Source organism: Devosia subaequoris (genome assembly GCF_014197055.1).
GTDB classification, from domain to species: Bacteria; Pseudomonadota; Alphaproteobacteria; order Rhizobiales; family Devosiaceae; genus Devosia; species Devosia subaequoris.
This window is the reverse complement of the sequence record NZ_JACIEW010000001.1, coordinates 740921-855903: the sequence shown is the minus strand read 5'-3', so window position 1 is coordinate 855903 and position 114983 is coordinate 740921. Positions and strand designations below refer to the sequence as shown.

The following is a 114983-nucleotide window of genomic DNA, read 5'->3' as shown; positions in this document are numbered from 1 at the left end:
CAAGGTCCTCAAGTCCAACACGGCGCAATCATGCCAGACTAACTCTCAATTTGCGCTAAGGGCGATGACTGTAATTTTAGCTATAGGGCAGTCTGGCAAATCGATCTGCTTCTCGCAAAGGTGGATGCCTGGCCGCGTCAGAACCGCCCCATTTCCGCCTTCACCTTCCCTAGAAACGCCTCTCGCTTTTCCTGCGTGACATTGTTCATGTCGTAGAGCGCGAGATATTTCGGCCTGGTCTGGAAGGTCACCCAACCCCAACGCATGGCGACGCGGCGCGGCGGGTCCCCCATGAGGAATGTGCGCCAACGGTCGCCGCCATAGGTGGTGACGAAGGCCGCTTTCTTGATGTTGCCCAACCCCGGCTTGAGCCTGCCGCGATCACTGCCGTTTTCCATGGTGAAGGAGACGCCGGGCAGGAAAATGCGATCGAAATAGCCCTTGAGAATGGCCGGATAGCCATAGTTCCAGACCGGGTGCACGAATACCAGTGCGTCAGCCGCCTTGAGGCGCTCGACATAGGGCTTTGTCAAAGGGGTCAGATTGTCTGGGATGTCGTGGTAGCCCAGGCGCTCTTCCCGGCTGAGAACGGCGCAAAACGCCTCCTCATAGAGATTGAGCGCATCAACCACATGACCGGCCTTCTCAAGGCTTTCGACAGTCGCGCTGAACAGCGCGCGGTTGAAGCTGGTTTCGACCGGATGGGCGTGGATAACGTGGACCCGCATCAGGCGCTCTGCCGGACGGTGTTGAGACCGTCGAACAGCCATACCTTGCCGGCATTGAAATCGAAGTCCGGATTTTCCCAGGCAATCATCTTGCCGGGATTGAGGATGCCTTTGGGGTCGGCCTCGCGCTTGAACTCGAGCTGCTTCCGGTCGGTCCGCTTCATGCCGCCTTCCTCAAGCGTATAGCGGTGCGGATTAAAGACATCGCAGCCATTGTCCTCATGGATGCGGATGATCTCTTCGAGCCGTTCTTCACTCGTGTAGCGTACCAGCGGCAGGCCGGCAAAGGTCACCTCCCCGTCCTGGCGCGTGATTTCGATATGCATGGGCAGTTCGTCGCCCAGCATCTCGTAGATTTTTCTGACATGCTCGATGCTTGGATAGCGTGTCTGGAGATAGGTGATGCTGTTGTCGACCTTGAGTGCGCGCAGCGTCGTGTGGTTCCAGGCCAGCTCATAGACCGGCGGCAGGCGTCGCTTTTCTTCATCGCTCACCTGGTCGCCCCGATAGACCAGATCACCCTTGTGGTGGCTCACGAACAGTTCCATCGCGTCGACTGATACCGGTGCCACCATCAGCAGCACGACCGACTGGCCATCCTTCAGATAGGGCTTGTGCCGGTTGAAATAGGCCTCGGGGATGGGGGCGGCGCAGGGCGCGACCTCCTTGACCAATAGGCCATCCTGCAGCGCAACTGACTGCGCAAACGCGGCTGCATCCATGAAATGGTCGAAGCCAACAATCATGTCGACCCAGTCGTAGGCAGGGGCCAGCGGCATTTCGGCTTCTACGATAATCCCATTAGTCCCATAGGCATGGGCGACCTTTAGGATGTCTTCGCCCTTGAGATCGAGCTCGCGTGGCTCAGCCTCGCAAGTGACGATCTTGAGACCCAGGATGCTGCCCAGATTGCGCAGGCCTCCCCACCGGACCGAACCGACCCCGCCCGAACCGCCGGCGATGAAGCCGCCCAGCGAGGCCATCCGATAAGTTGAGGGGTGAAAGCGGAGCTCCCCGCCCACTGCGGCCCTTGTTTCATGGTCCATGGCCTCGAGCACGGCACCGGCCTGAGCCCGCACGCGATCGGGCTTGATCTCGAGCACCTTGTTCATATTCATCAGATTGAGCATGGCGCCGCCGGACAGAGGCATGGCTTGGCCGTAATTGCCTGTTCCAGCTCCGCGAGGGGTTATGGCCACCCCGTGCTTGTACGCCGCCCGCAGCACGGTCTTGACCTCTTCGGTCGAGCGTGGTGACACCACCACCTCTGCGGTAACCTGGTCGAGCTTGGCCTTGAGGACCGGGGAATACCAATAATGGTCGCGGCTGCGTTGCTGCACGATGCGCGGATTGTCTTCCTGTGGGATATCACCCAGTTCGGCGCGGAATTCTGCAATGCTCATAGTGGTCCCATCAGGTCGTCAAGTTCACGGTAGTCGGGCAGGGCGGTATCGATGGCCTTGCCGGCACGGAGTACGATGCGGTCGGCTTGGGGGCGCGACATCAACTCGGTCCAGCTGCGCCCCTTGAAAAGCACCAGATCGGCGACCACGCCGACTTTGATTTCACCGGTGAATTCAAACCGGGCGATAGCTGCAGGATCGGCCGAAACCGAGCTTGTCCAGGCAAAGGCATCTGTCTGTGGATGGTCGAAATGCAGGATCCGCGCGCCCTCGCGGAGAACCTCGAAACCGTCAAGGTCGCCATAGGCATAAAAGGGGTCGCGCGTATTGTCCGAGGCGATTGCCACCGGGACGCCAGCGGCTTTCAGTTCGTTAAGCAGGGTGACGCCGCGCCAGCGCGGCGTGCGCACACCTGATGCGTTGTCGCGATCCTGCAGATACATATTGCACATGGGCAGCGAGACCACGGCAATACCGGCCCGGGCAACCTTGTCGATCACGCGCTTAGCCGTGTTCTCATCCTGCACCGCCAGTGAGCAGCAATGCCCGGCCACGACGGAGCCGGTAAAGCCGCTTTCAATGACCGCATCGGCCAAGCATTCGAGCGCATTCGCGGCGGGGTCTGGCGATTCATCTGTATGCAGATCGAGGTCGAGTCCGAATTCCCCGGCCATTTCGACCAGTCGCCGCATGATCGTGGGATTTTGCGGATGCACAGCAGTCGACCCGCCCAAAATGCCCCCGGCGGCCTTGGTGCGAGTCGCGATGGCCCTGAGCGCGGCCTCATCGAGAATGGTGTCCGGCCCCATCAGGCCGGCAGCCTGCAATTCGATACGCCCGGCCCAACGCTCGCGCATGGCCTCAAACACGTCCCAGCTGACTTCATGCTGAGGCGGTGCCATGTCGAGATGGGTTCGGATGGCAGCGGTGCCGTGGGCATAGGCGCAGCGCAGCGAAAAATCCATGCGCCGCTCGACATCATTGGATGCCCAGTTCGCCTCGCGGTCTTCCAGCACAGCCCGCAAGGCACCGATCCAGGTGCCGTCCGGATTGGGCTTGCGCGGCCAGATGTGCCCCTTGTCGAGATGCGTGTGCAGGTCAACAAAGGCCGGGAGGACAATGTCGCCGCGTAGCTCAATCCGCTGTGGCAACCTGGCTGAACCGGCCGGGTCAATGGCAGCGATAGCGCCATTTGCAATCGTGATATCGACGCGTCGCAAGGCGCCAGATGCTGGTTCGCCCATGAGTGCGGCGGGCACCGTGGCATCGGCCAGTACATAATGGCCCTCGGCGGGAATATCGGGGTCCACGCTCAATTCTCCCGCTTCATGGCACTTTCGTGCCAGCGATGCAGCAGCAGCCAGGCGATCAGCGAGGTCGCCGCAAAGATGGCGACGCCTGTGACCATCAGGAGGATCAGCGCGGCGTAGAGACGCGGATAGTTAAGCCGATACCCCGACTCAAGCAGACGGAAGGCCAGCCCCGCGCCCTTGCCCGCAGAACCAGCTGCGAACTCGGCCACTACGGCGGCGATCAGCGACAGGCCGCCGCCGATGCGCAGGCCCGCAGCGAAATAGGGCAGGGAGGCCGGCAGTTTCAGATAGAGCAGGGTTTGCCAGCGACTGGCGCCGTAGAGCTCGAACAGGTTGAGCAGGTTGTGATCCACGCTCTTGAGCCCCGCCACCATGTTGGAGAGGATCGGGAAGAAGGCCACGACAAAGGCACAGGTCAGCAGGGCCGATTGTGTGTCGGGCATGTAGATGATGAGCAGCGGCGCGATGGCGATCATCGGCGTCACCTGCAAAATGACGGCGAAGGGGAAGATCGCAAGTTCGATCCACTTGCTCTGAACTAGGATAATGGCCAGCCCAACCCCGCCGAGCAGCGCGATGGCGAGCGCCAGGAAGGTGATGCGCAGCGTCACCAGCAGGGACGGGGAGAGCGTCCCCCAGTCGGTATAGAGCGCAGCGATCACGTCGCCGGGGGCCGGCATGATGTAGCGCGGCACCTCATTGACCGTGATGTGCAATTGCCAAAGCCCGATGGCCAGTGCCACCATGATGACCGGAATGACGATGCGCAGAAATTTTTCCACCGTACCGGTCCGCGCCACCGCGATGGCCACGGCGCTGTCGGTGCCCGCTTCAGAAATATTGGCAGTCTGGACGGCGTCGGTCATTGTCCCTGCGCTCCGAGCATAATGGCTTCCTGAAGGGCGCGTGACACCCGGTCGGTGGTCGCGCGATATTCTTCGGACGTGCGATAATTGGCATCGCGCTTGCCCGTGCTCTCAATGGCGAGGTCGGCGCAGACCTGGCCGGGACGGGCGCGCATGACGACGATGCGGTTGGAAAGAAAAGCGCTCTCGAACACCGAATGGGTCACAAAAATCACCGTGATGCCGGTCTCGCGCCAGAGCCGCAGCACGTCATCATTGAGCTTCTGCCGGGTGATCTCATCGAGCGCGGCAAACGGTTCATCCATCAGCAACAGGCGTGGCTTGGTGACCAGCGCACGGGCAATTGAAACGCGCATCTTCATGCCGCCCGAAAGTTCGCGCGGATAAGACTTCTCGAAGTCGGAGAGGCCGACTGAGGCAAGCGCTTCCATGATGCGCGAGCGGGCGCCGGACTTGCTCATGCCATTGAGACGCAGCGGCAAATAGACATTGTCGAACACGCTTGCCCAGGGCATCAGCGTCGGCTCCTGGAACACGAAGCCGACATCGCCCTCGGGCAGTCCCTTGGCATTGATCCGCGAACTGGGCCAGTCGATGGCCCCCGTGGACGCGGCGCCCAGCCCGGCGATGATGCGCAAGGCGGTGGACTTGCCGCAGCCCGATGGGCCGAGGAGGCTGAGGAACTCGCCGCGCCGCACATCGAGGCTCATGTCCTTGAGGGCCAGCGTGCCGTTGGAGAAAAGCTTGCTCACATTGCGCATCGAGACAACGGTGCGCTCTGGAGTCGTTTCGGCCGTCTCTGGGGCCGCTTCGAGTATATCAGTCAAAATACTAGACCCAATTTGGGGCAAAGCGGCGCGGGCAGGATTGCCCGCACCGGTCGTAAGGGTGGTTACATTAGGTCCATGCCGAGGCCCTGGCAGACATACTCGGTTGTATAGGCCGTGGTGATGTCGAGGCCGGCCTCATAGACACCTACGTCCACCATCGTGTCGTAGAATTCGGTCCAGCGCGCGTCGGTCATGCAGCCGATGCCCTGCGTCTCGGCATCACCGGAAACGACGATGCCGTATTCCTTCATCTTGGCGATGCCATAGGCGATCTGGTCGTCGGTCATTTCCGGATTGTCGGCCTTGATCAGCTCATTTGCCGCGGCGTTGTCGCCATAGAGATAGTTGTACCAGCCGATAATCGAGGCTTCGACGAAACGCTTGGCGATATCCGGATTGGCTTCAACCCAGGGCTTCATCGCCTCGATGGTGGTGGAGTAGGGGGTGTAGCCCTGGTCGGCCAGCAGCCAGACATCTGGGGCAAAACCGGCTTCGCGCTCGATGGAGAGCGGCTCGGAGGTCAAATAGCCCTGCTGGATCGCCATTTCGTCGGCCAGGAACGAGGCCGGATTGAACTGATAGGGTTCGTATTTGTCTTCAACGAAGTCAGGCCACTCGGTCTTCATCCACGAGAAGTACGAGGTGAATCCGTCCGCACTTAAGATATATTTCGAAGCGCCGGCCAACTCCGGAAAGGTTTCAAATTGGTCCGGATGCGACATCAGGATCTGCGGATCCTTCTGGAAAATTGCCGCCAGGGTGATGGTGGGAATCTCTTCCTTGACCGCGTTGATCGCGCCCGAAACCCCGCCCATGTAGAATTGCACGCCGCCGCTCACCAGCATCGGTCGGCCCGGGGACTGTGGTCCACCCTGCATCACGGTGACGTCGAGGCCGTATTCCTCATAGGTGCCATCGGCAATGGCCTGATAGTAGCCGCCATGTTCGGCTTGGGCGAGCCAGTTGGTGGCGAAGGTGACTGCGTCGAGTTCCTGCGCCGCTGCCGGGCCGCTGGCCAGCGCCAGTGCGGCCAGAAGAATGGTCTTGGTCGAAATCTGCATCAATGCGCTCCCTGTGCCGCGATCCCTTGCCACGGCTTGTTGCTCTGACGGCTGAGGCCGCCCTGGCCATACCTTTCGACATGCAGTCGCATCTGTGAAGCTAAAAAATAGGCAAAGTGCAAGAATGCCTGCTATGCGTGCAGTGGGTGGCTGTTGGGCTGGTCAGGACGAGCCCCGGCCTCTAGCATCCCCATCAAAATAAATGAGTTTGCATGTTCACACCCCTCGCCCCGGCGGCCATCCATCCCCCCTTCGCCCCCTATAGCCACGGCGTGGTTGTGCCCGAGGGGCAAAGGCTGGTCTTTTGCTCGGGACAATTGGGCATCGATGCGAATGCGATGATCTCGCCGGACTGCGCGGCTCAGACAAGGCTCTGCTTCGACAATATCGCCGCCATTCTCGCCGAGGCCGGACTGAAGCTAGCCGATATCGTGCGGATCAACGCCTATGTCACGAGCCGGGAGCATCTCGCGGACTACATGGCGGTGCGCAATGCACTGTTTGCTGAGCCCTATCCTGCCTCGACCCTGATGATCGTCTCTGGCTTTGCCCGGCCTGAATTCGTGGTCGAAATCGAAGCCATCGCTGCCGGCCCCGCCTAAGGAAAAGACCATGAGAAAGATCTGGTGGACCGATTTCGCTGCCCGCGAATTCGACAATCTCGACCCGGACAAGACTATCGCCATCCTGCCAATTGCGGCGGTGGAACAGCACGGGCCACATTTGCCTGTGGGCACTGACACCATCATCAATCAATCGATGATGAACCTGCTGGCCGAGCGCGCGCCAACCGATCTCGATATCCGCATCTTGCCCGTGCAGGCCGTTGGCAAATCCAATGAGCACATCTGGGCCAAAGGCACGATTACCCACAAGGCTACCAACCTTATCGACGCCTGGACCCAAATTGGCCTCGAGGTGGCACGGGCGGGAGTGAAGAAGATCGTCTTCGTCAATTCCCATGGCGGCAATGAAGAAATCATGGGGATCGTCGCGCGGGAATTGCGCGTGGAAGCCGGCATGCTGGCGGTCAAGAGTGGTTGGCGATTCGGTGCGCCCGAAGGCGCGTTGAGCGATCTGGAACGGCGCCACGGCATCCATGGCGGTGACGCTGAAACCTCATTGATCCTGCATTTCCGGCCAGACCTGGTCGATATGGATCGAGCCGAGAACTTTCCCTCCATCGCCACAAGAGACGAGCAGGAGTTCAAGTATCTCCGGCCCACTGGTGCCTTCGGGCATGTCTATGCCTGGGTTGCTTCCGATATCAATCCATCTGGCGCCGTAGGCGAAGCAGCCTTGGCAACCGCCGAAAAGGGGCTGGCTATGGCCGAACGCAATGTTGCGGGCATGATCGAAGTGCTGCGTGAGGTCGAACGAATGCCCTTGCCCGGCTCCAAGCGCTGGCAGACCGCCTAAATCAACTTGCCGTCCGCGATGATTGCCCGGACTTCGTCCTCGACTGAATCCAGAATGCGATTGATGGCGGCGACCGCCAGATCGGCATTCTCGGCCACGATAGCGTCGGCGAGATCGCGGTGCAGCGGGAAGGATTCGAGGCCGAACGCGTCTCGGTTGAAAGGCGAGATGTCTCCGCGCTCCAATGCATGGTCCAGATTGACCAGGATTTGTCCGTACATCGGATTGCCCGAGGCATCATAAATGGCATTGTGAAAGGCGTGGTCTGCCTTGCGCCATGAGCGGCCCGAATCCACATCTGCCAAGAGCACGTCGCATAGCCGCGCGATTTCCGCCCGCTGCTTGGCCGTGGCGTGCTGTGTAGCCTTGCGCACCACGTCGTTTTCCAGCGTCCGGCGGATTTCGAGCAGCCGTAGCAAGGCCTCGCCTTCCAGTCGCACCATGGTCGGCACAAGGCTGCGCGAGGTTTGCACGCGCGCGGCCAGATACGTGCCGTCACCGCGCCGGCGCCGGATGATACCCAGGCCTTCCCAGCGGTTGAGGGCTTCGCGAATGGTCGAGCGGCCAACGCCCAGCGAGGCCGCCAGCGAGACTTCGGGCGGCAGGCGATCGCCAATGGTGAGGCCCGCGCGCTCGACCATTTCGGCAAGCGCGTCCAGCACCGCCACATTGCGTGTGCGGTTCTCGAGCGGTTCCAGATAGCTCAGGGCGGCTTCCCGACTCATGGGGCCCTTTCCTACAGGTGCGGCAGACCTTTATTGGCCACTCACACCACATATTGGCGCATTTGTCAGCCTTGTGCTGCCAACGGCGCCTGCTTGAGCTCAAGCAACTCGGTGAGCGCGTCGATCAGCCGGTCCATTTGCGGGCGAGAATTGTAGCCCTGCACCGACAAACGCGCGATGCAGGTATCCTGCCATTTGAAGACGGGAATCTCGATGCCGTATTTCTCGAATAGCGTCGTGTGGACCACTAGCGTGTCGCATTCGGGTATGGGCATGGCAACCATTTGCGGGGCGCAGAACTCTGGACTGCTGAGCGGCGCGAGACCGGTCAATTCGCCGAGCCGCCGGGCCGTGTCCTGTGCGAGAGAGTGGCAATGCTCGGCAATGGCCCACCAGTCATTCTCCTTGCGGAAAGCGATGGCGGCAGGGACGGTCAGCCACGGCGCCGGGTCGCGCGTCCCGCGGATTTCGATTTCGTCGATATAGGGCGAATTGCCGAAACTGCCTTTGGCGCCGGGCGCCTTGGAATCCTTGGTCCAGCCATGGCTGATGACCAGGGGATTGAGCAGGCCCTGCATCTCTCGACGGGTGTGGAGGAACGCCGATCCCTTGGGCGTCATCATCCATTTGTGGCAATTGCCCGCATAGAAATCGGCGCCGATGGCATCGAGATCGAGCTTGATATGGCCCGGCGTATGAGCGCCATCGATCACCGACCAGATGCCGCGCCTGCGCGCTTCTGCAATGGCATTCTCGATTGGGAATAGCAGAGCTGTGGGCGAGGTGATGTGGCTGAGAAACAGTACCTTCGTTCGTTCGGTCATGCCATCGATGATGGTCTGGGTGAACGCAGCCTCGCTGACCAGAGGCATTGGGACCTTGACCACCACGATCTCGGCGCCAGTCTTGCGGCAGACATAAGCCCAGGTTTTCTCCAGGGCTGAATATTCGTGGTCGGTGGTGAGAATCTGGTCGCCGGGTTTGAGGTCGAGCGACTGGGCGACGATGTTGAGGCCATTGGTGGCGTTTGGCACGCCGACAATGTCGTTGGCGTCGCATCCCAGTTCGGCCGCCAAGGACTCACGGGGCACGCGCAGCAGATCATGCAGGCGACGGCCCAGGAACTCCACCGGTTCCTGCTCCAGTTCGAGCTGCCAACCTTGATAGGCCGCAAAGACCGGGCGCGGGCAGGCACCGAAGGATCCGTGATTGAGAAAGGTGACATCCTCACGAAGGAGGAAATGCCGGGCGAGATTGTCGGACACGGTTCAGCGGCCTTTCAGGGTGGGGTCGAGAGCATCGCGCAATCCGTCGCCAAACAGCGAGGTGGCGAGCACGGTGATGGCCAGCGCTGCCGTCGGGAACACGGCCAGGTGCCAGTAATAGAACATGAAATTAATGCCCTCATTGATCATCTGGCCCCAGGTGGCGGTAGGCGGCGGCACACCGATGCCGAGGAAGCTGAGCGAGGCTTCAAGCATCATGGCGAGCGGGATGGCCAGCACGAAACCGACAATGATCGGGCTGATCGAATTGGGAATGAGATGGCGACGAATGATGTACCAGGGCGAAGCACCCAGCGCCTGCGCGGCCCGGACAAATTCCTTCTCCCGGAAGGCCTTCACCTGCGCGCGGACCAGTAGGCACACCTGCACCCAGCCGAACAGCGCCGCGATGGCGACAATGGACATGTAGCCACCGCGAATGAGCGTGCCCAGCAGCATGGCTGCCAGAAGCGGTGGCACTACCGAGAACAACTCGATGATGCGCATGATGACCCAGTCGGTTCGGCCGCCGAAATAGCCGGCCAAGGCCCCCAGCGGAATGCCGATCAGCACCGAGAAGCCAGCGGCGATAAAGCCGATGGAGAGCGAGACGCGGGCGCCATAAACGATGCGTGTATAGAAATCGCGGCCAAGGTTATCGACACCGAACCAGTGCTCGGCCGAGGGGAAGGCCAGCGACTGGGTGAGGAACAATTGCGCCTCGGGCGGCACCGGGGTGATCAGCGGCGCAAAAATCGCCATCAGGATCAGGATGCTCATCACGATGCCGCCGGCGACGGCCGCCTTGTTGGACAGGAAACGCTGCCAGGCAAACCAGAGCGGGCTGCGCTGACGCGGCGGGGCGACTTCGACTGCTGGCGTAAGGATGGTGTCGGTCATGCTGCGCCTCCCACGCGGATACGCGGATTGATCAATGCGTAGACAATGTCGGAGAGAAGATAGGCGATGCAGTACATGAAGGTGATCATCAGCATAAGCGCCATCTCCAGCGGATAGTCGCGCGTCTCGATGGAGGAGACGAAATAGGCCCCAAGCCCCGGCACGCGGAACATGGCTTCGACAAAAATCGAGCCTGTGGCTGTGCCGATGAACATGGGCAGGAACACGGTGACCAGCGGAATGGCCGAATTGCGCAGCACATGCTGGAAGACGATGCGGCGCTCCGGGAGCCCCTTGGCGCGCAGCACGGTGACGAATGGTCGGCTCATCGTGTCGAGCATGGCCGAACGGGTGTAGCGGGCATAGGTGGCCACGGGGATCGCCGCATAAGCGATGATGGGCAGGATCCAGCGTTCCGGATTGGGCCAGCCGCTGGCGGGCAGCCATTTGAGCCAGACCGCAAATACCAGGATCAGCAGCATCGAGGTGACAAAAACCGGAATGGTAAGCCCGATCGTGGCGACGGCCGAAGCCAGATAATCGATCCAGCTATTGCGGTTGAGGGCCGCGGCCATACCGAGCAGGATGCCGAGGGGAGCGCCGATAAGCACGCCAAGCCCCCCGAGGACTAGGCTGGGCACCCAGGCGCGGGAGAGTAGCTGCAGCACACTCTCGCCTGGGCTCTGATAGGGCACGCCGAAATCGAAATGCAGCACGCCCCACATATATCTGAGATATTGGACGTAGAGCGGTTGATCGAGCCCGAGTTGAGCCATCAGCTTGGCGCGCACGGCCTCGGAAACCGGCATGTCATTGGCGTCGAACGGGCCGCCGGGTACGGCATGCATCATCAAAAATATGATGATCGACACCGCGATGAAGGTGAAGGCAACCGAAACGAGGCGGCGCAGGATATAGCCGAGCATCAGGCCGTCTCCCTCAATTGGTCACATAGGCCTCGACCCGGTGATCCGGGGCGATGGCGACGAGTTGCGGGTTACTGTGCGGGGCAATGCCCGCCTGCAGCGTGGTCATGCGCGGGGTCTGGGCAGCGATCTGTTCGGCGGTGAGGAAGCTGCGCTCGCGCTTGTTCCTGGGATTGGTTGCCGGAACCGCATCAAGCAGGGCGCGGGTATAGGGGTGCTGCGGGTCCGAAAAAATCCGCTCGGTCGGCGCTTCCTCGACCACGCGACCGCGATACATCACCACGACACTGTCGGTGAGGGACTTCACCGTCGACAGGTCATGGCTGATGAACAGGATCGAGAGCCCCATTTCGGCTTGAAGCTTCTTCAACAGCCTGATGATCTGAGCCTTGACCGTGACATCGAGCGCTGAAGTCGGCTCGTCGGCAACCAGCACATCGGGTTCGAGCACCAGCGCCCGTGCAATGGCTACGCGCTGCCGCTGGCCGCCGGAAAGCTCGTGCGGATAGCGATTGGCGTAAGAGCGATCGAGGCCGACACGCTCCAGCCAGTCCAGCGCCGTCTCCTCCTGCTCCCTGGTGCTGCCGATGCCATGAATATGCAGCGGCTCGGCAATGGTCTGGGTCAGCGTCATCATTGGATCGAGCGCTGAATAGCTGTCCTGGAAGACAACCTGCATCTTTTTGCGCCAGGGCTTCAACGCCTCTGCCGACAGGGTCGATATATCCTGCCCATCCACCAGGATTTGGCCTTTGGACACGTCAGTCAGCCGCAGGGCCATCATGCCGGTCGTCGTCTTGCCCGAACCACTCTCGCCCACAATGGCGACAATGCGGTTCTTGGGCAGGGCGATATTGACCTCGCGCACGGCGTGGAAGTCGGAATAATCGGTGAACAGGCCGCGCCGCCGGCGGATGCGGTAGGCCTTGGCCAATCCCTTGAGTTCAAGCGCTGGCGTTTTGCTGTCGCTGCCGCGCGAGGGCTCGAAACTGGCATGCAGGCTGGCCAGAAGCTGCTTGGTATATGCGTGCTGCGGGGCATCGAAAATCTGCTGCACCGGCCCTTCTTCCATGACTTCGCCGCGATACATCACCAGCACCCGGTCGACCGTCTCGGCAATGACGCCCAGGTCGTGGGTAATCATGATCAGCGCCATGCCGAATTCGGCCTGCACCTTCTTGATGAGCTGGAGGATCTGCGCCTGGATGGTGACGTCGAGGGCGGTTGTCGGCTCGTCGGCAATCAGTACCTTGGGCCGGCAGGAGAGCGCCATGGCAATCATGGCGCGCTGCAACATGCCGCCTGAGAGCTGATGCGGAAAATAGTTGAGGACATCGCTGGCGTTCTTGATCTCGACGCGCAGCAGCAGGGCTTCGGCTTCCTTGAGGGCGTCGCGCTTGGAGACGTTGCGATGGGCCTGAATGGTTTCGGTGATCTGGTGCCCGATGGTGAAGACAGGATCGAATGCCGTCATCGGGTCCTGGAAAATCATCGCGGCGGAGCGACCGCGCAAGCGGGCCAGATCGTCCTTGCGCGCCTTGCTTACATCAATCCCATCAAGCTCTAGCTTGGTGGCGCTGACCTCTGCTGTTGCCGGCAACAGGCGGAGCAGGGCGCTGCAACTTACCGACTTGCCCGAGCCGCTTTCCCCGACGATGCCGAGGCTTTCACCTTCATTGACCGTAAAGCTGATGCCGCGCACCGCATCAATGGTTCCGCCATATTGGCGAAAGCTGACCTTGAGATCTGCGATTTCTACCAAAGCCATAAGCTGGTCCCCGAAACTGGCGGCGCCTCCCGACTGGGAATGCCCGGGAGGCGCCTGATATGGATCGCTGGTTACTTCGTCAGGTGGGTGAAGAAGTAGTGGCCGAGGCGATCCAGTGGGGTGAAGCCCAGCTCATTGGGTGTCGAAGCCTCGCCGCCCAGTTCACTAGAGATGATGGCCGTGGTGATCGGGTGGACCAGCGGCACGATCAGGCCCTGGTCAATCATCACCTGCTCGGCCTGCTCGTAAAGGTCGTAGCGGGTGTCCCAATCGCTCTCGGAGTCCGCTTTGGCAACCAGCGCATCATATTCGTCGACATGGTAGTTGTGCCGACCGCCATCGTAGAAGATGCCGTAGAAGTTGGACGGATCGAGATAGTCGTATTCATACGGAGCGATGAAGATGTTGTTCTTCGCACCGCGCAGACCATCCATCCAGTCGGCGCCGGGTAGCTGGCGGATGTTGACGGAGATTCCCAAATGTTCGCCGAGTTCGGCCTGCAGATACTGTGCCATGGCCGGCACGATGGCGCCATTGTAGCCGCCTTCCTCGCGGATCCAGATTTCGATTTCCGGAAAGCCTTCGCCATTCGGATAGCCCGCATCGGCCATGAACTGCTGGGCCTTTTCCGGATCGAAGGTAGCCTGGGCCACGACATCTGGATTGTACCCAGGATAGCCGGGCGGCAGGATCGAGCCGGCCGGAATGGCGATGTCCCGCAATACCGTCGAGGTCAACTCGTCGCGGTCAACGGCGTGATAGAAGGCCCGGCGCACATCGACATTGTTGAAGGGCTCGGATTCCAGATCATAGGAGAGGTAGGAGGTGGCAAAGACCGCATTGCGGCGAATACCATCGGGATCAGCCGCCATGGCCACGGGTACCTGCCCGGTGTTGAGGAAGGAATAATCTGCGTCTCCGGCCAGGAAGGCCGGCAGGCCGACTTCCGGAGCACCAAGGCTGGGGTCGACTTCGAGACGGTCGATCTGGGCCTGCCAGGGGCCGGTATAGCTATCGGACTTGGTGAAGACGACGGAGTTGTTCGACTTCTCCCAGCTCTCGATTTCAAAGGGGCCTGAGGACACGATGGTGTCGACATTGAGCGCCCAATCATCGCCCAGCTCATCGACCTTGTGCTTCGGCACGGGGTACCAAAGGCTGGTGACAGACGGCAGATAGGGCTTGGGTGCAGTGGTGGTGACTTCAATTGTCAGGTCATCGACCGCAACCAGCCCGAGGGTGGACACGTCTGCAGTGCCTTCGGTCACTTCCTTCCAGCCCTTGATGCCGCCGGCAAAATCCCAGTACCAGGCAAAGTCGTAGCCGGTGGTTGCGGCACGCTGCAGGGCAAAGACATAGTCCTCGGCCGTCAGCGGTTCACCATCGGACCAGACCAGCCCCTCGCGCAGCTTGAAAGTCCAGGTCAGGCCGTCTTCCGACTGGCTCCAGCTCTCCGCCGCCATGGGCGTGAGTTCGAATTCCTTGTCAAAGGTCGCGATTGGTATCTGCAGCAATTCGGCAAAGGTCGCGCGGTCATAGACCGTTTTCATATAGTCCATATAGGTGCCAGAGGTGGACTGACCTGGTGCCGTAATGGTCGACTGCGCCATGGCTGGCAGTGTCAGTGCGGTGGCGACGGCCAGCGCGGCGACTAGTTTCCGTGTGATATGCATGAGCTCCCTCCTTATTGCAGAGCAGTAGGCGTTCCCTGATGCGCCAGGCCCTTCCCCTCGGGTCTGGTCACTTTGCTTGGCGGCTTTGCCGCGGTCCGGCAGATTGTTCCCAAATCCGCCATATGACATATGTCTGACAAATCATTTTGGGCTTGGCAACCCCGGCATTTCTCCTTTTCCTTTTCAACGCGGCTCTTGTTTGGGCCCCGGTCAGCGCCCGAAGAGCTGCCGGCAGGCGGTTTCGATTGTTTCTGCGCCGATGCCGAAATGGCGATAGAGGTCCGTCACCGTCCCGGTTTGGCCGAAATGCTCAACGCCCAGCGCCACCGTACGATGGCCCAACACGCTGCCAAGCCAGCCCAGGGTTGCCGGGTGAGCGTCAATTGCGGTCACGAGCCCGGCGCGGTGCGGAACGTCTTTCAGCAGCATCTCTATGTGGCTGGTGGTCTCGTAATCACCATGCAGTTTTGCGCGCTGCGCGCCCTGCCAGCCTGCATTGAGTCGATCTGCCGACGTAACGGCCAGCACGGCCACATTGCGTCGGTCACCGCCAATGCTGGCGGCCGCAGCAATGGCCTCGCTGGCCAGAACGCCCTGATAGGCGATCACAACTTCGCATTGCGGCGTTGGCGGTTGCAGCCAATACGCACCGCGAATGATGTCATCGGCGAGCGGTGGCGCGATCTCGCGGGGCACCTGCTCTAGTGTGCGGGTCGAGAGCCGGAGATAGACCGAGCCGCCGGTAACGTCGCGCGGCCAGTCGGCGAGGTCCGGGCGGGCATCCCCGGTGCGCTGCATATAGTCGAAAGCCCAATCGATGATCACCGCCAGTTCGTCGGCAAAAGCCGGCTCGAAACTGGCCAGGCCATCCTGGGACATGCCGATCAACGGCGAGGCAATGGACTGATGTGCGCCGCCTTCGCCGGCTAGCGATACGCCGGATGGGGTGCCCACCAGCAGGAAGCGGGCATCCTGGTAGCAGGCGTAGTTGAGGGCATCCAGGCCCCTCGAAATGAAAGGATCGTAGAGTGTGCCAATGGGCAACAGACGTTCGCCGAACAGTGAGTGACTGAGCCCCGCCGCCCCTAGCATCAGGAAGAGATTCATCTCGGCGATGCCCAGCTCCATGTGCTGCCCATCGGGCGTGAACCGCCATTTCTGGGTTGAGGGGATCGCCTCCTTCTGGAACAGGTCGGTTGTTTCCTTGCGCGCGAACAGATTGCGCCGATTGACCCAGCTCCCGAGGCCGGTTGAAACGGTCACGTCCGGCGACGTCGAGACGATGCGCCGCGCCATTTCGCTGTCGCTCTTGGCGATCGCGTCGAGAATGCGTCCGAATGCGGCCTGGGTGGAAGTGGCGCCGGTGCCGATGAATTGCGGGCCAATGGTGGGCACCGCGGGGGCCGTCAGGCGACGGGACGCAGCGGTGTTGAACGGCACGTCTCGGATGAAGTCAGCGAGTGCATCGGCCTGCTCGAGCCCTTCGAACAAATCCCACTCATGCCCGTCCCGGATCTTGTGGGCGACCCGCAATTGTTCGATCTGGGCCGAGGTCATCTGCCCGGCATGGTTGTCCTTGTGGCCCGCCAGCGGCGTGCCCCAGCCCTTGACCGTGTAATTGATGAAAACAGTCGGTTCGTCTGTTCCGGCATTTTCGAACTGGTCGAGCAGGCTCTGGACGCAATGTCCGCCCAGATTGGCCATCAGGGCCGCCAGTTCCTCGTCGCTGCGGCGCGAGAGCAGGGCAGACACATCGCCCTGATCGCCGATCTCGTCATTGAGGCGCTCGCGCCAGGCGGCGCCGCCCCGGAACATCAGCGCCGAATAGAGATCATTGGGACAGGCGTCGATCCAGGCTTTGAGCTTCTCGCCGCCTGGTTCTTCAAACGCGGCGCGCTGTAGGGCGCCATATTTGAGGGTGACGACTTTCCAGCCAAACGCCTTGAAGATCGCTTCGATGCGGTCATAAAGCCCCTCGCGCACCACACCATCCAGGCTCTGCCGGTTGTAGTCGATGATCCACCAGCAATTGCGCAATCCATGCTTCCAGCCTTCAAGCAGGCACTCGTAGATGTTGCCCTCGTCGAGCTCGGCATCGCCGGCCAGCGCGATCATGCGGCCCTCGGGTAGCGCCTTGCCGGACCAGTCCTTGGCGCGCACATAGTCCTGTACCATGGACGCGAAGGCCGTCATCGCAACGCCCAACCCCACCGAGCCAGTGGAGAAATCAACGTCCTCGGTGTCCTTGGTGCGGGAGGGGTAGGATTGGGCGCCGCCAAAGGCGCGGAAATCGATGAGCTTCTGCTGGCTCTGCCGGCCCATCAGATACTGGATGGCATGAAAGACCGGCGCCGCATGTGGCTTGACGGCAAGTCGGTCCTCAGGCTTCAGCACGCCGAAATAGAGCGTGGCCATCATGGCTGCCATGGAAGCAGAGCTGGCCTGATGGCCGCCTACCTTCACGCCATCGGGGTTGGGTCGAATATGATTGGCGTGATGCACCATCCAGCTTGCCAGCCAGAGAGATTTCCTGGTCAGCGCCTCAATCGCTTCAATGCGCCCGATATTCTCGCCTGCCATATCGCTCCTCCAATCGATATGTCTGACATTACGCCTTGCCCAAAGGCAGTTTCTGTCTAATCTGATCGAAAAGTTGGCTTCTTGTGCAGGATATCAGAAAAATTGGCGCAGCTTGAGGCGGAAACCACCAAATCTGGAATTGACGCTATTGACCGAAAGCTCCTGCGGGCGCTGCAGGAGGATGGCCGCATGACGGTCCAGGCGCTGGCTGATAAGGTCGGCTTGTCCGCCTCACCCTGCCTGCGCCGATTGCGCCAGCTTGAGCGGGATGGTGTCATTGCTGGCTACAGCGCCAATATCGACCAGAAATCGGTCGGCCTGCCGGTATCGGTGTTCATCTCCATCAAGCTCGAGCAGCAGCGAGCGCGAAACCTGGATGTCTTTGGCGCCGCGATCAGCCGTTGGCCCGAGGTCATGGAATGTTATCTGATGACCGGACAGTTCGACTTTCTGCTCCGCGTCGTCTGCGCCGATCTCGAATCCTACGAACTCTTTCTGCGCGAGCGGCTCACCCAGCTCGACGGCGTGGCGCATATCGAGAGTAGCTTTTCTCTTGGTGCGGTAAAGTTTTCGCGGGTCCTGCCGATCTAGCCAGGACGGCTTGACGGGGGCGATTTTCACTTCACTATCGTGGGCTTCCTGTGTCAGGGCTACGCGATGAGCGAGTTGAAACCCCCGTCCTTCGTCAGTGCGCAAATGGTGGCCGATCGAGCCGGCGTGTCGCGTTCGGCGGTTTCACGTACCTTCACTGATGGCGCCAGCGTTTCCGAGGCGACCCGGCGCAAGGTGCTCGAGGCGGCTGATGCGCTGGGCTATCACGTCAACCATCTGGCGCGTGGGTTGCGCGAGCGCAGCAACATCGTTTGCCTCGTGGTCGCCGATATGACCACGCCGATCCGCGCCCGCATGGTCGATGTGCTGACCCGAAAGCTGCAGGCTTCGGGTAAGATCACCATGGTGATCAATACCGAGACCGACACCGAAAGCGTATCTGCCGCGCTGCGCCAGACCCTCAACTATCGAGCCGACGCCACCGTGGTGCTCTCCGGCACGCCGCCCGCCTCCCTGATCGAGACCTGTATTTCCAACGGCCAGCAGGTGATTCTGATCAACCGCGACGAACGGCTGCAGGGGTCCAGCAGTCTCGGTGTCGACAATGCCATGGCCGGGCGCGAGGCGCTGTTCCTGTTGCGCAGGGCCGGTTGCGAGCGGCTGGGACTGATCACTTCAAATGCGCGAACGGCCAGCCTGGTGGAGCGCGAGGCCGTGTTCGTCGAGGCGGCCGCAGCCGAGGGGTTGCAGGTAGTGGTGACCGAGGCTGGGCCGACCAGCTACGAGTCCGGCCAGGAGGCTGCCCGCCGGGTGTTTGGTCGATCAGAGGCGCCGGACGGCGTGTTCTGCGTGACCGATCTGCTGGCGCTGGGCTTCATGGATGTGGCGCGTCGGGATTTTGGCCTCGCGATACCCGATGATCTTTGCGTTGTCGGCTTTGACGACATCGAGCAGGCCGGCTGGGCCTCCTACCAGTTGACAACTTTCCGTCAGCCATTGAACCCGATGGCTGACGAAGTCGTCGATCTTTTGCTGCAGCCACAGCGCGCTGTTTCGGAGCGTCGCATGATCGAGCCGATCCCGGTCTGGCGCCGATCCGTCCGCCCGGGCAAACGCTAGCGAGCCTCCTTCTGCTGGCGCGATGGGCAGGCCATTTTCAAGGCTGTCGCGCGACGCTGCGGTCCATGCCGAAAGCCGTAGCTTTCCGTCACCTGCGCTCTGGCTTGCAACGGACAGTGTAAAACATTGCACAGGTGTGCACGCTGCCGTTGTCATTAAAGCGTTATGTAAGGCGTCTACCTAGGCACCCGAAAGAGCGAAGAAATGCACTTGTGTGCAATCGCTTTTCGGTGTTGTCTTGCTGATGCGATGGCGTATCGCGGCAGGTGCAACCCGACTTGAGATTGGGACCGCCTTCCGTCCGTCAACGCGAAGAGGGAGGAGGCCCATGAGGCGGGCGATCCGGTGCCGATCCGGGTTCGTCATCTCGGCCAAAAGCCGAGGCGCCGCCTCCGCATTCGGCATATTAATGCGCGGTGGCCGCCCCGGTCGCCATGATGGGAGAAAACACATGAAACGTCGTGACTTCATGATTTCCGCAGCGGGTTTAGTGGCCGGTTCGGCCCTTTTGCCCCGCATGTCCTTCGCCGCTGAAGGCGTGATCGACTGGTACACCAGCTCGGACAGCAATATCCTCGACTTCTGGACCAATACGGTGAAGCCCGCGTTCGAAGCCGCCAATCCGGGTGTCTCGATCAACCTGGTCGACGCCGGTGACGGTGCCGGCATCATCTCGATTGCTGAGCGCGCGATGGCCGCCAAGGAGACAGGGACCGATCCGCAGGCCGATTTCTTTGAGTCAGGGGATGCCGAACTGCCGGCCGGTGCCATTGAGGCCGGCATTTACGCCAACATCAAGGAAGCCGGCCTGTCCAACTACGATAAGGTCAATCCCTTGGCTATCGAGAGCGATTACTCGCTGCCCTATCGCGGTTCGCAGGTCCTGCTCGCCTATGACAGCTCCAAGCTGAGCGCCGCCGATGCCCCCAAGAACTGGGATGATCTGGTTGCCTGGATCAAGGCCAACCCCGGTCAGTTCGTCTATAACCGTCCCGACAAGGGCGGTTCGGGCGGCAATTTCGTGCGTCGCGCCATTCACCAGGCCAATGGCCTCGATCCGTCCAAGTTTACGGTCGACAACTACACCGAAGAATTCGGTAACGAGGCACTCGGCAAGGCCTGGGAATTGCTGCAGGATATCGCCCCGTCGCTCTACGACAATGGCGCCTACTCCTCGGGCAATACCCAATCGATCCAGCTTCTGGCGCAGGGCGTGGTCACCATGACCCCGGTCTGGTCCGACCAGGTGCTCCAGGCCATCGACCAGGGCGTGCTGCCCGCGGATACTGGTCTGGTGCAGCTTCAGGATCTGGCGCTGGCCGGCGGCTTCACCCGCTCCATCGTCATTGAGAACGGCGTCAATCGCGACGCATCGCTCAAGCTGGCCGATTTCATCCTCTCCGAGGAGATCCAGAGCGCCATCCTGACCGAACTTGGCGGTTTCCCGGGCGTCTCCTGGGACTATGTTGCCCCCGAACTGCGCGAGCGCTTCGCCGACATCGTGCCGAAAACCATCCCGACCTTCCCGGGTGGCGACTGGTCCGGCCCGATCAATGATGGCTGGTACCGCAACGTTGCTCCAAACGTCGACCGCAACTCGTGACCGACGCGGCTCCGGCGGCACCAAGGCCGCTTATCGACTCCAATGACAGCAGGAGGCCCACCGGCCTCCTGCTCGTCGCGATCCCTGTTTTTCTGGTTGGCTGGCTGGTGATCTGGCCAATCATCAATGCCATTGTGCGCACCCTATGGCGCCCCGACGAAACCGGTGCCATCGGCTTCAACCTCGACAGCTATGTCTTCTTCTTTTCCGACCAGTACTCGATCAACAATCTGACCATCACGCTGTGGACGACGCTGATGTGCGCCATCCTGCTGCTGGCGATCTGCTTGCCCATTTCGCTCTATCTGCGCTTCTCGGCTGGGCGATTGCCCGCCTATGTGCAGGCGATGGCGATCTTCCCCATGTTCGTGCCCTCGATCATCCTGGCCTATGCCTTCATCCGCGTGCTGGGCCCCAATGGCATGGTCGATATCCTGCTCAATTCGGTTGGCCTGCCCAAGATCCGCACACCCTATCTCACCCCTTGGGGGCCGGTGATCGGGCTGGTGTGGGACAACATCCCGCTGACGGTGCTAATCCTGCTCTCGGGCCTGGGCAACGTGGCCAACCCCGCGATTGAGGCCGCCCGCGATGTCGGTGCCAATCGCTACCAGGTGTTCTGGCACATCATTCTGCCCCGCATCTCCAATTCGGTGCTGGTGGCCATTTCCTTTGCCGTGCTGGGCATTTTTTCGTCCTTCACCCTCCCGTATCTCCTGGGGCCGGCTTCGCCCGAAATGATGGGTCCGTTCATGAACCGCACCTTCCGCGAGGTGAACGATCCGCTCAATGCGATCACGCAGGCGGTCATTACCTTCTGTTTCTGCATTGCCTTCGGGCTGTTCTATGTGCGCTCGGTCGCACGCAATCAGGGGAAGTGAGATGAAACAGCTCGCTCCTGCACTTGTCATGGCCTCCCGTCAGCGCAAGTCCGTCCCCGTCCGCATTCCGACCGATTGGACCGGGATCATCTTTGCCCTCGTCCTTTCCGCTGCGGTGATCCTGCCGCTTCTGGTGGTTGGCGTCTGGGCCTTCACCGAGGTCTGGCGCTATCCCAATGTCATTCCGCAACAATTCGGGCTTCGGTTCTGGAATCAGACCCTGACGCGCGCCGATGTGTGGAGTGCACTATCCCTCAGCCTGCAGTTGTCGACGGTTGTCACCCTGCTTTCTGCGGCGATCTGCCTGCCGGCGGCCTATGCCTTTGCGCGCCTCAGCTTTCCGGGCCGCAACGTGCTGTTTTTCTCGTTCCTGGCCGGCCATGCTTTCCCCAAATTTGGCCTGCTCATCGCCATCGCCGCGATCTTCCTGCAACTGAACCTGATCGGTACGTTCTGGGGCGTGGTGCTCATCCAGCTCGTGGGCACGCTGCTATTCATGATCTGGATCCCGGTCGCCGCCTTCCAGTCGGTGGACCGGCGCATGGAAGAAGCGGCGCGGGACGTTGGCGCCGGCCCCTTCCGGGTGTTCTGGTCGATCACCCTGCCGCAGGCCGGCCCGACCATCGCTGCCGCGGTCTTGCTCAGCTTTGTCGGCACCTTCTACGAGACCGAAGGCGCCTGGCTGATCGGGGCGCCCGGCATCCGCACCATGCCGGTGCTGATGATCTCCTTCATCAACAACCAGATGGTCATCCAATATGGCGCCGTGCTCTCGGTGATGCTCTGGGTGCCTTCTTTTATCGCTCTCATGTTCGCCCGCCGCGTCATCGGCGGTGGCGCCTTCGCCCGCGGTTTCGGCGGCTAGGGAAACAAGTATGTCCGTTCTCAAAATTACCGATGTCTCAAAAATCTTCGCCGGCCCGACCGTCGCCGTGGACAATTTCTCGCTCGAGGTGGCTGACGGCGAGCTGGTCTGCCTGCTTGGCCCCTCCGGCTCGGGCAAGTCGACCCTGCTGCGCATGGTCGGCGGGTTCGAACGGCCGACCTCGGGCCTGATGACCATTGATGGCGACGACATCACCCATCTCCCCCCGGAGCGTCGCCCGACCGGCATGGTGTTTCAGAGCCATGCGCTCTGGACCCATATGAATGTGTTCAAGAACCTGGCTTTCGGCCTCAAGCTGCGGGGGCTCCCGCAGGACCAGATCACCGAGAAGGTCGAGGCAGTGCTCGAACTGGTTGGCCTCGCCGGCTATGGCACACGCGGCGTCAACCAGCTCTCTGGCGGGCAGCAGCAGCGCGTGGCCTTGGCCCGGTCTCTGGTGCTCGAACCCAAGATCCTCCTGCTCGACGAACCTTTCGCCAGCCTCGACCAGCATTTGCGCGAGCGACTGCGCGAAGAGGTGCGGGATATTCAGCAGCGGCTCAAAATCACCACCCTGTTCGTCACCCACGGACAGGATGAGGCGCTGGCCATGGCCGATCGCATCGTCGTCATGCGCGACGGCCGGACGGAGCAGATCGACCGCCCGGATGTCGTCTATCGTGAGCCCCAGACCCCCTTTGTCGCCGGCTTCATCGGCACGATGAACCTGATCGACGGCGAGGTGTCCGATGGCCGGTTCGCCAGGGCGGATTTTGGGCTCGACATTCCGATCCCCGATGGACAAGCCACCCTGGCCATTCGCCCCGAAGCGCTGGATCTCGAAGCCTCCGAAACCGGCGTCGCGCAAGTGCACCGGGTGACTGACTATGGCACCCACGGCCTGGTCGATCTCGACCTCGGCGATGGTACGCGTCTAAAATCCATGGTCGGCCACCCCGACCTCTTCAGCGCTGGACAGAAGGTCAATCTCAAGCCACGGGCCATGGCGGCCTATCGTGACGATGCACGCGTCTATTGGAGCTGAAATGGCCCACCCGCTCCATATCGACCGGGAGGGCCATCGCACCTGGCTCAAATGGCATCGCGCCCGCCGCAAGGTCACCGACCCGGTCTTTACCGGCGCGCGCATTCTTGAGGGCATGCGCCTGGGGGCCAGCGTCGAAGTCGACCTGGTCATTCATGCCGATCGCGGTTGTGCCGTGCTGCACAATTTCGAGCTGGAGAAAGAAACGACCGGCACGGGGCTTGTGCGCGAAACCTCGGCACAGGTTCTGCGCGGCCTGCACTTGCGCGACAATAACGGCGCCGTCCTGCCCGACAGGGTCATGCTGCTCGAAGATTTGTGCGCCTTGCTGGCCGAGCAACCGCCGCAGGCGGGGGCCCTGTTGCAGCTCGATTTCAAGGAGGAGCTGGCGGCGCTGGACGAGCGAACGATTGCCAATTTCGCCGACAGCATCGGGCCCGTTGCCGATGCCTTCATTCTGTCGGGGGGCGACATTGGCGCCATCAGGGCGCTGTCCAGCGCCGTGCCTGCGCTCAAGACGGGGTATGACCCATGCTATGGCGACTCCCTGGCGCGGCTTCAGGCCACCGGCGACTTTGCCCGTTTTATCGGAGATGCCCTAACCGCTGCACCACAGGCGGACATGATCTACCTGGCGTTTGAACTGGTGCTAAGTGCGCAAGATGCGGGGTTCGACATCGTCGCGCCCATTCACGCGGCGGGCAAGCGCATCGACGCCTGGACCATTCGCCGGGTCACCCCTTCCAGCCTCGAACAGGTCGAGCGCCTGCTGGCGCTCAAGGTTGACCAGATAACAACCGACGATCCGGAGGGGCTGCACGCGGCCCTAGCTTCATGAGCATTGATTACGACAGCATACTTGAGACGATGATTGCCGCTGCCCGTGAGGCAGGCAAGCTGACGCAGGCCCATTTTGAGCGGTTCCGCGAGCTTGAAATCGGGGTCAAGGGGCCGGGAGACTTCGTCTCCGACGCCGACCGCGAGTCCGAACAATTAATCCGCAGACGACTCTTGGAGATCGATCCGACCTGGAGTCTGACCGGGGAAGAATTTGCTCCGGTGGACGGATCTGATCCCGAGCATCGCTGGCTGGTCGACCCGATCGACGGCACCACGAACTTTCTCAACGGCCAGCATTACACCATCACCATCGCGCTGCGGCGCGGCAACCAGACCCTGTGCGGTCTCGTCTATGATCCGGTTGCCGAGGAGATGTTCACCGCGAAAAAGGGCGGCGGTGCCTTTCTAAACGGTGAGCCCTTGCAGGTGAGCCGGACGAGCGATGTCGCCATGATGTGCATCGGCACGGGCCTTCCCACTCCAAACCTGTCGCTTCATCCGGGCGCCTATGCCCGGCTCGACGCCATACGCGCGCCCATTGGGGCAGTGCGGGTCGTGGGCAGCGCTGCCAATAGCTGCGCCTGGGTCGCCTGCGGGCGTCTGACCGGATATTTCGAGGAAACCGGTTTTGTCGACACCGCCGCCGGCATCCTGCTGGTCGAGGAAGCCGGCGGAGTGATTTCGGACTGGTGGGGTAGGGGGCCGGATATCTACGAGCGCACCGGATGCCTGATTGTCGCCAATGCAGCCACCCAGGCCTATCTGCTCGACCATCTCAAGGATGTGCCCCCGAAAAATCCGGCGGCCTGATCGCCGTTACGGCATCAGCATGCCGCCATTGACCTCGATGGTCTGGCCGATGATGTAGCCGGAAAGGCTCTCACAGGCCAGGAACAGAAAGGCGCCGACGCAATCCTCGGCCACGCCGAGCCGACCCTGCGGCACGGTTGCCAGTTGTGCCTTGAGCTGCGCCTCGGTCGAATAGCGCTCATGGAAGGGCGTTTCGATGACGCCCGGCGCCACGGCGTTGACGCGAATGCCAAAGGGGATGAACTCCTTGGCCATGCCGCGCGTGACATTGGCGATGAAGGCCTTGGATGAACCGTAAAGACCGGCCCCGCCACTGGCTCCATTTCTAGCGGCGATGGAGGTGGTGTTGATGACAAAGCCCCCCCCGCCGTCTTCATATGCGGCAGTGCGGCTCGCGTTGCAGCGAGCACCGAGCGGCCATTGAGGTCCATCACCGCGTCGTAGTGCTCGTCGGTCATCTCGGCGTAAGGCAGGCGCGCCACCATGCCGCCGGCATTGTTGATGAGCCCGTCAAGCCGCCCAAACGCAGCCGCGGTCTCTTCCACCGCGCCGGCAATTGCCCCGGACTTCGAGGCATCAGCCCGCACCAGATGCGCCTTGCCGCCAGCCGTCTCGATGGCATCAGCCACGGCACGGGCCGCATCCTCGCTCGAATTGTAGTGCACGCCGACCATGGCGCCCTGCGCGCCGAAGGCCTTGGCGAGAGCGGCGCCGATGCCAGTGGAGGCGCCGGTAATGAGCACGGCCTTGCCGTTGAGTTCGGGAAGGGAGAGATTTGCCATTGGTTGAGCCTCCTAAAGTCCGTCGCGCCCGCGAAACCGGCGCTGATAATCGGGATCGTAAAGTGCGCTTTCGCGAAAGTCTTGTGCGCCCAGCCCCTTGCCAACAAAGATGATCGCCGTGCGTTCAATGGCGGGGTCGAAGGCCGCTTCTATGGTCCCAAGCGTGGCGCAGATGATCGTCTGTTCTGGCCAGCTTGCATGGGCGACGATGGCCACCGGGCAGTCCACGCCATAGAGTGGAGCGAGTTCGGCCACAACGCGTCCGAGCGAATGAATAGCCAGATGAATTGCAAGAGTCGCCCCGGTGGCCCCAAACGCGGCGAGCGTCTCGCCTTCAGGCATGGGCGAGGCGCGACCGCCAATGCGGGTCAGCACCAGGGATTGGTTGATCGCTGGAAGGGTCAGTTCGCGACCCAGCGCCGCCGCGGCAGCAGCAAAGGCTGGCACGCCGGGCGTCAGGCTATAGGGGATACCCAGCCGGTCCAGCCGCCGCATCTGCTCGGCCACAGCGCTCCAGATCGACAGATCGCCCGAATGCAGCCGCGCCACGTCCTCGCCCGCATCATTGGCACGCACATATTCCGCCTCGATCTCGTCCAGCGACATCGGAGCGGTATCGACCAACCGCGTGTCTGGCCCACACCAGTCGAGCATTTCGCGCGGCACGATGGACCCGGCATAGAGACAGACCGGGCACCGCGCGAGCAGGTCGCGGCCGCGCACCGTGATCAGGTCTGCTGCGCCCGGACCGGCGCCGATGAAATGTACCGTCATGGCTTGCTCCAGCGCCATTGTGTGATCGGCATGGCCGGCCGCCAGCCGGTCACTGTGCCCAGGGGTGCTGCATGGGCAACCGAAAACCGCACCAACTCGCCGCCATGCTGGGCATAGAGGGCGAGTAGCACCTGCTCCATTTCCAGAGTTACCGCATTGGCCACCAGTCGCCCGCCGCCCTGCAGCGCCTCGATTGCCGCGTCCATCACGCCGGGATTGGTACCACCGCCACCCACGAAGATGGCGTGCGGCGCCTCTAGCCCGGTAAGCGCCAGTGGCGCAGTACCAGTAATCACGCGCAGTTCTGGCACACCGAGCTTGCGGGCATTGCGCATGATGCGGGCGGCGCGGTCGGCATCGCTTTCTATGGCGACGGCACGCAGGCTGGGATCGGCCAGCATCCACTCGATGCCGATCGAGCCGGAACCCGCGCCGATATCCCAGAGCAGTTCGTGCCGCCGCGGTCCCAATGCGGCCAGGGTCATGGCGCGGATGTCGCGTTTGGTGATCTGCCCGTCATGTTCATAAAGCGCGTCGTCGAGCCCCGGCGTCAGCGGCAACACGCGCGCCCCTGGCAGGGGCGCCACAGTGATGGCGCAGACATTGAGCGGGTTGATGTCGCCCAGCATGAACCCATCCGCCATTTGCGAGCGGATTTGCTCGTCTGGCCCCCCCAGGGCCTCCAGCACGGTGATGACCGAGCGGCCAAATCCCGCCTCGACCAATAGCGCCGCCAGTGCCCCCGGGCCATGTTCGTCCGACGTCAGCGCCAGAATCCGCGCCGCCGGATGCAGATGCGGCCGGATCAGATCGATTGGCCGACCATGCAGCGACACGCAAGCGACTTCCTGCAACGGCCAGCCCAGCCGGCCGGCAGCAAGGCTGAATGCAGAAGGTTGTGGAATGACAAGCATTTGCGCTGGGTCGATCCGGCGGCTCAGCGTGGCGCCTACGCCATAGTGGAACGGATCGCCCGAGGCCAGAACACAGACTTTGCGGCCCTGCGCCGCCAGCACCGCGTCGATCGAGGACGAGAACGGGGTCTGCCAGACATGCGTATCGCCCGACATGATCGGCGCAACCAATGCCAGATGCCGTTCGCCACCAAACACGATCTCAGCTTCAGCAATGGCCGCACGAGCCGATTGCGACAGCCCCTCGAGCCCGTCTTCGCCAATGCCGATAATCGATAGCCACCGACCGGTCATAACCCCGCCCCGCGCGGCGAATAGACCAGCGGGTCCATGCCGGGGCGATCGATGATGCGCGTTTCAGCGGAGCCAATGATGACGCATGTTGCCATGTCGGCGCGTTGCTGATCGGCCTCTCCGAGCGGAACCACCACGAAATCTTCGTCCGGACGGCCCACGGCGCGACCGAAGATCACCGGCGTCGTCACCGGCAGGGATTCGCGCAGGATCTTGAAAGCGGTGGCCAATTGCCAGGGCCGGGCCCCGGAGATCGGATTATAGAGCGCAATGACCAGACCCGCCTCGGACACGGCGCGCAGACGCCGCTCGATCAGTTCCCAGGGCTTGAGATTGTCCGAAAGCGAAATGGCACAGAAGTCATGGCCCAGCGGCGCGCCGGCGCGGGCCGCGACCGCCAGCATGGCGGTGACTCCAGGCAGCACCACAAGCTCGAGACGACGCCAGGTCTCAGGGCCGGTCTCGATGGCTTCGCAGATCGCCGCGGCCATGGCGAAAACGCCCGGATCGCCACCTGACACCACGCAGACCGAGGCTCCCTTGGACGCGGCATCAAGCGCGGCGCGGGCCCGACTGATCTCTTCGCGATTATCCGATGGCATGCGGCGCTGGTCAGGACGCAGGCTCAGCCGGTCCAGATAGGGACCATAGCCAAAAAACTGCTCCCCGGCGGCGATGGCATCGCGGGCCTGAGGGGTGGTCTGGTCGGGATTACCCGGACCGGTGCCGATGATGACGAGCTTTCCACTCATGGTCGGTTGCTCCAGCCCGGCACCAGCACCAGGGAGAAATAGGGGGCCACGTCATCGCGCTTGTCAGCGAGGGGGACGGAATGTCCATTCGCGGTCGTACCGCGCTCGACATACATCGCCTGGTCCAGCCGACCGGCGTCGGCCAGGGCGGCGCGGACCTTTGCCAGGTTGCGGCCGAGCTTCATGATGACAGCACCCTCGGTATTGCCCAGCCGCCGGGCCAATTCGTCCCGGTCGAGCGTTCCGGGCAGCACCGTCAGGATATCATCCCCCTGGACCAGCGGCAGCCCCGCTTCGGACCAACAGCCCGACATCGCCGTGATGCCCGGGATGACTTGAGTGTCGTATCGGGAAGCCAGGCGCAGATGCAGATGCATATAGCTGCCATAGAACAGGGGATCGCCTTCGCTCAATACGGCGACGCTCCGCCCGGCGTCGAGATGGCTTGCAATACGCTCGGCGGCCTCGGCATAGAAGGCTTCGATCTGGTCCCTGTAGCCGTTTTCGCGCCGGTCGATTTCGGTCGTCACTGGATAGTCCAGTGCTTCCTCGATCTGGCCTGGCTGGAAATACGATGCCGCAATTGCCCGGGCATTGCTGGCATTGCCGCGCTTGGCGAAATAGGCCACGACATCTGCGTTGGCGATGGTGCGAACCGCCTTTAGGGTCAGCAGGTCCGGGTCTCCCGGCCCGGTGCCAACGCCATAGAGCTTGCCGCTCACAGTCCTGGCCTCGCCAGTGCGTTGAGGCAGGCCGCCGTGATGGCGCTGCCGCCCAGCCGGCCGCGCACAATGGCAAAAGGCACGCCATAGGAATTGAGGGCCAGCGCGTCCTTGGATTCAGCGGCGCCGACGAAGCCCACCGGCATGCCCAGAATGGCGGCGGGTTTGGGTGCGCCATCGCGCAGCATTTCGAGCAGATGAAACAGCGCTGTGGGGGCATTTCCAATCGCCACCACCGCGCCCTCGATCTGCTCGTCCCACAAGTGCATTGCCGCAGCAGACCGCGTATTGCCAATACTGGCAGCAAGGGCCGGAACGCGACGATCGCGCAGAGTGCAGATCACCGCATTGTCGGCGGGCAAGCGGGCGGCAGTGACGCCGCGCGCCACCATCTCGGCATCACACAGAATTGGCGCGCCGGCATTGAGGGCGATGCGCGCCGCAGATACAAATCCGGGACTGAATACGAAATGCTGCGCTGCCTCAACCAGTCCTGCCGCATGGATCATGCGCACGGCCAGTTCGGCCTCGTCATCGGCGAATGGGCTTAAGTCGGCCTCGGCGCGGATGATGGCGAAAGACTGTCGGTAGATGCTCTCGCCATCCTTGATGTAGTCATATTGGGTCATCACCCACCCTGAAATGGAAAAGTGCCGGCGCCAAGCGCTGCGGCATCCAGAAGCTTGGAAGGCGTATCGCCCGCGCGGCCGGCAAAGACAAGGCCAATCCCGTCAGGCTGCCCGACCAGCGTCACATCGGCCGGGCGCGGGTGGGCACAGCCCTTTGAACATCCCGATACGTGCAAGCTTTGGCTGGCCGGCAGGCGGGGCGCAAATTGCGCCGCGATGTCGCGCGCTGCAATATGGCCCGAGGCGCATCCCTGATTGCCGATACAGGCGCTGACCCTGTTGCGTGGATCATCGGCTCCGGTGATGAAGCCGAGTTCGCCGGCCTGCGCGATCAGATCGTCCGGTGCGTTGTCGAGCAACAGGACATGGTCCGGCGCCAAACGCATATTGTTGCAAACGCTGGCGATCGCGGCGCCGCACAAAGCGATGATCTCGGCGCTGCGGGCTGCACCAAAGGGCAGGGCGATGGCCCGACTGTGGCCGTGAATAAGGTCGAGCCAGGAACGCCATCGCGGCAAGCCCCCCCGAGCTGGCGAAGGGGCGGGGCTATCAGCGGCCGTGATGTCTTCTCGTCCCGGAAACAAGTCCGCCGCGCGTGCCTCGGGGCCGACGGCGGCCAGGGCGCCCAACACGGCCAATACCGTTGCCGCCGCGCCCTCGGCGTCGGTGCGCTGCGGCTTGCCGCCGCCCAGCGTCACGGCCCAGGAATTGTCGGATTGAGCCAGGAGGCGGATATCAGCCTTGAGTTGGTCGAGTGAAATCTGCCCACTGGCATCGATCACGACGCTGACCTTGGGTCCAAGGCGCTCTGCCATTCCGGCAGCACCTTTGCCAATGGCCTCCGCCAACGGCCGGGGGTCGGCAATTTCCGTCGGGTCGACACCCGCAATGGGAGATATGTCGATGGTAGGTCCGTGCTCTATGGGCAGCAGCGCCGCAACGGCTGCAGCGAAAGCTGGTGCCGTATCGGTGCGTAGGCCGCGAACCTGGAGATTGCCCCGGGCGGTGATTTCGATCAGACCATTGCCATGCTGATCCGCCAGTTTCGCCAGGGCGGCCAGATCTGCTGGCGCCAAGCTGCCTCCCGCGACGCGGATGCGCGCAAGTAGTCCGTCGCCGGTTTGCATGGGGGCATAGAGGCTCGGGCAGGCGCCGCGTCGCGTAGCCCCTGAGAATATCCCGGTCAGCGATGTGCGAGACGCGCTCGTTGATGCTGAAGTCATGCGCCCATCATTATCAGTCCGCGTTTGGCAGCACTACTCCGGCTGGCGCAGAAGATAGGTGTCCATGATCCAGCCATGACGCTCGCGGGCGAGAATGCGGGTGTTTATGATTGTCTCACACACGGCGCCCAGCCGCCCGGCGATCAGGATCTGGTCTGGCGTGCCGAGATAGGCGCCCCAGAAAATTTCGAGCTTGGGGTCGGCATCGCGAAACGCCATCTGCCCATCCAGCATCACCACAGTGTCGGTGGTGATGGCGCCAAGTTTGCGGCCCGGCGTGATCAGCACCGGCTCGCCAATGCGGTTAAGTGCAATGCCATGGGCAGCCGTCAGTGCTTGGACGGCGGTGATCCCTGGAATGACCTCCACCCGGATCGGCTCGGTGACATGGGCAAGGATGCGAAGCGTTGAATCATAGAGCCCCGGATCGCCCCAGACCAGAAAGGCCCCGGCGCCGTTCTCCGGAACATCGCAGATCAGCATCGCGTAGATATCGGCCAGGGCCCGGTGCCAATCGGCGACGCCCTGACCATAATCAATGTGCTGCGCGTCGCGTCTGGGTACGGCGTAGCCAATCTGACGCGGTTCCGGCTTCAGCACGTGGCGGGCAATGATGTTGCGGCGCACATCGGCCAGGTCGGATTTGCTGGCGCCCTTGTCTGGAATGAAAAGTACGTCGGCGCGATTAAGTGCGTCGATCGCGGCGATCGTCACATGCTCGGCACTGCCCGTTCCGATCCCGACGACATATATGGTTTTCATGGCTGCCCCCGCACCATTGATCCGTTCCGGAATGGCAGAGCCTTGGCCGCCTGACAAGGTGTGGCTATTCCGCGTCGTCCTTGACCGCTTCCATCGACACATGAGTGGAGGTATGCGCCACATGCGGCAGGGCCGAGATTTTCTCGCCCAGTACCTCCCTATAGGCAGCGATATCCTTGGTGCGGACCTTGAGCAGATAGTCGAAGCTCGAGGCGATCATGTGCGCCTGCTCGACCTCGGGCAGAGCGCGGACCGCCTTGTTGAACGCGTCCAGCGCCGCCTTGCGGGTGTCGCTCAGACGTACCTCGACAAAGGCCACATGCGGAAGCCCCAGGCGCGTGGGATCGATCACAGCCCGATAGCCCAGAATATAGCCCTCCTGCTCGAGCCGTCGGATGCGCGCCTGGCAGGGTGTCTTCGACAGATTGACCCGCCGGCTCAGTTCCGCAACGCTGATGCGGCCGTCGCTGGCCAGTTCGTTGATTATGCGGCGGTCGATTTGGTCCAATGGACTGCTTGGTGGAAATTTCATGGGCGTTTCTTCGCGGATGGGGTGCATTGATGTTTCAATCGCCTCTCGCTGCATAGCAGATCAGGCGAAACGGCCATAGCGCTTCTGGCATCATCGGCATGAACAGGATTGATCGCCCATGCCACAGACCTCCCCTCGCCAATTGCTTCGCGCCCGGCTCTATGCCGACGAAACCACGCTCGTTCGAGATCTGATCGGGCAGGCCGATCTCGACGAAGCCGATCGGGTCCAGATTTCGCAGCGCGCCGTCGACCTCGTTCACGCAGTGCGCAACGGCACCAGATTGGGCCTGATGGAGAGCTTCCTGGCCGAATATGGTCTGGATAGCGAAGAAGGCCTGGCGCTGATGTCGCTGGCCGAAGCCCTCCTGCGGGTGCCCGACAGCGAGACCGTCGATGCCCTGATCCACGACAAGATCGGCGGCGCCGACTGGGCTCGCCATTTTGGTGGCTCCGAGAGTCCGTTGGTCAATTTCTCGTCCTGGGCGCTGAACCTGACAGCCGAGGTGCTGGGCGATCCCGAGATCGCGCCGAAATCCGCACTGCATCGGGCCGTGGCACGATTGGGCGAGCCCGTCATTCGTACCGCTGTCAGTCATGCCATGCGCCTGATGGGCAGCCAGTTCGTCTTCGGTCGCACCATCGATGAAGCCGTGGCGCATGCCAAAAAGCCGGAAGCCCTGGGCTATCGTTATTCCTACGACATGCTGGGCGAAGCGGCACGCACCGCCGAAGATGCGCAGCGCTACTTCCAGGCTTACCTCAACGCCATCAACGCCTTGGCACCGCATTGCATCCACGGTTCGGTACGGGACAATCCCGGTATTTCAGTCAAGCTCAGCGCTTTGCACCCGCGCTATGAGTACGCCCAGCGCGAGCGGGTGATGTCCGAACTGGTTGAGGTTACCCGCCAATTGGCTCTAGCCGCGGCCAAGGCCAATATGGGCTTCAACGTCGATGCCGAGGAGGCCGATCGGCTCGACCTTTCGCTCGATGTGATCCAAGCCGTGCTCGAAACGCCAGAATTGGCTGGCTGGAACGGCTTCGGTGTGGTGGTGCAGGCCTATGGCAAGCGCGTCCTGCCGCTGATTGATTGGCTGGAGCAAACCGCCGCCCGGCTGGATCGCCGGATCATGGTACGGCTGGTCAAGGGTGCCTACTGGGACGCCGAGATCAAGCGCGCGCAGGTTATGGGCCTGCCGGGTTATCCGGTCTTCACCCGCAAGGCGGCGACCGATGTGAGCTACATCGCAGCCGCGCGGAAGCTGCTTGATGCCGAACACATCTACCCGCAATTTGCGACCCACAACGCTCATACTGCCGCTGCTGTTCTGCATCTGGCCGAACTGACCGGCCGGGCGAAGGACAGCTATGAGTTCCAGCGGCTGCACGGCATGGGCGAGCAATTGCACGATGTCTTACGCAAATCCGAAGGGACGACCACGCGCATCTATGCGCCAGTGGGTGCTCATAAGGATTTGCTCGCCTATCTGGTGCGGCGCCTGCTGGAAAACGGGGCCAATGGCTCTTTCGTCTATCAGATAGCCGATGACGACATTCCGGCTGAGACGGTCGCCGAGGATCCAATCGGCAAGCTTTTGGTACTGGGGGAGGACATACCCAACCCAGCCATCCCTGAGCCTTCGGCGATATTTGGTGACCGCCGCAATTCCGAGGGCCTGGACCTGACGGACCCCTTGGCATTCGGAGTCATGGAGACAGCCCGCGACGCCTTTGCCACACATCGTTGGCAGGCGGCGAGCCTGGGTGCGATGAACACCGATACAGAAATTTTGGCCGAGGTTATCAATCCCGCAGACCGAACCGACAAAGTCGGCGAAGTGCGGCAGGCGACCCCAGCACAGGTGCAGCAGGCCATTGCGGCGGCGGCCAAGTCGACATGGAGCGAAATGCCGGTCGCCGAGCGCGCTGCCAAGCTGCGGCGCACCGCCGACCTTTATCAGGCCAACGCGGCCGAATTTTTCGCGGTGCTGGCTCGCGAAGCCGGCAAGAGCTGGGCTGATGCGGTGGCCGAGCTACGCGAAGCCGTCGACTTCCTGCGCTATTACGCCGATGAAGCCCACAAACTGACCGCGCCTGCACGCGGCCCCTTCGTCTGCATCTCGCCGTGGAATTTCCCACTCGCCATTTTCACCGGGCAGGTGGCCGCCGCCCTGGTGGCGGGCAACCCGGTCCTGGCCAAGCCGGCGCCTCAGACCCCGCTCATTGCCTGGCGCGCCGTGCAATTGATGCACGAGGCCGGACTGCCAGAAGATGCCGTACAACTTTTGCCCGGCGGTCCGGAGGTGGGCGCGCAATTGACCTCCAATCCCGCCATTGCTGGCGTTGCCTTTACGGGTTCCTTGCCGACCGCGCGGCGCATTGAACAATCGATGGCCCAACACCTCTCGCCCCATGCGCCGCTGATTGCGGAGACCGGTGGTCTCAATGCGATGGTCGTGGATACCACCGCGCTGACCGAGCAGGCGGTGCGCGACATCATCACGTCCGCCTTCCAGTCCGCCGGTCAGCGCTGCTCGGCCCTGCGCATCCTCTATGTCCAGGAGGAAGCGTATGAACGGACCCTGGAAATGCTCAAGGGCGCCATGAACGAACTTGCGCTTGGCAATCCATGGCACCTCAAAACCGATGTCGGTCCAATCATCGATGCGACGGCCCGCGACAAAATCACGGCCTACATCGGAGCGCGGACGGATCGCGTGCTGCATCGCCTGCAGGCCCCTGAGGGCGGCACATTCGTTGCTCCGACCGTATTGCGGGTGAACGGCATAGAAGACTTGCCGGAAGAGATCTTCGGTCCGGTCCTGCATGTGGCGACCTTTAAGGGCGAAGAACTGGGCAAGGTCATTTCCGCGATCAATGCGTCCGGCTATGGTCTGACTTTTGGCATGCACACCCGGATTTCCTCGCGCGTTAAGCGGCTGGCCAACATGGTGCATGTCGGCAATATCTACGTGAACCGCAACCAGATCGGCGCCGTGGTCGGCAGCCAGCCCTTTGGCGGCGAGGGGTTGTCGGGTACAGGGCCTAAGGCCGGTGGTCCTCACTATCTGCCGCGTTTCACGCAAGGCGACACCAGCCTGCAGTGCGGAACGCTTGAAATGCCGGGGCCGACGGGTGAAAGCAATTGCCTCCATGTAGCGCCGCGCGGCACGCTGCTTTGCCTCGGACCAGCGCCGGACGACGTGGCCACACAGATGGCAATGGCCGAAGAGGCCGGGTGTCAGTTCGAAACGCGGGAAATCGATCTTGACCATCTGCGCAGCGTCGATGGATTTGACGCCATTGCCTGGTTCGGCGACATCCAGACTCTCAAATCTCTGCGGCAGGCACTCAGCCAGCGTGATGGCGCCCTGTTGCCGATCCTGACGGGTCGGAGCGACATCGCTCGCCTGCAACTTGAACGCCAGGTGTGTATCGACACGACGGCTGCGGGTGGCAATGCCTCACTTATGGCGGCAGCGGGTTGACCCGCTGATACAAAAAGGTCCGCAGGAGCGATCCTACGGGCCTTTCGCACTTAGGCCGATTACATAGCGATTTCTGCGGCACGTTGAGCGGCGCTGGCCATTCAGGGTCATGCGCCTGTCTCCCACGTCTGCGCCACGAGCACGGCCAGCTTGGCCGGGACGGACAACAATTCGCGCACCACTTGCACGCGCTCCGGCGTGTAATAGCCCGCGACATCGAGAATGTTCATGGTGGCCACCAACTCGTCGCCGATGATGATGGGCATGTTGATGACCGACTGGCAGCCCAGCTTGTTGATCAACTCGTAGTCGAAAAACACCTGCGCGATATCCTCGATGGTGTTGGCCACGAAATACTCGCGCTGTTTGTGCACCACGTCGAACCAGGGGCCGTAATTGATCGGCTTGGTGCCCGAGGCCGGATAGTTCACCGGGTCGCTGGTATAGGCGCGGCGGGCAACATCGGCGGCCATGTCGACCGTCATGATAGTGAAGAGCTTGGCGCCCACGGTTGCCTGGGCCAGATCCTGCAGAGCCTTGTAGGCGGCCTCGGCAGTTTGCGCCACAGCGATGGTGGTGTCGAAGGTCGCGAGGGCTTCGATGGTGGTCATATGTGGTCGTCCTGAAAATACCAAAAGATGTTCCGTTGTGGGTTGCCCGAGAGGCACCCCAACCTCACTCGCCCGCGGTTGCGGCGAGCAGTTCGCGGGAATAGGGCTCCTTGAGGTCGCCGGATTTGAGCTGGGTCACATCGGCAATTTCGACGATGCGACCATGGCGCATGACCGCCAGGCGATCACAGAGAAAACTGACAACCGGCAGATTGTGCGTGACCAGAAGGAAGGTTAGTCCCTGTTCGCGCCGGAGCCTTTTGAGCAGGTTGAGAATTTCCGCCTGCACTGAGACGTCCAGCGCCGAGGTCGGCTCGTCCAGCAGCATGACCTTGGGTTCGAGCATCAGGGCACGGGCGATGGCCACGCGCTGGCGCTGCCCGCCTGAGAGCTGATGCGGGAAGCGGAAGCGGAAACGTTGGTCGAGCCCCACCGCCGTCAGCATGGCTTCCACACGCTCGCCCCGATTGCCAATGCCATGAATGGCCAGCGGTTCGGAGAGGGCCGCGTCGATGGTCTTGCGCGGGTGCAGCGAGCCATAGGGGTCCTGGAACACCATCTGCACTTTTCGCGACACATTGCGATCGACGTGATGGCTCCGGGCCTCGCCCATGACGGATATGTCGCCCGTCCAGCCAGGGGCCAGCCCGGCGATGGCGCGCAATATGGTGGACTTGCCCGAGCCACTCTCGCCAACCAGAGCGAAGCTTTCGCCCTCGGGGATTGAGAGGTTCACATCGAAGACGACCTTGGTGTCGCCATAGGCAATATCGAGATTGGTAAGGTCTATTGCATTCATGTGCCGGCCCATTGCGTGCGGTCGAGCACGGGAAGTTCGTCGCGGGTTTCGTTGATCACCGGCATGGCGGCCAGCAGGCCTTTTGTGTAGGGGTGCTGCGCGTTTTCGAGCTGACCGGCCGCACATTCTTCAACCACCTGGCCCGCATTCATTACCAGGATACGGTCGCAATAGCGGCTGACCAGGTTTAGATCATGGCTGATCAGGATCAGTCCCATGCCCTTGTTGCGCACCAACTCATCGATAATGTCGAGCACCTGTGCCTGCACCGAGACATCGAGCGCCGAGGTCGGTTCGTCGGCAATCAGCAATTCAGGCTCGGGGATCAGCATCATGGCGATCATGATGCGCTGGCCCATGCCGCCCGAGACTTCATGCGGGTAGAGTTTTGCGACCCGTTCAGGATCGTTGATGCGCACCGCATGCAGCATCTCGATAATGCGCGCTTGCACATCGCGGCGCGGCAGCTTCTGATGCGTGACCAGCGCTTCGGCAATCTGCTCGCCCACGGTCATCACCGGGTTGAGCGAGAATTTGGGATCCTGCATGACCATGGAAATGCGGGCGCCGCGAATGGCGCGCATCTGCTTTTCGCTCTGGCTCAGTATGTCGATGCCGTCGAATTCGAGCCTGTCGGCAGTTACCTGGCCCGGCTTGCGAATGAGCTTGAGAATGGAGCGGCCGGTCATCGACTTGCCCGATCCACTCTCGCCCACAATGCCAAGGCGCTCGCGTCCAAGGGTGAAGGTCAGCCCCTTCACCACTTCAACGCGCCCTGTGTGCGTGGGAAAGCTCACGCGCAGGTTCTCCACGCTGAGGAGGGGAGATGTCATCAGCTCTGTCCCTCGCTGGTCTTTTGCATCTTCAGCTCGGTCAATTCTTGCCCTCGCTCTTGGGATCAAGCACGTCGCGCAGTCCGTCCCCCAGGAAGCAGAAGCCCAGCGACACGATGATGATGGCAAAGCCTGGCATGGTGGCGACCCACCACTGATCGAGAATGAAGGTGCGGCCTCGGCTGATCATGGCACCCCATTCGGGCAGCGGCGGTTGGGCGCCCAGGCCGAGGAAGCCCAGGCCAGCCGCAGTCAGGATCACTCCGGCCATGTCCAGGGTGACGCGGATGATCATCGAGGAGGTACACAACGGCAATATGTGCTGCACGATGAGGCGGACCGGGCCGCCACCAGCAAGCTGCACCGCCTGGATATATTCGGCATTGCGGATGGTCAGCGTTTCGGCCCGGGCGATACGCGCATAAGCCGGCCAGGAGGTGATGGCGATGGCAATGATCGCATTGTTGATGCCAGGGCCAAGCGCGGCCACGAAGGCCAGCGCCAGGATCAGCTTGGGAAGCGACAGGAAAATATCGGTAAAGCCCATCAAAAAGCGATCTACCCAGCCACCGAAATAGCCGGCAATGGCGCCGATCAGCAAACCCAGCGGTGCCGAGATCAGCGCAACCAGCAACACGATGGTCAGCGTGATCTGCGATCCCCACACCACGCGGGAGAAGATGTCTCGTCCCAACTCGTCCGTGCCCATCCAATGCGCTGCCGAAGGAGGCATCAGCCGGTTGGCCAGATCCTGTCCGACCGCGGAATAGGGGGCGATCCAGGGCGCGAAAGCTGCCGTCAACAGCAGCACGAGAATGATGACGCCGCCCAGCACCGAAAGCGGATTGCGCATCAGCGCGGTAAATACGCGATAGGCGCGACCCACATTGGCCTGCGGGCGGGATGTGGGGGAATCGGCGAGAAGCCAGTCGCGGGTGCTCATCAGCGGGCCCTCGGGTCAAGGACGCGATAGAGCACGTCCGAGATCTTGTTGATGACGATGAAGACGGCGCCGATCACCAGCGTTGCGCCGAGCACCGCATTCATGTCCGCGTTGAGCAGGGCGGTTGTCAGGTAATTGCCGATGCCCGGCCAGGAAAACACGGTCTCGATCATCACCGACCCTTCCAAGAGGCCTGCATAGGAGAGCCCGATGACGGTAATCAACGGCACACGGATCGGGTTGAAGGCATGGCGCCAGATCACGACCCGCTCCGGCACGCCCTTGACCCGGGCCGTGGTGACAAATTCCTGGCTCAGTTGGTCGAGCATGAAACTGCGCGTCATGCGAGCGATGTAAGCGAGACTGAAAAAGCCCAGCACGGCGGCGGGCAGGATGATGTGGCTCACCGCGTTCCAGAAAATATCGATCTCGCCGCGAAGCAGGCTGTCGACCAGGATCATGCCGGTCACGGGCTCGACAAGCCCGTCATAGAAGATGTCGAGCCGTCCGGGGCCGCCGACCCAGCGCAGGCGCGCATAGAACAGGGCCAGTCCGACGAGGCCCAGCCAGAAGGCCGGGACGGAATAGCCGAGCAGACCAACCACGCGAATCGCCTGATCCAGCCATGAGCCCTGCCGGGCGGCGGCGGTGACGCCCAGGGGGATGCCAAGGGCGCAGCCGATGAGGATGCCCAGCGTGGCCATTTCGAAGGTAGCCGGGAAGAAACGCGAGAGATCCTCGATAACCGGGCGGCCGGTGGAGACCGACATGCCCAGATCGCCCGTGAACACATTGCCCACATAGGCGATGAACTGCATCCAGAGTGGCCGGTCGAGCCCCATGGCGATCTTGGCGACGTCATATTGTTCCTGCGTCGCGCGATCGCCCACCACGGCCAGCACCGGATCGATAGGTATGACACGACCAATAAAGAACGTAATGGCCAGTAGGCCCAGAAAGGTCAGAAAGAGCGTGACGACGAAGCCGCCTGTTGTGGAAAAGCCACGAACAAGGCGTTTGCCTGCATAACCCGGTGCCGGCTCCGGCGATGCGCTCTGCTGGTCAATCGCCACTTGAAATCCTTTCGGCGAAACAAGCTCTTATGGCCACCGGCCCGATGTGCCAGCAGATCGCAAAAGCTTCACATTTCGCTTTCACCATACAAGAAACTTTGCTTATATCAAAAAAATTTTAGTGGAGTGAGCTATGGCTGAGGCAGTGGCGAAGGCAGAGGAGGGGCACCCCAAAGTGGGAGCGCTGATCCGTGCGCGCCGCCGTCAGCAGCACATGACGCTGATGGCCCTGGGCGAGGCCGCCAACGTCTCGGTGGGCTATCTCAGTCAGGTCGAGCGGGATCACGCCACGCCCTCTCTGGGAACGCTCGCGCAGATCGCCAGGGCGCTCGGTGTCTCTATCGACTATTTCGTCTCCTCGCCGGCGACGCATGATGCCCTGACGCGGGCAGGGGAGCGCAACCGCTTCTCGCTCGATGGCTCCTCGATTATCTATGAGCGCCTCGGGGCCGACTTTCCAGGCAACCAGCTCTCGAGCTTCCTGATGGTCGTGCCGCCGGGCTACCAGTCCGAAACCGTGGCGCATGAGGGCGAGGAAATCCTCTACGTGCTCGAAGGGTCCATCACCCAGCGCCTCGATGGCGAGGAAATGGTGATGAGTGCGGGAGACAGCCTGCATTTCCGCGGCAATCGCCCGCATTCCTGGTCCAATCACACCGACCAGCCTGCCCGTCTGCTCTGGACCGGCACGCTGGCACTCTTTCGCTCCACGGCGCGCCCGCGTCCTGTCCTGGCGAAACCCAAAGCCGGCGCCAATAAGCCGGTCCGCAAGAAACCCAATCCCAAGGAGAAACGCACATGAAGCTCTTCCGCGCAGCCCTTATGGCATCCGCGCTTGCCCTGCCGCTGGCAGCAGGCGCCGTTTATGCCGCAACACCGGCCGACGCGCTGGTGATCGCCCAGAACATCGACGATATTGTCGCGCTGGACCCCGCTCAGGCCTATGAATTCTCGGCCGGCGAGATCAATGCCAACCTTTATGATCACTTGGTTCAGTATGCGGCCGAGGACACCACCACTCTGGCACCCGGACTGGCCAGCGAGTGGATCGCTGATGAAGCGGCCAAGACCATCACCTTCACCATGCGCGAGGGTGCCACCTTCGCCTCGGGCAATCCGGTTCGCCCCGAAGACGTGCTCTACTCGTTCAAACGCGTCGTCACGCTGAACCTGACCCCGGCCTTCATCCTGACCCAGCTCGGCTGGACCCCGGAAAACGTCGACGAGATGGTCACCGTTGATGGCAACACCGTTACCATCAAGTGGGATGGCGATTTCGCTTCTGCCTTTGTGCTCAACGTGCTGGCCTCGCGTCCCGCCTCCATCGTCGATGAAGTGCTGGTCAGCGAACACGTTGAAGGTGATGACTGGGGCAACGCCTGGCTCAACACCAATTCAGCCGGTTCGGGCCCCTTCGTGCTGACCGATTATCGTCCGGCCGAACTGGTTCGCATGACCGCAAATGAGAACTATTTCGATGGCGCACCGGCCATGAAGCAGGTTCTCATTCGTCATGTCGCTGAAGCAGCTACCCAGCAGCTTCTGCTGACCTCCGGTGACGTCGATATGGCCAAGAACCTGACCCCGGACCAGATCGCTAGTCTGGGTGACCAGGTAAAGGTTGAAGCCTTCCCGCAGGCCGCCGTGCACTTTCTCTCCTTCAACCAGAAGACCGAGAGCCTGACCGATCCCGCCTTGTGGGAGGCCGCGCGCTACCTCGTCAATTATGACGGCATGACCGAGAGCTTCCTCAAGGGTCAGATGGAAAAGCACCAGGCCTTCTGGCCCAAGGGCTTCCCCGGCTCCTATGACGAAACCCCGTACGGCTACGACGTTGAAAAAGCCAAGCAGATCCTGGCCGATGCTGGCGTGGAAACCCCGATTAATGTCACGCTCGACGTGATCAATTCGGCGCCATTCACCGATATGGCCCAGTCGCTGCAGGCTGGTTTTGCCGAAGCCGGTATCAACTTTGATATTCTGCCTGGCACCGGCGCCCAGGTGATCACGAAGTACCGTGACCGTACCCACGAGGCCATGCTGCTCTATTGGGGTCCGGACTTCATGGACCCGCACTCCAACGCCAAGGCGTTCGCCTACAATTCCGATAATTCGGACGACAATTACACGGCGACCACCACCTGGCGGAACGCCTGGGCTGTGCCGGAAGAAATGAACGAGAAAGTGCGCGCTGCGCTGGCCGAGTCCGACCAGTCCAAGCGCAACGAAATGTATGTCGAGTTGCAGAAGAAAGTTCAGGCCGACAGCCCGATCGTCATCATGTTCCAGGCCCAGTTGCAGATCGCCATGGGCGAAAATGTCGATGGGTATGTGAACGGGTCCAACTCGGACTTCGTCTACTACCGCCTCGTGACCAAGGACTGATTGGTCCCTACCCATTCGGCGGCCCTGTCCATCGGGCCGCCGGACGCGGAGCCGGGCATTTCCTCCCGCCTGGCTCCGCCACTCCCGCTCACAGGACATTTGCCATGAATGCCACCCTTGCCACGCGCATGGAGAAACTGCGCGCCCGCATGACAGAGACCGGCACCGATCTGGTGGTCATCGGTCCCTCCAGCCACATGCGTTACCTCGCCGACCTCTCGCCGCATGGCGATGAGCGCCCGGTCATGCTGATGGTCAGTCAAAGCTTCGCTGGTTTCCTCATGCCCGCGCTGAACGTGGATTCGTCACGCCAGCACACGGACTTGCCGTTTTTCCCCTGGGCCGATGCCGATGGTCCGGGTGCGGCTTTGGAAAAGCTGCTTGGCGCAACCGGAATCGACCGCACCGCGCCCTCGATCGTCATCGATGAGACCATGCGCGCCGATTTTGCTCTGCTGCTGCTCGACGCCCTGCCAGGAGCAACGCGCAGCTTTACACAAGATACCGTCGGCTATTTGCGCTCGCGCAAGGATGAGGCGGAGTACCGGGCCATCAAGGCGGCGCATCTGCTCAATGACCGGGCGGTCGAGGCCGCCTTCGCCGCGCTCAAGCCCGGCATGACCGAACTCGAAGTCGCCGGACTGATTGATGACTTCTACCTCGCCAATGGCGCCGAGACCGTGTTTTGTTCGGTCTGTTTCGGGCCCAATGGCGCCTTTCCGCACCACCACACCGGTTCGACCCAGCTCAAACCCGGGGATGCGGTGCTGATCGATAGCGGCTGCCGGCTGAATGGGTACCCTTCGGACATGACCCGGGTGGGTTATTGTGGCTCTGCGCCTGAGGGCTTTGCAGAGGTTCATGCCATTGTCGATCGGGCGGTCGAGGCGGCATTGGCAGCGGCGGTGCCGGGTGCGAAGGCCAGTGATGTCGACAAGGCGGCGCGCGACGTCATCTCCAATGCCGGCTACGGCGCTAATTTCCTGCACCGCACTGGTCACGGCCTGGGCATCGACGTGCATGAAGCACCCTATATCACGGGCACCAGTGAAACTGTCCTGGATGAAGGCATGGTCTTCTCCATCGAGCCGGGCATTTACCTGCAAGGCCGCTTCGGTCTGCGGCTCGAGGAGATCGTCATGATCCGCGATGGCAAGGCCGAAATCTTCTCGGAAATGCCCCGCGTGGCGGCTGTTGCGGGATGACGGCGACCGTTCCGGAGTTGCGCACTGATCGTCTGGTGTTGCGCGCCCATGTCGGTGACGATCTGACCGATTGCCACGCGATCTGGGCGCATCCGGACGTTGCGCGCTTCACCGGCGGTCGCACCTCAACCAGGGAGCAGGTATGGTGGCGCATCCTGCGCTATGGCGGCCTCTGGCAAATGCTCGGCTATGGCTACTTCGCCGTTGTCGATCGCCGCAGCGGCCGCATGATCGGGGATGTGGGACTGGCTGACTTTTGCCGCGACTGCAGCCCCGCCCTCGGCCAGACGCCGGAGGCGGGTTGGGCTTTCCACCCCGATGTCCATGGCCGGGGCTTGGCCAACGAGGCCCTGGCGGCCGTGCTCGACTGGGCTGACACGACCGGCAATGGGCAAGTCTGCTGCATCATCGACCCAGGCAATTCTGCGTCCCTCCGCTTGTCGAACAAGGTGGGGTTCAAGGACGCTGGAACCGTTATCTATCATGGCCAAACCCTCATGCGGCTTGATCGTGCCCCTAGCCGGCCTCAAACCGGGTAGCGCGGTATTCGAGTGGTGACGCGCCTCTCTTCTTTCGGATCACCTTGGCAAAGTAGTTTCCGTCCGCAAAGCCGGTTAGGCGGGCAATCTCGCCAACACCCATTTCGGTCGCCAGCAACAATCGCTCAGCCCGGGCCAGACGCCGCTCGAGCACGAATTCCGAGGGCGATTGCCCCACAGTGGCGGTGAACCGGCGCACGAAATGCGCGCGGCTCATTTCGGCAATCTCGGCAAGGCGTTCGACCTGCAATGATGCAGTCAGGTTGTCGTCGACAAAGGCCGTGACCCGCGCCATCGCCGGGGGGAGGGCGGTTTCGCTCGGCAGGCGGGCGCCGAACACGCCGTCATGCAGCGTGGCCATCGCCGCATAGCCATGCACGGAAACCTGTCCGGGAGATGGTTCGGATAGCGTCATGGTGTCCAGCGCCGTGGCGGCCAGCCGGTCGATTTGTCCCGCGTCCAGCGACACAACGGGTCCGGCACTGTCGAGGGTTTCGCGCGCCAGACGCAGCGCCTCCCGGCCATTGAGCAGCAGCCAGAAATACTCCCAGTGCCCGCCGCGTTCGAGATAGTAGCGATGCGCATGCGGCATGGTCACCAGCATGGTCTTGCCCGGTGTCAGCCGATACGGCACCCCTGCATAATCGAGCCGTCCTTCGCCATGGGTCGTGTGCTGAATAACCAGGAATGGCGCGGTGCCGCGCTTCATGCCGTCCCAGGAATACACTTCGTTGCGGCGCTGTTCATAGCCCGCGCTGACCGCCATGCAATGGAGCGGGGCAACGCTGCGCGGCACGGTGAGATGCCGAATGTCGAAGCCATGTTCGAGCAGAGAGGTGAGCACAAAATTACCCAGGTTCGCACAAGCTTTCTCTACACCGAACAAGCGCCTGGGGCTAGTTATTGCTCACAGACTGTTAGCGCTCAGAGGCGCACAGGGAGGAAAAATGTCATTCAAGGTCACCGTGATCGGCGCTGGGTCGGTCGGCTTTACCAAAACCCTGATCTCGGACCTGCTCAAGGTGCCCGAATTCGTCGATTGCGAATTCGCCCTGACCGATATCAATCCGCACAATCTCGACATGGTCAAACAGATCATCGAGACCATTGTGTCGGTGAACAAGCTGCCGGCCAAAGTAACGGCCACCACGGACCGGCGTGAGGCAATCTCAGGCGCGCGCTACATCATGAGCTGCGTACGGGTCGGCGGTCTGGACGCCTTCTCGACCGACATCTCCATCCCGCTCAAATACGGCGTCGATCAATGCGTCGGCGACACTATCTGTGCCGGCGGCATTCTCTACGGCCAGCGCAATATCCCGGTGATCCTGGATTTCTGCAAGGATATCCGCGAGGTCGCTGAACCCGGCGCACTGTTCCTCAACTATGCCAACCCAATGGCCATGAACACCTGGGCTGCCGAGATGTATGGCGGGGTTAATGTTGTTGGCCTGTGTCATGGCGTGCAACACGGTGCGCACCAGATCGCGCAGGTGCTGGGCGTCGACGATGGCGAACTGGACTATGTCTGCTCGGGCATCAATCACCAGACCTGGTATATCGACATCCGCGCCAAGGGCCGGAAGATCGAGAGCGACGAGCTGATCGCTGCCTTCGAGAAGCATCCGGTTTACTCCAAGCAGGAAAAAGTGCGCATCGACGTGCTCAAGCGCTTCGGTGTCTATTCCACGGAGTCCAATGGCCACCTCAGCGAATACCTGCCCTGGTATCGCAAGCGCCCCGAGGAAATCGGCCGCTGGATCGACATGAGCGACTGGATTCACGGCGAAACCGGCGGCTATCTGCGCTATTCGACGGAACGCCGGAACTGGTTCGAAACCGACTTCCCCATGTTCAAGGAGCAGGCCAACAAGCCGCTGTCCCAGCACAAGCGCACCAGCGAACACGCCAGCTACATCATTGAGGCGATTGAAACCGGCCGGCCGTATCGTGGTCATTTCAACCGCCGCAACAACGGCATCATCACCAATTTGCCCGATGACGCCATCATCGAAAGCCCCGGCTATGTCGACCGTTTCGGCATCAACATGATCGGGGGCATCACACTGCCCACTGCTTGCGCGGCGACCTGCTCGGTTTCGGTTTCGGTGCAGCGCCTTTCGGTTGAAGCAGCCATGACCGGCAATATCGATACGCTGAAACTCGCCGTGCTGCACGATCCGCTGGTCGGCGCCATCTGCACCCCCGACGAGGTCTGGGCGATGGTCGACGAAATGGTGGTCGCGCAGGCGCAATGGCTGCCCCAATACGCCGACGCTGTGCCCGCCGCCAAGGAACGCATTGCCAAGTCGACGGTGAAGACCCGCGACTGGGACGGCGCCGCGCGCAAGCGTGTGCGCTCTGTAGAAGAATTGCGCGAAATGAGTGGTGCGCATCACTAGGTCCTCCGGCGCTCCTCCCGGCGCCTCGAAGGTCCCCGGTTCACCGGGGACCTTTTTTGCATGCTTGCACGTTGGTAACGATACTATCGTCTTGCGGTTGCATCCGCATGGCGATACTATTGGTGCATGATCATGTCGTTTGGCAATGCTGCTGCGCAGTCGGCGTGGGAACGCCGATTTCGAAAAGGTGTGCCGAATGACATACTGAAACTTGCGAACCGTAAGCTGATGCAGATCAATAGCGCCAAGTCGCTGGACGATTTGCGTGTTCCTCCGGGTAACCGGCTGGAACTGCTCCTTGGCAAACGTGCAGGACAACATTCCGTCCGAATTAACGACCAGTGGCGGTTGTGCTTTGTTTGGCGTGACGGGAACGCGTTTGAGGTTGAATTAGTGGACTACCATTGAGGTGCGCTATGGCTGACTTTGCTCCAATCCATCCGGGCGAAGTATTGCTGGAGGATTTTCTCAAGCCAATGGGGCTAACGCAATATGCTCTGGCCAAAGGGCTGGGGGTGACGCAGGTCCGGATCGGTGAAATTGTGCACGGAAAGCGCGCAGTGTCGCCGGACACAGCATTGCGCCTGTCCCGGTTTTTCGGAACAAGTCCGGAGTTCTGGATGGGGATGCAGGCGACCTATGATCTTGAGGTCGCCAAGGATCGCGTGGGCGCACGGATCGCCGAACAGGTCACACCGCACGCGGCCTAGGAGTTCCGGGTCAACATATCCGGCTTTCTAAGATGTCTGTCGCTACACCCAGCTTTGTTGTTGTCGGCGGCGAGACCCGTTCATAGCCTAACCCAAGGGAGGACAGGGCATGGACAAACCGTCCCACTACGTCATCGTCGGCGGCGGAACGGCCGGATGGATTGCTGCCTTCATCATTCAGGATGAGGCGCGGCGGCGGGGGCTGAATATTCGCCTCTCGGTGGTTGAGAGCAGCAAGATTCCCACGGTCGGCGTTGGCGAAGCGACTACGGCCGCGTTTCGCGTGCTGCTCAGGCATTTTGGCATCGACGAACTCGAGTTCATGCGCAAGACAGATGCCAGCTTCAAGCTGGGCATTCGTCACGAGGACTGGCGGCGCAAGGGTTATACCTATTACGGCCCGATCGATGATCCGCACCAGGTGGTGCAGCCGCCCGCCGGCGCGCCAAGCGACTATCTTAATGTCTATGCCGTTGCGGCGGGTCGCCCGGTGCAGGACATGCATATGTTCCAGCCCCTGCTGGAGCAGTGGAAAGCGCCCTTTGCCCGCAAGCCTGATGGCAGCCTGATCCCACTCGGCCCATTTCACCATGCCTATCATTTCGATCAGGCGCTGGTCGGCAAGTTCTTCGCCATCAAGTCCAAGGGCGTCGAGAAGGTCGACGCGCTGGTTGAGGGCGTCGAGCGTCATCCGGAGACGGGCGACATCACGGCGCTCGTGCTGGCGGATAACCAGCGGCTCGAAGGTGATTTCTTCATCGACGCCACGGGTTTCCGCAAGCAGCTCATCGTCAAGGAACTGCAGGCCCCCTGGATATCCTATGCCCATGAACTGCCGGTCAATCGGGCGCTGCCGTTCTGGATCGACGTCAGGGAAGGGGAGGAGCTGCCACCCTTTACGCGCGCCTGGGCGCAGGGGTCCGGCTGGATGTGGCAGATACCCACGCGCACCCGGTTCGGCTGCGGCTATGTCTATTCCGATGAATTCTCCACGCCTGAGCAGGCCAAGGCCGAAGTCGAAGTCGCGCTCGGTCACGAGATCGAAGTGCGCGGAGATATACGCTTCCAGATCGGACGGCTGGAAAAGGCGTGGATCGGCAATTGCCTTGCCGTGGGACTCAGCTCGAGCTTTCTCGAGCCGCTCGAATCCACCTCGATCCACGGCACCATCGTGCAGATGATGCTGTTCGCGCAGCGCTATATGGATCGCCCGGAACGGATCGAGCAGAAGGCGCGAGACGATTACAATGTCCGGGTCGGGCGCCAGGTCGATGACTTCCGGACGTTCGTGAACACCCACTACGTGACAGAGCGCGACGATACCCCGTTCTGGCGCGAAGTGCGGGCCAACCGCCTACACCCGGAAACCAAGGAGCGCCTCGCCCGCTGGCAACAGCAGATGCCGCGGACCGAGCATTTTCCCAATTATCTCGGCGGGCTGCCACATATCGAAACCCAGTTGCATTATCCGGTGCTGGACGGTCTCGGCCTGCTCGACCAATCGCTGGCGCGCCGGGAGATGGAAGCAGATCCGAAGCTGCGGCGCTTCGCGCAGCAGACCTATGAGAGCCTGGTGCGCGAGTATCGCGGCGCAGCTCAACTGGCTCTCGGCCACGCCGAGTTTCTGCGCATCGTTCAGGAGATGGGTTAGGTCAGGCGATCTTGTTTTCCCGCATCTGGCTGGGGGTCATGCCGTAAGCCTTGCGGAAATGTTCGTAGAATTGGGTCTGGCTGGAAAACCCAGCTTGAAAGGCGATATTGGCGATCGCCAGATTGCTGTCGAACAACAGGCTGCGGGCGCGGATCAACCGCATGCGGGTGACGAATTTCTGCACTGAAATGTGCATGACCTTGGTGAACAGGTTCGTGGCGTAGTTGGGATGGAGCCCCACGACATCGGCGATGTCTTCAACCGAGAGCGGGTCCGCGATATTTTCAACAATGTGCCGCACCATGCGCACAACATAGCGCACGGGGCTGGCGGTTCGACTGCGGGCGCCGGACATCTCCACCCACGCCGGCAATAGGGTATCCCAGCCTGTAATTGCAGCGCGACGGAACATGGTGCTGATTTCGGCGCGAACAAGATCGGAGCGCAGGGAATTGCCGCTGCGATAGTCGCCATACCAGCGTTCCAGCGTTTCCAATCCAATGCACTCGGGCGTGAGCTGAATAACGCCCCCGCCCATCAGCGTCTCGGTGAGACGGCCAAGCTGTGGCATCTCCAGAAAAGCGTCCATTGGCAGGTAGATGTTCAGCTGGCGTGCATTGTCCACATCGTGCAGGCCCACGGTCTGATGCGGAATACCGGCCCAGAAGGCCACCAGCCGATTGGCGCCGACCGACAGCGGCCCGCCGTCGAACACATAGTCCATCGTGCCTTCGGTCAGCCAGTTGAACTCGATATGGCCATGGCTATGCGGCTCTGGCATGATCTGGGGAGGAAAAGCGCGGATGCCGAAGCGCCCGAACGCCTTTCCCGAGGCATAGAAACTCCGGTCCGGCCGCGGCGTCGGACGCGGCGCTTTCTCCCTTGCGCGCAAAGGCCGGCCAGGGCTTTCAACAACAGTCATACTTTTCCTGCAGTTCTTAGAAAACCGGAATTAGTCACTATCATTCCGGATTGCTTCGCGTGTGGCAAGGGTTAGGCTTCACCCATGCACGGAGGCAGGGTCGGAAGAGGAGTATCCGGCCCGGGCGAGACCGCTCTTTGCCCCGTATGCGATGGGAGGTTCTATTGAGAAAGCATATCTATGCCCTTGGCGGGGCAGGACTTTTGCTGTCCGTGTCGATGTTGGCACTGCCGGCGCAGGAATTGACGGGCGAATTGCCCGATCCCCCAGAATTTTCGGCGCAGAGTGAGCCGGTCTTTGTCAGCGTGTCCGATATCCTCGAATACAAGGCTTTGCCGGAATATAACGAGCCCGACTGGGTGACGTCGAAATATGTCGACGCCGGCACCTTGCCGCCGGTCGGCGAGCGTCTGCCCAAAGAGCCCTTGGTCTACAAGGCCGCCAATATGCCGGACGGTATCGGTGTCTATGGCGACACCATGCGCCACGTCATCGGCGGCCGGCCCGAAGGCTGGAACTATATTGGCGGTCAAAGCCAGGGCTGGGGCGGTATCGACATCGGGCTTTCCGAGTGTCTGACGCGCACTGGCCCGCTCTTCACAATCAAGGCCGATGAACTCGAGCCCATGCCCAACCTGGCCAAGAGCTGGGAATGGTCCGAGGATGGCAAGGAACTGACCATGCACCTGATCGAGGGTGCAAAATGGTCCGACGGCGATCCGTTCGATGCCGATGACGTGATGTTCTACTGGGAAGACAATGTTCTCGACCAGAACGTCTCGCCGCTCAACGGTGGCACGCCGGAAACCTTCGGTCAGGGCACCACGCTCGAAGCACTTGATCCCTACACGATCAAATGGACTTTCCAGGAAGCGTTCCCCACTCAGTACCTCTATGCCATGGCATATGGCACGTTCTGTCCGGGTCCGAGCCACATCCTCAAGCCTGAGCATCCGAACTATTCGGACAACACTTACGATGAGTACAAAAACGCGTTCCCGCCCGAATATCTCAATATTCCGGTGATGGGTGCCTGGGTGCCGGTGGAGTACCGGCCTGACGATATCATCGTCATGCGTCGCAATCCGTACTACTGGAAGGTCGATGAGAACGGCAATCAATTGCCCTATCTCAACGAGATGCACTATCGCCTCTCGACCTGGGCTGACCGTGACGTTCAGGCCGTCGCCGGTTCGGGCGACTTCTCCAACCTTGAACAGGCCGAAAGCTATGTCGAAGCCCTGCGTCGCTCCGCTGAGGATGACGCTCCGGCTCGTCTGCAATTCGGTGCCCGCACCATCGGCTATGCCCTGCGAATGAATCTCTCAGGCAATGGCTGGGGTGAGCCCGATGCGCGCGAACAGGCCGTGCGTGAACTCAACCGCGACCTTGATTTCCGCAAAGCCGTGACCATGGCGGTCGATCGTCAGCGGCTGGGTGAATCGCTGGTGCGTGGTCCGTTCACCGCCATCTATCCGGGCGGCCTTTATGCCGGCACGACCTATTACGACAAGGATTCCACCGTCTATTATCCGCACAATCTCGAGGCCGCGAACGAATTGCTCGACGGTCTGGGGCTTGAGGATACCGATGGCAATGGCATCCGCAACTTCCCTGAAGGCACCGCCAATGGCGCCGATGTGGAGATCACCCTGCTGGCCAATACCGACTATGGCACCGACACCAATCTCGCCGAAGGCGTGATTGCGATGATGGAGCCGCTTGGCCTGCGCGTTATCGCCAACTTCCAGCAGGGCACTGCCCGTGACGACATGGCCCAGGCCGGTCAGTTCGACTGGAATGTGGAACGCCAGGGCGCCGAAATGGTGTCGGTTGTGCAGGGCACATCCGCGCTTGCGCCCACTGGGCCGCGCACCCATCCGTTCCACCGCGCTGGCACAGACGGAACGCTTGACCTGCTCCCGTTCGAACAGGAGCTCGTCGACACCGTGAACGCGTTCATCGCCACCAGCGATAATGCCGAACGGGCCGAGTTGATGAAGCAGTATCAGCAGATCTTCACCGAGAACGTCTATTCGGTGGGCCTGACCCAGTACCCGGGTGCGCTGATCATCAACAAGCGCTTCGCCAACATCCCGGCTGGTGCCCCGATCTTCATGTTCAACTGGGCTGAAGACAACATCATCCGCGAGCGGGTCTATGTGCCCGAGGACAAGCAGGCCAGCTACGAACTGCATCCCGAAACGCTTCCGGGCGCACCGGGCAGCGACGGCCCGATGTAACCCATAGCCGCCGGCGGGACCCTGGGTTCCGCCGGCATCGCCCGCACCTCACCCCGCAGGTGTCCGGGTATCGGTTCAATTTCCTTGGCTTGATCGTGCCACGACCACGATTGGCCCCCTCGCACTGAACGGCAGAGGGCTGGGGTGAACGGCAGCCCCGTTCAACAGTGTCGCAGAGGCCCTTCAATGCTTCGTTTTCTCGTTATTCGCATCCTCGGCGCGATCCCGTTGCTGTTTCTGCTCAGCGTCGTGACCTTCGCCATCATTCAGGCGCCTCCGGGCGACTATGGCGACTATATCCGCTCCATGCTGATGAACCAGGGCGGCGTTCCTGCGGAACAGGCCGAAATACAGGCGGAAGCCTATCGCGAAGCCAATGGCCTCAACGATCCGCTCGTCGTGCAATATTTCCGCTGGATCACCGGCATCGTCACCCGCTTCGATTTCGGCCATTCGCTCTACTACAACAAGCCCGTCGGGCAGGTGGTGACCGAGCGGCTGCCGGCCACGATCCTGCTGGCGCTGACCTGCCATATCCTGGCGTCCTTCCTGGGCATTGGCCTGGGCATCATTGCCGCCACCCGCCAGTATTCCTGGGCCGATACGCTGCTTGGCGTGATCTCGTTCCTGGGCATGACGATCCCGCGCTTTCTGCTGGCCATCATTATTCTCTACATCCTGGTGTTCCGATTGGGGGTGAACGAAATCGGCAGTTTCAACTCCGCCTATTGGGGCGGACAGCCCTGGGGCTGGGGGCGTTTCGTCGACCTTGTGGCCCATATCTGGCCGGTGATCTTCATCGCCACCTTTGGCGGGCTCGCCTACAATATGCGTGTGATGCGCGCCAATCTGCTCGACGTGCTCAACTCTCAATATGTCGAGACCGCGCGGGCCAAGGGTCTGCCTGAGGGCGCCGTCATCATGAAGCACGCCGTGCCCAACGCCTTGCACCCGCTGGTGGCCTATCAGGGCGTCGTCCTGCCCTACATGCTGACGGGTGAAATTGAAGTGGCCATCGTCTTCGGTCTCGCCACGGTTGGTCCGGCAATTGTCGGCTCCATGGGCGTTGGCGATGTCTATGTCACCGCCACTTTCATGCTGGTGCTCGCCACCACGCTGATCATTGGCAACATCATTGCCGATCTGTTGCTCGTCGCCCTCGATCCACGCGTCCGCCTGGGAGGGAATGCCGAATGACCCGCTCCGACAAGGATATCCATTCCGCAATCCCGCTCCCGCCCGATGTCGGTGCCGGTCCGGCAACGACGCCCGCCGAAGAGGCTGACGTGCCCGCCACGGTGTCGCGCCACGGTTCGGGCAACGAAACCTATGCAACCCTGGTCTGGCGCCGCTTCCGCCGCTCCACCATGGGCATGATCGGCCTTGTCCTGGTGGTCATGTTGCTCGTCGTTTCGGTCTTTGCCGATTTCTTCGCGCCAATGGACCCCAAGGAACCCAATCTGCCCTTCGCGCCGCCGGACCTGATCGCGTTCGAAGACCCCCAGGGTAATTTCAGCCTCATCCCATGGGTCTATCCCATCGGCGATACCGGCGAATTCGACCCGGTTACCTTTCAACCGCTCACCGGTGCCGTAAAGGACAACCCGACCCCGACCGGCTTTTTCGTGCAAGGCCATGAGTATCGCCTGTTCTGGTTCATTCCGGCCAATATCCACTTCTTTGGCTCGACCGATGGCCGCCCGATCCAGCTTCTGGGCACCGACAAATTCGGCCGCGATATTCTATCTCGCGGTATTGTCGGTTCGCGCATTTCCCTGATGATCGCGCTTGCAGTGGTGACCATGACGACCGTGGTCGGCACGCTGGTCGGCATCACCTCGGGCTATATCGGCGGCGCTGTCGACGCCTGGCTGCAGCGCTTCGTGGAGTTCGTGCTCGCTTTCCCGCAATTGCCGCTCTATCTGGCTCTCACCTCGCTGATCCCGGTGACGGCGCCATCCAATGTGTTCCTCACCTTCGTGATCTTCGTCATGGCGGTGCTGGGCTGGGCGCAATTGAGCCGCGAGGTGCGCTCCAAGACCTTGTCGCTGGCGCGCATCGAATATGTGCGGGCCGCGATTGCCGTGGGCGCATCGGACGGCCGCATCATCACGCGGCACATCCTGCCCAACGTACTCAGCCACATCATTGTGGCGGTCACTCTGGCCATTCCAACGGTCGTCCTGCTCGAAAGCTTTCTCGGGTTCCTGGGCTTTGCGGTGAAGCCACCGCTGATTTCCTGGGGCTTGATGCTGCAGGATACGGGCACCTTCTCGGTGATCGGCTCCTATCCCTGGATCCTCTCGCCGGTGATCTTCGTGCTGATTACCGTCTTTGCCTTCAACGCGCTGGGCGATGGCCTGCGCGACGCCGTCGACCCCTATTGAGGATAGAGCCATGACCGAAAACAAGCTGGTTCCGTCCGAGCGTCACGATCTGGGCACGCATGGCCGCGAGCTGATTTTGGACGCCCGCAATGTTGGTGTCGACTTCAAGGTGGAGGGCGGCACCGTCAACGCCGTGCGCGACGTCTCTTTCCAGCTCCACAAGGGGGAGACCATTGCGCTGGTGGGTGAAAGCGGCTCGGGCAAGTCGGTTACGGCCCGCACGCTGATGAAGCTGCTGACCAAGCGGGCGACCATTCTGCCGCAAACGCAGATCACGCTTTCCGGCAAGGACGTGGTCAAGATGGGCGACCGCGAAATGCGCAAGCTGCGCGGCAATGACATCGCCATGATCTTCCAGGAGCCGATGAGCTCGCTCAACCCGGTCTATACCATCGGCCAGCAGATCTGCGAGATCATCCACCTGCACAATCGCGTCTCGCGCCAGGAGGCCATGAACCGGGCCGAAAAACTGCTCGAAGAGGTGCAGATTCCAGACCCGCGGGCGCGGCTCAATCAGTTCCCGCACCAGCTATCGGGTGGCCAGCGCCAGCGCGTGATGATCGCCATGGCGCTCGCCAATCGCCCCGAAGTGCTGATCGCGGACGAACCGACCACAGCGCTCGACGTGACCGTCCAGGCCCAGATCCTCAACCTGATCAAGGACCTCAAGGACAAATACGGCATGGCGGTGATCCTGATCACCCATGACCTGACCATCGTCCGGCAGTTCTCTGAATATGTCTATGTGATGCAGAACGGCCGGGTGCAGGAGCACAACGAGACCGAGGCGCTCTTTGCCAACCCGCAGCACGCCTATACCAAACACCTGCTCGCCTCGGAACCCAAGGGTACGGCCTTACCGCTCGCGGACGGGGAACACGAAACCGTGCTGGAGGGCAAGGAGGTGAAAGTCACCTTTACCCTCAAGCGCGGCGGCTTTTTCAAACCCGACTTCTTCGATCTGAAAGCCGTCGACAATCTCGACATCAAGCTCATGCGTCACGAGACATTGGGCATTGTGGGCGAGAGTGGGTCGGGCAAAACTACCTTCGGGCAGGCCCTGATCCGGTTGATCGGCAATCAGGGCGGTCAGATCTGGTTCGACGGCGAGCGCATAGATGGCCGGAATCGTCAGGCTATGCGTCCCTTGCGCAGCCGCATGCAGATCGTTTTCCAGGACCCCTTCGCCAGCCTCAATCCACGCATGTCGATCCGCCAGATCATCGAGGAAGGACTGGTGGTCAACGGCATCGGTGAGAACCGGAACGACCGCATTGATCGCGTCCGGCAGGCGCTGCGTGATGCGGGACTACCCGACAATATCCTGCAGCGCTTCCCGCACGAGTTTTCTGGAGGTCAGCGGCAGCGCATCGCCATTGCCCGCGCCATTGCGCTCGAGCCCGAATTCATCCTGCTCGACGAGCCGACCTCGGCGCTGGACCTGTCCGTGCAAGCCCAGATCATTGACCTACTGCGCAAGCTGCAGGACGAGAGGGGCCTGAGCTATCTGTTCATCAGCCACGATCTGAAAGTCGTGCGGGCGCTATGCCACCGCGTCATGGTCATGCAGCACGGCAAGATCGTCGAGCAGGGGCCAGTAAGCGAAGTGCTGACCAACCCCGCAACCGACTACACCCGACGGCTCGTTCGGGCAGCATTCGAGATTGCGGCTTAGCGTTCGCCAAGCGTCCGGGCGCTCAACGCAGCGTCCGGACGGTCTCTTGGCCCCGCGCCTCCTCAGGTCTCGATCATCAGGGTTGCGATTTCGAACGGCCGCAACTTGAGCGTGACGCTGTTGTCCTTGATCTCAAGCGGTTCTGCCTCGCCTTCTTCCATCAGATTGACGATGCGCGCCGACTTGACCGGCAGGCCAAAGCTGATTGTCGCATCAGCCCGAATGTTGGCGTGCTCGAAAACACGCAGCACGATGGCATCGGACTGTTCCGCCTTCTTGACCGTCTCGATGGTGACATTGGGCGCGTCGACCGAAGCCAGGCTGAAGCGGGCGAACTCGCTTGCGGTCGAGCTTGCTACAGTGCGCGAACCGACAACCGCCACTGGATTGTTGAACCGCTCTGCGGCGCGGGGGATTTCCGCCAGATCGGCCACGCCCCCGTGCACGAACATGGCGTAGCGGATGCGGTGTTCGCCCAGATCGGCGTCAGGGTCGGGGAAGCTCGAGCCCCGCACCAGGGTCAGCCGCACCGACTGCTCGTGGCAGTCATAGGCATATTTGCTGTCATTGAGCAGGGCGATGCCGAAATCGGCCTCGGAAATATCGACCCAGCGATGCATCGAAGCCTCGAAACGAGCACGATCCCAAGTGGTGTTGCGATGGGTCGGGCGGGTGACATGGCCAAAGGCAATCTCGGAGCGGATTTCACTGATATTGAGATCGAAACCGAACTGCGCCTTGATGACCTGTGCGCGCTCCTGCCAGTCGATGAAGGTGTCGAACTCGACCTGCCGTTCGCCGGCTGCCAGCGAAATGACCTGGATGATCTTGGACTTCTGATAGCTGCGTTCCACCCGGATGGCGGCGCGGTGCGGGCCGGTCTCGACCACCGAGATATCAGCCTTGCCGTCGGCCAGTGGCCAGGATTGTTCCTCGAAATAGCGGTCGATATCCCAGGCATCCCACTCCATTGGCTTATCTTCATAAGCAATGAGACGATTGGCCCTGGCGCCGGGAGCAAGGGTTTCGCGATTGCGGGTCTTGTCGAAGACCGAGGTGATCTCGCCATGTTCATCGAAGGCTACGCGGATCAGCGCATTTTCGAGATGGCTTGCCGAAACGGAAAGCTCGGTACCGGCCGGTGACCCACGCGAGACGAGCTGCGCGCCGATCCAGCCCAATGGCGCCATGTCGCCGACCGCCGCCACGATGTCGGTGGAGCCATCGGCGCGGGTGATCTTCTGCACCGGCTGGGTGCCGGAGGGCGTTGCGAGTGCCGCATCCTCAGGGACTTCGGTGCCCAGATGCACCAGACCCGAGCGGGTCTGACTGGTGAAATTGATCAGGCGCAACTGTTCGCCAGGCTTGGTGGCAGCTTGTGCCGCGGCGTGCCAGGGGCCATTGGCCGAATCCAGCGTGGAGAAGATGCGGCCATATTCGGCGTCGCTGTCGACATAGACTTCCGGGATCGAGGTGCCAGGCAGGATGTCGTGGAACTGGTTGATCAGCACCAACTCCCAGAACTCGGCCAGCGTCTCGCTGGGATAGGCGTGACCTGTCGTGGCCAGGGCGATGGCGCCGAGCATTTCCAGCTCGCGCAGGCGGCGTTCCGAATTGCGGTTATTGGCCTTGTTCTTGGCCACCGAGGTCAGAGTGCCGCGGTGATATTGCAGGTATAGCTCGCCATTCCACACCGGGAAGCGCGCAGGATCTGCATCCATGGCTTTGCCCAGACGGTCGAGGAAAGGCACGACGCCTTCGAGCTTGACCTTGGGTGCGCCCGGGATGCCGCGTTCCAGGCGCGTGCCGCGCTCGATCATGGCGCGGGTCGGGCCACCGCCGCCATCGCCATAACCATAGGACATGACGACCTCATCATATGCCGCCTTGGGCTCGTAGCGCTTCCAGGCGCCCATGGTCTCGGAGACCGAGAGATCACCATTATAGGTCGTGAATATCTGCTCACTGTCATACCGCTGCGCGGTGATGAGTTGCGCCTTGGTCGTGGTGCCGTCGATGCCGCGCCAGAAGAAGGTGTCATAGGGGTGCCGGTCTGTATCGTTCCAGCTCAGCTTGGACGTGACGAAATATTTGAGCCCCGACTTGTCCATGATTTGCGGCAGGTTGGCCGAATAGCCGAAGGTGTCGGGCAGCCACACGGTCTTGGGGTCGACGCCGAAATTTTCCAGATGAAGCCGGCGGCCGCGCATGATCTGGCGGACGAGGCTTTCCCCTGAGGCGATATTGACGTCCGGCTCCACCCACATGGCGCCCTCGATCTCGAACTGGCCGGATTTGATCCGCGCCATCATCCGATCCCAGATTTCCGGGTAGTCCCGTTTGAGAAAGTCGAACAGCACCGACTGGTTGTACATGAAGACGAACTGCGGATACTCCTCCATCAGGTTGAGCACCGTGGCAAAGCTGCGGCCGGTCTTGTCGCGGGTGTGCATGACGCGCCAGAGCCAGCCCACATCAAGATGGGTTGAGCCGACAGCCGTTATCTGCGGCTGCACTTCGGTGTCGACGAGCTCATAGATTTCCTGGGCGATCTTCTCGGCCTCGGGCAGACCGGCCTCGAAGGCGTCGGTATGCCCGTCGCGCCGGTCCAAAGCCCGCAGCGCCCTCTGCACGATGTTCAGGATCGCGTGTCGGCGAGGATCGTTCTGCTGCAACAGAACGGCGACATCCACCGGTGTCTGCAGGTCGTAATAGAGCTTTTCTGCGCGTTCATTGCGAATGAAGAAATCCACCTCGAAACCGACCAGGGGCCGGTCGAAAAAGGTGAAAGCGTTGACCAGCAGCACATGCTTGTTGCCCGGCTTGGCATCACGCTCGATCACCAGTTCGGTGTGGTTGCCATCGAGCGCCTGAGCGATCTGGCCGTCGAGATAGGCAAGGCATTGCGGGTCGGTCGAGCCGGGGCGGTCCTGCCACTGGCTGGTAAAGTGGGCGACGAAGACCTTGCCGCGCGCCGCTTCGGGCACGGTGATCTCGGCCGCGAACCAGGTGTGTTCCTGGTGCTTGCCCCAGACCGAGTGGCGGCCAAACTTCTCCCAGCTACGCCAATCGGCCTTGAGGGCATCGGCGGCCGAGAAATCATCGGCGCGCTGCACATGCCACTGGAATGGCACATTGCTGAGGGGCGTCCGGATCTTCTTTTCCAGATCCGCGCACAGGCGCAGCAGCTTGCCCTCTTGTTTCAGATCATCGTCCAGCAAACCCAGTTTTGACGAGAGGGGATTGGAATAGGTCATCCTTTGACTCCGGCACCGGCGAACCCTGTGTTCACATTTTGCAGCACCTAAGCATACCAGGTGTAACGTTGCAATTATCGGCTGCAGCGCGGGTGGCGTTCGGGCGGGCGGCCCTATTTAGTATTTTTGGTAAGCGCTTTAGAGGGAGGCTGCGGTTCAAGTCTCCGGAAACGCAGCAGTTGCAGCGTTGCAGAAGAGTTCGGTACACTCAGACGTCCGGCTCTGCTATGTAGGGTTCAGGGGACTTTGCCGCATGCACAAGAACAGGCCCGGGCCTTCGGCCAAGGGGCGCGTCACACTGAAGACCATCGCTGAGGCCACCGGGCTGAGCCTGTCGACGGTCTCGCTGTCGCTGCGGGGTGGCACGACGCTCAAGCAGGAAACCCGCGACAAGGTGGCTGCCGCCGCCAAGGCACTCGGCTATGTCCCGGACCGGGCGGGCGTGCGCCTTCGCACCGGCAAGACCAATGTGCTGGCCCTGGTGCTCGATGGCGCCGAGGACTCCATCGACTTCGCCCGCCAGATGATTCAGGGGATCGGCCAGGCGCTGCAGGGGACGCCCTATCATCTCAATGTGTCGCCGGAATTCGACCGGCATTCCACCGACACCATCCGCTACATCTTAGAAAATCGCACAGCGGACGGCGTGATTATCACCCATACCGGACCACGCGACCCCAGGGTGCAGATGATGGTGGACGCTGACTTTCCCTTCGTCAGCCACGGGCGGACGGAATTCTTCTCCCCGCACCCCTACCACGATTTTCATGCCGAGGTCTTCGCGACCCAGGCGGTGGAGCGGCTCGTGGGGAAGGGGTGTCAGCGGGTGCTGCTGGTGATCGGGGATGACAGCACCACAAACTATCACAACATCGTCACGGCCTTTCACAAGGCCGCGGCGCGCAACGGGATCGAAACGACGTTGCTCGAACGCACCGTGAGTCTGACCCCGGCTGAAATGCGCGCCAAGGGTATTGAACTCTCGCAGTCCGCGGACCGCCCCGATGGTGTTATCTGTGACAGCGAAATGCGGGCCCTGGCTCTGCTGGGCGGATTTATGGAAGCCGGTGTCGTGATCGGCGGGGATGTGCACCTGATCTACAAGCAAACCTCAGGCATCCTGCCCACCATTTTCCCGCGCCTTGATAGCGTGCGAGAGGACATTGTGGGGGCAGGGGTCGAATTGACCAGGCTGCTGCAATTGCGCATCGATGGCGCGCCGGTCGAGGAACTGCAGACCTTGGCAGAGCCGCAGCCGCAATGGCGCAGCGGCGACTGAGGTTTAACCGGGTGGGCGCGTGACCGAGTTGCGCAGGATCAGTTCGGCACGCAGCAGCACCTCGCGTGATCCTGGTTTCTCGCCTGCCAGCAGTGTCAGCAGCAATTCCATCGCTGCTTCCCCCATGCGATGACGCGGCTGTTTCATGGTGGTCAGCGAGGGGGTGATGAAACTGGCAAAGGAAATGTCGTCGAACCCCATTACCGAGAATTGCCGTGGCAGATCGTAGCGGCGGGCATTAAGGGCGATGATCACGCCCATGGCCGTCGCGTCGTTGACGCAGAGAAACGCCGTGGGCAGGGCATCGCGGACGAACATCAGTTCGGCCGCCGCCCGGCCGCTTTCCGTGGTGCCGTCGCCGTCGATAATAAGGCGCGGATCGATATTGATGCCGGCCCCGCCAAGGGCGGCCCGATAGCCGTCCTCCCGCAGCCGGTTGATCTCGCGATTGGGCGCGCGCCCGACAAAGGCGATGCGGCGATGGCCCTGCGAGATCAGGTGCTCCGCCGCGACACGCGCGCCTTCGAAATTGTCGACCCCGACAAATGGAATGTCTTCGCCGAGGACCGGTTCATTGACCGCCACCATGGGCGGCAGGCGCGCATCGGCTGGTGACTGGCCCAGTCCGAAGGGCAGGTGGCCCGTAAACAGGATCAGCCCGTCGGCCTGGTTGGAGCTGATAAAGCGCAGATAGTCCGTTTCCCGGCTGGGATCGTTCTGGGTGTTGCCGATCAACAGGCCATAGCCGCGCTTGCTGGCTTCGGTCTCAAGGCCCACCAGGATGTTGGAGAAGTTCGGGTCACCGACGTCGGGGGCAAGAATCAGGATCATATTGCTGCGGCGCATGCGCAGCGAGCGGGCCATGGCATTGGTGGTGTAGCCGGTGCGGGCAATCGCATCGGTAACCTTGCGGCGCGTCGCATCGGCCACCTTGGTTGGCTCGTTGATCGCGCGACTGACGGTGGCGATAGATACGCCCGCCATCGCGGCAACATCTTCGATTGTGGCCAGCTTTTGCTGCAGCACTTGGCTCTCCGCCCTCCGTGCGTGGCCTGATAGCCTTGCGCACTCCGCCTTTAGCAGACGCCGCGGCTTTGGCTACGGCCTCCCCCCGGCGATAAACCGAATTCGAACACTGTAAACCTTTACACGGTTCGTGAAAACCTTTACATCAGCGATCAGGACCAAATGATCACCGCATCAAGCAGTGCCGGGTTCAGGGGAGGAGACGCGATATGGCTGAAGCGCCAGACGCAAATGTGCCGTCGATTCTGTCGGCCAGCCGCATCTCGAAATCCTTCGGCGAAATCCCCGTGCTGTTCAGCATCGATTTCGATGTCCGCCCCGGCGAAGTTCATGCCATCATTGGGGAGAATGGCGCTGGCAAATCCACCCTGATCAAGATCCTTTCGGGCATTGAACAGCCGACCTCCGGCACCATCACCTACGACGGCCAGAAAGTCGTGCTGCCGCCCAATGGCGAGGCGGCGGCCATGGGCATCGTGGTGATCCATCAGGAATTGCTGTTGGCCGAGCATCTGTCCGTTGCGGACTCGATCTTTCTCGGGCGCGAACTGAAATCTGGGCCATTCCTCGACCTCAAGGCGATGCGGGATCAGGCCAAGGCTATCCTGGACACCCTACATGTCCCGATCGATCCGGATGCGCGGATCAACACCTTGTCGGTGGCGGACAAGCAGATGGTCGAGATCGCCAAGGCGATCAGCCGCGATGCCCGCGTCATCATCATGGATGAGCCGACCGCCGTGCTGTCCGTCGCGGAAAGCCGTACCCTCTTCGAACAGGTGCGACGCCTGACGGCAAAGGGCGTGGCGGTGATTTTCATCTCGCACAAGCTCGATGAGATCATGGAACTGGCCAATCGTGTCACCGTGCTGCGCGACGGCCAATTGATTGCCACCGTGGGCACAGAAAACCTGACGCCGGACTCCATCGCGCAGATGATGGTTGGTCGCGAACTGTCCAATCTCTATCCGCCCAAGCGCGAGCCCGATGTCGACACTGAAGTCGTGCTTTCGGTGCGCGGGCTGTCGGCGCCGGGCATATCGGACATCTCGTTTGACTTGAGGCGCGGGGAAATCCTGGGCTTTGCCGGGCTGATCGGGTCCGGGCGCACCGCTGTGGCCGAGGCTATTGCCGGGCTGAGCGCGAAGACCGGCGGAGAGGTCACCGTCAATGGTGCGCCCGCCGACTATTCCGACGTTTCGAAATCCGTTGCGGCGGGCCTGGCCTATATGACCAAGGACCGGAAGGGGCGGGGGCTTCTGCTCAATGCAGGCCTCCAGCCCAACCTGACTTTGCTGACCCTGAAAAAGCACCTGAAAATGGGCTTTCTCGATGGCCGCAGCGAAGCCCAGGCGCTGGACCGCGCCGTGCGCCGTTTTGATATTCGCGCCCGCGATCCTTCCGTACAGGTCGGCAAGCTCTCTGGCGGCAATCAGCAGAAGCTGATGCTAGGCAAGACCATGGAGAGCGATCCCGAGATCGTCATCATGGACGAACCGACGCGCGGCATCGACGTCGGCACGAAACAGCAAATCTATCACATCATCGCGGCGCTGGCCGCCGAGGGGAAAGCGATCATCGTGATCTCCTCGGAAATGCAGGAAGTCATCGGCCTCAGCCATCGTGTTGTCGTCATGCGCCAGGGGCGTATGGCCGGCGTGCTGGAAGGCGCAGAAATAACCGAAGCCGAGATCATGCGTTACGCGGCCGGCATCAAGCAGGGTGGGGAAAATGAGCGTCTCAGTGCCTGATACGGCAAGCAAACCGCATAAGGGCTTCCGGCTCGATCTCAAGACGGCAGGGCCGCTGCTGGCGCTGATCCTGCTGATCATCCTGGGCTATAGCCTCAACCCGCTGTTCCTCGGCGAAGGCAACGTCACCAACCTGCTGACCCGCTCCGCCTTTATCGGCATCATCGCGGTCGGCGCCACCTTCGTCATCACCGCTGGCGGCATCGATCTGTCAGTTGGCTCCATGGCCGCCTTCATTGCCGGCATGATGATCATCATCATGAATGCCGCAGTCGACAGCATGGGTGCCTCCATCTGGACAGTCCTGCTGGGCATAGGCTGTTCGCTGATCCTGGGGATCGGCGCCGGCTTCATCAACGGGTTTCTGACCACCAAGGGCAAGATCGAGGCCTTTATCGTGACCCTGGGCACGATGGGCATTTATCGCTCGCTGATCACCTATTTTGCCGATGGCGGCACGCTCTCGCTCAATCGCGGTGCGCGCGAGATCTATCGGCCGGTCTATTACGACAGCTTCATTGGGCTGCCCTATCCGGTTTGGGTCTTCATCATCGTTGCGTTGCTCGGCTGGGTATTGATGAACCGTACGGCATTCGGGCGCTATTGCATGGCCATCGGCTCCAACGAGCAGGTCGCACGCTACTCGGCCATCAAGGTCGATCGGGTGCGGACCATGACCTATATTCTGCAGGGCCTGTGCGTCTCGCTCGCCACCATCATCTATGTGCCGCGTCTGGGCTCGGCCTCTTCGGCCACCGGTGTGCTCTGGGAGCTTGAGGCAATTGCCGCAGTGATCATCGGCGGCACCATGCTCAAGGGCGGTTATGGCCGCATCGGGGGCACTGTGATCGGTGCACTGATCCTGACGGCCATCGGCAATATTCTCAATCTCACCGATATCATCTCGAACTACCTCAACGGGGCGGTGCAGGGCGTGATTATCGTGGCGGCTGTCTATCTCCAGCGCGGCTCGTTCCACACCAGCCGCAGGGCCAAGAAGCCCGAGTAACCAAGAATTCCCAGCCCTTTTGGGCGGGCTTAACCGGCGCGTGGCGCCACACTTTAAGGGAGGAACTACCCATGTCTATGAAGGCATTGACCCTGGCTCTGGCGGCAACGACCGCCCTGGCTGGCGCAGCGGTGGCACAGGATCAGATCCGGATCGGTGTCTCCATTCCAGCCGCAACTCATGGTTGGGCCGGCGGCCTGAACTGGCATGCCCAGGAAGCTGAAAAGCGCCTCGAAGCTGCGCATGACAATATTGACATCACCTTGGTGACTGCCGATAGCCCCGGCGATCAGGCCAGCGACATCGAAGACCTGATCTCGGTGCAGCAGATCGACGCGCTTGTCGTGCTGCCCTTCGAATCCGATCCGCTGGTTGAGCCGGTGCGTCAGGCCAAGGAATCGGGTGCGTTCATCACCGTGGTCGATCGCGGCCTGCCCGATGCCTCGATCCAGGACGTCTATGTTGCCGGCAACAACACCGAACTGGGTTCGGTTTCCGCTGAGTACTTCAAGACCCGTCTGGGTGACGGCGATAACATCGTGATCCTGCGTGGTATTCCGACCGTTATCGATACCGAACGTTTCGACGCCTTCATGGCCGGTATCGAGGGCTCGGGCATCAATGTGCTCGACGATGAATTCGCCAACTGGAACCGCGATGATGGCTTCGAAGTGATGCAGGACTTCCTGTCGCGCTTCCCCGATATCGACGGCGTCTGGGCGCAGGACGACGACATTGCCATGGGCGTGGTGGAAGCCGTGCGTCAGGCTGGTCGTGAAGACGAGATGTTCATCGTCGGTGGCGCTGGCATGAAGGACGTCATCAAGGGCATCATGGATGGCGACACCCTGATCCCGGTCGATGTGCTCTATCCGCCTGCCATGATCGCAACGGCCATGGACGTGACCGTTGCCAACTTCACCTCCAATGGTCCGGTGCAGGGCGAATACATTCTGGGTGCGCCGCTGGTGACCCAGGAGAACGCCGAGCAGTTCTACTTCCCGGACAGCCCGTTCTGAGCCAGCGAAACCAACAACCATTCGAGGGGCGCCCATGGCGCCCCTTTTTCGTTTTATTTCAAGGCATTCGCGTGTCTTCAGGTTGACACGGGAATCCCGTTATTTCTGCTATCGAGTTCCGGGCGGTGCCCGCCTTCCTTGGCGTCGCGGGGGCTCACCAGTTTTGAAGCTGCGGAAGAATTTCACTTTGATGTTCATGCCGCGGGAACGACAGCGCTGCTGACGCATTATTGCGCTGGGCTCCGGGCGGCGCCGGCCTATTCTTTGGCGCCGCTGGAGCTCACCAATCACCCCGCTTCGGGGGTATAGCCTGCCTCGCGGATCGCCTCTTCGCCCTTGGCCTTGTCGCCCGTGAAGCTGACCTTGTGCGCTGCCAGATCGATCTCGATCTGTGTGCCCGGCAGGGCCTCCTCGAGGGCGCCGCGTATCGCGCCAACGCAATGGTTGCAGGTCATGTCGTTGACGGTCAGGGTGGTTTTCTCAGCCATTTCAGTGTCCTTTGGATGTCTGTTCGGCCGGTGTGCCGGCCAGATCGTCGAGAATGGGGCAATCGGGCCGATTGTCGCCGGCGCAGCAATGCACCAGATGGCTGAGCGTCTTCACCATGCCCTGCAATTCGGCAATCTTGGTTTCGAGCGCAACGATGTGGCTGCTGGCGATGTCCCGCACCTCAGCACTAGCGCGGGTCCGGTCCTGCCAGAGACCGAGCAGGACCGACGTTTCCTCAACCGAGAAGCCCAGGGTTCGCGCCCGCTTGATGAAGCGCAGCACATGCACCTCGTCGGGGCCGTAAACCCGGTAATTGCTGTCGGTCCTCGAAGGCGGGGAAATGAGGCCGATCTGTTCGTAATAGCGGATCATCTTGGCCGAGACGCCGGACTGGTCTGCGGCTTGTCCGATATTCACGACGTCACTCCTTTGATGCCCCGCAAGCGTTGCGCGTTGCCGACCACGAAGACCGAGCTCAGGGCCATGGCGCCGGCCCCGATCATGGGCGAAAGCAGGATACCGAAAGCAGGATAGAGCACTCCGGCGGCCACCGGGATCAGAACGGCGTTGTAGCCGAAAGCCCAGAACAGGTTCTCCCGGATATTGCGCAGCGTCGCCCGGCTGACGGTCAGCGCATTGAGTACGCCTTTGAGGTCACCACCCAGCAGCACGACATCCGCGCTTTCGATGGCCGCGTCCGTGCCTGAGCCGACGGCGATGCCGATATCGGCTTCGGCCAGGGCAGGGGCATCGTTGATACCGTCTCCGACATAGGCGACAACCCGATTGCCCTGCCGCAGCGACTTGATGGCTTCCACCTTGTCGGCAGGCAGCACTTCGGCCCGTACCTCGTCAATGCCGAGTTGGGCGGCGATGGCCTCGGCCGTGCGGCGATTGTCGCCCGAAATCATCGCTGTTTTCAGGCCCATGCCATGCAAGGCCTCGATGACAGATTTGCTGGTCGGCTTGATGGTGTCGGCCACCACGATCGCGGCAGCGAGCCTGTCGTCGATGGCTGCGAATACCGGCGTCTTGCCTTCTGCGGCGAGCCTGTCGATTGCCGCCGAAAAGTCAGAGAAATTCAGATGGCTCATATGGCGCTGCGAGCCCACCGCAACCAGCCGTCCATCGACCCGGGCGGTGACGCCGGTGCCCGAATTGGAGCTGAATTCGGTCACCGCACCAATTGTCAGGCCCGCCTTTTCGGCTGCCGCGACAATGGCCGTGGCAATGGGATGCTCGGACCGGCTCTCGACGGCGGCGATCAGGGCCAGCACTTCGTCATGCTCGAAATCGTCATCAAGAATGAGATCTGTCAGCGCAGGCTTGCCTTCGGTCAACGTCCCGGTCTTGTCGAATGCAACGATACCGGCATCGCGCAACTGCTGCAGTGCCTCGCCCTTGCGAAACAGCACACCGAGCTGGGCGGCGCGGCCTGTGCCCACCATGATCGACATGGGGGTCGCCAAGCCCATGGCGCAGGGGCAGGCGATGATGAGGACGGCCACGGCATTGACCAGCGCATAAGTCAGAGCCGGGTCGGGGCCGAGCCAGAACCAGATGATGGCGGTGAGAATGGCAAGACCGATCACTATGGGCACGAAAACCGCGGTGACCCGGTCTACAACCGCCTGAATGGGCAGCTTGCCGGCCTGCGCATCCTCGACCATGCGGATGATATGGGCCAGCATGGTATCGGTTCCCACCTTGGTGGCGCGGAAATTGAAGCTGCCCGACGTGTTGAGCGTGCCACCGATGACGCTGGCGCCCACGGTCTTGGAGACGGGCAGGGGTTCTCCCGAGATCATCGATTCATCGATATGGCTTTCGCCCTCGACGATCTCGCCGTCCACGGCAATCTTTTCGCCCGGACGTACCACGATGATGTCCCCGACCCGAACCTCTTCAACCGGGACTTCAACCGCTTTGTCTGCGCGCACGATCCGGGCGGTTTTGGCCTGTTGCTGCACCAACTGGCTGATTGCCTCGCCGGTGCGGCCCTTGGCCATGGCTTCCAGCCAGCGCCCAACCAGGATCAAAGTGACGATAACCGCGGCCGCCTCGAAGTATACATAGCGTGTTTCCGCCGGCACCAATTGCGGCACGAAGGTCACCACGCTGGAATAGAGCCAAGCGGCCCCGGACCCGAGGGCAACCAGCGAGTTCATCTCCGGTGCGCCGCGGAACAGGGCCGGAAAGCCGATTTTGAAGAAGCGCCGGCCCGGCACGAAGAGGACGAAACTGGCTAGCGCGAAATAGGCGACCCACAGCGTCTGGGTCGGCACCAGCGACATCACCCACATGTGGAAAGGCATGTGGATATGGCCGATCATCTCGATCAGGAACAGCGGCAGAGTCGGGATGGCGGCGATGATGACGTCGCGCTTGAGAATGGCGGCGTCTTCGTCGTGATGATGCATGTGATCATGTGCCGGCGCATCGGGCTGGCGCAGGCTGGCCTTGTAGCCGACCTTTTCCACGGCCTTGAGCAGCGCGTCGACGTCGCCGCCAGCGATGGTGGCGCGCTCGGTGGCCAGATTGACGGCAGAGTTCTCGACACCGGGCACCTTGAGCAGGGCCTTCTCCACGCGATTGACGCAGGAAGCACAGGTCATGCCCTCGATTTCGATCGAAACGGCAGAAGATTTAGAGTTGCTGTGGACGGTTTCGTTCATGGTCTTTCACCTCGTCCACAACCATATAGACCTTCCCATCATGGTAAGGTCAAGAGTGGCGAGGAAAGCTTATCCAGTGGGCGAAACCAGCGCATAGCGATCCCGGGCGATGGCCGCTTCGATCTCCGGTGACGGCGCGCCCAGGAGCTTGTCATCGGTCATCGTCGTTGCAAAATGGCGCCATTCCTGATGTTGCAGATGGCGCGGTATGACGGCTTCGGGGCCCATGGGCAACACGAGCAGTTGCGGTGCCTTGCCATCCTTCTGGTCCGAAATGAATACATTGACTTGCATGCTGCCCACCCTACCAAGGTTTCAAGCATTGAGGCATGACTATCGTCCTGTTGCAAACATTTGCTTTGTCCCGGTGCTTTTGCATGTGAAGCACAGACCTCTGCGACCTCTTGGCACAGCGACAGTCTGGCGGCTTACTTTGGGTTGGTGTGGCGCTTATTTCTCGACGCGTCAGGAGCATGACCATGCAAACTGTGCGCAAGGACATCCACAATTCAGAAATGCCGGTTCTGTGCCAAAGTTGTGAGGCGCGGCACCAAGGTATTTGCGGGGCGCTCAGCGGCGATGAACTTGTCGCGCTGGCAAAATCCACCCGCCGCGTGCACAAGGATGCTGGCGAGGAGCTGATGGCCGACGCCATGCCGATCGACAGCTATGCCAGCGTGTTGCGGGGCGTGATCAAGCTGTCCAAGGTGCTCGAGGATGGTCGCCAACAGGTCGTGGGGCTGCAGTTCGCACCCGACCTGCTCGGACGTCCCTTTGCCGCAGAAAGCCGGGTGACCGCCGAGGCGGCCTCGGATGTCGATCTCTGCGTTATTCCCAAGCCCGCGCTGGAGGCGCTGCTGTCTCGCAGTGCGCCCCTGGAACACCGGGTGATGATGCAGGCATTGCGCGAACTCGATGAGGCGCGCGACTGGATGGTGACGCTCGGGCGCAAGACGGCAGCCGAGAAAGTGGCGAGCTTTCTGTATCTGATCGCCACCCATATGGACCCGTGCGACGAGGCGCTGGAAACCAGCTTCGACCTGCCGCTGAGCCGGGCCGATATCGGCGACTTCCTTGGCCTGACAGTGGAAACCGTCAGCCGCCAGATCAGCCGGCTGAAATCTGATGGCGTCATTGGCATCGTCAATTTCCGCCAGGTCAGCATACCCGACCTGGCGCGGCTCAGACTGCGCTGCGGCTAATCCAGCCTGCCATTTTCCAGTGTGAGCACCCGATCCACCGTGCCCTCCGGGATGGCGGCATGGGTGACCATGATGACAGTCCGGCCTTCCGAGGCACTGGCGAGCACCTTGAAAAATGCTTCCTCGGTCTCCCGGTCCAGTGCATTGGTCGGTTCGTCGAGTAACAGCACCGGAGCGTTCGAGAGAAGGGCGCGCGCCAGGCATAGCCGTCGCGCCTGGCCCGCCGACAAGGTACGTCCGGCTTCGCCGACCAGCGTGTCGAGACCCTTGGGGAGGGCGCTGACATGCTGCGCGAGTTGGGCCTTGCGCAAAGCCGCCCACAACTCGTCCTCGCTCGCAGTGTCCCGACCAATCAGCAGATTGTTGCGGATTGTGTCGATGAACACGGGACTGTCCTGGCTGAGTAGCGCCATGTGGCGGTGCACATCCTCGCTGCGAAATTCCGGCAGGGCACTTTCGCCGAGGCGGATGGCGCCAGTCTGCGGATCGGCAAAGCGCAGCAGAAGCCGCAGCAGGGTGGTCTTCCCCCCGCCGCTGGGTCCGACGATCGCGAGGCGCTCTCCAGGGGCGACGGCGAAACTGATGTCGCTCAGCACCGGCGGCAGCCCGGGATAGGCAAAGCTCACCGCGTTGAATGAGATGGGCGCATGGTCTGGAATGGGCAGCGGCGCGGCGGGCTCGGCAACCACTGGCGATAGCTCGGCCAATGCCACCAGGCGCTCGGCGGCCGCCATGGCCTGCGTCGCCTTGCTGGTGCTGCGCACGATCAGGCTCGTCACCTCGAAGCTGCCCAATACGGCCAGCAGCAGGCCAGCCATCAGCGGGCCATCAATCTGGCCGGCCTCAAGCGCCACGAGCCCAGTCCAAAGCGTGCCGATCAACGCCCCCGCCGCCAGCATCTGGACCATCAGCCCGCCCATGCTGGTGATGGCACCCAGACGGAGATTGAGGCGCGAAGCGTGCTTGTCTGCGGCCTCGAATTTTTCGGCGGCATTGCCCAATGCGCCAAGCAGCACCAAATCCGCATGGCCATTGACCCCATCGAGTACTTCCATGCGCAGATCGGCCCGTGCCGCAACGCTGTCGCGTCCAGCCTTGCGGCCCAAGAGGACCATGAGGGAAGGCACGCCCAGCCCCGCCAGCGCCAAGGCCAGGCCATAGGGCAGGGCGGCACCGGGGAGGAATATCGCCAGAATGGCCGTCATTGCCGTACCGACCACGACCGCAGCGGCCAGCGGCCCTATGGCGACCAGGAAGGCCGTGTCCAGCGCATCGACATCGGCGGTCAGCCGCGAGACCAGATCGCCGTGGCGCAGCGAGCGGTCGGGCAGGGGCAGGCGCGGGAAGAGCCGGGAAAACAGCCAGCCACGCAGATCGGACAGCAGTTTGAGCGTCGCATTGTGGCCCACCAGCCGCTCGCCATAGCGAGCCAGGATGCGCACAAAGGAAAGGCCGCGCACCATCGCCGAGGGCACAAACAGATTGAAGCCCAGCCCGGCCGTGGTCAGCGCTGTCGCGGTGATGAACCAGCCCGATGTGCCCAGAAGCGAAACTCCTGCCAGCAGCGTGACCAGCGACAGGACCAGCGCCAGGAGCAGCGATACACTGCGCTGGCGGAACAGCGGCAGGAAGGTCAGCAGCGCCTTCATGCGACACCTCGCTTCGTCTTGGGCAGCGGGGTGGCAAAGAGGTCTCCTCCGGTGAGCCGATAGGCCCTGTCCATGCGGGCGGCAAGAGCCTCGGAATGGGTGGCGATCACCATGGTGCGACCCCTGGCATAGGCCAGGAGGTTGGTGGCAATTTCCTGCTCCATATCGGCACCGAGATGCGCGGTAGGTTCATCGAGCAGAATAAGGCCGGCATCGCGCAGGAACAGACGCGCCAGCGCGATGCGTTGTGCTTGCCCACCCGAAAGCCCGACGCCGTCCTCCCCCACCAGCGTGTCCAGTCCATCAGGCAGGCCAAGGGCGAAATCGCTGACCAACGCGCGCGCGGCGGCGCTTTCGATTTCCTGCCGCGTGGCGCCCGGCCGACCCAAGGCGATGTTTTGTGCCAGGCTTGCGTGAATGATGCGAGGCTTCTGCGTCAACAGGAAGCTACGGGCCCGCAACTCACCCTCGGGCCATTGTGCGAGCTTACGGTCGTCGAGCAGGATCTCGCCAGAATGCTCGCGCAGTCCCACAATGGCTTCAAGCAGTGTCGACTTGCCTGACCCACTGGGGCCGAGCAGCGCGATGGTCTGGCCTGCGGGCACGTCAAAGGAGAGATCAAGCGCGACGCTGGCCATCCGGTCCGGCGTGCGCAGGGTGACGCCCGCAAGGCGCAGGGCAAGGGCCGGGCCCTGACGAGGGGCGATGTCATTCAAGGGCGGCGCTTCCGCCGACGGGTTGCCGAGCTGCTGCTCGATCTCCAGCATGGCTGACCGGGCCGTGTCGCGATCGTGATAATGCGAGGCAAACAGGCGCAGCGGGTTATACACCTCGGGTGCCATCAGCAGCAGGAACATGCCCAATTGCAGGCTCAGCGGGCTGGAGCGCAATTGCAGATAGTCGATGAAGGTCAAGCCCACATAGAGGGCGATCCCGGCCACGCCGAGTGCCGCGAAGAATTCCAGTACCGCCGACGACAAGAAGGCAATGCGCAACACCTTGAGCGTACGCAGCCGCAGGGCCTCGCTGGCCTCGACAATGCCCGCAGTCTCTGCCGCTTCCCGTCCGAACAGTTTCAGCGTCAGCAATCCCCGCAACCGGTCGGCAAAGCGCCCGGACAAATGGCTGAGCGCGCGCGCCTGCCGGTCGGTGGCGATCTGGGCACCCCAGCCCACCAGCGCCATGAAGACCGGGATCAGCGGCGCGGTTATCAGAAACAGCACCCCGGCGACCCAGTCGAGCGGCAGGATGATCGCGCCGAAGATCAGCGGCAGCAGCGCAGCCTGCATCGCGGCAGGCAGATAGCGCGCGAAATAACCCTCCAGCGTATCCACCTGATCGATAATCGCCGCAGCCGCCACACCGGACGGCGCGGTGTCCACCGCGCGCGGAGAGCGCGCCAGCAATTGCGCCATGAGTCCGCGCCGCAAATGCAATTTGATGGTCTCGGCACCGCTCAACCCGGCCTGTTCGCCCAGTGCACCCAGCAGCGAACGCACCAGCAGCAGACCGAAAATGAGCAGGATAGATGGCGCCAGCGCCGCCGCCGGTTCGCCCAGCTCGATGGCCCGTCCCAGCACATCAGCCAGCGTCCATGCCTGCCAGACCAGCAACAGGCCGCCAATCAGGGGTGCGGCGATGGCGAAGATCAGGGCAGTCCCACCCTTGCGGGTCAGTCCATCGAGCGCCCTGGACTTGGTCTTGTTCGTCTGAGCTGACACCGGGAGAATGGCCTGCAGTCGGAATGAGAGAATGGGTACCTTTTACCCTAGCGCGATGGCCAACCAAGCACCTTGATTTGAATCAAGGCGAACCTCAGTCTGCTTGCGCTAAGCAAGGGATATCAGACGGCTTCGACTCTTGCCGTCGCAACCGGAGAGATAGCACGTGCCATGATAGACATGCTCGTCGTCGACCTTTCGCGATGGCAATTCGCCGCTACCGCGATGTATCACTTCATCTTTGTGCCCTTGACCCTGGGTCTCTCCTTCATGATGGCCATCATGGAGAGCGTCTATGTGATGACGGGGCGCGACATCTGGCGCAAAGCCACGCTGTTCTGGGGCACCTTGTTTGGCGTCAATTTCGCCATGGGCGTGGCTACCGGTATTGTCATGGAGTTCCAGTTCGGCATGAACTGGAGCTATTACAGCCATTATGTGGGTGACGTGTTCGGGGCGCCGCTGGCCATTGAAGGCCTGATGGCGTTCTTCCTCGAAGCCACATTCGTGGGCCTGTTCTTTTTTGGCTGGGATCGCCTGAGTAAGGTGGGGCACCTGGTCGTCACCTGGCTCGTCGCTTTCGGCGCCAATTTCTCCGCGCTCTGGATCCTGATCGCCAATGGCTGGATGCAAAATCCGGTCGGCGCCAAGTTCAACCCCGACACCATGCGTATGGAGATCACCGACTTCATGGCGGTGATCTTCAATTCGGTGGCCCAGGCCAAATTCGTGCACACCGTCAGCGCCGGCTATGTCTGCGGCGCAATCTTCGTGCTCTCGATTTCGGCGCTGTTCCTGGTCAAGGGCAAGCATGTCGAAATGGCCAAGCGCTCGGCGGTCGTGGCCGCCAGCTTCGGCCTAGCCTCGGCCCTTTCGGTCGTCGTGCTGGGTGACGAAAGCGGCTATGTGGCGACCGAACATCAGATCATGAAGGTCTCGGCGCTCGAAGCCGCCTTTCACACCGAGCCGGCACCGGCGCCATGGACTATTCTGGCCATTCCCGGCGAGGACGGCGAACCGATCTGGTCGCTCTCGGTGCCGTGGGTGGGCGGCCTGATCACCACGCGCTCGCTCGATAAGGAATTGCCGGGCATCTACGATCTGGTCGACCGGGCGCAGGACCGGATCCGCTCGGGCATGGTCGCCTATGAGGCGCTCCAGCAGATCCGGGCCGATGGCAGCAATACCGAAGCGCGCGCCGTGTTCGAGGAGACCTGGCCGGATCTGGGCTACGGCCTGTTGCTCAAGCGTTATCGCGATGACGTGCAGAACGCCACTGACGAGGAGATCGCCATGGCGGCCGAGGACACAGTGCCCCAGATCTGGCCGCTGTTCTGGACCTTCCGCATCATGATGGGGCTGGGTTTCTTCTTCATCGCTTTTTTCGGGCTCTGGTTCTACCGCGCCTCGCGCGGCTGGATCGACACCAACAAGCCATTGCTGTGGTTCACAGTGTTCCTCTTGCCCACGCCCTGGATCGCCATCGAAAGCGGCTGGTTCATCGCCGAGTTCGGACGACAGCCCTGGGTGGTGGAAGGCGTATTGCCCACATTCTACGCGGCGTCGGGCCTGCAGGTCACGGACCTGGTGCTGTCGCTGACCTTCTTCGTGCTGCTCTACACCGTTCTGTTGATCATCATGGTCATGCTCATGGTGCGCATCATCAAGGCGGGTCCCAAGGAGAAGCTGTTCACCGATGATGACGAGGACGACTTCGTTATCACCACCCTGCCTGCCACCCCCGCAACCAAGGAGCTTGGCTCGTGAGCACCATTCCTCTCGACTACGAAACGCTGCGGCTCATATGGTGGCTGCTCTTGGGCGTGTTGCTGATCGGCTTTGCCATCATGGGTGGACGCGATCTGGGCGTCGGGGCGCTGCTGCCCTTCGTCGCCAGGACCGATGAGGAGCGGCGCGTGCTGCTCAACCTGATCGGGCCGACCTGGGAAGGCAATCAGGTCTGGCTGGTGCTGGGGGGCGGGGCAATCTTTGCAGCCTTCCCACCGCTCTATGCGGTGAGCTTCTCGGGCTTCTACCTCGCCATGATCGTGATCCTGCTGGCGCTGATCCTGCGGCCCGTTGGCTTCAAGTTCCGCGGCAAGGTCAGTGACCCGCGCTGGCGGACCACCTGGGACTGGGCCCTGTTCGTGGGTGGATTCGTGCCCTCGCTCATCATGGGCGTGGCGGTGGGCAATGTCCTGCTGGGCGCGCCGTTCCACTTCGACGATAGCCTGCGCGTCTTCTACACCGGCAATTTCGTGCAATTGCTGATGCCCTTTGCCCTGCTGGCAGGTCTGGTCAGCCTGGCCATGATCGTGACTCATGGCGCCACCCTGATCACGGGGCGGACCACCGGCCTGATTGCCGAGCGGGCACGGCAGCTCGGAATACTGTCCGGCATTGCCACCATCGCTCTTTTCGCCATTGGCGGCATCTGGGTGGCGCTGATGAACGGATATGTGGTGACCAGCACGATCGACCCCAATTCGCCGATCAACCCGTTGGGCAAGACAGTGGAACTCGTCCAGGGCGGCTGGCTGCGCAATTACGGACTCTACCCCTGGATGCTCGCCGCGCCAGTGCTCGGCTTTGCCGGCATGGCCCTGGCAACGCTTGGCCTGATGGGGCGGTATCGCTGGCTGGCCTATCTTGGCAGCAGCGCCGGCATTTTCGGTATTGTCGCCACCGCTGGCGTGTCGATCTTCCCGTTCTTTCTGCCGTCATCGACCATGCCCAATGCGGGCCTGACCCTGTGGGATGCCTCCTCGAGCCACCTGACGCTCTTCATCATGCTGCTGGCTACCGTGGTCTTCCTGCCCCTCATCGTCCTCTACACCGCCTGGGTGTTCCGGGTGATGCGCGGCACGGTGACCACTGAAAGCCTCTCGAAAAACCCCAACGCCTATTAGGAGATCAAGATGTGGTATTTTTCCTGGGTTCTTGGGCTGGGCCTGGCCTGCACCTTCGGCATTCTCAACGCCATGTGGTTTGAAATGCGCGAGGATCGACGCATGGCGCGCGAGCAGGGCCGCGAGACTGCTACCCGCTGACGCATGGCTGTTGACCAGTTGGTCAGGAACGCAAATGCCGGACCCGGTCGCCGCCGAGTCCGGTTTTTTCATGTTTTTCAGTAGGATGCACGGTTCTCTTGGCCTCGTGCTTGCTAACAGTCCGACACCCCAGAAATGGGATTGTGGCAAAATTGCCTCTTTCGTTTGCATTGTATGCATAACGGATGTGCAGAATGACCACCTACTAATCACGACCGGAGTGATCTAGATAAGGGTCATCAAACGAAGGGGAAACCGAAAATGAACATCGCCAAGAAGATCGCCGACTTTGCCAAGTACCAGCGCACCATGCGCGAGCTGAACAGCCTCGACGCCCGTCAGCTGCACGACCTCGGCATCACCAAGGGTGACATCCGCGCCATCGCTCGCGGCACCTACGTCAACTAAAAGCGATTGTCGCCGAAAGGCGGCGCTGACCTCCAGGTCATCCGATGAAGGCGTCCACCCGGGCGCCTTTTGTCGTTTCTGGATGACGACCGTCCGGGTGAGAGTCTGATGCGTTAACGCACCAGATCGGCCACGACGCAGCCCAGCGCCGTAACCAGATCGTCCGGCCGGATCCTGATCTGCAGCCCGCGCTGTCCGCCATTGAGGTAGATCTCATCGTAAAGCGTGGCCAGCTCATCGAGCGCCGTCGGCACGAGTTTGCGCTGGCCCAGCGGACTGATACCGCCAACCTTGTAACCGGTCAGGCGCTCGGCATTGGGCGGCTTCATCATCTGCGCCGACTTGCCGCCCAGCGCTGCTGCCAGCTTCTTCATGTTCACTTCTTCATCCGATGGCACGATGGCGCAGACCGGCTTGCCATCGAGCTCGGCCATCAGCGTCTTGAACACTTCGGCGGGAGAGACGCCCATCGCTTCAGCCGCCTGCACCCCGACCCGCTCAGCATTGGGGTCGTAGTCGTAGTGCGCGAGAGAGAATGAAATGCCGGCCTTGGTCAGGGCCAGCGTGGCAGGGGTGGTCTTGGACATAAAAGGGTTCTAGCGCCCTGAAACCGAAAGCAAAAGGCCCGATGCTTGCGCACCGGGCCTTCCGTTTTCCTTGGCGGGGAGGTGCCGCGGAAACTGTGCGACTTGATGTCGGTCAGACGATGCCGCTCGAGCCCGCCGCGATCTCAGGTCGGATTTCGGCGACCTTGGCGCGATAGCCCGAGGCGCGATAGGTGGCCAGCAAGTCGATAGCGCCACCCTGTTCCATGCGCGCCATAGCCAGAATCGGCTCGACATCGGTACGATAAGCCTGGCGCAGCGACTGGGTGGCGGCCAGGGCATCATTGCCCTCTTGGGCGGCTTTCAGACCCGCGCGATCCACCAGAAGGGCCTGCGCATAGGCGCGCTGCACATCGGCCGCCGAAAGCATTAGCGACTCGATCGGATCGGTGACGTTGTGGCTCTGGTCGAGCATGTGGGCTGGGTGGAAATCGGCGTCGCGACCTTCGATATCGACCAGTTCGTTGAACACGAGGAACAGGCGATAGGGGTCGATCGAACCGGCATCGAGATCGTCGTCACCATATTTGCTGTCGTTGAAATGGAAGCCGCCGAGCTTGCCGAACTGGGCCAGGCGCGAGACGATCATTTCGATATTGACGTTGGGTGCATGGTGGCCGAGATCGACCAGGCAATAGGCCTTGTCGCCCAGCTCCTTGGCGATCAGGTAATTGGTGCCCCAGTCCTGCACGACCGTGGAGTAGAAAGCCGGCTCATACATCTTGTGTTCGGTATAAACGCGCCAATCTTCGGGCAGGGCGGCATAAATGGACTTCATGGAGTCCAGATAGTGTTCGAACTGGTTGGCGAAATTGACCTGGCCAGGGAAGTTCGAGCCGTCACCGATCCAGACCGTCAGGGCCTTGGAGCCGATGGTCTTGCCGATCTCGATGCACTCCAGATTGTGCTCGATGGCCTGGTCGCGCGTCGCCTTGTCGGCGGCCGAGAGCGAGCCGAACTTGTAGCTCTGCATCTGCCCGGCGGCGTCGGCAAAGGTGTTCGAATTCATCGCGTCGAAGCCGAGATTGAAGCGGCTGGCAGCCTGCTTGAGACGGTTCGGGTCGGCCTTGTCCCACGGAATATGCAGCGAGACGGTTTTAGTCGCCTGGGTCAACTGGGCGATGACTGCGCAATCCTCGATCTTGTCGAAAATGTCGCGTGGTTCGCCCTTGCCGGGAAAGCGGGCAAAGCGCGTGCCGCCGGTGCCCACGCCCCAGGAGGGAACGGCCACGGAAAAGGCGGCAACCTTGTCCTTTATGGCATCAATGGAAATGCCGCGCCGGTCGAGGCGCTCGCCAAGCGTGTCGTAGTCGACATTGAGGTCGGCCGCGCGCTGGGCATTTTCGGCTTCGACAACGGATGGGTCGATGATGTGTTCGGTCATTTTCTTTCTCCCTGAGATCCCCCTCATCCGGCGCCGCGCGCCACCTTCTCCCCGAGAGGGAGAAGAATGGTCCGGTGGCCTCTTATTCCTCTCCCACTCGGGGAGAGGTGGCTCGGCGAAGCCGAGTCGGTGAGGGGGCTCCTCCCTTCTCCTACCGCGGGAACGACTGGGCGTTGCCCGCGTCGACATTGATGATATTGCCCGTCGACTTGGCCGAAGCCTCGCTGGCAAAGAAATAGATGGCCTCGGCGATATCCTCGGGGAATACCGAGCGCTTCAGCATGGAGCGCTGACGATACATTTCCTCCAGACCATCCTTGTCGGTCTTGTAGGTCGAAGCGCGCTGCTCAAGCCATTCGCCGGCCCAGATCTTGGACCCGCGCAGCACGGCATCGGGATTGACCACATTGACGCGGATTTGCGCTTCCGCTCCTTCCAGTGCCAGGCAGCGGGCGAGATGGATTTCGGCAGCCTTGGCGGTGCAGTAGGCGGCGGCATTGGGCGATGCTGCAAGGCCGTTCTTGGAGGCCACGAACACGACATTGCCGCCGATCTTCTGCGCGCGGAAGATCTTGAAAGCTTCGCGGCTGACCAGGAAATAGCCCGTGGACAGGATGTCCATGTTCTTGTTCCAAAGGTCGAGCGAGGTCTCCTCAATCGGCGCCGAGGAGGCGAGACCGGCGTTTGACACCAGAATGTCCAGGCCACCGAACTCGACCACGGCATGGGCGAAGCCGGAAATGATCTGCTCTTCCCTGGTCACGTTGATGTTCACCGGACGGACAAAGTCCTTGCCGAACACGCCGGTGAGCTCTTCGGTGGCATTGTCCAGCGCGCCCTGATCGATATCGGCCAGCACGACGCAGGCGCCTTCGCGCAGGAGGCGCGCAGCCGTGGCCTTGCCGATGCCGCCCGCGCCGCCGGTGACTAGGGCGATCTTGCCGGCCAGCGATTTCGGCTTGGGCATGCGGGCCAGCTTGGCCTCTTCGAGCAGCCAATATTCGATGTCGAAGGCTTCCTGCTCGGACAGGCCCTGATATTCGGAGACGGTTGAAGCGCCGCGCATCACATTGATGGCGTTGACATAGAACTCGCCGGAAATGCGGGCCGTGGCCTTGTCCTTGGCGAAGGTGATCATGCCCACGCCCGGGATCAGGTAGACCACGGCGTTGGGGTCGCGCACGGCCGGCGAGTTGTCGTGCTTGCAGCGATCATAATAGGCCTGGTAGTCGACGCGATAAGCCGCGATCTGGTCGGCCAGACCCTCGATGACAGCATCAACATCGGGGTTTGCAGGATCGAAATCGATCACCAGCGGACGGATCTTGGTGCGCAGGAAGTGATCGGGGCAGGAGGTGCCCAGCGCTGCCAACGGACGCAGATTGTTGGAATTGACGAATTCGAGCACCGCGTTGCTGTCGTCGAAATGTCCCAGCTTGTGGCTGTCTTCCGAGATGAAGCCGCGGATCTTGGGCATCAGTCGGGCGGCAATGGCCCGGCGTTCCTCTGCCGGCAGGGACTGGGTGGCAGCGCCGCCGAAAATGGTCTTGCCCTCGGTTTCCTTTTCAAACCACTCGATCGCCTGATTGATGATGCGGATCGTGGTTTCGTAGCATTCCTTGGGGGTATTGCCCCAGGTGAACAGGCCATGGCTTTCGAGCACCACGCCTTCAGCGTCGGGGTTTTCGAGGCAGAACTTTTCCAGCCACAGCCCGAGTTCGAAGCCGGGCTTCTTCCATGGCAGCCAGCCGATCTTGTCGCCAAAAATCTGCTGGGTGAGTTCCTTGGAGTTCTTCGAGGCCGCGATGGCGATGATCGCGTCCGGGTGCATGTGATCGACGTAAGGCCGGTTCACATAGGCATGCAGCGGGGTGTCGATGGAGGACGCGCGCGGATTGAGGTTGAAGGTGGCGTGCGGCAGGTAGCCCACCATCTCGTCTTCAAATTCGACACCGCGATAGAGGCCCTTCAGCGCGCGCAGCTTGTCCATAGAAAGGGTGGCGAAGCCATCGAGCTTGATCGAGGCATTGTCTCCGCCCGACCCTTTGACCCACAGTACTTCAACGTCTTCGCCGGTCAGCGGATCTTTTTGCCAGATCTTGGAGGAGGTATTGCCGCCGCCATAATTGGTGACGCGCTTGTCGGATCCGAGCAGATTGGACCGATAGACAAGACGTTCCGGCTCGCTCATGGACGCGGCCTTGGCGTCGTCCCACTTGTTTTCAAGGCGCTTTGGCGCGGTGGACATAGGATTCCTCCCAAAGTTAGGGCAACAGACTGGGTTGGCCGGAGATGGGCATAGAACGGTCCACAAAGTCAATCAGAAACAATCATGTTTAGTCATGCGTGCGCGTTTATGACTGAAACATGCGAAATGGTGATTGACTCTGCCCGAAATTGGTGGAAGCAAATGCGCTCAGGGAGTATCTGCCTTGCATGAAATGGAACGCCACCGCGTCATATTGGCCGCTGCCCAGTCTCACCCTGTGGTGACTGTGGCCGAGCTTTGTGAAGTGACCGGATCATCGGAAGCTACCATTCGCCGCGACATTGCCTCGTTGGACGAGCAGGGGCGGCTGCGTCGCGTGCGCGGCGGGGCCGAGGCTATCAACCCGCCGTCCCAGGGTGGGCTGGTCGGGCGGCCGTTTTCTGTCAATGAAACGATCAACATCTCGCAAAAGCGCGCAATTGCCCGCGCCGCTGCCGACTTGTGCCGCGATGGCGAGCCGATCATCATCAATGGCGGCACAACGACCTATCAGATGGCGCATCATCTGACAGGCAAGCGCCTCAGCGTCTTCACCAACAGCTTTGGCATCGCCGAATTCCTCATCCACAACTCGCGCAATGCCGTCATTATTCCCGGCGGCACGGTCTATCGCGAGCAGAACGTCATCCTTTCGCCCTTTGGTGGCGTGGTGGCGAGCCATTTCTACGCCAAACGCATGTTCATCGGCTGCCAGGGCATTGGCGTGCATGGCCTGATGGAAGCCGACCCCATGGTGGTGCAGTCGGAGCTGGCCTTGATCGGACAGGCGGACGAACTGATCGTTCTCGCCGACTCCTCGAAATTCTCTGGACGCTCGAGCCTCATTCTCTGTGGGCTCGATCAAATTGCCGCTGTCATCACCGATAGCGGCATCCGCGACGAAGACCGCCAGATGCTGGAAACGGCAGGTGTGCGGCTCATCGTGGCGGACGCAACAGGGCAGGCTGAAGCAAGTGTGGCCTGAACTGACAATGACTGAACCAAAAGCAACCCCCGGGAGGGACAAAATGAAACTCTGGAAACTGCTGGCCGCCACGGCCACCGCTGCCGTGCTGCTGGCCACGCCGGCCATGGCACAGACCCGCATCGCGCTGGTCGTCAAGTCGCTGGGCAATGGCTTCTTCGACGCCGCCAATAAGGGCGCACAGGATGCCGCCGAGGAACTCGGCGACGTTGAAGTGATCTATACCGGTCCGACCTCGGCCACGGCTGAAGCCCAGATCGAAGTCGTCAACTCGCTGATCGCCCAGCAGGTCGATGCCATCGCCATCTCGGCCAATGATCCGGACGCCCTGGTGCCGGTGCTGCAGCGCGCCATGCAGCGCGGCATCAAGGTGGTGAGCTTTGACTCCGGCGTTGCCCCCGAAGGCCGCCAGATTCACCTCAACCCCTCTGACATCGACTTGATCGGCGAGACCATCATCAAGCTGGCCGCCGACTATCTGCCCGAGGGCGGCGATGTTGCCATTCTCTCGGCCGCCTCGACCGCAACCAACCAGAACGCCTGGATTGAAGCTGCCAAGGAAGCCATTCCTGAGAAGTTCCCCAACATCAACCTCGTTTCGGTGGTGTATGGCGATGACGACTCGGTGAAATCGACCGAAGAGGCTCGCGGCCTGATCGCCGCACACCCCGACCTCAAGGCCATCATCGCCCCGACCACCGTCGGCGTCGTGGCGGCTGCCCAGGTCGTGACCGACCAGGACCTGATCGGCCAGATCAATGTGACCGGCCTGGCCCTGCCGTCCGAGTTCAAGCAGTTCATCGACAATGGCGCCAGCCAGGCCGTGGCTCTGTGGAACCCGATCGATCTGGGCTATTCGGCGGTCTATCTGGCCAATGCTCTGGTTGAAGGCGAAGAAGCCGCTCCCGGCGCAACCTTCTCCATCGGCAAGGTCGGCGAAGTGACCCTGGACGACACCAACTCGGCCGCCATGGCTGCGCCGTTCCAGTTCGACGCATCCAACATCGAAGAGTTCTCCAAGATTTACTGATCCTCGAGGCGAAGCGGCGGGTGAGGGGGCCTTTCCAGAAGCACGGAAGGCCCCCTTACCCTAACCTCTCCCGCAAAGGGAGAGGGGACCGGATCAAGCGCCTGCGCCATTGCGACGCCAAGGACCAAAAGAATGACTGACCCCATCCTGACTTTATCAGGCATATCCAAGAGCTTCCCCGGCGTGCGGGCGCTGCATGAAGTCTCGCTGGAGCTCTATCCCGGCGAGGTGACGGCGCTGATCGGTGAGAACGGGGCCGGCAAGTCTACACTGGTCAAGACCATGACCGGCATCTACCAGCCGGACGCGGGCGAAATTCGGGTGGGCGGCAAGCCTGTGACCCTTCCCACGGCAATCTCCGCGTCCGACGCCGGCATTACCGCGATCCACCAGGAGACCGTGCTGTTCGATGAGCTCAGCGTTGCCGAGAACATCTATCTCGGGCACGCACCGAAGAACCGCTTTGGCATGATCGACTGGGGCAAGATGCGGCGCGAGGCGCAGGAAACGCTCGACAGCATGGCCGCCGGCATCGATGCGGGCATGCCCTTGAAGGAGTTGGGGATCGCCAAGAAGCATCTTGTGGCTGTGGCGCGCGCGCTCAGTGTCGACGCCCAGGTGGTCATCATGGATGAGCCAACCGCGGCGCTCAGCCAGAAGGAAATCGAGGAACTCTATGTCCTTGTCGAGCTCCTCAAAAAGGATGGAAAAGCCATCCTCTTCATCTCGCACAAATTCGATGAAATCTATCGCATTGCCGACCGCTACACCGTGTTCCGCGATGGCGAGCAGGTGGGCAAGGGCTTCATCAAGGACACGCCGCAGGCCGACATCGTCAAGCTGATGGTCGGGCGCTCGGTGGAACAGATTTTCCCCGCCCGCCAGGCAACGATTGGCGACACCGTGCTGGAGGTCACTGGCCTCAGTCACCCAACCGAATTCGACAATGTTTCGTTTTCTGTGAGGAAGGGTGAGATTTTGGGTTTCTATGGTCTGGTGGGGGCAGGGCGCTCCGAGGTGATGCAGGCCGTGTTCGGCATGACAAAGCCCTCGGCCGGCACAATGGTGCTCGAGGGGCAGACAATCACTCCGAAATCCCCAGCCGACGCGGTCAGCGCTGGCATCGTCTATGTACCCGAAGAACGCGGCAAGCAGGGGGTCATTACCGGCGAGCCGATCTTCAAGAATGTCTCGCTGCCCAGCCTCGACAAGACCAGCCGCTCCGGCTTTCTGCGTATGGCCGAAGAATACGCGCTGGCTCGCACCTATACCGAGCGGCTCGACCTGCGCGCGTCCTCGCTCAGCCAGAATGTGTCCACCCTTTCGGGCGGCAATCAGCAGAAGGTGGTGATCGCCAAATGGCTCGCCACCCTGCCCAAGGTGATCATTCTCGATGAACCCACCAAGGGCATCGATATCGGCTCCAAGGCCGCCGTGCACGAGTTCATGGGCGAACTGGTGGCCCAGGGTCTCTCGGTTATCATGGTGTCATCCGAACTGCCCGAAGTCCTCGGCATGAGCGACCGCATCGTCGTGATGCGCGAAGGCCTGGTGGTCGACACCCTCGAAAACAACAATCTGCAGCCCGAAACGCTGGTCAGCCTGGCTGCGGGCATCGTTGAGGAGAAGGCCGCATGAACCGGCTCCTGAAATCCCGTGAACTCTGGCTGGCGCTGGCCATTCTCGCCGTCATCGTGCTGGTGACCCTGCGTTTTCCCCGTTTCTCGCAACCGGGCAATCTGCTGACGATTTTCAACGACACATCAATCCTGATGATGCTGGCGCTGGGGCAGATGGCGGTTATCCTGACCCGCTCCATCGATTTGTCCATGGCCTCGAACCTGGCGCTGACCGGCATGCTGGTGGCCATGACCAACGCGGCGTTTCCGTTCATTCCCATTCCGCTGTTGATCGCCGGTTGCGTCGTGGTGGGCGCGGCGCTGGGCGCATTCAACGGCATTCTGGTCTGGAAGCTTGATATTCCGCCAATCGTGGTGACTCTGGGCACGCTGACCATTTTCCGTGGTCTGGTCTTCGTCGTTTCGGGCGGCGCCTGGGTCAACGCCGCGCAGATGAGCACCGATTTCATCCAACTCCAGCGCGGCAGCTTCCTTGGTCTGCCGATATTGAGCTGGTTCGCCATCGTCGTGGCAGCACTGGTTTACCTCTTGATGACCCGCACACACTGGGGCAGGGCCTTTTATGCCATTGGCGTCAATCCGACTGCCTCGGTCTATACCGGCATCAATGTGGGGCGCACCAAATTCCTGGCCTTTGTGCTCTCGGGCGCCATTTCGGGGCTTTGCGGCTATCTCTGGATCTCGCGCTACGTCATTGCTTCGGTGGAAGTGGCCGGCGGCTATGAACTGACCATCGTGGCGGCCTGCGTCATCGGAGGGGTCTCGATTGCCGGCGGCATCGGTACTGTGGGCGGTGCGCTGCTTGGCGCCCTGTTCCTCGGTGTCGTCAACAACGCCCTCCCAGTCATCGGCGTCTCGCCCTTCTGGCAGATGGCCATTTCCGGCGCGGCCATCCTGCTTGCCGTGGTGCTCAACGCTCGTGGCGAACGGAGCAAGGGACGTATCATTCTCAAGAAAGCCGAGGTGGCGGCATGACCGACGCAACTGCAAATGGCCGTCGCCTGCCGAACCGGCTGGATAACCCATTCAAGTCCGCAGTGCTGAGCTGGGAGAGCCTGCTGGTTCTCGTGGCGCTGGGAATCTTCATCGCCAACAGCTTTGCCTCGCCCTATTTCCTCAATGCCTGGAGTCTATCCGACCTCACCTTCAACTTCACGGAAAAGGGGTTGATCGCCCTGGCCATGGCGCTGGTGATTATCTCGGGAGAAATCGATCTTTCGGTCGCCTCGATCATCGCCCTGGCTTCGACCCTGATGGGGCTGGCGCTGCAATATGGCGCGGACACCCCGGCGCTGGTAGCGGTGGGCATCGGCGTTGGCATCCTCTGCGGCGCCTTCAACGGTTTTCTGGTGACCGGGCTGAAACTCCCCTCCATCGTGGTGACCATCGGCACGATGAGCCTGTTCCGCGGCATCGCCTTCATCATTCTGGGCGACCAGAGCTTCAAGGGCTATCCCGCAAGCTTTTCCTGGTTCGGCCAGGGTTACGTGTTTTGGGTGATCTCGTTCGAGGTGGTGCTGTTCCTCGTCGCGGCGGTGATTTTCTACGTGCTGCTGCACCGCACCAATTTCGGGCGCCGGGTTTTTGCTATCGGCAATAATGCGACGGCCGCGCGCTTCTCCGGCGTCCGTGTCGACCGCGTCAAGTTCGTGCTGTTCTGCCTGACCGGGCTGATGAGCGGCATCGCCGCCATTCTGCTCACGGCGCGGCTGGGCTCGACCCGTCCATCCATCGCCGAGGGCTTCGAACTCGATGTGGTGACCATGGTGGTGCTCGGCGGCGTTTCGATCCTGGGCGGCGCCGGCTCGATCATCGGTGTGGTGCTGGCGGCACTGATTATTGGCCTTGTCACTTTTGGCCTCGGCCTGCTCAACGTGCCGGGCATCGTGATGACCATCTTCACCGGCTCGTTGCTGATCGTGGTGATCGCCTTGCCCATATTGTTCCGCATGATCCGGGAGCGCCGCGCATGATCGTGGACAATGGCTATGAAAAACACGCCTTCAAGATGCTGCTCAATCCCGGCATGGCCGCCGAATACAAGAAGCGCCATGACGAGATCTTCCCCGAACTGGTCGACCTGCTGCACGAGGCCGGGGTGAAGGACTATTCCATCCATCTCGATGAAGAGACCAACACCCTCTTTGGTGTGCTCTGGCGTCGCGTCGACCACACCATGGCGGACCTGCCAGGCACCGAGATCATGCGGCGTTGGTGGGCCCATATGGCCGACATCATGGCGACCAATGACAAGAATGAACCGATTTCGGTGGACCTCAAGCCGGTGTTCTGGATGAAGTGAGGCTTGGCCGCACGTGCACGAACGCAAAGGGCGACCCGATGGCCGCCCGTGTCAGTGGATTTGCGCTAAGCGTCAGAACCGGTAGTTGAGGCCCAGCTTGGCAACGTGCGCGTTAGACTTGATATCGGTCGAGCCACCCGTTGCAATGGTATTGATCGGCGCATTGACCGAAGCGAAGTCGTAATAGCTGTATTCCGCCTTGACGCTGATGGCGTCGCTGACAGCGTATTCGGCGCCCGCACCGACCGTCCAGCCCCACACCGTGGACGAAAAGCTGCCGGTGGCCCCGCCGGGAACAGGGTTGACCGACGCAGTGATGCCGCCGGCTGCTACACCGGCCGTACCGAACAGCAGCAGGCTGTCGAAGGCCATGCCGCCGCGCAGCTTGCCAGAACCAAGCCAATTGAGCGTGCCATTGCAATCAAAGGTCGGATTGCCAACGCATGTCGCGCTGCCATTGACGTCGGTCCAGGCCAGATCGCCTTCCAGGCCGAGAACGAAATTGTCGAACTGGGCATTGGCGCCAACTGTTGCGCCAAGCAGGCCGCCACGAACGTCCACATCGGTCACATTGCCTGACACAACGCCCGTGCTGGTGGCCCGGCCGCCGCCATAGCCAGCAAACACACCTGCGTAAAAGCCGCTCCAGTCCGTGGTCTGGCCGGGTTTATCGATGACCGGCGGATAGTCCTGCCAGAGGTCAGCGGCCTGTGCGCCCGACACACATGTTGCGGTGATAAATACTGCTGTGAAAATATTGTTAATTTTGCGCACATTGGCCTCCTTTGTGGTGAAGGCAAAGTGCACTTTCTTGGTTAATCAAGAGTGTATTATCCCAATACTGTCAGTGTATTGGGATAAATTCCAAGGGTCTGAAGTGACGTGCGCGCGCTTCATGGAGAGAGCATCCCCCACCGCAAAGATTGTCGGCGCCGAAAGGGGAAAAGCCTCCACCGCGTTGACGGCCTCGCCAATCGTTCCGCGCCAGATTTGTTCGTCAGCACGCCCCAGGCTCCCCGCGATGATCGCCGGCGTTTCAAGGCTCATGCCCCTGGCGGAAAGCTCGGTGACAATGCCGGGCAGGGTGCGACGGCTCATATAATAGACCGAAGTAGTGGCGGGATCGGCCAGTGCCGCCCAGTTCAGCGTATCGGGCAAAACACCCTTTCGCGAATGCCCGGTTACGAAGCGCACCGACTGAGCATGATCGCGATGGGTCAGCGAGACGCCCAGCCGGCTGGCAAGCGCCAGCCCCGCCGAAATGCCCGGAACCACGGACACGCCAACGCCGTGGCGTTCCAGCATTTCGATCTCCTCACCCGCGCGGCCGAAGATCATCGGGTCGCCGGATTTGAGGCGCACCACGTGCTTGCCCTGTCGCGCGAGGCTCAGCATCATCGCGTTGATCTCGTCCTGGGCGCAACTTTCGCGTTGGGCCCGCTTGCCCACCAGCATGCGCTTGGCCTCGCGGCGGGCCAGTTCGAGCACCTCGGATGAGACCAGATCGTCGAATAGGATCACATCGGCCGATTGCAGCGCTCGCACGGCCTTGATGGTCAAGAGCTCGGCATCGCCCGGCCCAGCGCCAACAAGCGTCACTCGACCGGCGGCTGAGGCGGCGGGAAGATTGATGTTTTCGTCACTGGCGTCGGGTGCACGACTGCCAAACGCCCGGTCGGCCAGACGCTCCCAGAAGGCGCGGCGCTGCGGCCCGGCGGCCAACTGATCCATAACTTTTCCGCGCAGCTTCGCGGCCAACAGCGCCCATTGCGTCAATGTCTGCGGCAGCAGTGTTTCGATCCGGCGGCGCACGGCCTGCCCGAGTATGGGCGCTGCACCGGCAGTGGAGATGCCGACCACGACCGGGGACCGGTTGACGATGGCCCCGAACTGGAACTGGCAGAATTCGGGCCGGTCGATGACGTTGTACGGAACCGCAAGGGCCTTGGCGGCGGCGATGAAGGCATGGGCTTCCGCGTCATCCTCAATATCGGCAATGGCGAGGGCGGCACCTTCGAGATCGTCAGGGGTCCAGGGGCGGGGGTGGAGGATGATGGAGGTTGACGCAAGAGCCGACAGCTCCTCACAAACCTCCTCCGCATAAACATCCACCTGCGCCCCGGCTGCTGCCAGCAGTTCGGTCTTCCAGGCGGCCGGCTCACCGCCGCCGATGACCACGACCCGCTTGCCGCGCAGGTCGAAGAAGACGGGCAGAACGGCGAGCTCTGCTATGCGCTTGTTACTCTGCTGCGATGAGACGGTTTGCATCGACAATCCCCCTGATTTCGGCGCGGCAGGAGCCGCAATTGGTGCCGGCGCGGGTGAGGGCGCCAACCGCTTCGACACTGGTGCAGCCGTGGCGGGTTACCGCCTCGGTGATGGTGTTGATGCCCACGCCCATGCAGGAGCAGACGATCGCACCGCCCTCGGGCCGGTCGGCTCCGGGGCGGCCCGCCAGCACGATCGACGCGGTCAATTCGGTTTCGGAAAGCAGGTCCACCGCCCATTGGCGGGAGACCAGCACCGGATCGGGCGAAGTATAGAGCGCGGCCAAGAGCCGACCGTTCTCGATCAGCACGAAGGCACGGCGCCCAGAGCGTTCGTCGCGGATGGACTGAAATACCGCGTCCGTGCCGAAAGTGTCGGCAAGGAAATCGGACCAGTTCGCCAGCTCCTCGAACAAGGCAATTTCGGCGCGGTAGCCATTATGCGCCGGGGCCATGGCCCAATAGTCGGTGGCAAGCGCTGGTTTCTGCGCCGCAACCACAAAGCCATAGAGCCGCACCCCGACCGGCTCGGCATGAACCTGCGCCATCTTCAGCGCTGGCTGTCCTGAAACCGGATCGGTCTTGCCCGTGACAAGGGCATCGACGCGGCCATTGCTGGCGAACTGATCGGTCCAGTGCATCGGCACGAAAAGCTGGCCCCTCTGCTGCCGGTCGGTGACCAGCGCCCGCACCAAAGCGCTACCATGACCATTGCTCAGTCGCACCAGATTGGCGCGACTGATGCCCATCGCGCTGGCATCAGCAGGGTGGATTTCGACGAAGGGCTCGGCCATGTGCGCAGACAGGCGGGCGGCTTTGCCGGTTCGGGTCATGGTGTGCCAATGGTCGCGCACCCGGCCGGTATTGAGAATGAACGTGCCCGGTGCCGGCGCAAAGGGCGGTGGTGGCTGGATCGGCAGGAAGCGCGCCCTGCCATCGAGGGTGAAGAACTTGCCATCGCCAAACATGCGGGCGGTGGGCTTTGAACGCACCGGCCACTGCACCGGCGTCATGGTTTCGTAGTCGGCGCCGGAAAGGCCGGAAAGATCGAAATCGCGGTTGCCACTGTTCTCGAAGCCCGACAAGGCGACATGCTCGGCAAAGATCTGGCCCGGGCTGAAATAGCTGAAGGCGGCGCCATGGCCGAGCCGCTTGGCCACCTCCTTGATGATCCACCAGTCCGGCCGGGCCTCGCCGGGCAGGGGCAGGAAGGGACGTTGGCGCGAAATGCGGCGCTCCGAATTGCTTACCGTGCCGTCCTTTTCGCCCCAGCCGGCGGCGGGCAGGCGCACATGGGCCAGCTCCATGGTGTCGGTATGCCGGTTCATGTCTGACACAACAACGAAGGGGCAGGCCTTGAGCGCGTCGCGCACAATATCGGCCTCGGGCATGGAATCCACCGGATTGGTGGCCATGATCCACACCGCCTTGATCTCGCCCCGCGCCATGGCGGCGAACAGGTCGACTGCCTTGAGGCCCGGACCTTGGGCCACGCTGCCACTGCCCCAGAAGCGAGCGACCCGGTCAATCGCATCGGGCGTGAAGTCCATATGGGCGGCGAGCATATTGGCGAGGCCCCCCACCTCGCGTCCGCCCATGGCGTTGGGCTGGCCGGTGACCGAAAAGGGTCCCATGCCCGGCTTGCCGATCCGCCCGGTGGCCAGGTGGCAATTGATGATGGCGTTGACCTTGTCGCTGCCGGCAGCGGATTGGTTGACACCCTGCGAATAGACGGTAACGACCTTCTTGGTGCGGGCGAAGAGATCGTAGAAACGCGCGATGGACAGCGGTGAAAGTCCCGTCGCTTCCGCGACCCCAGCAATGTCCCAGTCCTCGGCGGTGAGCAGTGCCGCTTCGTAGCCGGAAGTATAGGCACTCACATAGTCGCTGTCGGTGATGCCCTGTTGGTCCAGATGGGCCAGCAGCCCGACGAACAAGGCGCTGTCGCCATCGGGCGCGATCGGCAGGTGTATTTCGGCAATGTCGGCGGAAACGGTGCGGCGCGGATCGATCAGCACGATCTTCATGTCCGGGCGCGCGGTGCGGGCGGCAACAATGCGCTGATAGAGTACCGGGTGGCACCAGCTCAGGTTTGAGCCGACCAGCACGATAAGATCGGCCTGTTCGAGGTCCTCGTAATTTCCCGGCACGGTGTCGGAGCCAAAAGCGCGCTTGTGGCCGGCCACCGAGGAGGCCATGCAGAGCCGCGAATTGGTGTCGATGTTGGCCGAGCCGACAAAGCCTTTCATCAGCTTGTTGGCCACGTAATAGTCCTCGGTGAGGAGTTGGCCAGAGCCGTAAATGGCAACCGAACTGGGGCCATGTTCGCTGATGGTCTGCTTGAAGCGGTTGGCTACCTCGTCAAATGCTTGGTCCCAGGTGACTCTTTTGTCAGCGATTTCCGGATGCAGCAGGCGCCCATCGAGTGACAGGGTTTCGCCCAGCGCCGACCCTTTCGAGCACAGGCGCCCGAAATTGGCCGGGTGGTCCGGGTCGCCGGCAATGGTCACGTGGCCGTCCGGCTGTGGAGTGGCGAGCACGCCGCAGCCGACACCGCAATAGGGGCAGGTGGTGCGAACCGTATTATGCTCCACCATGCCTACTCCGCCGCCATCTGCATCAGCACATCCGGGGCAATGTAGATGACGCCCCCATCGACCTTGACCGGGTAGGTTTGCACATGGCCCTCGTCGGCGCCCTGCGCTTCGCCGGTGGCGAGGTCAAAAACCCAGTTGTGCAGCGGGCAGGTCACCGATGCACCATGCACGATGCCCTCCGAGAGCGGGCCGCCCTTGTGCGGGCAGCGGTTCTCGATGGCATAGACTTGGTCTTCGGCGGTGCGAAAGACAGCGATCTTGCCTGAAGGGGTATTGACGCAGCGAGCACCGCGCGGGGGGATGGCAGTCACACTGCCCAATTCGATCCATTCGGTCATGGCGATCACTCCGCTGCCACCGGAAGCCCGAATTCGGCCATGGCGGCGAATTCATGGGCGTCCTTGCCATTGACGCGTTCTTCCCAGGGGTCGACCTGGGCGAATTGCTGGGCATAAACGAAGCGGTCGTAATAGAGCTTGCGCTTGTCGAGGTCGTCGACCACCGCAGCCTTGATGCTGTCATTGCCGACGCGCTTGGCCCATTTGTAGATGCGCTCGAGATAGTGCCCCTGCTCGCGATAGAGCTGGGTGAGGGCCACGATGATCTCCAGCGCCTCGTCCTCGGTATCGGCATGGCAGAGCAATTCTGTGCCCTTGATGTCGAGGCCCGCAGCCCCTGCGAATTGGATGTCGTAGCCCGAATCCACGCAGATCACGCCGATATCCTTGCAGGTGGCTTCCGCGCAGTTGCGTGGGCAGCCTGAGACCGCGAGCTTGACCTTGGCCGGGGTCCAGGCGCCCCACATGAACTTTTCAAGCCGCACGCCTAGGCCGGTCGAATCCTGGGTGCCAAAGCGGCACCAGTCCGAACCGACGCAGGTTTTGACCGTGCGCAGCCCCTTGGCATAGGCGGCGCCCGATACCATGCCGGCGGCGTTGAGATCGGCCCAGACGCCGGGCAGGTCTTCCTTCTTGACGCCGAGCAGGTCGATACGCTGCCCGCCGGTGACTTTCACTGCGGGGATGGCGAACTTGTCGGCCACATCGGCAATGGCGCGCAATTCCTTGGGGTTGGTCATGCCGCCCCACATGCGCGGCACCACCGAATACGTGCCATCCTTCTGGATATTGGCGTGCACGCGTTCATTGATGAATCGGGACTGGTTATCGTCCTCATATTCACCTGGCCATTCGGCCACCAGATAGTAGTTGAGGGCCGGGCGGCACTTGGCGCAGCCGCAACTGGTCTTCCACTCCAATTCCTGCATGATCGCGGGAATGGATTTGAGTTCTTTGGCCACGATCAGGCGACGGACGGTGCCGTGGTCATGTTCGGTGCAGGGACACATCGGTTTGACGGCAGCCGGGTTGTAGCTGTCGCCCAGAGTGATGGCCATGAGCTTTTCGACCAGATGGGTGCACGAGCCACACGAGGCCGAGGCCTTGGTATGGGCGCGCACGCCATCGAGATCGGTCAGGCCCTTGGATGCGATCGTGCCGGTGATCGCAGATTTACAGACACCGTTGCAGCCGCAGATTTCTGCATCATCCGGCAAGGCTGCAACGGCCGCCATAGGGTCCAGCGCGGCTCCCCCCTGGTAGGCCTGACCAAAGATAAGTGTGGCGCGCATGTCCCGCGTATCGGTGCCCTTGCGGATCATGTCGAAGAACCAGGGGCCGTCTGCGGTTTCACCGTAGAGCACGGCGCCGATAACGCGATCCTCCTTGAGCACAATGCGCTTGTAGATGCCTGAATTGGCATCTCGCAGCACGATCTCCTCGCGGTCCTCGGCATCGGCGAAATCGCCGGCCGAATAGACCGAAACGCCGGTCACCTTGAGTTGGGTCGCGGTCTGCACCGGGCGGAAGGCAGCGTCGACCTTGGCCAGCGTCTTGGCGAGGATTTTGGCCTGGTCATAGAGCGGGGCAACCAGGCCATAGACGATCTTTTCGTGCTCGACGCATTCGCCCAGCGCCAGCACATCGGGGTCCGAGGTGACCATCTGGTCATTGACCACGATGCCGCGCTCGACATGCAGGCCCGCATCGACCGCGATGCGCGTCTCGGGGCGGATGCCGACGGCCATCACCACGATATCGGCGCCATAAACGGTGCCATCTTCCAGCGCTACGGCCTCGACCCGCTCTTCACCGAGAATGGCCTTGGTCTGCGCCTTGCAGTGTACCTTGATGCCGCGGGCTTCCAGATCGCGCTGCAGGAGATAGCCGGCAGCCGGATCAAGCTGTCGTTCCATCACATGGCCCATCAGGTGCAGCACCACCACTTCCATGCCGCGGGCATTCAGCGCGGCAGCGGCCTCGAGGCCCAGCAGGCCCCCGCCAATCACCACGGCTTTGGAGCCAGTGCGCTTGGAGACCTCGACCATACGGTTGACGTCATCGAGATCGCGGAAGGCCATCACGCCGGGCAGATCCTTGCCGGGCAGGGGAATGATAAAGGGTGCCGAGCCGGTGGCGACGATCAGCTTGTCATAAGGCGTTTCCCCGCCCGCCGAGATGACCACCTTGCGAGCTCGATCGATACCGGTGACGGTTTCGCCGAACCGGGTTTGCACGCCGTGCTCCCGATACCACTCAGCGTCATGGGTGATGATCTGCTCATATGCCTTCTCTCCGGCCAGGACCGGGGAGAGCATCAGCCGATTGTAATTGCCACGCGGCTCGGCGCCGAACAGCGTGACGTCGAACCGGCCCGGGGCTTCCTCGAAAATGTGTTCCAGGGCGCGGCCAGAAGCCATCCCTGCACCTATGACAACCAGTTTTTCCATCCGCTTGGGGCTCCAATCTGGAAAACAAAAAAGACCGCCAACCGACGCGCCGACGATCCGCATGGGATCACGTCGCACCTGTTGGCGGCCTTGCCTGTTGACGCCCAACCTTGGACGTCGGTTATGTCGAAGAGCGTCTTGGGAGGAGCTCTGTCGGGTACGATGTTGCAGGAACCGTGCCAAACTGTTTTGGCATATTTATCCTGCGTTGACAGCGACTTGCATATTCTCTGTTACGTGGCTGCCGGACGCAAAGGTTATGAATTGTGCAGTGCGTCCGGCGGTGGGCGAAAAAGAGGCATCTATTCTGCCGCTGCCACACTCTCAATGCGTCGCGCTCTCTTGGCGCGGATGCGGTCCAGCGTTTGCTGATCCGGATTGGCGCCCCCCTCATAGGCTTCGAGGAAATCGAGCAGTTCTTCGCGATAGCCGTAGTAGTCCTTGTGGGCCAGCAGTGCCTTGCGGGAACGGGGGCGCGGCAGGTCCACCTCCATGACATTGCCGATCCTTGCATTGGGTCCGTTCGACATCATCACCACCCGGTCGGCCAGCAGAATGGCTTCGTCGACGTCATGGGTGACACAAATGGCGGTCACCTGGGTGCGCGCCCAGACATCCATCAGCACGTCCTGCAATTCCCAACGGGTGATGCTGTCGAGCATGCCGAAGGGCTCGTCGAGCAGCAGCAGCTTGGGCGACAGGGCAAAGGCCCGCGCAATACCCACGCGCTGCTTCATGCCATTTGAGAGCTCAGAAGCGGGGCGGTGCATGGCGTCACCCAGCCCGACCCGGTTAAGGTAATATTCGACCACGTCGCGCCGCTCTGCCGGGCCGGCAGTGGGGTAAACGCGATCAACGCCCAGGGCGACGTTTTCACGCGCGGTCAGCCAGGGCATCAGGGACGGAGCCTGAAACACCACGGCCCGCTCGGGACCGGCCCCGACAACGCCCTTGCCATCAAGCACGATATTGCCGGCGGAAATTTCGTTCAGTCCCGCGACCATCGACAGCACGGTGGACTTGCCGCAGCCCGAATGCCCGATCAGGGTGATAAATTCGCCCTTCTTCATCTGGAAGTCGAAGCCATCCACTACGGTCAGCGGCCCCTTGGGCGTGGGATAGACCTTGGAGACTGCGTCAAAACGCAGATAGTCGTCCTGCATGCCGGATGCAGCAGCCGCATTGGTATACGCGCTGGGCAGGCGAGCCGATTTGCCGCGGGCAATGGGCGTGACATTGGGCAGGACATAGTCGGCTTCGCCCGACGGGTTGCGGCTGGCGCCGACATCCATGAGATATTCGGTGATCTCGCGCCGCAGGGTAATGAAGCGATTATCGCCATTGAGCTCGGCCCGGTCGCGCGGCCGCTCAATATCGACCTTGAAATGCGGACCAAGCGTTGCGCCGGGGCCGGGCGTCAACGGGATCACCCGGTCAGCCAGGAGAATGGCCTCATCCACATCATTGGTGATGAGGATTATGGTCTTCTTCTCGGCCTCGGAAATCTGCGCGAACTCGTCCTGCAGCTTGGACCGCGTGAGCGCGTCGAGGGCCGAGAGGGGTTCGTCGAGCAACAGGATTTCAGGTTGCATGGCCAGCGCCCGGGCAACGGCAACGCGCTGGCGCATGCCGCCGGACAACTCGGCCGGCCGCCGGTCTGCGGCGTGGCCCAATCCGACCATTTCCACATAGTGTTTGCGCAGGGCGAGTTTTTCGGCGCGCGACTTGGTTTTGTGCACGGCATTGACCGCCAGATCGATATTCCCGGAAACGCTCAGCCAGGGCATCAGCGAATAGGATTGAAAGACGACGCCGCGCTCGGGGCCGGGGCCGTCGATCTCCTTGCCGCGATAGATGACGCCGCCCATATCAGGCTCTGACAGGCCCGCCATCATCGAGATAAGGGTGGTCTTGCCTGCCCCGGAGAAACCGAGAATGGCAACGAATTCGCCATCCTCGACGTCCAGATTGATGTCCTTGAGGATATCGACGCGCTTGGCGCCTTCGCCAAAATGCTTGGATATGCCGGAGAGCTGGAGAATGGGAGCCATGCTTCGGTCCTATCGCTTGCCGGAGAAGGTGAAGGCGGTCTGTAGGGTGAACATCACCCGGTCGAGCAGGAAGCCGATAATGCCGATGGTGAGCACGGCCACGATGATGCGGGCCAGCGAGGAGGACGAGCCGTTCTGGAATTCATCCCAGACGAATTTCCCCAGCCCCGGGTTCTGCGCCAGCATCTCCGCGGCGATCAGCACCATCCAGCCAACACCAAGCGACAGACGCAGCCCTGTGAAGATCAACGGCAGGGCCGAGGGCAGCACCAGCTTGGTGATGGTGGTGGGCGTCGAAAGCTGCAGCACCTTGCCCACATTGACGAGGTCCTTGTCGATGGAGGCCACCCCCAAAGCGGTATTGATGAGCGTGGGCCAAAGCGAGCAGAGGGTCACGGTGACCGCCGAGATCACCAGCGCCTTGGGAAAGGCGTCGCTGGCGTCCACATAGAGGGCCGACACCACCATGGTCACGATGGGCAGCCAGGCCAACGGCGAGACCGGCTTGAACAATTGCACCAGCGGATTGAGCGCGCCGTTAAATGGCTTGCTGAGCCCCGAGGCAATACCAAGCGGCACGGCGATGATTGTGGCGATCAGAAAGCCCAGGCCGACGGTTTTGAGCGAAGTCACGATCTGGTCGAGATAGGTTGGCTTGCCGGTATAGCCGCGCCATTTGACATCGTCCTGGCGGCCCGCCGCGACCAGTTCGTCGTTGCGCACCTCCTGGCGTTCATAAAAGGCCGCTTCTTTTTCGCGTTCAGACAAGTGATCCTGCCAGAGCGCTCCGGTCTGTTCCCAGACCTGGGCTGGGCCGGGGATGGCGCCGAGCGAGGTCTGCACTTGTGGCGCCAGCACTGCCCAGGCGAGCAGGAAGGCACCAATGCCGAGCAGGGGAAAGAGCAGGCTGTCGCGCAATTCTCCCATCTGCTCGCGCGGATCGTCGCCAGCGGCAATTTTCAGCAGCGGCACGAGCCAGCCCAGGCCCAATGCGCTGAGCCAGGCGGCGGAACGGTTGATGGCAGTAAACAGCTTCTGCCGTTGGTGGCCACTGGTGGCGGGGGCTTCGCTTGCAAGGGTCATAATGCAGTCCTCAGGGCTGAGGGTGGCCGCCGCGCAGCCACCCGAGCATGTCAGTTGGCGGCAGCGACAACTTCGGCGCCGACGACGCTGTCGCCGGTTTTCAGGCCAATCGGAAGGCTGTCGATATAGGCGTTGGGTTGGGTGCCGTCATAGGTGACGCCGTCGATGAACTCGGCTGTCGGCTCACGATAGCCGGTGCTGTCCCAGGGGAAGTCGGCTTCCTCGACCAAGCCCTCTTCGACCAGCAGCCGCGCGGCTTCGAGATAGATGTCCGGCTTGTAGACCGACTTGGCGACCTCGTCGTACCAGCTTTCCGGCATGTCCTCGGCCACCTGACCCCAGCGGCGCATCTGGGTCAGGTACCAGACGGCGTCGGAATAATAGGGGTAGGTGGCAAAGTAGCGGTAGAACACGTTGAAGTCGGGGACGTCGCGCACGTCGCCGGCTTCAAACTCAAACGTGCCGGTCATCGATGCGGCGATAACCTCGGCGTCGGCACCGACATATTCGGAGCGTGACAGGATTTCGACCGCTTCGGCGCGGTTGGCGTTGTCATCCTCGTCGAGCCATTTGGCGGCGCGGATCAGCGCCTTGGTGATCGCCAGCGTGGTGTTTGGATTGGTTTCAGCGAATTCGGCGGTAATGCCAAAGACCTTTTCGGGATTGTTCTTCCAGATCTCGTAGTCGGTGATGACCGGCACCCCGATCTTCTTGAACACGGCCGCCTGGTTCCAGGGCTCGCCTACCGCATAGCCGTCAATAGTGCCGGCCTCCAGTGTCGAGGGCATCTGCGGCGGCGGGGTTACGGACAGATAGGCGTCGGCCGCAATCTGCCCCGAAACATCTTCGGGCGAGTAATAGCCTGGACTGATGCCGCCGGCGGCCAGCCAGTAGCGCAATTCGTAATTGTGGGTGGAAACAGGGAACACCATGCCCAGGTTGAAGGGGCGGCCCTCGATGTCGAAGTCTTCGATGACCGGCTTGAGCGCGGCAGCGGAGATGGGATGCACCGGCTTGCCGTCCGCATCCATCTCCAGATGCGGTTTCATCAACTCCCATACGGCATTGGAGACGGTGATGCCGTTACCATTAAGGTCCATGGAGAAGGGGGTGACGATATGGGCTTCGGTGCCATAGCCAATTGTGGCCGCCAGCGGCTGACCGGCGAGCATATGGGCGCCATCGAGCGAGCCGGTGATGACACCATCGAGCAGGACCTTCCAGTTGGCCTGCGGCTCCAGGGTCACATAGAGCCCTTCATCCTCGAAATAGCCAAGCTCATAGGCGATAGCGAGCGGCGCCATGTCGGTGAGCTTGATGAAGCCAAATTTCAGTTCGTCCTTTTCGACGTCGAGCATGGCGGCGCTACCAACCGTGCTGCTGAGCAAACCCAGGGCAAGGCCGGCAAGCAGCGAGTTGAGGCGGCGGCGTGGCGGCGTGGGGCAGGTAGTCGCAGTCATCATCGTCTCCGTGTTGTGTCGACACCCAGCGGCCTTGCGAGAGCTCCAAACGAAAATACCGCCAACTGGACACGCGCTCCGATCAGGTGATCGGACGCTTGCCAGTTGGCGGCTTTGCCATTGGAGCGCCCGTCATCGGACGCCGATATGTTATGAGCCGTCTTGGGAGGAGCTCATCCGCTCAACACATTGCACGAAGCGTGCCAATTGAGCCGCTTCGGTGAAAGAACAATTAGATCAATGAATTGGAGAAAATAGACAGTCTCGACCACGCCGAGGAAAATGCCCGTTGCGTCGGCATGCGGTCGAGGTGGTGTTCATTTCTTGTGCAGAAAAAATCGCGTGCGCATGAAATAGGCTTAATCGGCCGCCTGCGTGCGGATGTAGGATTCGATCGCGTCGGGGTCGAAAATCTGGCCATCGAAGAACAGATTGGGTCCCAATTCGAGCGTGCCGCCGGTCGCGGGCGTGGCATGCTTATCCGCCTGGTCGCCATCGATGCGCATGTCTTGGGCGGGCACGGCGACGCCGAGCGGCGCCAGCGCGGCGCGATAGAGATCGGGCCGGAAAGTGTTGGCGGCGATGGCTGCGCTGGCTGTGCTAAATCCGACTTCACCCCAGCGCACCATCTGGCTGTAGTACCACAGGCCATGGCTCTTCCAGGGAAAGTTGGCGGCCCCGGCATGCGGCACGTAGAAATCCGGGATGCTCACCTGCTGCGCCCCACCATCGATCTGGCCGGTAAGGGCGCGCGAGACAATCTCCACCGGCTGGTTGAGATAGGCTGGTCCCGCCATGATCTCGGCCGCCCGCAAATGGTTTGCGCTGTCCTGGCACCATTGGCCGGCGCGATAAACTGCGCGAATTGTGGCGGCCACGAGGTCCGGATTTGCATCGGCCCAGTCCGAACGCATGCCGATGGCCTTGTCGGGGCTCCACTGCCAGATCGATGATTTTGTCGTGGCCATGCGCGCGCCGAACCTGGCGACGCCGACGCTGTTCCAGGGTTCGCCCACGCAGTAGCCGTCAAGGCTCCCGGCGCCCAGCGCTTCCGGCAGAAGCGGCGGCGGCAGTACGACGATTTCAACATCCCTGTCCGGCACGATGCCGCTGGCGGCAAGCCAATAGCGCAGCTCGTAATTATGCGAGGAGGTCTGGTGCACCACGCCAAAGCGCAGTTTTCGTCCTTTGGAGCGAACCACTTGCGCCAGTGCTTTCCCGGCTGGCCCGGCGCCAAGATCGCCCGGCGCACCTGCGTCCTCCATGCGTGCCCAAAGATCCGCGCTGACGGTTATGGCATTGTTGCCCAGGCCGGTCATTACCGGCGCGATCATCGGGGTCGCAATGGGGGTCAGGCCCAGATTGGCAGCAATCGGCATCGGCGCCAGTACCAACGCAATATCGAAATGCCCCAGCGCTGTCCGGTCCCGGATATTGGCCCAGGAGGATTCGCGGGTCAGGCCCAGCGTAAAGCCTTCCTCCTCAGCAATGCCCAGTTCATGCGCCAGCACCAGCAGGGCGCTGTCGAGCAGGGGGAGAAAGCCGGCGGTAAGATGGGGGAGGGACATGGCTGCGCTCCTATGGCCCAAGCAGATTGGCGGCGGTAATCAGGCTTTGGGCAATGTCGATCAACCGGCGGTTCTGGTTCATGGCGGTCTTGCGCAGCAGCGCATAGGCCTCGGGTTCGGAGAGGCCCCTGGTCTTCATCAAGATGCCCTTGGCCTGGTCGACGATCTTGCGCTCCTCAAGCGCGCTGCGCGCCTCCTCCAATTCGCGGCTGAGTCGGGAAAAGGCGTTGAAGCGAGAGATCGCCATGTCGAGGATCGGCTTGACGCGTTCTTTCTTGAGGCCATCCACCACATAGGCGGAGACCCCCGCCTCGACCGCCTTCTCGATCATGGTGCCATCCGAGCGGTCGACGAACATGGCGATGGGGCGTTGGATGGCGCGGCTGAGCGAGAAGAAATGTTCCAGCGTGTCGCGCTTGGGGTTTTCTAGATCGATGAAGACCACATCGGGCGTGGTCTGCGAGATGGTGCGCCCTACCTCGTTGACGTCATGGATCACTGCCACGCGCGCATAGCCAGCCTCACGCAGACCTTCCTCGATAATCGAGGCGCGGATGCGGTTCTCGTCAATGATCAGAATAGACAGGTCGGGGCTCGGCATCTTGCGCACTTATGCCTTTGATGAAAAAAAGCACAAGTGCACAAAATGCACATTTCCGATGCATTATTGCTTGATGTGGTGCTGACGCCCGCCCGACCGGACGGCTACTTCACTTCGTTGCGCCAGCTATATTGCGGCGAATAGCCTAGCATGCGCTTGGCCTTCTCGATCGAGAGCAGCGTGCCATTGGTGGTAATATTCCCCTTTTGCTCGACCTCGGGGAATACCTCGGCCAGCAGGGACATATTGGACCGAGACATCACCGAATCCGCATTGGCGATGATGAACGCCTCGAACCCCTTGAACTCGGCCTGGATCGCCCGCCGCACCGCCTGGGCACCGTCCCGCGCATCGATATAGGCCCACAGGTTCCATTTGCGCTTACGCGGTTCGCTGTCGAAGCTCGGGAAGGCCTTGTAGTCCTCCGGATACATCACATTGGAGAACCTGAGCCCCACCATGCGCAATTCCGGATCCCAGCGACAGAACTGGGCCGCCATGGTTTCGTCGAGCAGCTTGCCCAGCGAATAGGCGCTTTCAGGGCGCGGGAAATATTCCTCGTCCACTGGCGCATAGGGCGGCGGATTGTCGAACGGCAGGCCGAGTACGGTCTCGCTCGATGCGAACACCACATTTTTGATTCCAGCCAGCCGGCAGGACTCGAACACATTGTAGCTCGAGGTGACATTGTTGGTCAGCGTGCGCGCATTGGCTGACAGGCCAGGTGCCGGAATGGCGGCCAGATGCACCACCGCATCGAACGGCCCGCCCCGTTCATCCACGCCCCCCAAAATGGCGCTCGACACCTCGCCGAAATTGCTCAGATCCACCCGCACACTGGGGCAGATCGGCTCGGGCAGGGCCTGCTGGTCGAGGTTGAGGACGTCATAGCCATGCTCCACCAGATCGCGCAGCACCGCCCGTCCAAGCTTGCCGCTACCGCCAGTCACCAGAACCTTGGTCATTAGAACCTCCTCTTTTTCCACGCGAATTCTCCGCGTTCCGGGTTCGCCAACCTATTGCGGAACGCCTGTTCTGCCAACCGTTCGGGTGTGGTTTCAACGCGTTAACGAATGATGAACGACACTCTCAGCGCCGGTTCAAGCCCGAGCGCTCATAACTGTCTCCAAGGTCGGTGCGCAGCATCGACAGGCGGACCACCTAATTGGCCGCTTCACCAAGAATCGAGGAGACACCAAATGTTCAAACTCACCGCACTCGCCCTGCTTGCAGGTCTCGTTACGACTTCTGCCGTGCTGCCCAGCTACGCGCAGATGGCCAAGGCGCCAACCCGGCCCAACTATCCCAGCTATTCCGGTTCGGGCCCCGATCACAATTGTGAGGACGAAATCGGTCATCTGCGCTCGGTTAACGCCTTCGACATCCAGGGCATCCGGAACCAGAAGATCTTTCTCTATCCGATCTGCGAAGATCCCACCGTTCCCGGCAAGAACAATTACGGCACGCTGTTTCTCGATGGCAATGTGAACACCTTGCGCGAGCCCATTGCCCGCAATGCGACGCTGATGAACGCGCTCGCGGCCAGGGGCTACGACCACAATGACGTGGTTTCACTGCGCTTCGCCGGCGGCAACAGCATCTATCTCTATGTCCACCAGCGGGACCTGAACTGACCACTTCATCGCCCCGGCTCCAGGATGAACGCAAGCTGAATACACCCATCAGCAATGGTTCAAAGGCCTGGGGCCAGGGTATCTCCAACATCAAGTTTCGGAGGGCACACGAAATGAACAAGGCACAGGAAAAGGTTCTCGTCGCCGCATTGTGCGGTCTGATCGTCACCGCAGCGGCCGGGGTTGCCGTACAGCCCGCCATGGCCGCCGGCTATCCTGTCGATACGCTCGGTCAGGTCACTGGCGTCGCCCATTGGGACAGGCTCAATGTCCGCAAATGGCCGGCCAGCTATTCGCAGAAGGTGGGAAGTTTTGCGCCGGGCCTGCATGTCTGGGTCGAGCGCTGCATCGAGGTCGAGAACAGCTCTGACTGGTGTCTTGTCGAACGCGGCGACACCAAGGGCTGGGTCAATTCGCGCTATCTCGTTCCGGTCGAGAACTGGGACATCTGACCTCTCGTCCAGGTTGGTCTTGTTGGACCAGCAACCCATGCATGTTGACTTTTCCGGTCCTCGGTTGTTCGTGGTAGCCAATCAGGACCGGAGTTTTTTTGTCATGGAAGCCAACCCGATTCTCGCCGAGGCCGTGCGCGGCAATTGGGTTGAAAACCGGCATCGCGGTGCCTTTGTCATCGTTGATGCTGACGGGCAGGTGATTGCCTCGGCCGGCGATATCGAGCGGCCTATCTTCCCTCGATCCGCTATAAAATCCATGCAGGCCTTGGCCATTTTTGATCGGCACGCCGTTGATCGCTTTCACCATTCGCCCGAAGAACTGGCGCTGGCCTGCGCTTCGCATCATGGCGAGGACGAGCATGTGAGCCATGTGAACCAGTTTCTCGAGCGCATGGGGCTTTCCGAGTGCGATCTGGAATGCGGTGCTCACATGCCGACCAATGCCAGGGCGCGTCAGGCTCTTAGAGCGGCCGCCACCGAGCCAAGTGCCCTGCACAATAATTGCTCGGGCAAGCATTCTGGTATGCTCAGCGTCGCGCTGGCCATGGGCGTGCCGACAGAGGGCTATGTCGACCGCGAGCATGACGTACAAAGAGCCGTGCGGGCAGCGGTAGAATATGTGATCGGCGAGGAACTGACCGAAGACCGTTGCGGTACAGATGGTTGCTCCATTCCCACCTGGGCCGCTCCGCTGCACGCCTGGGCCTGCGGCTTTGCCCGTATGTCGACAGGCGAAGGCCTCGATGGCGAGCATGCCAAAGGAGCCCAGGCCCTCTTCGATGCGGCCACCAGCCACCCTCATTTGGTTGCGGGCACCGGCCACCTCGACACGCTGGTCATGGAAGCCTTCATGGGTCGTGTCATGCAGAAAGGCGGTGCAGAAGGGGTGCAATGCGGCGCTATCCGGGACAAGGGCTGGGGCTATGCCCTTAAGTGCGATGACGGCAACATGGTCGCCAGCCACACCATGGTCGCTGCCTTGCTGCTGAAATTCGCCGATCCGGACGCCAACCAGAAGGCCGTACTGGAACAGTTCGCCCGTCAGCCGATCAAGAACGTGCGGGGCACTGTGGTCGGTGAGATGCGGGCGGTGGGGATTTAGCCCGCGGACCGGCTCAAGCTCTCAAAGCCCGAAGATCGCGCCTGTCCTGCAATTGCGGATGCGATCGACATGATTTCCGACCCAGTGATAGTCGAAGTGGTCGGCCTGTATCGGCACGGGGATCAGGTCTGGCCAGAAGATGGCTGCGCACTCACCCGCCCTGGCGCGAACGCTGCGATAGACGATGCCATTGCTGCCGGCGCGCCGAAGCTGCCGACCCAGAGCCTGGGACACCTGATAGTCGTCAGGGTCATGAAGGCGGTCGAACGGGCGAGCATCATGCAGGTCGAGTTCGAGCCGGTTGACCAGCATGCGAAACTGGGAAGTCCAGCCCGGCGCTTCAGCGCTCGCGGCCATGGCCCGGCCGTGATGATGCGCCACCTCGCGGATTGCGACCTCTTCGGTATTGCCGACGCTGTAAATCCCATAGCTGCCATCGGTGAAACGGCCGGGCCTGTCGTGGCTGACATGCACGAATGGCGCCATGAGATAGCTCGCGCCCGGCCCGCCGACGCGCCGTTCGGGCGGCACCAGATCGAGCCGGCCCAAATGGTCCCACAGACGCGGATTGGTTTTCGATTCAGCCGAAGCCAGAGCCTCCCAGTCGCGGGGATCAGCAATATCTTCGAACAGGTCGATCGGCGGGTGGATCGAGCGGATCAGACGGTACGCTTTGGGCCAGGTGACCGGCGCCAGGGCCAGGGTGTCGTTCACCAGCCGCCACGCTCGGAATCGAGATAGCTGCGCACCCGCGCCAGAGCGAACAGGCTGCCCTCGGCCATGACTTCAACCGGCGTGCGGCCGCCAAAATCCCGGTTGGGTTTCCTGACCCAGGCATAACCGCGTTCCGGGTCGGTAAAGAGATAGCGCAGGCCCTTGTGAATACCCATCAGGAGCGAAAGGCGCGTGGCCAGGTCGCGGTCGATCCGGCCCGGTTCACCGGCTTTCCAGCGAGCATGGGTCCGCGCGGCCAGCCCGCCGAGGATGTCGCGGGCCTCGGCGTCATTCACACCCCAGCGCTCGAACAGTCGCATCACCGCGCGCGCCATCGCTGCCGACTCTGCACCCGTGATGGTAGCGAGTTCGGGAATGGCTTCTGTCCGTGGCAATTCATGCAACATGGGTTGCTCCTTTTGGCATAAAATATGTTCAAATACGCCAAATGGCAAGATGTCGACGTCTAAAACGCGGCCTGCCCGCTTGTCACTTGCTTGTTCCGGGCGCCGCTGGGCCGCTATAAGTACGGCCAATAACGGACAAACAGGTGGCGCGGCATGCTCGTGGACGGCGAAATTTTCTTGGGCGTGAGCGACAAGCCGGAATATCTCAAGCTCAAGTACGCCAATCGCCACGGGCTGATTACCGGCGCAACCGGCACTGGCAAGACGGTGAGCCTGCAGGTGCTCGCAGAAGGCTTTTCGGCGGCGGGTGTGCCGGTCTTTGCCGCCGATATCAAGGGCGATCTCTCTGGCATTTCCCGCATGGGCAAGGCGCAGGACTGGCAGGCACAACGCGCCGAAGAAATCGGCTTCACCGATTTTGCCGACGATATCTATCCGGTCATCTTTTGGGATTTGTTCGGTAAGCAGGGGCACCCGGTCCGCGCGACCATCTCGGAAATGGGGCCGGTGCTGCTCAGCCGCATTCTGGACCTCAACGACACCCAGGAAGGCGTGCTCAACATTGCTTTTCGGGTCGCCGATGAGGAAGGCCTGCTGTTGCTTGATCTGAAGGATCTGCGGGCGCTGCTGGTGGAGGTGCAGGAGCGGGCGCGCGAGATTTCCGCGCGCTACGGCAATGTCACCACCGCCTCGATCGGGGCCATTCAGCGTGCGCTCCTAGTGCTCGAACAACAGGGCGCCGACCATTTCTTCGGTGAGCGGGCGTTGGTGATTGACGATCTGATGCGCACCGATGCCGATGGGCGGGGCGTGGTCTCGATCCTGGCGGCCGACCAACTCATGCAATCGCCAAGGCTTTATGCCACCTTTCTGCTCTGGTTGCTCTCCGAACTGTTTGAGGAGCTGCCCGAGGTGGGCGATCCCGACAAGCCCAGACTGGTGTTCTTCTTCGATGAAGCCCATCTGCTGTTCGATGATGCACCAAAGGCACTGGTCGACAAGGTCGAGCAGGTGGTCAAGCTGATCCGCTCCAAAGGTGTCGGGGTCTATTTTGTGACGCAAAATCCGGTCGATATTCCCGAGAGTGTGCTGGCCCAGCTCGCAAATCGCGTCCAGCATGCCTTGCGCGCCTATACGCCGCGCGAGCAGAAGGCGGTAAGGGTGGCGGCCGAGACGTTCCGGCCCAATCCGGCATTCTCGACCGAAGAGGCCATAACCCAGCTTGGCATTGGCGAGGCGCTGGTCTCCGTGCTCGAAACCAAGGGTGTACCCTCCATGGTGGGACGCACTTTCATCCGCCCGCCGTCGGCGCAGGTCGGCCCAATCTCTCCGGCCGAACGTGACGCGGCGCTCGCCAATTCACCGGTTGGCGCCCTCTACGACACCGTGCTGGACCGCGAGTCGGCGTTTGAAGTGCTGCACAAGCGGGCGCGCGAGAAGCAATTGGCCGAGGAACGTGCCGCCTTGGAGGCACAGAGGCTCGAAGAAGCCGAACGGCTGGCCAAGGAACGGGCGCGTGCCGAAAAGGCGGCAGCGCCCCGCCGCAGCACACGCCAATCGCCGACCGAAGCGGCAATGACCTCATTTGCCCGCACGGTGGCCAATACCCTGGGCCGGGAATTGGTGCGCGGCATCCTTGGCGGTCTGAAGGGGAGGCGCTGATATGGCCAATCCCGAGCGGACCTCTGTCACGGTCGCCATCTTTGCCTCTGACAAGGGGCCGGGTGATCCCGAACGCGCCAGCCTGATGGGCGAAGTCGGGCGCGTTTTCGCTCGCAAGGGCGCCCGCATGCTGTGTCTGGCCGAACAGGGCGTCATCCCTGTGCCATTGATTACTGCTGCGCGCACCGCCGGAGGCGTCGTCGAGGTCGTGGCGGATGAGAGTATTGTATTGCCACAGGCGTTGACCGGGGTGCCCATCACCGTGCTGCCGGACAAGGCGGAGAGACAGGCCTATCTCGCCACGCAGAGCGCGGCCTTCGTGGTGCTGCCAGGATCGCTTGCTTCGGTTTCAGCACTTTTTGGCGCATGGGCCTCAGGCGCTTCACGCCCGGTGGTCATGCTCAACCGGCATCGCGCCTTTGAAGTGGTGCGCGGCTTTGCCGCCGATGTGCTGGCCGCGTCGGTGCCCCACTACGATCGCAATATCCAGTTCGCTGATACCGTCGAGGATCTGTGGAACAAGGTGGTCTGGGTATACGAGCAGCGGCCCTAGGGCTCTTCCAGTAGACCGGCGATGCGCCGTTCTCCGGGCTCGCCCGCGCAATTGGCGGCGAGCGATCAGGCCAAAGGGCTCTGATCCGGCCGCGCGGCGCGGCGCTCGGGAAATAGTGGCACGACATTGTCCGTGTAACGCCGCCCCGGATGCGGCTCAGGCGTGCGCATGGGCACGCGATTGCGCCGTTCCGGCCCGCGATAGCCAAAGCCCAATGCGCCGATAACGCTGCGATTGAGCAGGCGCGCCTGCACCCGCTGCAGCAGATGGCGTGGCGACATCGGCTTGACCAGCACCTCGTCGATGCCGGCGCTGATCGCCTGCTGGCGCATGGGCGGCGTAATGGCGCGGGTCATCGCGATTACGGGCAGGTCCCGCGATACCAGACTTGGGTCGAGGCGGATGGCTTCCACCATCTCATAGGCGGGGCGGCCCTCGCGGTCGAAGTCAACCACCAGCATGTCGAGCGGGGCGATGCGCATATAGGCGAACAGCTCCGCCTCGCTGTCGAAGGGACGGACGCGAAGCCGCGAGTCGCCTGCCAGCACCATGGTCAGCAGAGCGCTAAGGGCCGGATTGGCTGCCAATATGGCGATAGTTTTGCCCGCAGCGGTCACGCAAATCACCTTCGTTTCGTTAAGCCTTCGTTAACATGCTCAAACGGGGGATAGAAGAGCGTGGTTCCAGTTCTCAAGAGACAATAGTGCCATGCGGCACCGCGACAGCTCGCGCCCGGCATCCGGCGTTGGCGTGACCAGGGCGCCATTCCGCGCCGTGCCAAGATCCTGGCTTGTTGCAGCATCGCCGTGGGGGTGGCGTTTTTCTGGATCGGCGCTAGGCCCGGCTATTGGCGATGGCTCACCGGCGCCGCTATTTTGGGCGGCAGCGCGGGCTATATTCTCTCCCGGCCCAATGGCTCGACGCCAGCCAAGGCGGAATAAAAAAAACGGCGGGATCGCTCCCGCCGCTTGTATTCTTCATGAAGCGCCACAATCAGGCGGTGGCTTCCTCGAACATCTTCTCCACATATTCCCAGTTCACCAGATTGTCGAACCAGGCCTCGAGATATTTCGGGCGCGCATTGCGGTAGTCGATGTAGTAGGAGTGCTCCCACACATCGACGCCCAGGATCGGGCTGGCGCCATTGACCAGCGGCGATTCCCCGTTCGGGGTCTTGGCCACTTCCAGCTTGCCGTTCTTGACCGCAATCCAAGCCCAGCCCGAACCGAACTGGGTGGTGCCGGCCGCGATGAAGTCGGCGCGCAGCTTGTCAAAACCGCCCAGGTCGCTGTCGACTGCCGCCTGCAGCTTGCCCGGCAGCGACTTGCCGCCGCCATTGGGCTTCATCCAGTTCCAGAAGTGGATATGGTTGTAATGCTGGCCTGCGTTGTTGAACAGGCCCGCATTCTTGCCGTGGCTTTCCTTGACGATCTCTTCAAGGCTCTTGCCCTCCAGGCCGGAGTCTTTGAGCAAATTGTTGCCGTTGGTCACATAGGCCTGATGGTGCTTGTCATGGTGAAACTCCAGGGTTTCTGCTGACATATAGGGACCCAGTGCATCATAGGCATAGGGCAGGGCGGGCAGTTCAAACGTGGTCATGTTAGCCTCCGGTTGGATTTCAGGATGACGCTGGCGCGAGCCGCATTTCGGCTCCGGTTATAGGCACATGCGCTTGGCGCAACAATGTCGTGCTGGCAACTAACCGTCCAATCCCGCTGACTTTATTGCAAAAGCATAGCACTGGGCGGTTTCCTTGAGACGGTCGAAGCGGCCGGACGCACCGGCATGGCCGGCGCTCATATTGGTCTTGAGATACAATGGTGCATCCCCGCTCTTGGTTGCCCGCAGTTTTGCCACCCATTTGGCCGGCTCCCAATAGGTCACCCGCGGATCGGTAAGCCCGGCCAGCGCAAAGATCGGCGGATAGGCCTGGGCCGAGACGGCCTCATAGGGAGCGTAGGCCGCGATGCGGGCATAGTCTTCCGCGCTGGTGATGGGGTTGCCCCATTCGGGCCATTCCGGCGGTGTCAGGGGCAGCGTGTCATCGAGCATCGTGTTGAGCACGTCGACAAAGGGCACCTGGGCAATGATCCCCCCCCAGAGATCGGGCCGCAGATTGGCAATGGCACCCATCAGCATGCCGCCGGCCGAGCCTCCCTGCGCAATGATCTGGCCCTGCTGCGTGTACCCGGCCTCGATCAGCATTTCTGCCGCAGCGATGAAGTCGGTGAAGGTGTTGGTCTTGTGCTCGCGCCGGCCCTGCTTGTACCAGCGATAGCCCTTGTCCATGCCGCCGCGAATATGGGCAATCGCGTAGACAAAGCCCCGATCGACCAGCGAGAGAACCGAAACCGAGAAGCTGGCGGGCATCGACATGCCATAAGAGCCATAGCCATAGAGCAGCGCTGGGTTGGACCCATCGAGCTGTGTGCCCTTGCGGTAGAGCAGGGTCACCGGCACCTGTTCGCCGTCACTGGCCGTGGCGAAAAGGCGTTTGGTCTCATAATCGGCAGGGTCGTGGCCCGAAGGCACTTCCTGGGTCTTGAGCAGGGTTCGCGCGCCGGTTTCGAGATCGACATCGAACACCTGGCTGGGCGTGGTCGGCGAGGAATAGGTCAGCCGGAACACGCTGGTGTCGAACTCATAGCCAGTCGACATGCCCAGCGCATAAGCCTCTTCCTCAAAGCCAACGATCTCCTCCTTGCCCGTGCGCAGGTCGCGCGCCACGATGCGCGGCAGGCCGTCCTCGCGTTCGAGCCGGAGCAGATGGTTGGACAACACCGCGATGTCGAGGATGAGCACACCCTCGCGATGCGGGACGAGATCGGTCCAGTTCTCGGCGGCAGGTTTGTCGGTCGGAGCGGTGACGATCTTGTAATCCTCAGCCCCATCCGCATTGGTGCGGATATAGAGCAAGCCACCACGCTCTTCGAGCTCGTATTCCCGATCCGTGACGCGCGGCGCGACCAGCCGTGGGTCGCCACCGCGTTCGGCATCGATCAGCCAGACTTCGCTGGTCTGGTGATCATGCGCGTCGATGACGATGAACTTGTCCGAAAGCGTCTTGCCCACGCCGACAAAGAAGCCGGGGTCCTTTTCCTCATAGACGATGGGGTCATCGGCCTGCGCCGTGCCCAGTCTGTGGTGGCGCACACGGAACGGGCGGTGATTGTCGTCATATTCTGTATAGTAGAAGGACCGGCCGTCGGCGGACCACACAGTGCTGCCCGCCGTATCCTTGATGGTTTCGACATCCTTGCCGCTGGCCAGTTCGCGCACGACGATATCGAAATATTCCGAGCCGGCCCGATCGGCAGCCCAGGTGATGTAGCTGTGGGAGGGATCATGCCCGGCCCCGGCAAAACCAAAGTAACCGTCCCCTGCCTCCACGTTGCAGTCGAGCAGCACGGTTTCCTCGCCACCATTGCGCGGCGTGCGGACGATGAGCGGGTACTGTTTCCCCTCCAGCATCCGCGTGTTGTAGGCCCACTCACCGTCAGGTGATGGAACGCCACTGTCATCTTCTTTGATACGACCTCGAATCTCCTTGTAGATCTTGTCCTGCAGATCCGCGGTCGGCTGGCCGAATTCGGTCTCGTAGTAGTTGTTCTCGGCCTCGAGATAGGCGCGGATATCCGGATCAAGCGTTTCGGGATTCTGCATCACCTCCTGCCAGTTTTCCGCGCGCAACCACGCATAGGGATCATCACGGGTGATGTCATGATGCGTGTGCGAATGCGGAATGCGCCTGGCAATGGGCGGGGTAGCCTTGGTCATGATGTCTCCGGACGGGTGGGCGGCGGGCTGCCACAAGAACTTGCCACAGGACATAGGCCGCTCGACCCGGCTTTGCCACCCCCGCAGGAGATCGAAATCTGTTGGCCCTTTGGTCGCACCCCGACCGATTCCGCTTGTTCCACGGGCCTCAATCAGTAAGGTCGCAAGCCAAATCCATCGGAATCGCGCTTTGGCGAGAAAGGAGTGGCAGCATTGGGGTCGTCATTTGAGGCAGGCATAGGTCTTGCTGCCGTTGCACCCTTCGTGGCTGCCATTCTGGCACCCTATATCCAGCGTTTCGCTGGCGCATTTGCGGGCTGGATCCTGGCGATCATTCCGGCCAGCATTTTCATCTATCTGCTGGGATTTGCCGATACCATCATTCACGGCGAGACGGTTTCCAGCGTCATTGAATGGATCCCGGCCTACGGCATCAACCTGTCCTTTCTGGTCGATGGCCTTAGCCTGATCTTTGCGCTGACCATTTCGGGCGTCGGCACGCTGATCATTCTCTATGCCGGGGGCTATCTGGCCGGGCATCACCATCAAGGCCGGTTCCTGGGCTATATGCTGGCCTTCATGGGTGCCATGCTTGGACTTGTGCTGGCAGACAGCCTGCTTGCCCTGTTCCTGTTCTGGGAACTGACCTCGGTCACCTCCTTCCTGCTGATCGGCTTTGACCACTCGCGCCAGGCGGCACGACGCGGCGCCATCCAGGCGCTGGTGATCACCAATATCGGCGGCATGTTCCTGCTTGCAGGCGCCATCCTGGTCTATCAGCTTGCCGGGACCTGGGAGATGAGCGCCGTGCGCGAAATGGGCGAGGTGCTGCGCGGCAACGAGCTCTATTTGCTGGTGCTGATCTGCTTCCTTGGCGCAGCTTTCACCAAATCGGCCCAGTTCCCGCTGCACTTCTGGTTGCCCAATGCCATGGAAGCGCCGACACCGGTGTCAGCATTTCTGCATTCGGCCACCATGGTGCAGGCGGGCGTTTATCTGCTGGCGCGCCTGACGCCCTCGCTCGGGGGCACGGATGTCTGGACCAGCACGCTGGTGATCTTCGGCGGCATTACCCTGATCTGGGGCTCGCTGGGCGCGCTCAAGCAGACCGATCTCAAGCAGATATTGGCGCAGACCACGATTGCCTCGCTTGGCCTGTTGGTGCTGCTGATCGGCCTTGGCAGCGATTACGCGATTTCCGCCATGGTGGTCTATTTCGTTGCGCACGCCTTCTACAAGGCGGGCCTCTTTATGGTGGCAGGCGCCATCGACCACGAGGCCGGTACCCGTGAAATCACCGCGCTCGGCGGTCTTGCCGAAAAGATGCCGGTCACCTTTATCGGCGCGGCGCTGGCGTCGCTTTCAATGATCGGCCTGCCGCTCACCATTGGCTATTTTGCCAAGGAAGAAATGTATCTGGGGCTGATGAGCGGTGAATGGACCGCCATCCTGGTCATGATCGTCCTGGTCGCCGGCAACGCCATGCTTGCCGGTGTCGCGCTGCTGGTAATGATCCGTCCGTTCCTCGGTGAAGCTGTGGGGACACCCAAAAAGCCGCATGAAGCGCCCATCGCCATGCTGGCAGGTCCCATCCTGCTTGGTGCCGGTGGCATTATTGCCGGCATTCTGCCCGATTGGCTGGGCCATGACGTGCTGGTGCCCGGAGCCTCGGCCATTCTGGGGCGCGCCGTGAAAAGCCATCTGACGCTGGCGCTGGATTTCACCAGCCTGCTGCTCTGGCTGTCCGCTCTGACCTGGCTATTGGGCGTTCTGGTCTATCGCCAGGCCGACACCATCCGCACGGTGCTGCGCCGTTTCGACAAGGCTCTTGGCTGGACGGCCGATACCGTGTTCGACATCGTCATGTTCAGCCTGATCCGTTTTTCGGGCGCTGTGACACGCTTCCTGCATCACGGGCAACTTGAGTTCTACCTGGTGATCGTCTTTGCCGCGCTGGCCGCAGCCCTGTTCGGCCCCATGCTGGTTTGGGGCGGGCTCGATTGGCTCGAACCAACTGCGGAACTGGGAGACTGGAGCCAGCGTCTGATCATGCCGGCCCTGGCGCCCTATGAATGGGGTGTCCTGGCGCTTGCGGTGTTCGGGCTGATTGCTGTGCTGATTGCCCAGTCGCGCCTTGTGGCTATCCTCTCGCTCGGTGTGCAGGGGACCGCTGTTGCCCTGATCTTCCTGCTTTTCGGCGCGCCGGACCTGGCTTTCACCCAGTTGATGGTAGAAATCCTCTCCGTGGTCATCCTGACCTTCGTGATGACCCGCCTGCGGCTCGATCAGCGCGATCACCGCCCCTTCGAAGACTGGGCCCGCGATGGAACCCTGGCGATCGTGTGCGGCCTTGGTGTCAGCCTGCTGCTGATGCTGGTGCTCAATGGAACGCTCGATACGCGTCTGTCCGACTTCTTCACAGCGACCAGCGTGCCCATTGCCCATGGCCATAACATCGTCAACGTGATCCTGGTGGATTACCGCGGCTTCGATACCCTGGGTGAAATTGCCGTGGTCATGGGCGCCGGCATGGCGGTTCTGGCCCTGTTGCGACGTCAGCAGAGGCGGGTGTCGACATCGCCGGAACCAGCCAAGCCCAAACGGGTCCGCAAGCCCAGGAAGGCCGCATCATGAACACGGTCATCTTCCGCACCCTGGCCCCCTTGATCGTTGCGATCATGCTGGTGTTCTCGGTCTATGTGACGCTGCGCGGGCACAATGAACCGGGCGGCGGCTTCATCGGCGGTCTGATCGCGGCTGCTTCCATCGCCGTGTTCGGCATGGCCGCTGGGGTTAGCGCGGTGCGACGGTCCCTGCGCTTCGACCCCATGGCAATTGCCGGTTTCGGCGTGGTGCTGGCCGGTCTTTCCGGCCTGGCGAGCCTGCTGACCGGTTCGCCCTTCATGACCAGCATCTGGCTCTATCTGGAGTTCGGCCCCAGCATCATCCCGCTCTCGACGCCACTGTTCTTCGATCTGGGGGTATTTTGCGTGGTGTTCGGTACGCTTTCGGCCATTGCCCTGTCGCTTGAAAGCGACCGCGAAGAGGATCTTTAAGATGGAGTATATCCTCGCCGCCCTGGTGGGCCTGTTCATCGCTATTGGGACCTAT

At 61.7% G+C, this 114983-nt stretch carries 101 protein-coding genes and 1 pseudogene (1 of these 102 cut by a window edge); 46 read left to right on the top strand and 56 right to left on the bottom strand.

The window, feature by feature from the left end; all coding sequences use genetic code 11:
• Positions 1 to 137: 137 nt before the first annotated feature.
• The 6 genes from GGR20_RS04030 to GGR20_RS04005 all read right to left on the bottom strand — a co-directional run bounded on the left by GGR20_RS04030 (position 138) and on the right by GGR20_RS04005 (position 6201).
• Positions 138 to 728 carry an NAD(P)H-dependent oxidoreductase gene (locus tag GGR20_RS04030; protein WP_183309905.1) on the bottom strand — a complete coding sequence of 197 codons (591 nt, stop codon included), beginning with the start codon at positions 726 to 728 and terminating at the stop codon, positions 138 to 140.
• Positions 728 to 2131 (bottom strand): FAD-binding oxidoreductase, encoded by a 1404-nt coding sequence (locus GGR20_RS04025; protein ID WP_183309904.1) that lies wholly within the window; start codon positions 2129 to 2131, stop codon positions 728 to 730. Before GGR20_RS04025 ends, GGR20_RS04030 begins: the two co-directional genes overlap by 1 nt.
• A complete protein-coding gene (locus GGR20_RS04020; RefSeq protein WP_253559977.1) occupies positions 2128 to 3441 on the bottom strand; it encodes a cytosine deaminase in 1314 nt (437 codons plus the stop codon). The genes GGR20_RS04025 and GGR20_RS04020 overlap by 4 nt, the downstream gene beginning before the upstream one ends.
• Positions 3442 to 3443: 2 nt before the next feature.
• Positions 3444 to 4310, bottom strand: a complete 867-nt coding sequence (locus GGR20_RS04015) for an ABC transporter permease (protein WP_183309902.1) — start codon at positions 4308 to 4310, stop codon at positions 3444 to 3446.
• Positions 4307 to 5071: an ABC transporter ATP-binding protein gene (locus tag GGR20_RS04010; protein WP_183310070.1), complete on the bottom strand. Its 765-nt coding sequence runs from the start codon at positions 5069 to 5071 to the stop codon at positions 4307 to 4309. Before GGR20_RS04010 ends, GGR20_RS04015 begins: the two co-directional genes overlap by 4 nt.
• 131 nt (positions 5072 to 5202) lie before the next feature.
• On the bottom strand, positions 5203 to 6201 hold the full coding sequence (locus GGR20_RS04005; protein ID WP_183309901.1) for an ABC transporter substrate-binding protein: 999 nt from the start codon (positions 6199 to 6201) through the stop codon (positions 5203 to 5205).
• A 212-nt stretch (positions 6202 to 6413) separates the two neighbouring features.
• On the opposite strand from GGR20_RS04005, the gene GGR20_RS04000 reads away from it, so the two are divergent.
• On the top strand, positions 6414 to 6803 hold the full coding sequence (locus GGR20_RS04000) for a RidA family protein (protein WP_183309900.1): 390 nt from the start codon (positions 6414 to 6416) through the stop codon (positions 6801 to 6803).
• Between the two features lie 10 nt (positions 6804 to 6813).
• Positions 6814 to 7620 carry a creatininase family protein gene (locus GGR20_RS03995; RefSeq protein WP_183309899.1) on the top strand — a complete coding sequence of 269 codons (807 nt, stop codon included), beginning with the start codon at positions 6814 to 6816 and terminating at the stop codon, positions 7618 to 7620.
• Here the strand turns inward: GGR20_RS03995 and GGR20_RS03990 are convergent.
• The 7 genes from GGR20_RS03990 to GGR20_RS03960 form a co-directional block, all read right to left on the bottom strand.
• Positions 7617 to 8345 carry a FadR/GntR family transcriptional regulator gene (locus GGR20_RS03990; RefSeq protein WP_183309898.1) on the bottom strand — a complete coding sequence of 243 codons (729 nt, stop codon included), beginning with the start codon at positions 8343 to 8345 and terminating at the stop codon, positions 7617 to 7619. The genes GGR20_RS03995 and GGR20_RS03990 overlap by 4 nt on opposite strands.
• A 65-nt stretch (positions 8346 to 8410) precedes the next feature.
• Positions 8411 to 9610, bottom strand: a complete 1200-nt coding sequence (locus tag GGR20_RS03985; RefSeq protein ID WP_183309897.1) for an aminotransferase class V-fold PLP-dependent enzyme — start codon at positions 9608 to 9610, stop codon at positions 8411 to 8413.
• Between the two features lie 3 nt (positions 9611 to 9613).
• Entirely contained in the window at positions 9614 to 10510 is an 897-nt protein-coding gene (locus GGR20_RS03980) for an ABC transporter permease (protein ID WP_183309896.1), read from the bottom strand.
• Positions 10507 to 11436, bottom strand: a complete 930-nt coding sequence (locus GGR20_RS03975; RefSeq protein WP_183309895.1) for an ABC transporter permease — start codon at positions 11434 to 11436, stop codon at positions 10507 to 10509. The genes GGR20_RS03980 and GGR20_RS03975 overlap by 4 nt, the downstream gene beginning before the upstream one ends.
• A 13-nt stretch (positions 11437 to 11449) precedes the next feature.
• Entirely contained in the window at positions 11450 to 13204 is a 1755-nt protein-coding gene (locus GGR20_RS03970) for an ABC transporter ATP-binding protein (protein WP_183309894.1), read from the bottom strand.
• 71 nt (positions 13205 to 13275) lie between these two features.
• Positions 13276 to 14877 carry a peptide ABC transporter substrate-binding protein gene (locus GGR20_RS03965; RefSeq protein WP_183309893.1) on the bottom strand — a complete coding sequence of 534 codons (1602 nt, stop codon included), beginning with the start codon at positions 14875 to 14877 and terminating at the stop codon, positions 13276 to 13278.
• 210 nt (positions 14878 to 15087) lie between these two features.
• Positions 15088 to 17457, bottom strand: coding sequence for a thiamine pyrophosphate-binding protein (locus GGR20_RS03960; protein WP_183309892.1), 2370 nt, complete (start codon positions 17455 to 17457; stop codon positions 15088 to 15090).
• Positions 17458 to 17559: 102 nt separating this feature from the next.
• Between GGR20_RS03960 and GGR20_RS03955 the strand changes: the two genes are divergently transcribed.
• The 8 genes from GGR20_RS03955 to GGR20_RS03920 all read left to right on the top strand — a co-directional run bounded on the left by GGR20_RS03955 (position 17560) and on the right by GGR20_RS03920 (position 25172).
• Entirely contained in the window at positions 17560 to 18048 is a 489-nt protein-coding gene (locus GGR20_RS03955) for an Lrp/AsnC family transcriptional regulator (protein ID WP_276511864.1), read from the top strand.
• A 66-nt stretch (positions 18049 to 18114) separates the two neighbouring features.
• Positions 18115 to 19128 carry a LacI family DNA-binding transcriptional regulator gene (locus GGR20_RS03950; RefSeq protein WP_183309891.1) on the top strand — a complete coding sequence of 338 codons (1014 nt, stop codon included), beginning with the start codon at positions 18115 to 18117 and terminating at the stop codon, positions 19126 to 19128.
• A gap of 451 nt (positions 19129 to 19579) precedes the next feature.
• On the top strand, positions 19580 to 20731 hold the full coding sequence (locus GGR20_RS03945) for an extracellular solute-binding protein (RefSeq protein ID WP_183309890.1): 1152 nt from the start codon (positions 19580 to 19582) through the stop codon (positions 20729 to 20731).
• Complete coding sequence (locus tag GGR20_RS03940; protein ID WP_183309889.1) at positions 20728 to 21612, top strand: ABC transporter permease; 885 nt, start codon at positions 20728 to 20730, stop codon at positions 21610 to 21612. The genes GGR20_RS03945 and GGR20_RS03940 overlap by 4 nt, the downstream gene beginning before the upstream one ends.
• 28 nt (positions 21613 to 21640) lie before the next feature.
• Positions 21641 to 22477: an ABC transporter permease gene (locus GGR20_RS03935; protein ID WP_183310068.1), complete on the top strand. Its 837-nt coding sequence runs from the start codon at positions 21641 to 21643 to the stop codon at positions 22475 to 22477.
• Between the two features lie 10 nt (positions 22478 to 22487).
• Positions 22488 to 23522, top strand: a complete 1035-nt coding sequence (locus GGR20_RS03930) for an ABC transporter ATP-binding protein (protein ID WP_183309888.1) — start codon at positions 22488 to 22490, stop codon at positions 23520 to 23522.
• Between the two features lies 1 nt (position 23523).
• Entirely contained in the window at positions 23524 to 24360 is an 837-nt protein-coding gene (locus GGR20_RS03925) for a glycerophosphodiester phosphodiesterase (protein ID WP_183309887.1), read from the top strand.
• The gene (locus tag GGR20_RS03920; RefSeq protein ID WP_183309886.1) at positions 24357 to 25172 is read left to right on the top strand and encodes an inositol monophosphatase family protein; all 816 of its coding nucleotides are present in this window, start codon (positions 24357 to 24359) and stop codon (positions 25170 to 25172) included. Before GGR20_RS03925 ends, GGR20_RS03920 begins: the two co-directional genes overlap by 4 nt.
• Before the next feature lie 6 nt (positions 25173 to 25178).
• Here GGR20_RS03920 and GGR20_RS03915 read toward each other — a convergent pair.
• From GGR20_RS03915 to GGR20_RS03875, 9 genes and pseudogenes are all read right to left on the bottom strand, one after another.
• Positions 25179 to 25954 (bottom strand): annotated as a pseudogene (locus tag GGR20_RS03915) (SDR family NAD(P)-dependent oxidoreductase).
• A gap of 12 nt (positions 25955 to 25966) precedes the next feature.
• On the bottom strand, positions 25967 to 26728 hold the full coding sequence (cobM, locus tag GGR20_RS03910) for a precorrin-4 C(11)-methyltransferase (RefSeq protein WP_183309885.1): 762 nt from the start codon (positions 26726 to 26728) through the stop codon (positions 25967 to 25969).
• A complete protein-coding gene (gene cbiE, locus GGR20_RS03905) occupies positions 26725 to 27936 on the bottom strand; it encodes a precorrin-6y C5,15-methyltransferase (decarboxylating) subunit CbiE (RefSeq protein WP_183309884.1) in 1212 nt (403 codons plus the stop codon). Before cbiE ends, cobM begins: the two co-directional genes overlap by 4 nt.
• Positions 27933 to 28688 (bottom strand): precorrin-3B C(17)-methyltransferase, encoded by a 756-nt coding sequence (locus tag GGR20_RS03900; RefSeq protein ID WP_183309883.1) that lies wholly within the window; start codon positions 28686 to 28688, stop codon positions 27933 to 27935. The genes cbiE and GGR20_RS03900 overlap by 4 nt, the downstream gene beginning before the upstream one ends.
• Positions 28685 to 29410, bottom strand: a complete 726-nt coding sequence (locus tag GGR20_RS03895) for a precorrin-2 C(20)-methyltransferase (protein WP_253559979.1) — start codon at positions 29408 to 29410, stop codon at positions 28685 to 28687. Before GGR20_RS03895 ends, GGR20_RS03900 begins: the two co-directional genes overlap by 4 nt.
• A complete protein-coding gene (locus GGR20_RS03890) occupies positions 29407 to 30039 on the bottom strand; it encodes a precorrin-8X methylmutase (RefSeq protein ID WP_183309882.1) in 633 nt (210 codons plus the stop codon). Before GGR20_RS03890 ends, GGR20_RS03895 begins: the two co-directional genes overlap by 4 nt.
• The gene (gene cobG, locus GGR20_RS03885) at positions 30039 to 31262 is read right to left on the bottom strand and encodes a precorrin-3B synthase (RefSeq protein WP_183309881.1); all 1224 of its coding nucleotides are present in this window, start codon (positions 31260 to 31262) and stop codon (positions 30039 to 30041) included. Before cobG ends, GGR20_RS03890 begins: the two co-directional genes overlap by 1 nt.
• A 33-nt stretch (positions 31263 to 31295) precedes the next feature.
• A complete protein-coding gene (cobF, locus tag GGR20_RS03880) occupies positions 31296 to 32024 on the bottom strand; it encodes a precorrin-6A synthase (deacetylating) (protein ID WP_183309880.1) in 729 nt (242 codons plus the stop codon).
• Positions 32025 to 32088: 64 nt separating this feature from the next.
• The gene (locus tag GGR20_RS03875; protein ID WP_183309879.1) at positions 32089 to 32556 is read right to left on the bottom strand and encodes an Lrp/AsnC family transcriptional regulator; all 468 of its coding nucleotides are present in this window, start codon (positions 32554 to 32556) and stop codon (positions 32089 to 32091) included.
• Between the two features lie 118 nt (positions 32557 to 32674).
• Here GGR20_RS03875 and putA point away from each other — a divergent pair, with 118 nt between their 5' ends.
• A complete protein-coding gene (gene putA, locus GGR20_RS03870; protein WP_183309878.1) occupies positions 32675 to 36046 on the top strand; it encodes a bifunctional proline dehydrogenase/L-glutamate gamma-semialdehyde dehydrogenase PutA in 3372 nt (1123 codons plus the stop codon).
• A 107-nt stretch (positions 36047 to 36153) separates the two neighbouring features.
• Here putA and GGR20_RS03865 read toward each other — a convergent pair whose 3' ends face one another.
• The 5 genes from GGR20_RS03865 to GGR20_RS03845 all read right to left on the bottom strand — a co-directional run bounded on the left by GGR20_RS03865 (position 36154) and on the right by GGR20_RS03845 (position 40197).
• The gene (locus GGR20_RS03865) at positions 36154 to 36657 is read right to left on the bottom strand and encodes a GAF domain-containing protein (protein ID WP_183309877.1); all 504 of its coding nucleotides are present in this window, start codon (positions 36655 to 36657) and stop codon (positions 36154 to 36156) included.
• A gap of 64 nt (positions 36658 to 36721) precedes the next feature.
• The gene (locus GGR20_RS03860) at positions 36722 to 37456 is read right to left on the bottom strand and encodes an ABC transporter ATP-binding protein (protein ID WP_183309876.1); all 735 of its coding nucleotides are present in this window, start codon (positions 37454 to 37456) and stop codon (positions 36722 to 36724) included.
• The gene (locus tag GGR20_RS03855) at positions 37453 to 38289 is read right to left on the bottom strand and encodes an ABC transporter ATP-binding protein (protein WP_183309875.1); all 837 of its coding nucleotides are present in this window, start codon (positions 38287 to 38289) and stop codon (positions 37453 to 37455) included. The genes GGR20_RS03860 and GGR20_RS03855 overlap by 4 nt, the downstream gene beginning before the upstream one ends.
• Positions 38290 to 38329: 40 nt before the next feature.
• Complete coding sequence (locus GGR20_RS03850) at positions 38330 to 39232, bottom strand: ABC transporter permease (protein ID WP_183309874.1); 903 nt, start codon at positions 39230 to 39232, stop codon at positions 38330 to 38332.
• Positions 39232 to 40197, bottom strand: a complete 966-nt coding sequence (locus GGR20_RS03845) for an ABC transporter permease (protein WP_210283074.1) — start codon at positions 40195 to 40197, stop codon at positions 39232 to 39234. The genes GGR20_RS03850 and GGR20_RS03845 overlap by 1 nt, the downstream gene beginning before the upstream one ends.
• 241 nt (positions 40198 to 40438) lie before the next feature.
• On the opposite strand from GGR20_RS03845, the gene GGR20_RS03840 reads away from it, so the two are divergent.
• The 4 genes from GGR20_RS03840 (at position 40439) to GGR20_RS03825 (ending at position 44434) form a co-directional block, all read left to right on the top strand.
• Complete coding sequence (locus GGR20_RS03840) at positions 40439 to 41107, top strand: helix-turn-helix domain-containing protein (protein ID WP_183309873.1); 669 nt, start codon at positions 40439 to 40441, stop codon at positions 41105 to 41107.
• Positions 41104 to 42690, top strand: coding sequence for an ABC transporter substrate-binding protein (locus GGR20_RS03835; RefSeq protein ID WP_183309872.1), 1587 nt, complete (start codon positions 41104 to 41106; stop codon positions 42688 to 42690). Before GGR20_RS03840 ends, GGR20_RS03835 begins: the two co-directional genes overlap by 4 nt.
• Positions 42691 to 42794: 104 nt before the next feature.
• The gene (locus tag GGR20_RS03830; protein WP_183309871.1) at positions 42795 to 43895 is read left to right on the top strand and encodes a M24 family metallopeptidase; all 1101 of its coding nucleotides are present in this window, start codon (positions 42795 to 42797) and stop codon (positions 43893 to 43895) included.
• Entirely contained in the window at positions 43892 to 44434 is a 543-nt protein-coding gene (locus GGR20_RS03825) for a GNAT family N-acetyltransferase (RefSeq protein WP_183309870.1), read from the top strand. The genes GGR20_RS03830 and GGR20_RS03825 overlap by 4 nt, the downstream gene beginning before the upstream one ends.
• On the opposite strand, the gene GGR20_RS03820 is transcribed toward GGR20_RS03825, so the two are convergent.
• Entirely contained in the window at positions 44412 to 45278 is an 867-nt protein-coding gene (locus GGR20_RS03820; RefSeq protein WP_183309869.1) for a helix-turn-helix domain-containing protein, read from the bottom strand. The genes GGR20_RS03825 and GGR20_RS03820 overlap by 23 nt on opposite strands.
• Before the next feature lie 103 nt (positions 45279 to 45381).
• Here GGR20_RS03820 and melA point away from each other — a divergent pair, with 103 nt between their 5' ends.
• From melA to GGR20_RS03800, 4 genes are all read left to right on the top strand, one after another.
• The gene (melA, locus tag GGR20_RS03815; RefSeq protein ID WP_183309868.1) at positions 45382 to 46836 is read left to right on the top strand and encodes an alpha-glucosidase/alpha-galactosidase; all 1455 of its coding nucleotides are present in this window, start codon (positions 45382 to 45384) and stop codon (positions 46834 to 46836) included.
• Between the two features lie 126 nt (positions 46837 to 46962).
• Positions 46963 to 47244, top strand: a complete 282-nt coding sequence (locus GGR20_RS03810) for a type II toxin-antitoxin system RelE/ParE family toxin (RefSeq protein ID WP_183309867.1) — start codon at positions 46963 to 46965, stop codon at positions 47242 to 47244.
• An 8-nt stretch (positions 47245 to 47252) separates the two neighbouring features.
• Positions 47253 to 47546 carry a HigA family addiction module antitoxin gene (locus tag GGR20_RS03805; RefSeq protein WP_183309866.1) on the top strand — a complete coding sequence of 98 codons (294 nt, stop codon included), beginning with the start codon at positions 47253 to 47255 and terminating at the stop codon, positions 47544 to 47546.
• A gap of 109 nt (positions 47547 to 47655) precedes the next feature.
• Positions 47656 to 49197: a tryptophan halogenase family protein gene (locus GGR20_RS03800; protein ID WP_183309865.1), complete on the top strand. Its 1542-nt coding sequence runs from the start codon at positions 47656 to 47658 to the stop codon at positions 49195 to 49197.
• A gap of 1 nt (position 49198) precedes the next feature.
• Here GGR20_RS03800 and GGR20_RS03795 read toward each other — a convergent pair whose 3' ends face one another.
• Positions 49199 to 50119 (bottom strand): helix-turn-helix domain-containing protein, encoded by a 921-nt coding sequence (locus GGR20_RS03795; protein ID WP_183309864.1) that lies wholly within the window; start codon positions 50117 to 50119, stop codon positions 49199 to 49201.
• A 218-nt stretch (positions 50120 to 50337) separates the two neighbouring features.
• Between GGR20_RS03795 and GGR20_RS03790 the strand changes: the two genes are divergently transcribed.
• The 4 genes from GGR20_RS03790 (at position 50338) to GGR20_RS03775 (ending at position 56424) form a co-directional block, all read left to right on the top strand.
• Positions 50338 to 52362, top strand: a complete 2025-nt coding sequence (locus tag GGR20_RS03790; protein ID WP_246349433.1) for an ABC transporter substrate-binding protein — start codon at positions 50338 to 50340, stop codon at positions 52360 to 52362.
• Between the two features lie 186 nt (positions 52363 to 52548).
• On the top strand, positions 52549 to 53559 hold the full coding sequence (locus GGR20_RS03785) for an ABC transporter permease (protein WP_183309863.1): 1011 nt from the start codon (positions 52549 to 52551) through the stop codon (positions 53557 to 53559).
• Entirely contained in the window at positions 53556 to 54749 is a 1194-nt protein-coding gene (locus GGR20_RS03780; RefSeq protein ID WP_183309862.1) for an ABC transporter permease, read from the top strand. The genes GGR20_RS03785 and GGR20_RS03780 overlap by 4 nt, the downstream gene beginning before the upstream one ends.
• A gap of 10 nt (positions 54750 to 54759) precedes the next feature.
• Positions 54760 to 56424, top strand: a complete 1665-nt coding sequence (locus GGR20_RS03775) for an ABC transporter ATP-binding protein (protein WP_183309861.1) — start codon at positions 54760 to 54762, stop codon at positions 56422 to 56424.
• A gap of 62 nt (positions 56425 to 56486) precedes the next feature.
• Here GGR20_RS03775 and GGR20_RS03770 read toward each other — a convergent pair whose 3' ends face one another.
• Complete coding sequence (locus tag GGR20_RS03770; protein ID WP_183309860.1) at positions 56487 to 59681, bottom strand: alpha-mannosidase; 3195 nt, start codon at positions 59679 to 59681, stop codon at positions 56487 to 56489.
• A 253-nt stretch (positions 59682 to 59934) separates the two neighbouring features.
• On the opposite strand from GGR20_RS03770, the gene GGR20_RS03765 reads away from it, so the two are divergent.
• Positions 59935 to 60960 carry a LacI family transcriptional regulator gene (locus GGR20_RS03765; RefSeq protein ID WP_183309859.1) on the top strand — a complete coding sequence of 342 codons (1026 nt, stop codon included), beginning with the start codon at positions 59935 to 59937 and terminating at the stop codon, positions 60958 to 60960.
• A 3-nt stretch (positions 60961 to 60963) separates the two neighbouring features.
• Here the strand turns inward: GGR20_RS03765 and GGR20_RS03760 are convergent, their stop codons facing one another.
• Positions 60964 to 61986: a LacI family DNA-binding transcriptional regulator gene (locus tag GGR20_RS03760; protein WP_338084706.1), complete on the bottom strand. Its 1023-nt coding sequence runs from the start codon at positions 61984 to 61986 to the stop codon at positions 60964 to 60966.
• 209 nt (positions 61987 to 62195) lie between these two features.
• On the opposite strand from GGR20_RS03760, the gene GGR20_RS03755 reads away from it, so the two are divergent.
• The 3 genes from GGR20_RS03755 (at position 62196) to GGR20_RS03745 (ending at position 65765) form a co-directional block, all read left to right on the top strand.
• Positions 62196 to 63737 (top strand): sugar ABC transporter ATP-binding protein, encoded by a 1542-nt coding sequence (locus tag GGR20_RS03755; protein WP_183309858.1) that lies wholly within the window; start codon positions 62196 to 62198, stop codon positions 63735 to 63737.
• A complete protein-coding gene (locus GGR20_RS03750) occupies positions 63718 to 64746 on the top strand; it encodes an ABC transporter permease (RefSeq protein WP_183309857.1) in 1029 nt (342 codons plus the stop codon). The genes GGR20_RS03755 and GGR20_RS03750 overlap by 20 nt, the downstream gene beginning before the upstream one ends.
• 77 nt (positions 64747 to 64823) lie before the next feature.
• Positions 64824 to 65765 (top strand): substrate-binding domain-containing protein, encoded by a 942-nt coding sequence (locus tag GGR20_RS03745; RefSeq protein WP_210283073.1) that lies wholly within the window; start codon positions 64824 to 64826, stop codon positions 65763 to 65765.
• 287 nt (positions 65766 to 66052) lie between these two features.
• Here the strand turns inward: GGR20_RS03745 and GGR20_RS03740 are convergent, their stop codons facing one another.
• From GGR20_RS03740 to GGR20_RS03725, 4 genes are all read right to left on the bottom strand, one after another.
• On the bottom strand, positions 66053 to 66253 hold the full coding sequence (locus GGR20_RS03740; protein ID WP_183309855.1) for a heavy-metal-associated domain-containing protein: 201 nt from the start codon (positions 66251 to 66253) through the stop codon (positions 66053 to 66055).
• A gap of 1 nt (position 66254) precedes the next feature.
• Positions 66255 to 66671, bottom strand: a complete 417-nt coding sequence (gene cueR, locus GGR20_RS03735) for a Cu(I)-responsive transcriptional regulator (protein ID WP_183309854.1) — start codon at positions 66669 to 66671, stop codon at positions 66255 to 66257.
• Entirely contained in the window at positions 66668 to 68929 is a 2262-nt protein-coding gene (locus tag GGR20_RS03730) for a heavy metal translocating P-type ATPase (RefSeq protein WP_183309853.1), read from the bottom strand. Before GGR20_RS03730 ends, cueR begins: the two co-directional genes overlap by 4 nt.
• A gap of 69 nt (positions 68930 to 68998) precedes the next feature.
• Positions 68999 to 69223, bottom strand: coding sequence for a hypothetical protein (locus GGR20_RS03725; protein ID WP_183309852.1), 225 nt, complete (start codon positions 69221 to 69223; stop codon positions 68999 to 69001).
• Between the two features lie 185 nt (positions 69224 to 69408).
• On the opposite strand from GGR20_RS03725, the gene GGR20_RS03720 reads away from it, so the two are divergent.
• Positions 69409 to 70131, top strand: a complete 723-nt coding sequence (locus tag GGR20_RS03720) for a Crp/Fnr family transcriptional regulator (protein WP_183309851.1) — start codon at positions 69409 to 69411, stop codon at positions 70129 to 70131.
• Here the strand turns inward: GGR20_RS03720 and cydC are convergent.
• Positions 70128 to 71780 (bottom strand): thiol reductant ABC exporter subunit CydC, encoded by a 1653-nt coding sequence (gene cydC / locus GGR20_RS03715; RefSeq protein ID WP_183309850.1) that lies wholly within the window; start codon positions 71778 to 71780, stop codon positions 70128 to 70130. The two genes, GGR20_RS03720 and cydC, sit on opposite strands and share 4 nt — an antisense overlap.
• Complete coding sequence (cydD, locus tag GGR20_RS03710) at positions 71777 to 73501, bottom strand: thiol reductant ABC exporter subunit CydD (protein WP_253559985.1); 1725 nt, start codon at positions 73499 to 73501, stop codon at positions 71777 to 71779. Before cydD ends, cydC begins: the two co-directional genes overlap by 4 nt.
• Before the next feature lie 174 nt (positions 73502 to 73675).
• Here cydD and GGR20_RS03705 point away from each other — a divergent pair, with 174 nt between their 5' ends.
• From GGR20_RS03705 to GGR20_RS03690, 4 genes are all read left to right on the top strand, one after another.
• Positions 73676 to 75268 carry a cytochrome ubiquinol oxidase subunit I gene (locus GGR20_RS03705; RefSeq protein WP_253560063.1) on the top strand — a complete coding sequence of 531 codons (1593 nt, stop codon included), beginning with the start codon at positions 73676 to 73678 and terminating at the stop codon, positions 75266 to 75268.
• Entirely contained in the window at positions 75265 to 76410 is a 1146-nt protein-coding gene (gene cydB, locus GGR20_RS03700; protein WP_183309848.1) for a cytochrome d ubiquinol oxidase subunit II, read from the top strand. Before GGR20_RS03705 ends, cydB begins: the two co-directional genes overlap by 4 nt.
• 9 nt (positions 76411 to 76419) lie before the next feature.
• Positions 76420 to 76551, top strand: a complete 132-nt coding sequence (gene cydX / locus GGR20_RS03695) for a cytochrome bd-I oxidase subunit CydX (protein ID WP_183309847.1) — start codon at positions 76420 to 76422, stop codon at positions 76549 to 76551.
• Positions 76552 to 76812: 261 nt separating this feature from the next.
• Positions 76813 to 76959, top strand: coding sequence for a DUF1127 domain-containing protein (locus GGR20_RS03690; RefSeq protein WP_183309846.1), 147 nt, complete (start codon positions 76813 to 76815; stop codon positions 76957 to 76959).
• Positions 76960 to 77072: 113 nt separating this feature from the next.
• Here GGR20_RS03690 and ybaK read toward each other — a convergent pair whose 3' ends face one another.
• From ybaK to GGR20_RS03675, 3 genes are all read right to left on the bottom strand, one after another.
• Positions 77073 to 77546 (bottom strand): Cys-tRNA(Pro) deacylase, encoded by a 474-nt coding sequence (ybaK, locus tag GGR20_RS03685; RefSeq protein WP_183309845.1) that lies wholly within the window; start codon positions 77544 to 77546, stop codon positions 77073 to 77075.
• 112 nt (positions 77547 to 77658) lie between these two features.
• Positions 77659 to 78948 (bottom strand): L-rhamnose catabolism isomerase, encoded by a 1290-nt coding sequence (gene rhaI / locus GGR20_RS03680; protein WP_183309844.1) that lies wholly within the window; start codon positions 78946 to 78948, stop codon positions 77659 to 77661.
• Positions 78949 to 79099: 151 nt separating this feature from the next.
• Positions 79100 to 81196 carry a bifunctional rhamnulose-1-phosphate aldolase/short-chain dehydrogenase gene (locus GGR20_RS03675; protein ID WP_183309843.1) on the bottom strand — a complete coding sequence of 699 codons (2097 nt, stop codon included), beginning with the start codon at positions 81194 to 81196 and terminating at the stop codon, positions 79100 to 79102.
• 184 nt (positions 81197 to 81380) lie between these two features.
• Between GGR20_RS03675 and GGR20_RS03670 the strand changes: the two genes are divergently transcribed.
• The 6 genes from GGR20_RS03670 to rhaM all read left to right on the top strand — a co-directional run bounded on the left by GGR20_RS03670 (position 81381) and on the right by rhaM (position 87153).
• Positions 81381 to 82181 carry a DeoR/GlpR family DNA-binding transcription regulator gene (locus GGR20_RS03670; RefSeq protein WP_183309842.1) on the top strand — a complete coding sequence of 267 codons (801 nt, stop codon included), beginning with the start codon at positions 81381 to 81383 and terminating at the stop codon, positions 82179 to 82181.
• A 43-nt stretch (positions 82182 to 82224) separates the two neighbouring features.
• Positions 82225 to 83211 (top strand): rhamnose ABC transporter substrate-binding protein, encoded by a 987-nt coding sequence (gene rhaS, locus GGR20_RS03665; protein WP_183309841.1) that lies wholly within the window; start codon positions 82225 to 82227, stop codon positions 83209 to 83211.
• Positions 83212 to 83343: 132 nt separating this feature from the next.
• Complete coding sequence (locus tag GGR20_RS03660; RefSeq protein ID WP_183309840.1) at positions 83344 to 84849, top strand: sugar ABC transporter ATP-binding protein; 1506 nt, start codon at positions 83344 to 83346, stop codon at positions 84847 to 84849.
• Positions 84846 to 85826, top strand: coding sequence for an ABC transporter permease (locus tag GGR20_RS03655; RefSeq protein ID WP_183309839.1), 981 nt, complete (start codon positions 84846 to 84848; stop codon positions 85824 to 85826). The genes GGR20_RS03660 and GGR20_RS03655 overlap by 4 nt, the downstream gene beginning before the upstream one ends.
• On the top strand, positions 85823 to 86824 hold the full coding sequence (locus GGR20_RS03650; RefSeq protein ID WP_183309838.1) for an ABC transporter permease: 1002 nt from the start codon (positions 85823 to 85825) through the stop codon (positions 86822 to 86824). The genes GGR20_RS03655 and GGR20_RS03650 overlap by 4 nt, the downstream gene beginning before the upstream one ends.
• Positions 86821 to 87153: an L-rhamnose mutarotase gene (gene rhaM / locus GGR20_RS03645; RefSeq protein ID WP_183309837.1), complete on the top strand. Its 333-nt coding sequence runs from the start codon at positions 86821 to 86823 to the stop codon at positions 87151 to 87153. The genes GGR20_RS03650 and rhaM overlap by 4 nt, the downstream gene beginning before the upstream one ends.
• Positions 87154 to 87225: 72 nt before the next feature.
• On the opposite strand, the gene GGR20_RS03640 is transcribed toward rhaM, so the two are convergent.
• The 11 genes from GGR20_RS03640 to GGR20_RS03590 all read right to left on the bottom strand — a co-directional run bounded on the left by GGR20_RS03640 (position 87226) and on the right by GGR20_RS03590 (position 102533).
• Complete coding sequence (locus GGR20_RS03640) at positions 87226 to 87927, bottom strand: outer membrane beta-barrel protein (protein ID WP_183309836.1); 702 nt, start codon at positions 87925 to 87927, stop codon at positions 87226 to 87228.
• Positions 87928 to 87972: 45 nt separating this feature from the next.
• Positions 87973 to 89421 (bottom strand): siroheme synthase CysG, encoded by a 1449-nt coding sequence (gene cysG / locus GGR20_RS03635; RefSeq protein ID WP_183309835.1) that lies wholly within the window; start codon positions 89419 to 89421, stop codon positions 87973 to 87975.
• On the bottom strand, positions 89393 to 92017 hold the full coding sequence (locus GGR20_RS03630; protein ID WP_183309834.1) for a nitrate reductase: 2625 nt from the start codon (positions 92015 to 92017) through the stop codon (positions 89393 to 89395). Before GGR20_RS03630 ends, cysG begins: the two co-directional genes overlap by 29 nt.
• Before the next feature lie 2 nt (positions 92018 to 92019).
• Positions 92020 to 92355 (bottom strand): nitrite reductase small subunit NirD, encoded by a 336-nt coding sequence (gene nirD / locus GGR20_RS03625; RefSeq protein ID WP_183309833.1) that lies wholly within the window; start codon positions 92353 to 92355, stop codon positions 92020 to 92022.
• 5 nt (positions 92356 to 92360) lie between these two features.
• Positions 92361 to 94805: a nitrite reductase large subunit NirB gene (nirB, locus tag GGR20_RS03620; protein ID WP_183309832.1), complete on the bottom strand. Its 2445-nt coding sequence runs from the start codon at positions 94803 to 94805 to the stop codon at positions 92361 to 92363.
• Positions 94806 to 95107: 302 nt separating this feature from the next.
• Positions 95108 to 96856 (bottom strand): ABC transporter ATP-binding protein, encoded by a 1749-nt coding sequence (locus GGR20_RS03615; RefSeq protein WP_183309831.1) that lies wholly within the window; start codon positions 96854 to 96856, stop codon positions 95108 to 95110.
• 9 nt (positions 96857 to 96865) lie between these two features.
• The gene (locus tag GGR20_RS03610; RefSeq protein ID WP_183309830.1) at positions 96866 to 97939 is read right to left on the bottom strand and encodes an ABC transporter permease; all 1074 of its coding nucleotides are present in this window, start codon (positions 97937 to 97939) and stop codon (positions 96866 to 96868) included.
• 50 nt (positions 97940 to 97989) lie between these two features.
• Positions 97990 to 99402 carry a CmpA/NrtA family ABC transporter substrate-binding protein gene (locus tag GGR20_RS03605; protein WP_210283042.1) on the bottom strand — a complete coding sequence of 471 codons (1413 nt, stop codon included), beginning with the start codon at positions 99400 to 99402 and terminating at the stop codon, positions 97990 to 97992.
• Between the two features lie 356 nt (positions 99403 to 99758).
• The gene (locus GGR20_RS03600; protein WP_183309828.1) at positions 99759 to 100967 is read right to left on the bottom strand and encodes a CmpA/NrtA family ABC transporter substrate-binding protein; all 1209 of its coding nucleotides are present in this window, start codon (positions 100965 to 100967) and stop codon (positions 99759 to 99761) included.
• A 10-nt stretch (positions 100968 to 100977) separates the two neighbouring features.
• A complete protein-coding gene (locus GGR20_RS03595; RefSeq protein ID WP_183309827.1) occupies positions 100978 to 101568 on the bottom strand; it encodes an ANTAR domain-containing response regulator in 591 nt (196 codons plus the stop codon).
• A 104-nt stretch (positions 101569 to 101672) separates the two neighbouring features.
• Positions 101673 to 102533, bottom strand: coding sequence for an NAD-dependent epimerase/dehydratase family protein (locus GGR20_RS03590; RefSeq protein ID WP_183309826.1), 861 nt, complete (start codon positions 102531 to 102533; stop codon positions 101673 to 101675).
• 234 nt (positions 102534 to 102767) lie between these two features.
• Here GGR20_RS03590 and GGR20_RS03585 point away from each other — a divergent pair, with 234 nt between their 5' ends.
• The 3 genes from GGR20_RS03585 to GGR20_RS03575 all read left to right on the top strand — a co-directional run bounded on the left by GGR20_RS03585 (position 102768) and on the right by GGR20_RS03575 (position 104759).
• Positions 102768 to 103202 (top strand): hypothetical protein, encoded by a 435-nt coding sequence (locus GGR20_RS03585; protein WP_183309825.1) that lies wholly within the window; start codon positions 102768 to 102770, stop codon positions 103200 to 103202.
• A gap of 113 nt (positions 103203 to 103315) precedes the next feature.
• Positions 103316 to 103654 carry an SH3 domain-containing protein gene (locus GGR20_RS03580; protein WP_183309824.1) on the top strand — a complete coding sequence of 113 codons (339 nt, stop codon included), beginning with the start codon at positions 103316 to 103318 and terminating at the stop codon, positions 103652 to 103654.
• A 103-nt stretch (positions 103655 to 103757) separates the two neighbouring features.
• Positions 103758 to 104759 (top strand): asparaginase, encoded by a 1002-nt coding sequence (locus tag GGR20_RS03575; RefSeq protein ID WP_183309823.1) that lies wholly within the window; start codon positions 103758 to 103760, stop codon positions 104757 to 104759.
• 21 nt (positions 104760 to 104780) lie between these two features.
• On the opposite strand, the gene GGR20_RS03570 is transcribed toward GGR20_RS03575, so the two are convergent.
• On the bottom strand, positions 104781 to 105476 hold the full coding sequence (locus GGR20_RS03570; protein WP_210283069.1) for an RES family NAD+ phosphorylase: 696 nt from the start codon (positions 105474 to 105476) through the stop codon (positions 104781 to 104783).
• Positions 105470 to 105880 (bottom strand): MbcA/ParS/Xre antitoxin family protein, encoded by a 411-nt coding sequence (locus GGR20_RS03565; protein WP_183309821.1) that lies wholly within the window; start codon positions 105878 to 105880, stop codon positions 105470 to 105472. Before GGR20_RS03565 ends, GGR20_RS03570 begins: the two co-directional genes overlap by 7 nt.
• A gap of 153 nt (positions 105881 to 106033) precedes the next feature.
• Here GGR20_RS03565 and GGR20_RS03560 point away from each other — a divergent pair, with 153 nt between their 5' ends.
• Entirely contained in the window at positions 106034 to 107542 is a 1509-nt protein-coding gene (locus GGR20_RS03560; protein WP_183309820.1) for a helicase HerA-like domain-containing protein, read from the top strand.
• A 1-nt stretch (position 107543) separates the two neighbouring features.
• Positions 107544 to 108095: an LOG family protein gene (locus GGR20_RS03555; RefSeq protein ID WP_183309819.1), complete on the top strand. Its 552-nt coding sequence runs from the start codon at positions 107544 to 107546 to the stop codon at positions 108093 to 108095.
• A gap of 65 nt (positions 108096 to 108160) precedes the next feature.
• Here GGR20_RS03555 and GGR20_RS03550 read toward each other — a convergent pair whose 3' ends face one another.
• From GGR20_RS03550 to GGR20_RS03540, 3 genes are all read right to left on the bottom strand, one after another.
• A complete protein-coding gene (locus GGR20_RS03550; RefSeq protein ID WP_183309818.1) occupies positions 108161 to 108712 on the bottom strand; it encodes a response regulator in 552 nt (183 codons plus the stop codon).
• A gap of 376 nt (positions 108713 to 109088) precedes the next feature.
• Complete coding sequence (locus tag GGR20_RS03545; protein ID WP_183309817.1) at positions 109089 to 109694, bottom strand: superoxide dismutase; 606 nt, start codon at positions 109692 to 109694, stop codon at positions 109089 to 109091.
• Between the two features lie 99 nt (positions 109695 to 109793).
• Complete coding sequence (locus tag GGR20_RS03540) at positions 109794 to 111872, bottom strand: S9 family peptidase (RefSeq protein WP_183309816.1); 2079 nt, start codon at positions 111870 to 111872, stop codon at positions 109794 to 109796.
• 213 nt (positions 111873 to 112085) lie between these two features.
• Here GGR20_RS03540 and GGR20_RS03535 point away from each other — a divergent pair, with 213 nt between their 5' ends.
• The 3 genes in view from GGR20_RS03535 to GGR20_RS03525 are tightly spaced (at most 1 nt apart) and all read left to right on the top strand, a layout consistent with a single transcriptional unit that may run on beyond the window.
• On the top strand, positions 112086 to 114506 hold the full coding sequence (locus tag GGR20_RS03535) for a putative monovalent cation/H+ antiporter subunit A (protein ID WP_210283041.1): 2421 nt from the start codon (positions 112086 to 112088) through the stop codon (positions 114504 to 114506).
• Positions 114503 to 114928 carry an MnhB domain-containing protein gene (locus GGR20_RS03530; protein ID WP_183309815.1) on the top strand — a complete coding sequence of 142 codons (426 nt, stop codon included), beginning with the start codon at positions 114503 to 114505 and terminating at the stop codon, positions 114926 to 114928. Before GGR20_RS03535 ends, GGR20_RS03530 begins: the two co-directional genes overlap by 4 nt.
• A gap of 1 nt (position 114929) precedes the next feature.
• Positions 114930 to 114983 carry the 5' end (the start) of a Na+/H+ antiporter subunit C gene (locus GGR20_RS03525; protein WP_116589696.1) on the top strand. The gene runs 324 nt beyond the window's last position, so only the first 54 of its 378 coding nucleotides appear in the window; it begins with the start codon at positions 114930 to 114932; the stop codon falls past the right edge of the window.

What these genes read in the sequence shown, in the direction of transcription:
- GGR20_RS03545 (WP_183309817.1), bottom strand. Translation starts at nt 109,694, where the DNA reads ATGACCACGTTTGAACTGCCCGCCCTGCCCTATGCCTATGATGCACTG.
- GGR20_RS03875 (WP_183309879.1), bottom strand. Translation starts at nt 32,556, where the DNA reads ATGAAATTTCCACCAAGCAGTCCATTGGACCAAATCGACCGCCGCATA.
- GGR20_RS03585 (WP_183309825.1), top strand. Translation starts at nt 102,768, where the DNA reads ATGTTCAAACTCACCGCACTCGCCCTGCTTGCAGGTCTCGTTACGACT.
- cbiE (WP_183309884.1), bottom strand. Translation starts at nt 27,936, where the DNA reads ATGACCGGTCGGTGGCTATCGATTATCGGCATTGGCGAAGACGGGCTC.
- GGR20_RS03925 (WP_183309887.1), top strand. Translation starts at nt 23,524, where the DNA reads ATGGCCCACCCGCTCCATATCGACCGGGAGGGCCATCGCACCTGGCTC.
- GGR20_RS03920 (WP_183309886.1), top strand. Translation starts at nt 24,357, where the DNA reads ATGAGCATTGATTACGACAGCATACTTGAGACGATGATTGCCGCTGCC.
- GGR20_RS03595 (WP_183309827.1), bottom strand. Translation starts at nt 101,568, where the DNA reads ATGCCGAGCCCCGACCTGTCTATTCTGATCATTGACGAGAACCGCATC.
- GGR20_RS03800 (WP_183309865.1), top strand. Translation starts at nt 47,656, where the DNA reads ATGGACAAACCGTCCCACTACGTCATCGTCGGCGGCGGAACGGCCGGA.
- GGR20_RS03540 (WP_183309816.1), bottom strand. Translation starts at nt 111,872, where the DNA reads ATGACCAAGGCTACCCCGCCCATTGCCAGGCGCATTCCGCATTCGCAC.
- GGR20_RS03830 (WP_183309871.1), top strand. Translation starts at nt 42,795, where the DNA reads ATGAATGCCACCCTTGCCACGCGCATGGAGAAACTGCGCGCCCGCATG.
- rhaI (WP_183309844.1), bottom strand. Translation starts at nt 78,948, where the DNA reads ATGACCGAACACATCATCGACCCATCCGTTGTCGAAGCCGAAAATGCC.
- cobF (WP_183309880.1), bottom strand. Translation starts at nt 32,024, where the DNA reads ATGAAAACCATATATGTCGTCGGGATCGGAACGGGCAGTGCCGAGCAT.
- GGR20_RS03720 (WP_183309851.1), top strand. Translation starts at nt 69,409, where the DNA reads ATGCAAACTGTGCGCAAGGACATCCACAATTCAGAAATGCCGGTTCTG.
- GGR20_RS03785 (WP_183309863.1), top strand. Translation starts at nt 52,549, where the DNA reads ATGCTTCGTTTTCTCGTTATTCGCATCCTCGGCGCGATCCCGTTGCTG.
- GGR20_RS04015 (WP_183309902.1), bottom strand. Translation starts at nt 4,310, where the DNA reads ATGACCGACGCCGTCCAGACTGCCAATATTTCTGAAGCGGGCACCGAC.
- nirB (WP_183309832.1), bottom strand. Translation starts at nt 94,805, where the DNA reads ATGGAAAAACTGGTTGTCATAGGTGCAGGGATGGCTTCTGGCCGCGCC.
- GGR20_RS03930 (WP_183309888.1), top strand. Translation starts at nt 22,488, where the DNA reads ATGTCCGTTCTCAAAATTACCGATGTCTCAAAAATCTTCGCCGGCCCG.
- nirD (WP_183309833.1), bottom strand. Translation starts at nt 92,355, where the DNA reads ATGACCGAATGGATCGAATTGGGCAGTGTGACTGCCATCCCCCCGCGC.
- GGR20_RS03950 (WP_183309891.1), top strand. Translation starts at nt 18,115, where the DNA reads ATGAGCGAGTTGAAACCCCCGTCCTTCGTCAGTGCGCAAATGGTGGCC.
- GGR20_RS03675 (WP_183309843.1), bottom strand. Translation starts at nt 81,196, where the DNA reads ATGTCCACCGCGCCAAAGCGCCTTGAAAACAAGTGGGACGACGCCAAG.
- GGR20_RS03690 (WP_183309846.1), top strand. Translation starts at nt 76,813, where the DNA reads ATGAACATCGCCAAGAAGATCGCCGACTTTGCCAAGTACCAGCGCACC.
- GGR20_RS03530 (WP_183309815.1), top strand. Translation starts at nt 114,503, where the DNA reads ATGAACACGGTCATCTTCCGCACCCTGGCCCCCTTGATCGTTGCGATC.
- putA (WP_183309878.1), top strand. Translation starts at nt 32,675, where the DNA reads ATGCCACAGACCTCCCCTCGCCAATTGCTTCGCGCCCGGCTCTATGCC.
- cydX (WP_183309847.1), top strand. Translation starts at nt 76,420, where the DNA reads ATGTGGTATTTTTCCTGGGTTCTTGGGCTGGGCCTGGCCTGCACCTTC.
- GGR20_RS03575 (WP_183309823.1), top strand. Translation starts at nt 103,758, where the DNA reads ATGGAAGCCAACCCGATTCTCGCCGAGGCCGTGCGCGGCAATTGGGTT.
- GGR20_RS03580 (WP_183309824.1), top strand. Translation starts at nt 103,316, where the DNA reads ATGAACAAGGCACAGGAAAAGGTTCTCGTCGCCGCATTGTGCGGTCTG.
- GGR20_RS04025 (WP_183309904.1), bottom strand. Translation starts at nt 2,131, where the DNA reads ATGAGCATTGCAGAATTCCGCGCCGAACTGGGTGATATCCCACAGGAA.
- rhaS (WP_183309841.1), top strand. Translation starts at nt 82,225, where the DNA reads ATGAAACTCTGGAAACTGCTGGCCGCCACGGCCACCGCTGCCGTGCTG.
- GGR20_RS03740 (WP_183309855.1), bottom strand. Translation starts at nt 66,253, where the DNA reads ATGGCTGAGAAAACCACCCTGACCGTCAACGACATGACCTGCAACCAT.
- GGR20_RS03840 (WP_183309873.1), top strand. Translation starts at nt 40,439, where the DNA reads ATGGCTGAGGCAGTGGCGAAGGCAGAGGAGGGGCACCCCAAAGTGGGA.
- GGR20_RS03630 (WP_183309834.1), bottom strand. Translation starts at nt 92,017, where the DNA reads ATGGTGGAGCATAATACGGTTCGCACCACCTGCCCCTATTGCGGTGTC.
- GGR20_RS03770 (WP_183309860.1), bottom strand. Translation starts at nt 59,681, where the DNA reads ATGACCTATTCCAATCCCCTCTCGTCAAAACTGGGTTTGCTGGACGAT.
- GGR20_RS03650 (WP_183309838.1), top strand. Translation starts at nt 85,823, where the DNA reads ATGACCGACGCAACTGCAAATGGCCGTCGCCTGCCGAACCGGCTGGAT.
- GGR20_RS03975 (WP_183309895.1), bottom strand. Translation starts at nt 11,436, where the DNA reads ATGCTCGGCTATATCCTGCGCCGCCTCGTTTCGGTTGCCTTCACCTTC.
- cysG (WP_183309835.1), bottom strand. Translation starts at nt 89,421, where the DNA reads ATGCAAACCGTCTCATCGCAGCAGAGTAACAAGCGCATAGCAGAGCTC.
- GGR20_RS03775 (WP_183309861.1), top strand. Translation starts at nt 54,760, where the DNA reads ATGACCGAAAACAAGCTGGTTCCGTCCGAGCGTCACGATCTGGGCACG.
- GGR20_RS03590 (WP_183309826.1), bottom strand. Translation starts at nt 102,533, where the DNA reads ATGACCAAGGTTCTGGTGACTGGCGGTAGCGGCAAGCTTGGACGGGCG.
- GGR20_RS03765 (WP_183309859.1), top strand. Translation starts at nt 59,935, where the DNA reads ATGCACAAGAACAGGCCCGGGCCTTCGGCCAAGGGGCGCGTCACACTG.
- GGR20_RS03605 (WP_210283042.1), bottom strand. Translation starts at nt 99,402, where the DNA reads ATGATGACTGCGACTACCTGCCCCACGCCGCCACGCCGCCGCCTCAAC.
- GGR20_RS03780 (WP_183309862.1), top strand. Translation starts at nt 53,556, where the DNA reads ATGACCCGCTCCGACAAGGATATCCATTCCGCAATCCCGCTCCCGCCC.
- GGR20_RS03835 (WP_183309872.1), top strand. Translation starts at nt 41,104, where the DNA reads ATGAAGCTCTTCCGCGCAGCCCTTATGGCATCCGCGCTTGCCCTGCCG.
- GGR20_RS04030 (WP_183309905.1), bottom strand. Translation starts at nt 728, where the DNA reads ATGCGGGTCCACGTTATCCACGCCCATCCGGTCGAAACCAGCTTCAAC.
- GGR20_RS03560 (WP_183309820.1), top strand. Translation starts at nt 106,034, where the DNA reads ATGCTCGTGGACGGCGAAATTTTCTTGGGCGTGAGCGACAAGCCGGAA.
- GGR20_RS03555 (WP_183309819.1), top strand. Translation starts at nt 107,544, where the DNA reads ATGGCCAATCCCGAGCGGACCTCTGTCACGGTCGCCATCTTTGCCTCT.
- GGR20_RS03750 (WP_183309857.1), top strand. Translation starts at nt 63,718, where the DNA reads ATGAGCGTCTCAGTGCCTGATACGGCAAGCAAACCGCATAAGGGCTTC.
- cobG (WP_183309881.1), bottom strand. Translation starts at nt 31,262, where the DNA reads ATGACTTCAGCATCAACGAGCGCGTCTCGCACATCGCTGACCGGGATA.
- GGR20_RS04010 (WP_183310070.1), bottom strand. Translation starts at nt 5,071, where the DNA reads ATGCGCAATGTGAGCAAGCTTTTCTCCAACGGCACGCTGGCCCTCAAG.
- melA (WP_183309868.1), top strand. Translation starts at nt 45,382, where the DNA reads ATGTCATTCAAGGTCACCGTGATCGGCGCTGGGTCGGTCGGCTTTACC.
- GGR20_RS04000 (WP_183309900.1), top strand. Translation starts at nt 6,414, where the DNA reads ATGTTCACACCCCTCGCCCCGGCGGCCATCCATCCCCCCTTCGCCCCC.
- GGR20_RS03825 (WP_183309870.1), top strand. Translation starts at nt 43,892, where the DNA reads ATGACGGCGACCGTTCCGGAGTTGCGCACTGATCGTCTGGTGTTGCGC.
- GGR20_RS03900 (WP_183309883.1), bottom strand. Translation starts at nt 28,688, where the DNA reads ATGAGTGGAAAGCTCGTCATCATCGGCACCGGTCCGGGTAATCCCGAC.
- GGR20_RS03995 (WP_183309899.1), top strand. Translation starts at nt 6,814, where the DNA reads ATGAGAAAGATCTGGTGGACCGATTTCGCTGCCCGCGAATTCGACAAT.
- GGR20_RS04005 (WP_183309901.1), bottom strand. Translation starts at nt 6,201, where the DNA reads ATGCAGATTTCGACCAAGACCATTCTTCTGGCCGCACTGGCGCTGGCC.
- GGR20_RS03610 (WP_183309830.1), bottom strand. Translation starts at nt 97,939, where the DNA reads ATGACCCTTGCAAGCGAAGCCCCCGCCACCAGTGGCCACCAACGGCAG.
- GGR20_RS03655 (WP_183309839.1), top strand. Translation starts at nt 84,846, where the DNA reads ATGAACCGGCTCCTGAAATCCCGTGAACTCTGGCTGGCGCTGGCCATT.
- GGR20_RS03745 (WP_210283073.1), top strand. Translation starts at nt 64,824, where the DNA reads ATGAAGGCATTGACCCTGGCTCTGGCGGCAACGACCGCCCTGGCTGGC.
- GGR20_RS03565 (WP_183309821.1), bottom strand. Translation starts at nt 105,880, where the DNA reads ATGTTGCATGAATTGCCACGGACAGAAGCCATTCCCGAACTCGCTACC.
- GGR20_RS03965 (WP_183309893.1), bottom strand. Translation starts at nt 14,877, where the DNA reads ATGCATATCACACGGAAACTAGTCGCCGCGCTGGCCGTCGCCACCGCA.
- GGR20_RS03660 (WP_183309840.1), top strand. Translation starts at nt 83,344, where the DNA reads ATGACTGACCCCATCCTGACTTTATCAGGCATATCCAAGAGCTTCCCC.
- GGR20_RS03865 (WP_183309877.1), bottom strand. Translation starts at nt 36,657, where the DNA reads ATGACCACCATCGAAGCCCTCGCGACCTTCGACACCACCATCGCTGTG.
- GGR20_RS03855 (WP_183309875.1), bottom strand. Translation starts at nt 38,289, where the DNA reads ATGACATCTCCCCTCCTCAGCGTGGAGAACCTGCGCGTGAGCTTTCCC.
- GGR20_RS03600 (WP_183309828.1), bottom strand. Translation starts at nt 100,967, where the DNA reads ATGTCCCTCCCCCATCTTACCGCCGGCTTTCTCCCCCTGCTCGACAGC.
- GGR20_RS03810 (WP_183309867.1), top strand. Translation starts at nt 46,963, where the DNA reads ATGATCATGTCGTTTGGCAATGCTGCTGCGCAGTCGGCGTGGGAACGC.
- GGR20_RS03795 (WP_183309864.1), bottom strand. Translation starts at nt 50,119, where the DNA reads ATGACTGTTGTTGAAAGCCCTGGCCGGCCTTTGCGCGCAAGGGAGAAA.
- GGR20_RS03755 (WP_183309858.1), top strand. Translation starts at nt 62,196, where the DNA reads ATGGCTGAAGCGCCAGACGCAAATGTGCCGTCGATTCTGTCGGCCAGC.
- GGR20_RS03790 (WP_246349433.1), top strand. Translation starts at nt 50,338, where the DNA reads ATGTTGGCACTGCCGGCGCAGGAATTGACGGGCGAATTGCCCGATCCC.
- GGR20_RS03850 (WP_183309874.1), bottom strand. Translation starts at nt 39,232, where the DNA reads ATGAGCACCCGCGACTGGCTTCTCGCCGATTCCCCCACATCCCGCCCG.
- GGR20_RS03945 (WP_183309890.1), top strand. Translation starts at nt 19,580, where the DNA reads ATGAAACGTCGTGACTTCATGATTTCCGCAGCGGGTTTAGTGGCCGGT.
- GGR20_RS03725 (WP_183309852.1), bottom strand. Translation starts at nt 69,223, where the DNA reads ATGCAAGTCAATGTATTCATTTCGGACCAGAAGGATGGCAAGGCACCG.
- GGR20_RS03990 (WP_183309898.1), bottom strand. Translation starts at nt 8,345, where the DNA reads ATGAGTCGGGAAGCCGCCCTGAGCTATCTGGAACCGCTCGAGAACCGC.
- GGR20_RS03980 (WP_183309896.1), bottom strand. Translation starts at nt 10,510, where the DNA reads ATGACCGACACCATCCTTACGCCAGCAGTCGAAGTCGCCCCGCCGCGT.
- rhaM (WP_183309837.1), top strand. Translation starts at nt 86,821, where the DNA reads ATGATCGTGGACAATGGCTATGAAAAACACGCCTTCAAGATGCTGCTC.
- GGR20_RS03860 (WP_183309876.1), bottom strand. Translation starts at nt 37,456, where the DNA reads ATGAATGCAATAGACCTTACCAATCTCGATATTGCCTATGGCGACACC.
- GGR20_RS03805 (WP_183309866.1), top strand. Translation starts at nt 47,253, where the DNA reads ATGGCTGACTTTGCTCCAATCCATCCGGGCGAAGTATTGCTGGAGGAT.
- GGR20_RS03615 (WP_183309831.1), bottom strand. Translation starts at nt 96,856, where the DNA reads ATGGCTCCCATTCTCCAGCTCTCCGGCATATCCAAGCATTTTGGCGAA.
- ybaK (WP_183309845.1), bottom strand. Translation starts at nt 77,546, where the DNA reads ATGTCCAAGACCACCCCTGCCACGCTGGCCCTGACCAAGGCCGGCATT.
- GGR20_RS03960 (WP_183309892.1), bottom strand. Translation starts at nt 17,457, where the DNA reads ATGGCAGGCGAGAATATCGGGCGCATTGAAGCGATTGAGGCGCTGACC.
- GGR20_RS03890 (WP_183309882.1), bottom strand. Translation starts at nt 30,039, where the DNA reads ATGACCCAATATGACTACATCAAGGATGGCGAGAGCATCTACCGACAG.
- GGR20_RS03935 (WP_183310068.1), top strand. Translation starts at nt 21,641, where the DNA reads ATGGCCTCCCGTCAGCGCAAGTCCGTCCCCGTCCGCATTCCGACCGAT.
- cobM (WP_183309885.1), bottom strand. Translation starts at nt 26,728, where the DNA reads ATGACGGTACATTTCATCGGCGCCGGTCCGGGCGCAGCAGACCTGATC.
- GGR20_RS03730 (WP_183309853.1), bottom strand. Translation starts at nt 68,929, where the DNA reads ATGAACGAAACCGTCCACAGCAACTCTAAATCTTCTGCCGTTTCGATC.
- cydC (WP_183309850.1), bottom strand. Translation starts at nt 71,780, where the DNA reads ATGAAGGCGCTGCTGACCTTCCTGCCGCTGTTCCGCCAGCGCAGTGTA.
- GGR20_RS03970 (WP_183309894.1), bottom strand. Translation starts at nt 13,204, where the DNA reads ATGGCTTTGGTAGAAATCGCAGATCTCAAGGTCAGCTTTCGCCAATAT.